The sequence below is a fragment of the Pseudomonas parafulva genome, from assembly GCF_000800255.1.
Taxonomy (GTDB): Bacteria; Pseudomonadota; Gammaproteobacteria; order Pseudomonadales; family Pseudomonadaceae; genus Aquipseudomonas; species Aquipseudomonas boreofloridensis.
Window position 1 is genome coordinate 2,167,886 of record NZ_CP009747.1, and the last position, 115,343, is coordinate 2,283,228.

The following is a 115,343-nucleotide window of genomic DNA, read 5'->3' on the forward strand; positions in this document are numbered from 1 at the left end:
GCGACCGCCGCGCTGCGCCCGGACGACCGTCACCTGACCGTCAGCGTCACGCCCACCTTCGCCTCGCGCTGGCTCATCCCGCGCCTGGGTTCGTTCACCCAGGCCCACCTTGACATCGACCTGCGCGTATTGGCCAGCGAACGTCTGTCACGTTTCCAGGCCGATGGCGTGGACCTGGCGGTGCGCTACGGTCGACCGCCCTTCGGCCCCGGGCTGAACGCCGAGCTGCTGACCGAGCAGCGGATGGTGGCCGTGGCCAGCCCCGCCCTGCTCGCCCAGCAGGGTACGCCGCGAAGTGCCGAACAGTTGCAGCCGTTTGTGCTGCTGCACGATGCGCATAACCTGTGGCCGACCTACATCGCGCAGTTGTTCGGCCAGCCGACGCAGCCCATGCCGCGCAACCTGCGCTTCAACCAGACCGCTTTGGCCATCGAAGCCGCCCTGGCCGGACAAGGCCTGGCACTGTCCAGCGAACTGTTCGTCAAGGACGACCTGCACGCCGGGCGGCTGGTGCAGGTATTCGAACAGGCGCTACCCATGGACAAGCATTTGTATCTGGTCTGGCCGCGCAAGGACGGCGCGCCGACAGCGCTGGGCGCCGTGCGCCACTGGTTGCGGCGCCAGATCGGGGACGCCTGAGGAGATAGTTTTTCTACTGAGTCAGCCGCTGACCGCTGCCTGTCTGGCGACTGAAAGGCCTTGCTAACCTGGCATTCGTCGATTCGATCAACGCACCCACGGAGGCTGCATGTCAGTAGAAAAAGTAGCGATCATCACCGCAGGCGGCAGTGGCATGGGCGCTGCAGCGGCACGTCGTCTGGCCAGCGACGGCTTCAAGGTGGCGATCCTGTCATCCTCGGGCAAAGGCGAGGCCCTGGCCCACGCGCTCGGCGGTATCGGAATCACCGGCAGCAACCAGAGCAACGACGACCTGCAGCGCCTGGTCGATGCCGTGTTGCAGCGCTGGGGGCGCATCGATGTGCTGGTCAACAGCGCCGGTCACGGCCCACGCGCGCCGATCCTGGCGATCAGTGACGACGACTGGCATCAGGGGCTGGACACCTACCTGCTCAATGTCATCCGCCCTACCCGCCTGGTGACGCCGACCCTGCAGGCGCAAGGCGGCGGCGCAATCATCAACATCTCCAGCGCCTGGGCCTTCGAACCCAGCGACCTGTTTCCCACTTCGGCGGTGTTCCGCGCAGGGCTGGCGGCCTTCACCAAGGTCTTCGCCGACACCTACGCTGCGCACAACCTGCGCATGAACAACGTGCTGCCAGGCTGGATCGACAGCCTGCCCGGCACCGACCAGCGCCGCGACAGCGTGCCGCTCAAGCGCTACGGCACAGCCGAGGAAATCGCCGCCACCATCGCCTTCCTGGCCAGCGACGGCGCCGCCTACATCACCGGGCAGAACCTGCGCGTCGATGGCGGGCTGACCCGCAGCGTGTGAAGCCGCCAGGGCAATCGATGGCAAATCCAGTTAAACCCTCGAGGCAAGCACCCTTCTAAACAGACTGTGCCTTCACGGCACGGTCTGTTTTTTCTTTACCTCGGAGGGAGACCCGATGGACGAACGATTGCTGCAGTTGCTGACCACCACCACGGTATTCGGCATCTCCATCCTCAACCTGCTGCTGGCGCTGGCCGTCACGGTGGCTACCTTCCTGTTCACCCGCTGGGCGCTGAGTTTCCTCAAGCGCCGCGCCCATCAATGGTCCAGCCATGAAAGCCAGTTCGCGCGGCTGGTCACCGAAGTGCTCGAAGGCACCAGCAACGCACTGCTGATGCTCGCGTCGCTGCTGGTCGGCCTGGGCGTGCTGGACTTGCCCGAACGTTGGCTGGACCGGGTCGGCAGCCTGTGGTTCGTGGTCGCGGCGCTGCAGATCGGCCTGTGGGCCAACCGCGCCATCGCCATCGGCCTGGGCCGCTATTTCGCCCGCCACGACACCACTGGCGCCTACCGTGGCAGCGCCCTGGCCACTCTGTCGGGCTGGGGCGCGCGGGTGTTGTTGTGGTCGGTGGTGCTGTTGGCGATGCTGTCGAACCTGGGCGTGAACATCACCGCCTTCGTCGCCAGCCTCGGCGTGGGCGGTATCGCCGTGGCGCTGGCGGTGCAAAACGTGCTGGGCGACCTGTTCGCCTCGCTGTCGATCGCCGTGGACAAACCCTTCGAGGTCGGCGACTTCATCGTCATCGGCTCGCTGGCCGGCACGGTGGAGAACATCGGCCTGAAGACCACGCGCATTCGCAGCCTGGGCGGCGAGCAGATCGTCATGGCCAACGCCGGCATGATCAGCAGCACCATTCAGAACTACAAGCGCTTGCAGGAGCGGCGCATTGTCTTCGAGTTCGGGCTGTCCTACGACACGCCCACCGAAGCGGTGAAGAAGGCCCCGGCCATCGTCGAGGAGTCGATCAAGGCGCAGAGCCAGGTGCGCTTCGACCGCGCCCACCTGCGCGGCTTCGGCAAGGAAGCGCTGGAGTTCGAAGCGGTCTACATCGTGCTGGACCCTGGCTACAACCTGTACATGGACATCCAGCAGGCGATCAACTTCCAGTTGCTCGAGCGCTTCTCCAAGGTGGGCGCCAAGTTCGCCGTAGGCGCGCGCTCGATCAAGGTCACCGGATTGCCGGAGGCGTCCAACCAGCTGACGGCGGTCAGGGGGCGGACCGAGCACGACTCAAGAGGCTAAGCAGCGCAACCATTGGGCAGGCGATGCAGGCTAACCTGCATCGCCTGCAGCAGGTCAGGGCATCACGGGCGGAACGTACTGCAAGGTACTGCCCAGCGCCCACAGCAGCACCAGCACCAGCGGCACGTGCACCAGCAGTTGCACGAAGGAAAAGCCGATCAGGTCACGCGCCTTGAGCCCCAGCACGCCCAACAGCGGCAGCATGTAGAACGGGTTGATCAGGTTCGGCAGCGCCTCGGCGGCGTTGTAGATCTGCACCGCCCAACCCAGGTGGTACTGCAGGTCATTGGCGACCAGCATCACGTAGGGTGCTTCGATGATCCACTTGCCGCCGCCGGAGGGGATGAAGAAGCCCAGCACCGCGGAGTACACACCCATCAGCAAGGCATAGGTGTCGTGGGTGGCGATCTGGGTGAAGAATACCGAGATGTGATGCGCCAGGGTCTGGGCGTCGGCGCCCTGCACCTGGGTGAGGATGGCGGCGATCGAACCGTACAGCGGGAACTGGATCAGCACCCCGGTGGTGGTCGGCACGGCGCGGGCCACGGCATCGAGGAAACTGCGCGGACGCCAGTGCAGCAAGGCCCCGAGCATGATGAACAGCAGGTTGTAGGTGTTGAGCCCGGAAATGGCGGTGATCGCAGGCTTGGTGGCGAACTCCTGGTACAGCCAGCCGGCCGCCAGGGCCACCAGCAGCAGGATCAGGATCGGGCTGTGCTCCAGCCACTCGCCCGGACGCGTGCGCTGGGCCGGCGGCGGCGCGGTGAAGCTGGGGTCGACGCCACACTCCTGGGCGCTGCGGGCGCTGCTGGGGCCCGGTGCGGTCGCGTAGGCAATCACCAGCGAGACGATCACCAGCGCCGCCAGCATGACGCCGGACTGCCAGAGGAAAATGGTCTCGGTGAACGGAATCACCCCGGTGATGGACAGGATCGACGGTGGCAGGCTGGCCGGGTTGGCCTGCAACTGCGCCGCCGACGACGACAGCCCCAGCGCCCACACCGCGCCCAAGCCCAGGTACGCGGCAGCGCCTGCAGCGCGATAATCCATCTTCAAGTCCTGGCGACGTGCCAGGGCGCGCACCAGCAGACCGCCGAACACCAGCGACAGGCCCCAGTTGAGCAAGGAAGCGAGCATCGAAATCAACGCCACCCAGCACACCGCCGACCGGCCGTTCTTCGGCAGTCGGGCCAAGCGGTCGATGAGCCGCGCGGCCGGTGGAGAACTGGCGACCACGTAGCCGCCGATCACCACGAAGGCCATCTGCATGGTGAAGGGGATCAGGCTCCAGAAGCCGTCGCCGAAGGCCTTGGCGGTGGCCGTGGGTTTGGCCCCCATGGCCAGCGCGCCCAGGCAGACGAGCATCACCGCCAGGGCAGCGAACACCCAGGAGTCGGGGAACCAGCGTTCGGCCCAGTTGGAGCAACGCAGGGCGAATCGAGCAGAGCGGCTGTCTTGAATTTCAGCGGCCACGGGGTGTTTTCCTTTTTTGGTTTTATTGGTGGAGGTCGTTCTGAAAACGACACAGCCCCCTGCGGCCGCGAATCACGCTGCGACCGCAGGGGGCGAAGCACAGTCTTAGAAGGTCATTTCTTTCACATCGTCCGGCACGATCAGTCTTCCAGCGGTCTTGTCGACGATCTCCTGGACACTCACCCCCGGCGCGGTTTCGCGCAGGATGAAGGCGCCGTTGTCGATCTCCAGATAAGCCAGGTCGGTGAGTACCTTGCGGATACAGCCAGCGCCGGTCAGCGGCAGGCTGCAGCGTGACAGCAATTTGGATTCGCCGTCCTTGGACGCGTGGGTCATGGTGACGATGATGTTCTCGGCCCCGGCCACCAGGTCCATGGCACCGCCCATGCCCTTGACCAACTTGCCGGGAATCATCCAGGAGGCGATGTTGCCCTCCACGTCCACCTCGAAGGCGCCCAGTACCGTGAGGTCGACATGGCCGCCCCGAATCATGGCGAAGGACTGCGCCGAATCGAAGATCGAGGCGCCGACGCGGGCGGTGACGGTCTGCTTGCCGGCGTTGATCATGTCGGCGTCGACCGTGCTCTCGCTGGGAAACTCGCCCATGCCCAGCAGGCCATTCTCCGATTGCAGCATCACGTCCATGTCGGCCGGTACGTAGTTGGCCACCAAAGTCGGGATGCCGATGCCCAGGTTGACGTAGTAGCCATCCTTCAGTTCACGGGCGACACGTTGAGCCATCTGTTCGCGGGTCAATGCCATGGTCTGGATCTCTTTGTTGTTCTGTGGGCGGCGCTCAGGCCTTGACGGTGCGCTTCTCGATGCGTTTTTCGAAGGTGCCGACGATGACCCGGTCGACGAAGATGCCCGGGGTGTGGATTTCGCTGGGCAGCAGCACGCCGGGCTCGACGATCTCCTCGACCTCGACCACGGTGATGCGCCCGGCCGTGGCGGCCAGTGGGTTGAAGTTCTGCGCGGTATGGCGGTACACCACGTTGCCGTAGTGGTCGGCCTTCCAGCCCTTGACGATGGCGAAGTCGCCGGTGATGGCGCGCTCCAGGATGTAGTGGCGACCCTCGAACTCGCGCACCTCCTTGCCTTCGGCCACCGGCGTGCCGTAGCCGGTGGCGGTGAAGAACGCCGGAATGCCTGCGCCGCCGGCGCGCATCTTCTCGGCCAGGGTGCCCTGGGGCGTCAGTTCCACCTCCAGTTCGCCGCTGAGCAACTGACGCTCGAACTCGGCGTTTTCGCCCACGTAGGAGGCAATCATCTTGCGGATCTGTCGGTCTTCGAGCAGCACGCCGAGACCGAAGCCATCGACGCCGCAGTTGTTGGAGACCACGGTCAGGCCCTTGACCCCACGCCGCTTGATCTCGGCGATCAGGTTCTCGGGAATGCCGCACAGGCCGAAGCCCCCCGCCAGCACCGTCATGTCGTCGGTGAGGCCTTCGAGGGCTTGTTCATAGGTTGCTACGCGCTTGTCCAGTCCGGCCATGCTGATCCGCCTTTATCGTTATTGGAGCGAGTGCAGCCATCTTCACCGCTGGCGACTGATTTGTTAATTTTGTTTTCGTCATCGATTGATAAATTTTGCAAAACAACAGGCGATTGCCATGAATGTCAAACAACTGCGCGCTTTCGTCACCGTGGCCAAGTACCAGAGCTTCGCCCAGGCCGGCGAGCACCTGCACATCTCCCAGCCGGCCCTGAGCCTGACCATCAAGGCGCTGGAGGACAATCTCGGCGGCGCCCTGCTCACCCGCACCACGCGCAGCGTCAGCCTGACCGCCGAGGGCGAGGTGCTGCTGCCGCTGGCGCGGCGCCTGCTCGGCGACTGGGACGACACCGAAGAGTTGCTGCGCCAGCGCTTCACCTTGCAACTGGGGCGGGTGTCGGTGGCGGCGATGCCGGCCTTTGCCGGCAACCTGCTGCCGCAGTCGCTGAAGGTGTTTCGCCAGCGCTACCCGAAGGTGAATGTCACGGTGCATGACGTGATCAACGAACAGGTACTTGAACTGGTGCGCCACCGGCGCGTCGAACTGGGCATCGGCTTCGAGCCGGAGCGCAGCGAGGCGTTGCAGTTCCATGCCCTGTACCTGGACCGTTTCGTCGCGGTGGTGCCCGCCGACTCAGCGCTGGCCGAGCAGAGCGAAGTGAGCTGGGAGGCGCTGTTGGCCGAGGACTTCATCGCCCTGCAGCGCCCCTCGGCGGTGCGTCTGCTGCTCGAACAGCACCTGGCGGCCGAGCATGGACGACTGACCGTAGCCTTCGAGAGTCATCAACTGTCGACGGTCGGGCGCATGGTTGCCGCGGGCCTGGGCGTGAGCGCGGTCCCGGCGCTGTGCATCACCCAGATGCAGGAGCTGGGTGCACGCTGCGTGGCCCTGGTGGAACCGACCGTGGAGCGGCGCATCGGCGTCATCGCCTTGAGCGACCATAAGCTGTCTACCGCAGCACAGGCCCTGCTCGATGTGCTGCTCAGCCATACTCATCCCCCGGAGGTGACATGCATCACGTGAAACTGGCAGGACACGACGTGCCGGCCATTGGCCAAGGCACCTGGTACATGGGCGAGTCCGCCGCGTCGCGGGCCGCCGAAGTAGCGGCCCTGCAACAGGGCATCGACTTGGGCATGACACTGATCGACACCGCCGAAATGTACGCCGAGGGCGGTGCCGAACAGGTGGTCGGCGCCGCCATTGCCGGGCGCCGCGACCAGGTGTTCCTGGTCAGCAAGGTGTATCCGCACAATGCCAGCCGTCGCGGCATTCCCCAGGCCTGCGAACGCAGCCTGCGCCGACTGGGCACCGACTGCATCGACCTGTACCTGCTGCACTGGCGCGGCCAGTATCCGCTTGCGGAAACCGTCGAAGCCTTCGAGCGCCTGATCGACGAAGGCAAGATCCGCCGCTGGGGCGTTTCCAACTTCGATGTCGACGACCTTCAGGCACTGGACGACGAGCGCTGCGCGGTGAACCAGGTGCTGTACAACCCGGCCGAGCGCGGCATCGAGTTCGACCTGTTGCCCTGGAGCCAAGCGCGGCATCTGCCGACCATGGCCTACTGCCCGCTGGCCCAGGGCGGGAGGTTGCTGCGTCATCCAGTGCTGCTAACGATCGCCGAGCGCCACGGCGCCACCCCGGCCCAAGTGAGCCTGGCTTGGGTGATCCGCCAGGACGGTGTGATCGCCATTCCCAAGGCGGTGAACCCCGAGCATGTGCGGCTCAATGCCGAGGCCGGGCAGTTGCGGCTGAGCGACGCCGACCTGCGCGAGATCGACCAGGCCTTCGCCCCGCCCAGAGGCAAGCAGCGCCTGGCCATGCAGTGAACCCGCGCGCGCGATGATCGGGCGAGCGCAGCCGCATTGCTTTGGGCCGCGCCTCTGCCCGCAGCCCTGGTCTTGGTCCTTCGTGAGGCTGAGGGCCAGGCGCAGAGAGCGCCTGATAAATCTGTCAGTTGTCAGTGGTCGGAGCGGGCTCTCCAATAGCCAAGATGATCCAAGGGCATTGGCCCGTCCATTGAGGCTACGCGCATGACCAAATCAACGGTAACCCAGGGAATGTACATCCGCAGCACCGTCGCGCCTTATTTCGCGAAGGACGACGAGGTGACGGTCAATGGCCAACAGTACCTTTGGGTAAAGGCGGACGATAATGGCATCACGCTGCTCGACCAAAGCACCGGCAAGCAGCACCCTATGAAGTGGACAGACGTCAAGGACATCGTGCAACTCAAGGAGCGACGCATACAACGTGTTCTGGCATTCGCTTCGCTGCTGAAAGAAGGTTGGATATTGGTCGATCGCAACAGTGGAGAAACCCTGTACGAACTGCCTGGCCCAGTCCTGATGATGCAACGCCCCTCGCAATCGAACTTCGGTATCGATCTCAACTATGGGACGTTCGCACGCAATTATGCCCTGGGCGAGTTCACCTGGTTGGCAGATGGAAATCTCGACACGCTTGCCCCCCATGCGCAATCACGCCTGATTCGCAAGGCCATCGCGCAACAACGCAACAACGTGTCGTTGCCATGGGGCTATGTCGACCATATCTTTTGCTTCGTACCGCCCTCCCAGCCCGTACCGGACTACCACGCCGACCTGGCGGCACACCAGGCGCTTCTGAAAAGAGTGCTGGGTGAGTTTCATGTCGAAAGCGAATGGGCGGTCACCGCCACTGAAAACGGGCGCTTCGCGATCGAACACAAGGCCGCGCACGCGACGCCGACGAAGACGCGTTCAAGGGTGCGTCGAGCAGTGACCGAACCCTATCTGATCTCGACCGAAGCTGATGGCGCGCTCCCCGACATGACTGATTTCTCGCTCGAACGGGTGGGCAGCATCGAGGGTGGCTGGACCTCCAGCAGCACCCTCAAAGCCGGGCGCGCACTGGCCGAAGGCGAGGTGCTGACGGCCTTTCTCATCGACAGGCTCGATGGCGATATCCGCCGAATCGATTACCCGGTACCTAAGGACGCCTGCTCGGCCAAGCACTGGCCCAAGGCGTTTGCCGACCACGTGGTAGCCGCCGGCGAACCCATGACCGTGGGCGCCTGGAACGCCGACAACGGTTTCTCCACCAATGTCGAGCCCCTGCGGCTCTGGAGTCCGGCCCGCTACCGTGCCTTCAGCAATGCCCCCTTCGCCGCCAACCTGGTGCAGGCACTGGCCTGCGACGGCACCTTCAAGCCGGAAGCAGGCGAAACGCTGTGCCTGCAAGTGCGCGACCTCACCTGCCAAGCCCTGTACGAGCAGCATTTCTTCACGCCTACGACTACCCAGGCCGGCAGTCATTGGGCCAAGGCCTTGTGCGAACAGATCAACCATGACAGTCGTCTGCTGCGGGGGGGTGTGCTCGAAGGCTGCCGCGTGACGCCTGCCGAGGCTGGCAACGCGTTCTGGGTCCCTCAATGCGCCGAGCTGTGCGTCACCCTCACCCAGGCCCGCTGGTGGCAGAGCCAGGCGATCGATGACGGGCTGACGCTCGAGCAGGGTCAGCCCGTGCAGGCTTGGGTCTACGATGAGTTTTCCCATCGCCTGCTCGCTCACCACCAATGGACACCCCGCAGCGACCAGTGCGCCTCGGGCAAGTGGCTCGGCGATTGGCTCACCGACCTGAACGCCTCGCCTGTGTCGCCCTATCTGCGGGTAGCGACGCACGACCCCGACGCGGGCCGGGTCGATGAGACCGACAAACTGTACCTGTGGCAACGCGGCGATGCGCTGCGCATCTTCACCACCCTGCCCGACGCGGCCGGGCGCCAGGCGGGCCCTACCCTGGACTCGGCCTGGAAGAACGACCCCCAACATGCCGTGCTGGTCACCGTCCGCCATCCGTTCAGCCGCAAATTGCTGCACCAGGCGCTGTTCAAGCCTCAGGACGGCGTCAAGCTCGATGACCGTGCGGGCTGGCTCCAGGCCTTGGCCGACTTTCTCAAGGCGCAGGCCTGGCCGGAATTGCAGGTGGGGACCAGCGCCGAAGCGCTGAGCGTGCCCCGCTTCAGCGAACTGCAGGTGCTCGTGGAGAACGTCGGCGACGGCGAAACCTGGAGCGACGGCGACTACGTCAAGTACCTGCTCGAGACCGACGACTGGCCTGGGCGCCTGCCGACCGAAAAGGCCGAGTTCAAGGTCCAGGCAGGCGAAGGCACCGTGCAGATCGAGGTGCAGTCGTTGAATGGAGAGTTGGAATTTCGCCTGAACCAGGCGGCCCATGACAAGGGGTATCGAGTGGCGGCCTGCGTGCCCCGTCCCTGTGAGCACCCGCAGTGGCCGGTGGAAGTGACCGATACCAGGGTCATCTGGGCAGGGCCGATCGATGATGGCGTCTACGACCTGCACCTGACCTATCCGCAAAGCGCTCGCGATGCCAAGGCACTCACCGTGGGCCATATCGGCGCACTGCACCCCAGGCACTTCTGGCACGCCGTACAGGCCGTGGAGTTCACACCACCGGCGGCCATGCGGGCGTATGAGGAAATCAGCTTCCTCTGCGAAGACTATGGCAACACCAACCACTCCGAAGTCTTCGACACCAGCCATCACGACCGCACGGGCGTGGATGAGCGCAGCGGCCTGTTCCATGCCCATTACCCGATCGCCACGCTGCAAGGCATGCATGGGCTGGGGCCGGTGTGCGACCTGACACTGCATTACTCGGCGCTGCGCGGCAACGAGGCGGGCCTGGGCGATGGCTGGGCCTGGCGCTTCTCCCGCATCGTCACCAGTTCCGTGCAGGAGAACGATCACCGCCTGCTCACGCTCGCCAATGGCACGCCGGTGATGCTCAGCGACGACCAATGGGCACTGTTGGGCAAAGGTCAAGCCATCAAGACACCGTCCTGCCGAGTGAGCTGCAACCAGGACTACAGCACCTTCATCGTCGAGTACCCGACCGGTGCCCAGGAAATCCTGAGCAAGCCTTCCGCGCCCGGCAGTGACGAGATCGAACCCAATGACGCCTTCCGCCAGAAGGTGCTCAAGGCGCTCAAGGCGATCAAGAAAAAGAGCAAGCCCGAATTTCCACACGTACCTGATCACTGGACACAGTGGATATTGTTGGTACTCAGCCCGCCGGGCTATGGTATCGCGGCGGCCATTGATTACAGCGAGGCGGAGAAGGCCTGGGCCAACCATGGCAATACCCGAGAACTGGACAGGCGTATCGCACTGTACGAGCGACCGTTCGTGCAACTGTTGCCCTCGCGTATCGTCTCGCAATATGGCGAAGCGCTGGACCTGCAATGGAAGCGCCAGGACGGTCAGTTTCTGCTAATGAGCATCAAGAGCGGGGAAACGCTGTTGTTCAGCGCGCAGTATCTGGATCCGCAGGCCAAGGTGGGCAGTCAGGTGAAGATGCAACTGTGGCCCGGCAGCGCCGAGGCGTTCCAGGTCGAACTGGAGCTCGAACACTATCTATTACGCACGCTCAAGCGTGAACAGAAAGGCGCCGTTTTGCAGCAGGTGGACTGTGGCTATGACGACGATCCGACCTTGGACAGGGTGCTGTGCCGCCTGCAGGAACAGGACGGCTCCGTCGAATGCGTCCAGTACGTCAAGCAGGACGCCCAACTGAAAAGCTCACCTGCCCTGCCTCGCGTGGCCTTGCATGCGCTGCTGCCCAGTGGTGGCCAGCAGAACCATATCGACCGCTATACCTACACCGGCAGCTTCCAGCACCCCAGCGATCAGTTGTTCATCGCCGCCGTGCGCAGCGGTACCCACGCCACGGTGCAGCACAGCCTGTACGCATTCGGATTGGATGAGTATGGCAACCGTATACAACTGCTCCACGGCTCGGGCTCTGCGCAGGATCATTGGCTGGAGTTTTCACTGGGTGATGAGCACACCCGGACCACCTTCCGTTACTCAGGCTGGGGAGACGAGTTGGTCGACGTGATCGAAGGCATACGCGTCAGAATCCAGGGTGAACAGATCGAAGCCGTGGCAACGTCCGCGCCGCTGGAACGCAAGACGGCGGTACTTCAACTGCTGTGGGCATATTCGACGAAGTACCGGAAACAACTGACGAGCGACATCAAGCAACTGTTGAGTCTGTCGCCGAAAACCCAGCGTGCGCGTCTGGGCAAGACCGTGGATGCCACCACTGTCGTGACGAATGCTCAAGGCAATCCACTGCGTCTGCGTGTCAAGGGCTCGCATTCCATCCACTACTGCTACTACGCAGACCAGGGAGAAAACCAGATCGCGCTGAGTGATCTGCAAGGCCTGAGCACGGTGCCGACCCTGAAGTGTCCGTTCATGCCGGCTTACGCCAATGCGCCGTTGATGGCGGAGTATCAATGTGACGATTTTGGCAATCCACAGGGGCTGAAATTGTTCGGATATCGGAAAGTCACCCGTGCAGGCCGCGATTATCTGGAGCTGGACGAGGTGGTGTTGGTGGAAGGGCTGACGGGCACCCTGACGGACGATACGCTCGATGGCACTGCCACGTGGTCACTGACGGGAGAGCAGGTGCTGTGGCACCAGATCAGCACGTCCACCTCGGCACCCACCAGCAAGAAAACCCCCAGTGAGCAGAGCAAGGTGCTCGCGTGGTCGATCACCAATACACAAACCTCGCACGCTGACGGCCAGCACATCACGCTGAGCAACGTTCAAACCTTCATCGATAATCCCACCCTGCCGGGCATTCAAGTGATCGTCAGCGCGACCACGGCCGAGGGCACGGCCCAAGTGAGCAAGGAAGTTCGCTCCCGGTACAGCAGGCGCACGCTGGAAAAGGTCGAGAATGGCGTCGAAACGCATTGGACGCGCGATGCGTCGGGGCGTGTCATTCAAGAAATTCGCTACAGGCTGGCAGCCGGAAGCACTGGAAGGACTGCGAAGCAGAAGGCCGACGAGCACATCACATCGGTGTTCAGCGTCGATGGGAGACACGTGGAGCACAGCCATAAGGACGGCAGTCAGAGCCTTTGTCATCTTGACGGCTTGCAGCGGACAGAGTGCATGCATTGGCGCCGAGCGCCTGAAGGGGCATACGTCCCCTTGGAGGCGTATTCTTATGCAGCATTGAATCTGTCTTCGGCGTCAGTCAACTGGTCGTGGGATTATCTGCCAGGAGGACAAGCCATACGCATGGATGCAAGGAGTCTGGGCAACGCAGATTCGCAACGATGGTTGAAGCTGTCGGGCGCTAACATCGGAGAAAACGCCGAGAGTGATGAAGTGGATAGTGAAAATACTCTACCGCTCGCAGCCGTTAAAAGAATTTTTATATACGGTGGAACCGCGACGTTCTTTGATCAACTTAAACTTCGCGCCTCACAGGGGAGTCTCGAATCGAGAACCCGTTCAATGCTCAACATACTGTCAAAAAACTTACTCAAAGAATTCCACGAATTCAATCGAGCCAAAGCAGGTGAGCTCCTCCACCGTATATTTCCAGCCATACCTTTACTCACGGATATGCAAATAGTTGGGTGGTTTAGCGCACGATTTGACAGTAAGCGTTCGGCATTGGGTGCATACTCGATAGACTTGACGCCCGTGATTCAGGACATCCTCGAGCTCTTTATGCTCTTGGGCAACACTGAAGTATCGCAAGTTGGAGCACTCGAACGCATGAAGTCACTTCATCGGCCGACGCAATCGTCTTCTACCGTACGACTTACCGAACAACAATTATTGGGCACTCACCGCCTCTCTGAACGCACCACCACCAGCACCGCTGAAACCGATGGGTCTTTCCAGCAGGCGGTGCATTGGACCAACGAAACCGGCCAGCAGCACTTGCAGGTGGATGAACACTACGACACCGACGGCCGCGTGATCAGCCACACCCGTACCCTTGGCGGCCAAACACAGACCTACACGCTGGAGCGCGACATCCTCGGCCGCGTCACCAAGGTCATTCGCCCCGACGGCACGACCCTCGAGCGCGCCTACCAAGGCTTCAGCAACCGGGTCCACACGCTGACCGTCGATGGCAAGCTGGTTGCAACGCAATCCCTCAGCGACCTGGGCAAGCTGAGTACACGCAAGATCGGCAGCCGGGAGTATGCGTTCGACGAGAGCTCGGTGACCCTCCCCGACAAAACCCGCCTCCAACGGATAGAAGACGCCAAGGGCTCGCGCTTCGAGGCTGACGGCAAACTGCTGTACAGCCAGGCCAGCGCTGAGGGTTCGACCGTGCTGAGCGCCGCTGCGGATTCGGACAGCACTGCGCTTTGGCAGCAGGTAGTTGCAGATGCGCGAGTTCCGGGCCGCCGTAACACCACCGAGAAGACACCCCGAGGCACGGTCAGAGGCGCTGTATGGCAGAGCCTACGTGGACAGCAAATCGCCGCCCTGCGTGCCGACGGCTGCCTGCGCCGCGTGTTCCCGGACAGCGAAGGCCGCCTGTTGCGCACCTGCCAGGCGCATGAGGACGTGCTTTACCGCTACGACGAACTCGGTCATCTGCAATCTCGCCAGGTGCATGCCTTGAGCGGCGCCGGGCAGTGGCAGGTTGACAGTGAGCACGACAGCTTCGACCGGGAAACCGAGCGCACTTTCCTGCGCAACGGCGCGCCCTGCTTCAGCCAGCAGATGACCTGGCGCGGCGACGGTCGGCTAGAAAGCAAGGCCAGCTACCAGGACGGTGAACTGCTGCGCACCGAGCGCTTCACCTACGACGTGCTCGACCGCCTGGAAACCTACGCCTGCGACGCCACCCGAGCGGAGCTCTGTCCGCAGGACCGCCATGGCGTACCGATCAAGGCCCAGGCGTTCACGTGGGACAGCCTGGACAATCTGACCCGCTGCGTCAGCACGCCTTTCGAGGGCGATTCCATCACCGAAACCTTCGCCTATGCCACCGCGTCCGACCCCACCCGCCTGACGGCTGTGAAGACGGGCGAACAGGCGACGGCCCTGACGTGGAACAGCAATGGTCAATTGCAAAAGGACGGTCAGCAACGGGCATTGGCCTACACCGCCGCCGGTCAGCTCAGCAGCGTCAAGGACGATCAAGGCGCTCTGCTCGCCCGCTACGAGTACGACGGGCTCCAACGGCTGGCGGCGCAATACGACGAGCAGGACCAGAGCACTCAGGAGCTGCGCTACGACGACGACGAACTGATCGGCCTGGTCCGCTACGACAAGACAGGCCAACCCACCCGCGCCACCCATCTTTCCCCAGGGCTGGCGCAATACGATGACGACCAGGTGCGCTGGCTGATCGACGACCCACAAGCGGGGATCGTAGGCCAGGTGAGCGACGCCGACCTGCAACTCGCGCCCCTGTTGCCTTTTGGCGAAGGCGCGGCCCTGCCGGACCTGGTCAGCGGCTACAACGGCATGCGCCGCGACCCTGTGACGGGGCAGTACCCTGTCGGCAATGGCTATCGCTGCTATGACCCCGCGTTGCGTCGACATGTCCAGCCCGATTGGCTGAGCCCGTTCGGAGAAGGCGGCGTCAACGACTACGCCCACTGCCCCGACCCAGTCAACCTGCACGACCCCAGTGGCGCGATCATGCTCAGCCGTTGGGGTCAGGACAAGGAACTGAGCAACTATGCGCAGGTACTGCGCGAAACCAAGCCCATGCCCGTCGGTGGACGCTGGCGCGGTCTGGCACTCTCCGCCGTGTTGACCGTTGTCGGTATCGCCGCTTCGGTGATGACGGGCGGCGCTGCCTCAGTGTTCTTCGTCGCGATGACGACCTGCGCGGTGCTGTCGTTCGGCTTCGAGGTGGCGTCCGTCCTGACCGAAGACGTCAATCCCGAGCTGTCGAGGAAATTGGGCTATGCGTCGCTGGCCTTTGGCGTGCTGTCGTTTTACGAAAGTGCGCTGGGTCTGATCAAGAAGGTGCCGAGTCTTATCAAGCACGTCATGCGCTCCACGCGTCGATTGGGCCAGACGCTCTCGCGGATCAGGCCCGGTGCTCGAGTGCCCCGCCCCGCACTGTCGCCCATGGCGTACGCCACCCAGGAACTCGGCAGCCTTCCGGTTGCCGAATCCGGCCATCTGGGTGCAAGAGCGACGATCAAGTCCGCCGGTCTGAGGCTGATCGATTACCTGGGAGCGGTGCCGTCGATGGACCTCGCCAACCCTCGCTACGCTCGCATGGGCCTGTATGGCAAAGGGCTGCGACAGGCTCACAGGCTCAACAACTTCGCGACCCGCTCACGGCTGGCGAACACGGGGGCGTGGGTCACCGGCAACGCGATCGACCTGTACATCACACGCGGATCGATCGAAGCCTTCATTGCCATGGCCGCCAACGACGCCAGCACTCCGATCACGCCCTGGGGACGCTTCTCCATTCCGTTGAGCGAGCAGAACCTCTGGGAGCATGGCGGCGGTGGGCACTTGCTGACCTGACAAGGCGTGAAATCGCCGGCTGTTGCGCCGTCCGCGCAGCCGGCACCTGACAGAAATGCCAGTAGTCGAACATAAGCGGGGTCGCTAGGGTTCTAGTGCCACTCCGGCATTTCTCGACAAGGAGCTGAATAATGAGCGAGGCAAAAGTTGCAAAGGTGAAGATGTTCAACACCAAGCTGAAAGCAGGCTTCCTCGACTACGAGATCGATGAGGACGATGTCGTCCTCCCATCCGAGGCCGTGGGTTCGCTGGATTTGAAGAATGGCGACGAAGTATCGTTCGAGGTGATCAAAAAAGGCGATAAGCATCACGCCACCAACGTCAAACTCAAGTAACCCCTTCAGCACCCTGAAGGCTTGTGTTGAGCACTATGGACCTGCCCGACCACCGCGCGCTGCCTGCCCGTGCATGACCGCGACAGATACTGCGATCACGCTCGACAGGCAGTTCGCGTCACCGTGGCGACTTCCAATCTTCTGTCTACGGCTTGGCACTGTTCGTCCCGGGCTGGGCGGATGGCTGTTGCCAGACGATGCGCGTCGGATCAGCCTGATCATGGGTGGATTGGACGAATGTGCCGGATTGCGCAGGGATGTTCTGGTCCTGGAAGCTCAGCGCCTGCTGCTCGAACACCTGGCGCCGCGCATCGAACCGCAGGTCATGCCGCGCCACGTTGCCACCCCAGTCGTCCGAGGGCAGGGACAGGTAGCTGATGGCATAGGAAGGTTCGGTCATCGAGCCCATGACCAGGTACACGCCGTAATGATCCTCGCCGGGCGAGACGATCTTGTAGACGCCATTGTCGTAGTAATAGATGGTCGCCAGCTCGAAGGGCTTCTCGCTGTACATCACCTCGTACCTGAGCTGGTGAACGAAAGTCGGTTTGCCGACCTTGACGCTGATGTGCGAGGCGGGGCCATCCTCGGCCTGCACCAGCGCGCTCAGGCCCAAGGCAACCCCCATCAGCATGTGGCGTGCGTCCATCGCAAGTCTCCTCTCAGTGCGCATGAAGGCCCAAGCATAGGCGCCGAGGGCCGCGCGGTGCGGTACTCGGCGCCACAGAGACAGGTCTGACCGACTTCGGCGAGAAGCCCTACCCGGGTCAGAAGCCCATCGTCGCCGACAGCAGCCAGGTGCGCGGTGCCGACAGGGTCAGGCCGGTGGCGGTGCCATCGGGCACGTTGGCCGAAGCCCAGTAGGTCTTGTCCAGTATGTTCTCGATGCTGGCGCGCAGCGTGAGGTCTTTGTCGCCCAGCTTGAGGGCGTAGCGCGCGCCCAGGTCGTAGCGCTGCCAGGCATCGATTTTCTGCCGGTTGGCGGCATCCAGGTACTGATTTCCGGTATGGATCACCCGGGCACTGAGGGTCAGACCATCGACAGCGGGCAGGTCCCATTCCACACCCAGGTTGGCGTTGACCACCGGCGCGCCGATGGCCCGGTTGCCATCGTTGCGGCCGTTGGCGGTACGGGTCTGCTCGGCGTCGAGGAACATCGCGCCACCCAGCACACGCACACGCTCCAGCGGCTCGCCGAACAGGCTGATCTCCAGGCCCTGGTTGCGCTGCTCACCGTCGGCGCTGAGGTTGTTCTGCGCATCGGTGTAGTACGACGGCTTGTCGATGCGGAACAGGCTGACAGTAGTACTGAAACGCCCCATGTCGTACTTGGCGCCCACCTCCAATTGCTTGCTGCGATAAGGTGCGAACACTTTACCCGCGTTGTTCGCCGTCTCCGGGGCCGTCTGGCCCTGGGTCAAGCCTTCCATGTAGTTGAAGTACAGCGATAGCTGATCCGTGCTGCGCCATACCAGGCCTACCGCCGGCGAAGTCGCGTGCTCGTCGTAGCGCTGGTCGGGCTCGCCGGGTTCGGAACTGTCCACCTCCACACGCTGCAAGCGTGCGCCCAGGGTCAGCAATACGGTGTCGTCGACAAAACTGAGGGTGTCGGCCAGGGCCAGGCTCGACAGCACGGTGTGGGTGTGCACCGGACTGTCCAGCGCCAGCGGCGCGCCGGGCTCGGGCAAGGCGACCGGCTGGTACAGGTTGCTGATGCCGCTGGCATAGCGCGCGCCGTTGTTGTCGAAGGTCAGGTCGAAACGGTTGAGGCTGACATTCAGCGTGTGGCCGACCGGCCCGGTGTCGAACCAGCCGCGCACGCCGACAGTGCCGGTGACCACGTCCTCTTCACGTTGGAAGGCGCGCGGACTGACGGTGAAACGCCCGGCCGAATTGACCACCTGCACGGCGTGGCGCATGAAATCGTAGTCGCCTTTGCGGGCGCCGAGGGCGCCATGCAGCATCCAGTTGTCGCTCAGGTCATATTCGCCGCGCACCACGCCGAAGGTGTCCTTGGCCCGCGAATAGCTCCATGGCTGGGCGAAGTTGTGGTGCACGTCCTTGGCATCCGGCACCTTGAGCCCGGCGGCCAAGCCTACGCGCTCCATCGGTGCATCTACATCGCGCTGCTGATGGCCGAGGTCCAGGGACAGCCGCGTGCGATCGCCCTGCATGTCCACGCCCAGCACCGTGGCCTCACGCTCGATGCGCTGGTGATCCCATTCAGTGTCGCCGGCCTGTCGCAGCGCGTTCAGGCGCACGCCGAAGCGCTGTCCTTCGCCGAAACGACGCCCGATGTCCAGGTGCCCGCCGCCCTGCCCTGGGCTTGCGTACAACGCGGTGAACTCGGTCAGCGGGGTGTCGCCCGCGCGCTTGGGCTCGATGTTGACCCCGCCACCGATGCTGCCGTTGGGCGCCAGACCGCCGAGCAGCGCGCCAGGGCCTTTGAGGATATCGACCCGCTCGATCATTTCCATGTCGATCGAATAGGTCGGCAGCACGCCATACAAACCGCCGTAAGCGACATCGCTGTTGTAGAGGCTGAAGCCGCGCACGGAGAATTGCTCGAAACGCCCGCCGGCCGGGTTGGTGCTGCGCACCGAAGGGTCGTTGGCCACGGCGTCGGCCAGGGTGCGGGCCTGTTGGTTCTGCAGCAGTTCGCTGGTGTAGGAGGTGACGCTCAGCGGCGTCTCCATGTAGTCGCGCTCGCCCAGCATGCCCAAGGTGCTGCGCCGCGACACCTGGCCGCCGGCGTAGCTGTCGTCGACCATGCCCAGTCCCTGGCCGTGCACGGTGGTCTCGGGCAGTACCTGCACACCCTCGACCGGCTCGATCTGATGTACCAGGGTATAGCTGCCTGGACCGGCCGGCACCAGCGTCAGCCCGGAGCCGCGCAACAAGGCGGCAAAGCCCTCTTCCACAGCGTACTCGCCCTCAAGGCCCAAGCTGCTGCGTCCGGCTACCAGTGCAGGGTCGACCGACAGGCTGACGCCGGCTTGACCGGCAAAACGGGTCAGCACTGCGCCGAGACTGCCGCCGCCGACCTGGAAGCTGCGCCGTGGCGATTCCTCCGCCCAGGCACTGGCAGGCAGCCCCAGCGCAAGCAGCAGACCGGCACGCAGCAACTGCGTGGACAAAGGGCGTAACGAGGGGGAACGGGACATCCGCAAGGTTCTCTGCTCAGGGGTGGATACCCGTGATGACAAGCGAGTGAGTAAAAGGGGACAGCGCTCAGGCGATTTTCTTGCCTGGCGTCAGCGAGACCCAGTAGCGGGTACGGTAATGCACCTGAACAGGCAGGCTCGCGGCCAACAGTGCGAGGATGCGGTCGGTGTCGTCGAGCTGGAAGGTGCCGGTCACCGGCAGGCGTTCCACGGCCGAGTCCCAACGCAACACCCCTGGGCGATAGCGGTCCAGTTCACGCAGCAGTTCCCCCAGCGGCCGGTCGTCGACGATCAGCAGGCCCTGTTGCCAGCCGGGCAGTTGCGCATCGAATGCTTGCACGCCGGTCACGGCGGCAGGCGCAAGGGTCGCCCGTTGCCCGGCCTGCAGCTGCAGCCTCGGTCCGGCCAGCGGTTGCAGGCTCACCCGCCCCCGGCTGACCGACACCAGGCAGCCTTGAGTCTGCTCGCGCACGCAGAGGCTGGCGGCCTCGGCCTGCAATACACCGTCGCGCGTCTGTACCCAGAGCTGCCCGGGCGAGTCCAGGCTGATTTCACCCTGCACCAGTTGCAGCCGATGATGCCCCTCGGCGAAGTCCAGGTTCACCGCACTGGCGGTGTTCAACTGCAGGCGGGTGCCATCGGCCAACGCCACTGCCCGCCGCTCGCCGGTGGCCGTGCGCAGGTCGGCACGCCAGCTCGACAGGGGCAACTGGCGGTAGCCGGCCCAGGCGATCGGCGCCAGCACGGCGACGCCCAACATCTGCCGCATCACCCGCCGACGCTCAGGATCGGGGCGGTCCAGACAGGCTACCGCCACAGACGCCGGTACCTGAGCGAAGCGTTGCCTGAGGGTTTGCGCCTTCTGCCACAGCGCCTCATGGGCGTCACTGCGCGCGCGCCACTGTTGGAGCGCACGCGCTTGATCGGCATCCAGCGGGCCGGCGTCCTGCAAGGCCAACCATTGCGCAGCCTCGCGGGCCAACTGGCGGGCATCGCCGCGGCCAGGGCTGGTCACAGGTCCGCCAGCAGGCAGTGTTCGTAAGCCTTGGCCATGTAGCGCTTGACCGTGCGCTCGGACACCGCCAGGCGCTGAGCGATGTCGGCGTAATCCAGCCCTTCCAATTGCGACCAGAGAAAGGCGCGGCGTACGGCACTGGGCAGGCCGTCGAGCAACTCATCCAGCGCCTGCAGGGTTTCGAGCAGCAGCCAGCGCTGCTCAGGCGATGGCGCCAAGGCCTGCGGGAGGTTGGCCAAGGCCTGCAGGTACGCCTGCTCCAGGCTGCGCCGCTTGTAATGATTGACCAGCAGGCGACGCCCCACCGTGAGTAGGTAGGCGCGCGGCTCCCTCAAGCTCGACAAGGCGCTGGTCTGCTGCGCCGCCAGCACGCGCAGAAAGGTGTCGTGGGTCAGATCCGCTGCGGCCCAGGTATCGCCCAGCCGCCGTTGCAGCCAGCCTTGCAGCCAACTGCGATGGTCACGGTAAAGGGTGTCGAAGCTGGAATCGGGCGCCGCGGCAGGCTCGGACATTCGAAGACACACTGAAGAGAACGGGGTACGAATGCGAGTGATTCTAATTAGTTCTCATGGGCGCGCCAAGCGCACCGCTGCAATGGGCGGCTTGATAACCGTGTTTGGAGGGGATTGGTCGTGCATGACGCGCTGTAGTGCACCGGGCATGCACCAAAGGCAGCGCTGAAACAGAATTATTTTCTGATGAGACGAAATATCACTTGACCTGCAAATGATAACCATTATTATTGCACTCAGCCGGTCGAGAGACTGGCTGGATAACCTGGAGTCCTCAGGTCGGACGCTCAGATTATCTCCTCATCAGGCTAATCACGGTTTTTGACCCGGCTTTTTGCCGGGTCTTTTTTTTGGCTCTTCAGGCTAATGAAGAAGGGTTACCGCTTTGAATGGCCGCGATGATATCAAAGGCATAGCAATCGGTGAATGCGTGGCGCAGCAATTTGCGCAAACAGCACTTGAGAATCAATATCGTTAAGATTAAGCTGAGCCGCGCATCAGGGAAGATGCCCCCCTTCGTTCCCTCCCCGCGCAAGGAGCCGTCCATGAGCCGCCTGTTGTTGCCCTTCGAGCACGATCCGCATGTCCCCCAGTGCGCGACCGAAAATGCGCTGCTACAGCACCTCGCACGCTTGCCACGCCGAGTGCAGCAGATTTTCCTGCTCAGCCGACTCGATCAGCTCGGTATCGCCGACATCGCCCAGCGCCTGGACCTACCCCTGGCGGCGGTCGAACGTCACCTGCTCCAGGCCCTGGACAGTGCTCGCCCGCGAGGCGATCAATTGGCGGGTGTCGCCGGACGCTGGTATGTGCGCTTGCAGAGTCCACAGGTCACGACGTGCGAGCGCATCGACTTCCGCCGCTGGCTGGACGCCTCGCCACAGCACCTGCACGCGTTCCGTCAGACCGAACTGCGCTGGCGTGCACTGTTGGCCCCAGCCAGACACCTAGGCGCAGACGGCTGGTACCGCCACGGGCGTGCCGCGTTCTCCCTAGGCGGCTGCTCTGTCGCGCTGGTACTGGGTGTTGCTGCCGCACTGGCGCTCGGACTCCTGGCCTGAGATCGAACCTGCCCCGCGCCTGCCCCGAACCGCTCGTGGGTGTACAGTAGCGTCACAACAACGCCATAGGAGCCTGGCAATGACCGTGACGCTGTCCCCCCTGCAGATCGACTGCGACTTCGATTCCGGCAACATCCATGTCCTGGATGCCAACGACCCGCATCAGGTGCACCTGGCTATTCGCCCCGACACCCACAGCGGCCATTATCAATGGTTCCACTTCAAGGCCAGCGGGCTGACGCCAGGGCAGCGCCACAGTTTCAGCCTCGACAATGCCCATGGCTCGTCCTATCCCAATGCCTGGGAGGGTTATCACGCGGTGGGCTCCTACGACCAACAGCACTGGTTTCGCATCCCCAGCACCTTCGACGGCACAGCCCTGACCTTCAGCTTGGACGCCGAACAGCCCATCGCCTGGTTCGCCTACTTCGAGCCCTACCCTCGCGCTCGCCACAACCAGTTGATCGAACGCGTCCTCAAGATCGACGGCGTCGAGTTGCTGGCCAGCGGGCGCAGCGTGCAAGGTCGCGATATTCCCTTGCTGCGCGCCAGCTCGGGGACGGGTACCCGGCGCAAGCTGTGGCTGATCGCCCAGCAGCATCCGGGCGAGCATATGGCCGAATGGTTCATGGAAGGCGTGATCGAACGCCTGGAATCCAAGGATCCCAGCCTTCAGCGCCTGCTCGCTGCCGCCGACCTGTACCTGATCCCCAACATGAACCCGGATGGCGCGTTCCACGGCCATCTGCGCACCAACTTCAAAGGCAAGGACCTCAACCGTGCGTGGCAGGACGCCAGCGTCGAACTCAGCCCGGAAGTGTTCTTCGCCCAGAGCCAGATGAAGCTGCACGGCGTCGACGCCTTCATCGACGTGCACGGCGACGAGGAGATCCCTCACGTGTTCACCGCCGCTTGCGAAGGCAACCCCGGTTATACGCCGCGCATCGCCGCACTCGAGGATCAGTTCCGCACCACGCTGTGTAGCCTGACACTCGACTTCCAGACCACTCACGGCTACACCCGCGACCAACCTGGCCAGGCCAACATGACCCTGGCCTGCAATGCGGTGGGCCAGGCCCACGATTGCCTGGCGCTGACCTTGGAGATGCCGTTCAAGGATCACGATGACAACCCTGACCCACGCACCGGCTGGTCGGGCGCCCGCTCGGCGGCCCTGGCCGGTGCCGTGTTGCAGACGCTGGAGCAGATGATCGCGGTTCTGCGTTGAGCCAGTCTCTTCGCTGGACATCAAGAATCGAGCTGTCCCGGTAGAACGTGGTGGGCGGAGTCGGCAGTAGGCGTTGTGATCGAACAACGGGCTGGCCGTCTTCGCGCCCGCGTTATTAGTTGAACGCACACCGCCACAGACGCGACGTGATCTCGACACAGCGTCACGGGAAAGCTATACAAATTTCGCCGTGAAGCAGAACCTACCCTAATTCTTACTCTCAAATGGCCATGTTCCCGGCGAAAACCGTCACTTTCTGATACCTTGCATAGCACACACCTTGTTGCGCAGACGCCTATGGCCGCCCTGTGTGGCCATGACGGGAGAGTTTCCTTGACCACCGCTGAAAATGCCTTCGATCAAGCCGTTGAACGTTGCGCCCAGGAACCCATCCAGATCCCTGGCAGCATCCGTTCCCACGGCTTCATGCTGGTGCTCGACGAGCAGGATCTGCGCATTCTCCAGATCAGCGAAAATGCCAGCCAATGGCTCGGCAGTACCGCCACCGACTTGATTGGCAAGACCCTGCCTACGCTGATGGAGGCCGGTTTCGATGCCCGTCGCCAACTCGAACGCCTACCCGTCGACGAGATCTTTCCCTTCCACATCGGCGACGTGAAACTGCATGATGGCGCCCCCTGGACCGATTGTCTGCGCCTGTTGGTGCATCGCCATGATCAGGTGCTGATCGCTGAATTCGAGCCCTGCATGCCGTCCGCCGGTCAAGGCGATCAAGACGACTACTACCCCTTGGTGCGCGCGTTCGTCAGCAGTCTTCAGCAGGCCAGCAGTATCGAGGAACTGCTGCAGCAGTCGGTGCAGCAGGTCAAGCGCATCACCGGCTTCGGACGGGTCAAAGCCTACCGATTCGATGCCGAGGGCAATGGCCAGGTGCTCGCCGAAGTGGCAGACGCTGGCTACCCGCGCTATCAAGGCCTTTGTTTCCCAGCCTCGGACATTCCACGCCAGGCTCGCGAGCTGTACCGCATCAACCGCATTCGCCTGATCGAAGATGCCAACTACACGCCCTCGCCCCTGCTGCCGACGCTCAACCCGCGCACAGGCAAACCCCTGGACATGAGTTTCGCCGCGCTGCGCAGCGTCTCCCCCGTTCATCTTCAATACATGCGAAACATGGGGACGCTGGCCTCGATGTCGCTGTCGATCGTGGTCGAAGGTCAGCTCTGGGGCCTGATCTCCTGCCATCATGAGCAGCCGCGCGCGGTGGACTTCCGCACCCGCGCGGCCTGCGAGTTGCTGAGCAGCGTGCTCTCGCTGCAACTCGAAGCGCACGAGGCGCACAGCGCCACGCGCACCCTGCTCGACCTGCGCCAGCGTATCGTCCACATGCTCTCGGCCATGGCCGACTATGACAGCGTCAGCGACGGCCTGCTGAGCCTGCCCGAGGTATTCCTGGACTTCGCCGACGCCACGGGCGCGGCCATCATCAGTGCCGAACGGTGCGAGCTGATCGGCAGCACGCCCAGCGAGGCGGTGATCAACGAGCTGGTGCAATGGTTGTCGCGCCGTGGCGACGATGCCGTTTTCAGTAGCGACAACCTGGGTCGCGATATCGCCGAGGTGCCAGAACTGACGAAGTACGCCGGCGGCCTGCTCGCCGTCGCGATTTCGCAGATTCACTCGCATTACCTGCTGTGGTTCCGTCCAGAGCAGGTGCGCACCGTCGATTGGGCCGGCCGACCACTCAAGGAAATCAGCGTTCAAGGTAGTCTCAGCCCGCGCCACAGCTTCGACGCCTGGCATGAAGTGGTACGCGGCTTCAGCGCCCCATGGGATGCTTTGGTGATCGACGGCGCGGGCGAACTGCGCACCGCAGTGCTGGGCATCGTGCTGCGCAAGGCCGAGGAAATGGCGCAACTGAGCGGGGAGCTGCAGCGCTCGAACAAGGAGCTCGAAGCCTTCTCCTACAGTGTCTCGCATGACCTACGTGCACCGCTGCGGCACATTGCCGGCTACTCCGAGCTGCTCGGCGAAGTCGAGGGCCAAGGCCTGTCCGAACGCGGCCAGCGCTTCCTCAAGCACATTGGCGAGGCCGCGCACTTCGCCGGCTCGCTGGTGGACAACCTGCTCAATTTCTCGCAAATGGGGCGCTCGGCATTGCGCTTGTCGGATGTCGATCTCAATGCCCTGGTGGAGAACATTCTCCAGGAGTCGGCCCCGGACTACGCCGACCGCGAGATCGAATGGCACGTCGAGCGCTTGCCCAAAGTGATCGCCGACCCGGCGTTCATCAATCTGGTCCTGCAGAATCTGATCGGTAACGCAATCAAATACACACGCGGACGGCAGCCGGCGCGGATCGAGATCGGCGCGCTCCAGCACCCCGAAACGGTCGAGGTGTTCGTACGCGACAACGGCGTGGGTTTCGACATGACCTACGCCAGCAAACTGTTCGGAGTGTTCCAGCGCCTGCACCGCATGGAGGACTTCGAAGGGACCGGCATCGGGCTGGCCAGCGTGCGCCGCATCATCGAGCGGCACGACGGTCGAGTCTGGGCCGAGGGGGAAGTCGACAAGGGCGCCACCTTCCATTTCGCCCTGCCCGTCATCCGTTAACACCTGAGGTAACCTGACACATCATGCTCAAACCGATCTTGCTGGTCGAAGACAACCCCCGTGACCTGGAGCTGACCCTCCTGGCCCTGGAACGCAGCCAGTTGGCCAACGAAGTCATCGTGCTGCGCGATGGCGCAGACGCCCTCGATTATCTGCTACGCCGCAACGCCTATGCCGACCGCGACGACGGCAACCCTGCCGTCATGCTTTTGGACCTGAAATTGCCGAAGGTCGACGGACTTGAAGTGCTCAAGGAAGTGCGCGATACGCCAGAACTGCGCAGCATCCCCACGGTGATGCTGACCTCCTCGCGCGAGGAGCCCGATCTGCTGCGTGCTTATGAACTCGGCGTCAACGCCTATGTGGTCAAGCCGGTGGAATTCAAGGAGTTCGTCGCCGCCATCTCCGACCTGGGGATTTTCTGGGCCGTACTCAACGAACCCCCACCCGGCTCGCTGCGTCTGAATCGCCGCAGCAGCAACTGAAGGCGTCCTTGATGCAGCCCACCGCATTGAACCTGCTGATGGTCGAAGACAGCTCCATGGATGCCGAGCTGAGCTTGATGCGCTTGGAGCGCAGCGGTTTTCATGTCAAGGCGCAGGTGGTATTCGATCACGCTGGGGTCGAAAAAGCCCTGCGCGAGGGCAACTTTGACCTGATCCTCTGCGATTGCGTGTTGCCCGGGTCTTCCGGCACCGACGTACTGGCCATCGCCCAGCACCTGGCGCCGGACGTGCCTTTCATCTTCCTGTCCGGCATCTATGGCGAAGAACACGCGGTGGAGATGATCCGCCTTGGCGCCACCGACTACGTGCTCAAGAAGAACCTGCCGTTGCTGCCCAAGGCTGTGCGACGGGCGCTGGCCGAAGTCCAGGAGCGTCAGCGCAGACGCCGTGCCGAGGAAGCGCTGGCCGATGTCGAGGCCCGCGCGCGCATCGCCATCGACGCCGCCGGCATGGGCACCTGGGACTACCGCCCCGCTGACGACCTGCTGCTGTGGGACGACCGCTGCAAGGCTTTGTTCGGCTTGCCCATCGACACCGAGATGAGCCTGGAGACCTTCTACGCCGGCATCCACCCCGAGGACGTGGCCTTCGTAAAGCAGGCCGTCATGCAATCGATGCAGCCTGACAGCGATGGTCACTACCGCGCCGAGTTTCGCAGCATTGCCCCCGGCAGGCCCGAGCCTCATTGGCTGCTGTCCACCGGGCAGACGCAATTCGTCGACGGTCGCTGCGTGCGCTTCTCCGGCGTGCTACAGGACATCCACACACAGCGCCAGGCCACCCAAGCGCTCAAGCAACTCAACGAAATGCTCGGCGAGCGCGTGGAGCGACGCACCCGCGAACGCGACCGCGCCTGGGAACTGTCGCAGGACTTGCTCGCGGTACTCAATAAAGACCTCACACCGGTGGCGCTGAACCCGGCCTGGGAGGCCGTGCTGGGCATCAGCCGCGAACGCCTGAGTCAGACCTCGCTGCTGCACCTGCTGCCCGAGCACGAACAAGAGGCTTTCCTGGAAGAACTCGCCGCCCTCGCCCACGGCCGCACCAGCGCCCGTTTCGTCGGCCGGATCCAGCACGCGGGCGGCCAGCAACGCTGGCTGTCCTGGGTCGTGGTACCCGAAGATACCCTGCTCTATGTGGTGGCCCGCGATATCACCAGCGAGCGCGAGTCTGCCCTCGGCCTGGCCGAAGCCAACAGTCGCCTGCGCGACCAGATTCTCGAACGCGAGCGTATCGAGGCGGCGCTGCAGCAGATGCAACGCCTGGAGGCCGTCGGCCAACTGACCGCTGGCGTGGCGCACGACTTCAACAACTTGCTGACGGTGATCCTCACAGGCGCCAGTTTCGTCGAGCGCGACCTGAACAAAGGCGACTTGGAGAAGGCGCGCAGCCGCCTGAAACACGTGCGCGAAGCCGGTGAGCGGGGTGCCAAGCTCACCTCGCAGTTGCTGTCCTTCTCCCGCCGCCAACGTCTCGAGCCCGTGCCGCTGAACATGAACCGCACGCTGGGCGGCCTCGAGGAATTGCTGCGCCGTACCTTGGGCGGCAACATCTCGGTGCGGCTGGATCTGGACGACAGCCTGTGGCAGGCGATGACCGACCCGACCCAGACCGAGATGATCATCCTGAACCTGGCAATCAACGCCCGCGATGCCATGCCGGCCGGTGGTCAGCTGACCCTGACGACGCGCAACACGCGGGTCGAGAGCCGCGCGCAGCGTCCCGAAGATCCCGAGCCAGGCGATTACGTGATGCTGTCGATCCGCGATACGGGTTGCGGCATGAGCGAGGACGTGGTGGCACGGGTATTCGAACCCTTCTTCACCACCAAGGACATCGGCAAGGGCTCCGGACTGGGCCTGGCCCAGGTGTTCGGCTTCGCCAAGCAGTCCGGGGGTGGCGTGCGCATCGAGACCACGCCCGAGGTCGGCACGCGGGTCAGTGTGTATCTGCCAGCGGTCAAGCAGATCGAGACGAGCGAGCCACAAACCACTGGTACACCCCAGACCAGTTCGTTCAACGGTCATGACCGCGTGGTCCTGCTGGTGGACGACGATCATCTGGTGCGCGACATGCTCGGCGATGTGCTGCGTCTGTACGGCTACCAAGTGCGTCAGGCGCACAGTGGCGAGCAGGCCCTGGCACTGCTCGATGAACAGATCGACCTGCTGCTGACCGACTTTGCCATGCCCGAATTCAATGGCGCGCAGTTGGCCGCGGCCGCGCGTGAGCGCTACCCACAGTTACCCGTGGTTTTTCTCACCGGCTACGCTGAACTGGAGGGTCTCGAACTGCCCGGCAGCCTGGTGATGCAAAAGCCTGTGCAAGCCGAGGAACTGACACGCGCCTTGAACGAATTGCTGGCAAACGGCTGAAGCATGAGACGGCGCGCTTCGGCGCGTCAGGCTTTTCGAGCGGAAACGAAAAATCCCCAGACCGAAGCTTCGGCTGGAGAACTTTAAATCTGGAAGGAAATGGCAGGGGCGGCTGGATTCGAACCAACGCATGGCAGGATCAAAACCTGCTGCCTTACCGCTTGGCGACGCCCCTGTAGAGAATTCACTGACAGCTGCGAGTGCTGCTGTGCTGGAATGGGCCGAACTTTACCAACAAAATTTGTCTCTGGGAAGCCCCAGCGTAAAAAAAATTGTCGGAAAACAGCAAGTTACTGGTCAGACAAGCGCACGACGTGCATTTTGTCGACCCTCCCAGCGTCTGCGCCTGACTCAGCAATCGTTTACACAACCATCCGTCGCTTTTTTACCGCTTCGCTTCAACACAATGGTCGCCGCTGATTCCAAGCAATTAACCCCACTTGCGCACCACAAGGACAGCGCCATGCCAGTCTCACACGATCTGTATCAGGACCTGCACTACCCACGCGAAATCGTTCAGCAACGCCGCCAGCATGACAAAGACCTCGACCGTCTGCTTGACGACTACACGGACATCGACAACCAGGTGCTGGCCGCCGAAGCCATTTCGGCCGGCAACTTCGAGGACGACGATCTGCGCCGTCTCAAGGAGCGCCGCCTGAGCATCAAGTTCATGATCGAGCGTCAGTTGGAACGTAAAGCCTGAACGAAGCGTGTCATCCCGTCATGCGATAGGTCCCACGCCCATTTGCGACTGGTCAAACGACGCAGGCTCGCGCAAGCTGCGTCTGCACCCGCCTCTTGGAGCCGTCACATTGCCTGCCTGGATGCCCACTGCGCTGCGTCAACTGGCTCAGCGCCCGCAAACATCCGATACCGATCGGACCCTGATCTCGCACTTCACGTCTTTGGCCCAGGCTCGCGGTTATCGTCTAAACGATAGCCAACGCCAGGTCATCGACTGCATGGCCACTGAGCTTGCCGCACTGCCCCACGGCAAGGCTCGCAGCCTCTACCTGCATGGTTCGGTAGGCCGCGGCAAGAGCTGGCTCCTCGATGGCTTCTATCAAGCGGTGCCTGTCGCGGCCAAGAAGCGCCTGCATTTCCACGATTTCTTCGCTCGGCTGCACCAAGGCATGCATGAGCACCGCAGCCAGCCCGACGCCCTCGCGGCCACCCTCAACGCGCTGCTGGGCGAGTGCCAGGTGCTGTGCTTCGATGAATTCCACGTCCACGATATCGGCGACGCAATGCTGCTCACCCGGCTATTCGGCGCTCTGTTCGAGCGCGGCGTGTTCCTGCTGCTCACCTCCAACTACGCGCCGGAAGGCTTGCTGCCAAACCCGCTGTACCATCAACGCTTCGAGCCGGTGATTCGCTTGATCAACGCGCGCATGCAGGTGCTGGAAGTGGGCGGCGATACCGACTTTCGCACATTGCCGGCCAACCGCCAGCAGCAGCGCTTCACCCAGGGGCGATTCGTCTGGCCTGCTGAAGCTGCGCAGCGCCAGGCCCTGGCACTGCCCGAGGTGCAGCCGCAGCTCCTGGAGGTCAACCGGCGTCCGCTGCGCGCCCTGTATAGCCAAGACCGACAGGTGATGTTCGCCTTCGACGATTTGTGCGAGCAGCCTACGGCGGTGATCGACTACCTGGCCCTGGCTGAGCGTTTCGATGACTGGATCATCGACGGACTGGACGATCTGTCGAACTGTTCGCTCGCCGCACAGCAGCGTTTCATCAACCTGATCGATGTCTTGTACGACCAGGACAAGCGCCTGCAGGTGCTGGCCAAGCACAGCCTCGACCAAAGCCTGGGCGGCGCGATCGCCGACCTGATGCGCACCCGCAGCCGCCTGGGTCAATTGCAGCAGACCGGCCCACTCACCTAGACTCATCCCGCCCGAGGCAAACCCGCCAGCACCTGTTCGATTTCACCCAGCACCGCCACATCGTCCAGCGTCGACGGTGGCACGTAGTCCTGGCCATCGGCGATCTTGCGCAACACAGCCCGCAGGATCTTGCCCGAGCGGGTCTTGGGCAGGCGCTTGACCACACGCACGCGCTGGAAGCACGCCAACGCACCGATCTGCTCGCGTACGCTGGCCACCAGTTCGGCCTGGACCTGCTGCTCACCGATGCCCTGCCCGTCCTTGAGCACCACCAGTGCCAGCGGCACCTGCCCTTTGATCTCGTCGTGCACGCCAATCACGGCACACTCGGCGACGGCTGGATGCTGCGCCACCAGATCCTCCATCTCACCGGTGGACAAGCGATGGCCGGAGACGTTGATCACGTCATCGGTGCGACCCATGATGTAGACGAAACCCTCGTCGTCCAGATAACCGCCATCACCGGTGTGGTAATAGCCGGGGTAGCGCTGCAGGTATGCCTGCACGTAGCGCGAATGGTCGCCCCATAACGTCTGACTGCAGCCTGGCGGCAACGGCAGGGCGATGACGATGGCGCCTTGCTGGTTCGCCGCCACGGGGCGTCCTTCGTCGTCCAGCACCTGCACGTGGTAGCCCGGCACCGCACGATTGCTCGACCCCGGGCGCGCTGCACTGCCTTCCAGGCCTACGCAGGGCGCGGTCACCGGCCAGCCCGTCTCGGTCTGCCACCAGTGATCGTGCACCGGCTTGCCCGTGACCCCCTCGAGCCACTCATGCGTAGCCGAGTCGAGTTTCTCCCCAGCCAGGAACAGCTGGCGCAGCGAACTCAGGTCGTGACTGCGGACCCCCTCGCCGTGCGGGTCCTCCTTGCGGATCGCGCGCATGGCCGTGGGCGCGCAGAACAGCCCATTGACCCGGTACTGTTCGACAATCCGCCAATAGGCCGCCGCGTCCGGCGTGCGAATCGGCTTCCCTTCGTACAGCACCGTGGTGCACCCGCACATCAGCGGGCCATAGACGATCAGCGAATGCCCGACCACCCAGCCGACATCGGAAATGCCCCACCACACATCGCCCGCCTGCATGCCGTAGACATGGCGCATGGCGTAGCACAGCGCGACCGCATTGCCGCCGTTCTCGCGCACGATGCCTTTGGGTTTTCCGGTGGTGCCGGAGGTGTACATGATGTACAGCGGATCACCGGCGTCCAGCACCACCGGTGCTACCGATTGCGCGCCAGCGACGGCTGCCTCCCAATCAAGGTCGCGACCAGGCTCAAGCGCGGCCGTGGCCTGAGGTCGCTGCAACACCACCACGTGCCGAGGTTGATGCCGGGCCAGCAGCAAGGCCCGATCGACCAGCGGCTTGTATTCGATCACCCGATCGAACTCCAGGCCGCAGGAGGCGGTGAGCACCAGCGCTGGACGTGCATCATCGATGCGCAGGGCCAGTTCATTGGCGGCGAACCCGCCGAACACCACTGAATGCACCGCACCGATCCGCGCGCAGGCGAGCATGGCCATGGCCGCCTGCGGCACCATGGGCATGTAGATGATCACGCCATCGCCTTTGCCCACCCCCAGCTCACACAGCAGTCCTGCCAGACGCGCCACCTCATCGCGCAACTGGGAGTATGTGAAGCGCTGGGTGACACCCGTCACGGGCGAGTCGTAGATCAACGCCACCTGCTCGCCGCGTCCCAACTCGATCTGTCGATCCAACGCCAGATAGCTGCTGTTCAAGCGGCCGTCGGCGAACCAGCGCTGAGTGCCGTCGGCATTGGTTTGCAAGGTGACGCTGGGCGTGCGGTACCAGGCGAGCGAATCGGCCTGGGCCTGCCAGAAGCGGGCGGGGTCGGCAATGGACTGGGCATAGCTGTGCTGATAGGTCATTGGTTCGCAACCCGTTACTTGTTGTTATCGAAGGGCCAGCCTTGAGTATGGCCCGCCGCGGCCGAGGCGCAATCGGACTTGGCTCGCAACCCTTGTGCAGATTTGCAATGCCCCGGTCGGGCACTAGAATGGCCGTCCAACGCCTCATAGACGCCCCGCATGCACAGCCTCGAAGACCTCAAAGCCGGCCGCCTTCACGGCCTTACCCGCCTGGACCTGTGCCAGGGCCTGAGCGAATTCCCCCGGGAAATCTTCGCACTGGCCGACACCCTCGAAGTCCTCAACCTCACCGGCAACGCCCTGCACGACCTGCCCGAGGACTTGCACCGGCTGACTCGGCTGAGGGTACTGTTCTGCTCGGAAAACCGTTTCGAGCACGTGCCCCGCGCTGTCGGTCGCTGCGAGCGCCTGGAGACGGTGGGCTTCAAGAGCAACCGTATCCACCAGCTCGACGCACACGCCTTGCCCGCCAGCCTGCGCGCGCTGGTGCTGACTGATAACCGGCTGGAACGCCTTCCCGAGGCATTGGGCGACTGCTCGCAACTGCAGAAACTCATGCTGGCCGGCAACCGCCTGACCGCCCTGCCCGATAGCCTGGCGCGCTGCGAACGACTGGAGCTGCTGCGCATCGCCAGCAACCGCCTCACCGCCCTGCCCGACTGGCTGCTGCGCATGCCCCGTCTGGCTTGGCTGGCCTACGCCGACAACCCGCTGCCTCAAGCACTGCGCGCACCGGCGGTGCAGGCGAGCTGCCCGCGCATCCACTGGGCACACATCGCATTAGGCAAGGAGCTCGGGCGCGGCGCCTCAGGCCTGATCCACCTGGCCCATCGGCATGCGCATCCAGACCCGGTCGCGGTGAAGCTCTACAAAGGCGAAATCACCAGCGACGGCTCGCCGCTGGCCGAAATGATTGCCTGCCTGGCCGCAGGCGATCATCGTCAGTTGGTGCGAGTGATCGGGCGCATCGACGATCATCCACTGCAACGCCCAGCGCTGGTGATGCAGTTGATCGACCCCAACTGGTTCAATCTCGCAGGCCCTCCGAGCCTGGGCAGTTGCACCCGCGACAGCTATCCCGACGCGCGGCGACTGGCGCTACCCGCCGCGCGCCGTCTGCTCGCCGGCATCGCCTCGGTATCTGCGCACCTGCATGCGCGTGGGATCAACCACGGCGACCTGTACGCCCACAACATCCTCTGCGACACCGAAGGTGATTGCCTGCTCGGCGACTTCGGCGCCGCCTCGTTCCATCCGCCTAGCACGGACACCGAAACGGCAGCCGTCGAGCGGCTCGAAGTACGGGCCTTCGGTATTCTGATCGAAGAATTGCTCGACGGCTGCGACCAGGACGACACATCGCTGCGCAGCCTGGCGCAGCGCTGCCAACAGGCCGATGTCAGCGCTCGGCCAGGCTTTGCTCAGCTCGTGCAATGGCTGAGCAGATGACGCCTGAGCCCGGCGATCAAGTCGGTCTGGGTGATGACCCCGGCTAGCCTGTGCTCATCGAGCACCAGCAGACAGTGAACGCCGTGCTCGCTGAGCAGGGGCAGCAAGCCTTCCAGCGGATGGTCGCTGCCGACGCTGACAAGCCGCTGGCTCATCACTTGAGCCACGCGTAGCGGCCGGCGACCGAACATCCCGCGCCAACCCAGGCGTCCACGCGCCATGACCGCTGACAGCAGATCGCCCAGCTCGACCACGCCTACCACCTGATCGCCTTCGCGCACAGGCAGCGTCTTCAAATGATGCTGAGCCATCAATGCGCATGCCTGCTCCAGCGTGGTCTCGGGCGCTGCGACCTGCACGTCCCGCGACATGACCGAGGCCGCGGTGAAGCCGCCGACCGTACGCCGCAACGCGCGCTGTTCGGTGGCCCGGATGATGCGTTCGAGCTCATCAGGGGTGACGTCGACGAACTCGCCGAGGTCTTCCAGGGCCTGATCAAGATCGGCCCGGCTGATACCGACGCGCTCGGCAGGCGCCGGATCATGGGTGTGATGCAGGTCTTTGAGCGGCGCCGCAGCTCTGGGATAGCGCACGCCGGTCAGACGGTTGTAAAGCACGGCCACGATCACCAGGATCACGGCGTTGAGCATCACCGGCTCGAGCAGATGATCGCCCAGTGACACCAACCCCGGATCGGCCAGCACCGCACTGACGGCCACCCCGCCCCCCGGCGGATGCAGACAGCGCAGCGGGCACATCAATAGCAGCGACACGCCCAGCGCCAGTGCGGCAACCCACAATTGCCCGCCCAGGGCCTCGCGCAGCAGTAGCCCAAGCAGCGCAGCCACGGCATAACTGCCTAACACTGGCCATGGCTGGGCCAAGGGGCCGGAGTGCACAGCGAACACCAGTACTGCCGAAGCCGCCAGTGGCCCCAGCAGGTGCAGGGCGATAGAGGGGCCGTATGCCAGGCTGCACAGCCAGCCGGCCAGGAACAGCGCCACCAGTGCGCCGACGCCAGCGCGCAGCCACTGGCCGGGCGGAATGTTCAAGGACGCTGGCAACAGGTGACGCAGACGACGTTCAGCAGGCGGGACAGACATGGGCGCGAACAGGTTCCTGAGGGTTAAGCAAGGGAGCGCGCCCAGCCAACGAGCGTAAGCCGGCCGCAGATTCGAAGGTGGGCCATTCTGCCGCTTGGCATGCAGCACGACCACCGCAAAAACGTGAGCCAGGGCCACAGTTTTTTTGATCTGTTAATGCTCGGAGCTTCCTATCGCCAAGCAAGGGCTGAATCGATCGGTCCAGCACGCCTGAGTTTTCCCTTTCACGACAATGAGTTGTAATCCTTGATCGACGTCAGTATTACTTGAGTGACGCCCGCCGACAAACGCGGTTTTCGACGCACTTGATTCCACCTCGGAATGAACTTCACCTCACCCCACTGGAAATGCCCGTCATGTCCAAACGCCTGATGCCCTCCACCACCGCCCTGCAGTGCTTTGAAGCGGCAGCCCGCCACCTGAGTTTCACCCGCGCGGCACAGGAGCTTCACCTCACCCAGAGCGCGGTGAGCAAGCAGGTGGCGCAGCTCGAGGACATGCTCTGTCACCCGCTGTTCCAGCGCATCCGCCGGCGCCTGCACCTGACGCCCGCCGGGGCGCTGTACCTCACCGAAGTGAACAAGATCCTCACCCAGATCGACATGTCCAGCCGCTACATCCTCAGCTACGGCGACGAGACCGAGGTGCTACGCATCGCCACCCAACCCACCTTTGGCGCGCGCTGGCTGGTACCGCACCTCAAAGGCTTCGGCGAACGCTACCCACGCATTCACCTGGATGTGCGCAACGAACTGGAGCCGTTCGATCTGGTGCAGGCCAAGGCTGACATCGCGTTTTTCTTCGGCCAGGGCACCTGGCCGGGCGCGACCTGTCTGGAGCTGTTCAGCGAGGAAGTGGTGCCGGTGTGCGCCCCAACGCTGCTGCACAGTCACCGCTTCGACAGCGCCCAGTCACTGACCGAGCACCGTCTGCTGCAATGCGCCTCACGCCCGGAGGCCTGGCACGAATGGTTCCTGGGTCTGGGCCTGGAGAGTCAGAACAGCTATCACGGCCCGCGCTTCGACACCTTCTACCTGTGCATCCGCGCCGCCATCGCCGGCTGCGGCATCGCGCTGATTCCGCGTTACCTGGTGGCCGAAGAACTGCAAGAAGGCAAGCTGGTGGTGCCTTGGGATCATCCGCTGCCCAGCAACGGCCGACACTTCATGGCCCATGCCGAACACGCTGCCGAAGTGCCCAAGGTCAGGGCCTTCGTGGCGTGGATTCAGGAGCGCGTGGCAGCAGGGGCTTGACCGCCGCGAACCACACATCATCGGGGTCAGGAATTGAGGGAATGACCCCAATCGAATAATTCGTTTGCCCGGCGTGGCCCGTCACGCTTGGATAACGCGACATTCGAACAAGGTTACGCGTGCCCATGAATCAGGACAGTATCAGCCAGTCCATCGCCATCGTTCACCCCATCACCCTCTCTCACGGCCGCAACGCCGAAGTGTGGGATACCGACGGCAAGCGCTACATCGATTTCGTCGGCGGAATCGGCGTGCTCAACCTGGGTCACTGCAATCCGGCGGTGGTCGAAGCGATCCAGGCCCAGGCTGCCCGCCTGACCCATTACGCGTTCAACGCCGCGCCCCATGCCCCGTACCTGGCGTTGATGGAACGCTTGAGTACGTTCGTTCCACTCAGCTATCCGCTGGCCGGCATGCTCACCAACAGCGGTGCCGAGGCGGCCGAGAACGCTTTGAAGGTCGCCCGCGGCGCGACCGGCAAACGCGCGGTGATTGCCTTCGACGGCGGCTTCCATGGTCGCACCCTGGCCACCCTGAACCTGAACGGCAAAGTGGCGCCCTACAAGCAGCGAGTCGGCGAGCTGCCCGGCCCCGTCTACCACCTGCCTTATCCTAGCGCCGATACCGGCGTCACCTGTGACCAGGCGCTCGCTGCGCTGGAGCGCCTGTTCAGCGTGGAAATTGCCGTCGAAGACGTGGCGGCATTCATCTTCGAACCCGTTCAGGGCGAAGGCGGCTTTCTCTCCCTCGACCCAGCGTTCGCCCAGGCCCTGCGCCGGCTGTGCGACAGCCATGGCATCCTGCTGATCGCCGACGAGATCCAGTCGGGATTCGGCCGCACCGGACAGCGCTTCGACTTCCCTCGCCTAGGCATAGAGCCGGATCTGCTGTTGCTGGCCAAGAGCATCGCCGGCGGCATGCCACTGGGCGCCGTGGTGGGTCGCCGCGAACTGCTCGGCGCCTTGCCCAAGGGCGGGCTGGGCGGCACCTACTCAGGCAATCCAATGGCCTGCGCGGCGGCACTGGCCAGCTTGGAGCAGATGAGCGACACGAACCTGGCCACGTGGGGTGAACGACAGGCCCAGGCCATCGCGCAGCGCCACCAACGCTGGCAGCAGGTCGGGCTGTGTCGGTACCTGGGACGACTGACTGGCGTCGGTGCCATGCGCGGCGTCGAACTGGTCAATCAGGACGGCAGTCCGGCGCCCGCGCAATTGGCCCAAGTGCTGGAACGCGCAAGGGCGCGCGGCTTGCTATTGATGCCCAGCGGCAAGGCCCGCCACATCATTCGCCTGCTGGCCCCGCTGACCATCGAGCCACACGTGCTCGAACAGGGCCTGACGATTCTCGAACAGTGCCTGGCGGAACTGGACTGAGGCTTAAAGACCCAGTTCCTGCGGCGTGAGCATGTCCGATTCGAACGCGATCCAGCCGCCTTCGAGTTCGGCATGGCCGTTGACGATGGGGCCGTAGTACACTAGGCCGTTCTCCAGCGTGACGCAGATGTGCGTGGCGGACTTCTCGGGTGCGGCCAGGGTGCCGACGAAATGCACTTTCTTGAGGGTTTCGGTCACTGCCTCCAGGCCGACACGCATGCCGGGATGCTCCGAAGCCTCGGCGTCTCCGCCTCGATCTTCAGCGCTGATGGTCACGGTGGCGATGTACGGATACTGGGTGCTCAAGCGCGAGTCCTCGGGGTGCGAGTGAAGGGGCGCGTAGAGTACGGCAGGCGCTCGCCCTTGTCTCTAGCCAACCGACGGGCCAAGCGGGAGATGATCTGCAGGGCCCGATCTGTTAGGGTGCCCCGCGATGCACGCCCCACCAGACGAGGACACTCCGTGAGCGCCGAACAACCCCTGATCGCCGACCTGTTCGAGGTCGACAAACGCTTGACCCTCAAACCTGTCGTGGACTTCAACGCCTACCTGCGCAACGTCTTCGCTGACGGCCCTTGCCGCTGCCATCGCTGCCTCGAACTGAACGGCGACGAAAGCGGCTTCAGTCACCGTCACACCTTCACCTTCGACGATCGGACGGTGCACCGCCGCTTCGCCAACAGCGCGGGCAGCGACATACTGCAGATGCTGAAGAAGGCTTGGCTGTCGTACACCAAGAATGAGCTGCCACTGGCCGGTCAGCTCGACCTGGACACCGTACGCACCTTCACCGACGCCGCCCTGCATGCGCGCCTGCTGGCCCTGCTGCCGGCCAGCGGTCTGGCCCGCGAGGTCGAAGGTGCCTGGATGCTGCAGGCCCAGGTCGACTGAAGCGCCTGCAGCCTATCCCATTCAGTGCTGCTCGCCCGCTCGCTTGAGCAGCTTCTTGCAGCGATCGGACAAGTGCACCACTCGCAGGTGCTTGCCCGCCTTGGCATAACGCTCGCGCAAGGTCTGCAAGGCGGCGATCGCCGAATAGTCGACGAAGCTCAGGTGCTTGCAGTCCAGCGTGACGTTGGCCGGATCCTGGGCGGGGTCGAACTGATTGAGAAACGGCGTGGTCGAGGCGAAGAACAGCGTGCCGTGCACCTGGTAGCGCTTGCCGCCTTCGCCATCCTCATGGCTGTCGGCATACAGCTCGCGGGCATGCTGCCAGGCGAAGTTGATCGCCGCGATGACGATACCGAACATCACGGCCATGGCCAGGTCGGTAAGCACCGTCACCACCGTCACCGCGACGATCGCCAGCACGTCGCTCAGCGGCACCTTGTGCAACACCCGCAGGGAGGCCCAGGCGAAGGTCTGCTGGGCGACCACGAACATCACGCCCACCAGCGCGGCCAGCGGAATTCGCTCGATCAGCGGCGACAGGAACAGCACGAACAATAGGATCATCACCCCTGCCACCACACCAGAGAGCCGTCCGCGCCCGCTGGAACTGAGGTTGATCACCGTCTGACCGATCATCGCGCAGCCGCCCATGCCGCCGCACAGCCCCGAGACCATGTTGGCTGCGCCCAATGCCACGCATTCTCGGTCGGGAAAGCCACGACTCTCGGTGATTTCGTCGGTAAGGTTGAGGGTCAGCAGGGTTTCCAGCAGGCCCACCATGGCCATCAGCACGGCATAGGGCGCGATGATCTTCAGCGTCTCCAGGCTCCAGGGCACATCCGGCCAGGCCAGTTGCGGCAGACCACCGGCGATGCGCGCCATGTCGCCGAGGGTGCGGGTCGGCAGTTCGAACAGGTAGACCAGCAGTCCCACCCCGAGGATCGCCACCAGTGCTGGCGGCACCGCGCGGGTGAGTTTCGGCAGCAGGTAGACCACCAGCATGGTCAAGGCCACCAGTGCGACCATCAGGTACAGCGACAGGCCGTTGAGCCACTGCTCGCCGTCCTTGAAGTGCTCGAGCTGGGCCATGGCGATGACGATCGCCAGACCGTTGACGAAACCGAGCATGACCGGATACGGCACCAGGCGCACCAGCTTGCCCAGGCGCAACACGCCAAACAGGATCATCACCACCCCGCCCAGCAGTACGGTCGCCAACAGGTACTGGGCACCGTGCTGCACCACCAGGGCGACGATCACCACCGCCATCGACCCGGCAGCGCCTGAGATCATGCCTGGACGCCCGCCGAACAACGCGGTCAGCGTACAGATGATGAACGCGCCATACAGGCCCATGAGCGGGTTCAAGTGCGCCACCAAGGCGAAGGCAATGCACTCCGGCACCAGGGCGAACGAGGTGGTCAGGCCGGCGAGCACGTCGGCGCGAAGTCGAGCAGGTTTCATGACAATCCTGTGAGAGGTCTGCTCAGAGCCAAGCCACAAGGCCTCACTGGAGCAGGAACGAAAGGAAGGGGCGCGATGTTACGGAATTTGTCAGGCAGCGGCCACCGTGGTTCCCGTCCAGGTGACCTTGCTTTCATATCGCTGTGATCCAGACCCGGCACGATCCAGGCAAATTTGCCATCATGTGTGTTCCATCTGTGGAGACCATCCCCATGCCGCTACGCCCCCTCGTCGCCGCCCTGCTGCTGGCGGCCAGCCTCAGCGCCAGCGCCGCCACCGAAGTGCTGCCCCTGCAGCACCGCAGCAGCGCCGAACTGCTGCCCACCGCCCAGTCGTTTTTGGGCAAGGACGGCACGGTGAGCGCCTTCGAAGACAAGCTGATCGTCAACGCCAGCCCCGAGCGCATCGATGATCTGCGCAGCCTGCTGCAACAACTCGACACCGCGCCCAGGCGCCTGCTGATCAGCGTCGACAATGACGACAGCAACTACCAGGACACCCGCGGCAACGCGCGGATCATCCAGTACGGCACCCGCAACCGCGAAGGCGGACTGCAGCAGATCCAGGCCAGCGAAGGCCAGCCTGCCTTGATCCAGACGGGCAAGAGCATCCCCGTCACCAGCACCTCCAGCGACGGCTATGGTCGTGTGCAGAGCGACACCCGCTACCGCAATGTGACCCAGGGCTTCTATGTCACGCCCAGCGTGACGGGTGAAACGGTTCGTCTGCAAATCAGCACCAATAACGATCGAATGAGCCAGGAACGTCCGGATGTAGTGAATGTGCAGAGCACCGACACGACGGTCACCGGCAAGCTGGGCCAATGGATCGATCTGGCGGGGTACAACCAGCAGAGTGACGCCAACACCGCGCCTTCCACCCTCACCTACAGCACCCAACGCGGCGAAAACATGACCCTTCGGGTAAAAGTCGATCTTGTGGACTGATCCCACGTCGTTCGAGGCCTCGACCAAAGGCCTGAAAAGTGACTATGGAGTCGTATTAGACCAAAGATGTAGTGCCAACAGAAAACCACTACAAAACGTTTGACAGGGTAATTTCGCCAGGGGCATGATGGCCCCGCTCCCGCTGATCAGGGGCCCTGAGAAGGGCCTTGCCGCGCGCTTTCGCTGCTTTGACATCCGCCCCCTGACTGCGCGCCCGGAGCATCAGCACACTTACCTTCAAGATCGATGCGACGAGGTTTATTTCCATGGCACTGACACGCGAACAGCAAATTGCAGCCCTCGAGAAAGACTGGGCCGAGAACCCGCGCTGGAAAGGCGTGACCCGTACCTATACCGCCGCCGATGTCGTTCGCCTACGCGGCTCCCTGCAGCCGGAACATACGCTGGCTCGCCTGGGCGCCGAAAAACTGTGGAAGCTGGTCACCCAAGGGGCCCACCCGTCCTTCCGCCCAGAAAAAGATTTCGTCAACTGCATGGGCGCCCTCACCGGCGGCCAGGCCGTGCAGCAGGTAAAAGCCGGCATCCAGGCCATCTACCTGTCGGGCTGGCAGGTGGCTGCCGACAACAACTCCGCTGAGTCCATGTACCCTGACCAATCGCTGTACCCGGTCGACTCGGTACCGACCGTGGTCAAGCGCATCAACAACGCGTTCCGCCGTGCCGACCAGATCCAGTGGAAAGCCGGCAAGAATCCAGGCGACGAAGGCTACATCGATTACTTCGCGCCGATCGTGGCCGACGCCGAAGCCGGTTTCGGCGGCGTGCTGAATGCCTACGAGCTGATGAAGAACATGATCGAGGCAGGCGCCGCTGGCGTTCACTTCGAAGACCAGCTGGCCTCGGTGAAAAAATGCGGCCACATGGGCGGCAAAGTATTGGTGCCTACCCAGGAAGCTGTTCAAAAGCTGGTGGCTGCGCGCCTGGCTGCCGACGTATCGGGCGTACCCACCATCATCCTGGCCCGCACAGACGCCAACGCTGCCGACCTGCTGACCAGCGACTGCGACCCGTACGATCAGCCTTTCGTCATTGGCGAACGCACCCGCGAAGGCTTCTACAAGGTGCGCGCCGGTCTCGACCAGGCCATCGCCCGCGGCCTGGCCTATGCGCCGTACGCCGATCTGATCTGGTGTGAAACCGCAAAACCGGATCTGGACGAAGCACGCCGCTTCGCCGAAGCGATCAAGAAGGAATACCCGGACCAGATCCTGTCTTACAACTGCTCGCCATCCTTCAACTGGAAGAAGAATCTGGACGACGCCACCATCGCCAAATTCCAGCGCGAGCTGTCGGCCATGGGCTACAAGCACCAGTTCATCACCCTGGCGGGTATTCACAACATGTGGCACGGCATGTTCAATCTGGCGCACGACTACGCCCGCAACGACATGACCGCCTATGTGAAGCTGCAGGAGCAGGAATTCGCCGACGCCAGCAAGGGCTACACCTTCGTGGCGCACCAGCAGGAAGTGGGTACCGGTTACTTCGATGACATGACTACTGTGATTCAGGGTGGGGCGTCGTCGGTAACTGCACTGACCGGCTCTACCGAGGAAGAACAGTTCCACTGACTGTCAATGGCTCGATAGAAGCCCGGCGCTCGCAAAAGCGCCGGGCTTCGTCGTTTTATCTGCCCGCGTCCTCTACAGCAGTCATCGGCAACACTGACAACTTTTCTCCTGGTACCCACATCACCAGGCGAGCCCGCGCCTCTAGCCGGATGCCGAGGCAGAACCCAGAATCAGGTCTATGCTTGGGGCAGCACAGCCAGCAAGGACCGTCTCATGCCTCGTCCAAGCCAACGCGTTGATGCCCGCGCGACCGCCTGCTACCGCCTCTTCAACGAGGCTCTCCGAGCTCATCGCTCCCACGCACCACTATCCTTTGCCAAAACATTGATCCAGCGCGGTACGCGCGCGGCCGGAAACTGCTAGAACGAGAGTTTTTCTCATTTGCAAGTGACATATTTGCGAAGGAGGTCAGTTGCACAACAGAACTGCGAATAAACAGCATCTCAGCTAAATGCTATTAATTATCATTACTGATATCGGGATTCATTACAGCGTCAGGGAAACATAATTAACGAAACGGGTCAGAATCCCCTAAAATCAAGGCCTTCAGCGATTTACGAAAGATTTTTGTTCTTAATCCTACGAATAATTTTGCGCTGGAAATTTTACTTGCTGTGGGTTTACCCATAAAATCAGCGCGATTGATTCAGCTGCGACATTTGGTCACTGCGTCCGCGACACCGCGTCGCCGCTTTACTTATTTCAGACTGCAGAGCTGGGTCTCTGTATAAGGATTTCAAGCATGTCCGATTCGGCAGGACTCATCGCCCATAACTGGGGCTTTGCCATCTTCCTTCTGGGTGTCGTCGGCCTGTGTGCCTTCATGCTCGGCCTGTCCAGCCTGCTCGGGAGCAAGGCTTGGGGTCGCGCCAAGAACGAACCCTTCGAATCCGGCATGCTGCCCGTCGGCAGCGCCCGTCTGCGCCTTTCCGCAAAATTCTATCTGGTCGCGATGCTGTTCGTGATCTTCGATATCGAAGCCCTCTTTCTCTTTGCATGGTCTGTGTCCGTCCGCGAAAGCGGCTGGACCGGATTCGTCGAAGCACTCGTTTTCATAGCAATTCTGTTGGCAGGTCTTGTCTACCTATGGCGCGTCGGAGCTCTTGACTGGGCACCCGAAAGTCGCCGCAAGCGGCAAGCGAAGCTGAAACAATGAGGCTTTGGCAATGCAATACAATCTCACCAGAATCGATCCGGATGCCCCCAACGAGCAATACCCGGTAGGCGATCGGGAAACCGTCACCGACCAACTGCTCGAAGACCAGGTCCACAAGAACATCTATATGGGGAAACTCGAAGATGTGCTGCGTGGCGCGGTCAACTGGGGTCGCAAGAACTCCCTGTGGCCGTACAACTTTGGCCTGTCCTGCTGCTACGTGGAAATGACCACGGCCTTCACGGCGCCCCACGACATCGCCCGCTTCGGCGCCGAAGTCATCCGGGCCTCGCCGCGTCAGGCCGACTTCATGGTCATCGCCGGTACCTGCTTCGTGAAGATGGCGCCGATCATCCAGCGCTTGTACGAGCAGATGCTCGAACCCAAGTGGGTCATCTCCATGGGCTCGTGCGCCAACTCCGGCGGCATGTATGACATCTACTCGGTCGTTCAGGGGGTCGACAAGTTCCTCCCCGTGGACGTCTACGTGCCTGGCTGCCCGCCACGCCCTGAGGCGTTCCTGCAGGGCTTGATGCTGCTGCAGGAGTCGATCGGCCAGGAACGACGCCCGCTTTCCTGGGTAGTGGGTGATCAAGGCATCTACCGTGCCGAGATGCCCGCCCAGAAAGACCTGCGTCGTGAGCAGCGCATTGCCGTCACTAACCTGCGCAGCCCCGACGAAGTCTGATCCAGCGACCTGCCGCCCGCTCCTCGAGGAGCCGGCGGCCTGGCTTCATTCTTAACGCTGACCCAAAGCGACCGAGACCATGACAGCGGACAACGCTATTTTCATTCCGCCCTACAAGGCAGACGACCAGGATGTGGTCGTCGAATTGCACAACCGTTTTGGCGCCGAAGCATTCGTCGCCCAGGAAACCCGCACCGGCATGCCCGTGCTGTGGGTCAAGCGCGCCCAGCTCAAAGAGGTGCTCAGCTTCCTGCGCGGTGTCGCCAAACCGTACAGCATGCTGTACGACCTGCACGGCGTCGACGAACGCCTGCGTACCCAGCGCCGCGGCTTGCCGGCGGCCGATTTCAGCGTGTTCTACCATCTGTTGTCGGTCGAGCGTAACAGCGACGTGATGATCAAGGTGTCGCTGAGCGAAGGTGACCTGAACCTGCCTTCGGTCACCGGCATCTGGCCCAACGCCAACTGGTACGAGCGCGAAGTGTGGGACATGTTCGGCATCGACTTCGCCGGCCACCCACACCTGAGCCGCATCATGATGCCGCCGACCTGGGAAGGTCACCCGCTGCGCAAGGACTACCCTGCCCGCGCCACCGAGTTCGACCCCTACAGCCTGACCCTGGCCAAGCAGCAGCTCGAAGAAGAGTCGGCACGCTTCAATCCAGAGGCCTGGGGCATGAAACGCCAGGGCGCCAACGAGGACTACATGTTCCTCAACCTCGGCCCCAACCACCCTTCGGCCCACGGTGCCTTCCGTATCGTCCTTCAATTGGACGGCGAAGAGATCGTCGACTGTGTGCCGGACATCGGTTACCACCACCGTGGTGCCGAGAAGATGGCCGAGCGCCAGTCCTGGCATAGCTTCATCCCCTACACCGACCGCATCGACTACCTGGGCGGGGTGATGAACAACCTGCCCTACGTACTGGCGGTCGAGAAGCTGGCCGGGATCCAGGTGCCGCAGAAGGTCGACGTGATCCGCATCATGCTCGCCGAGTTCTTCCGCATCACCAGCCACCTGCTGTTCCTGGGTACCTACATCCAGGACGTCGGCGCCATGACTCCGGTGTTCTTCACCTTCACCGACCGCCAGCGCGCCTACACCGTGATCGAAGCGATCACCGGTTTCCGCCTGCACCCGGCCTGGTACCGCATCGGTGGCGTCGCCCACGACCTGCCGCGCGGCTGGGACAAGCTGGTCAAGGACTTCGTCGAATGGCTGCCCAAGCGCCTGGACGAGTACACCAAGGCGGCCCTGCAAAACAGCATCCTCAAGGGCCGGACCATCGGCGTCGCGGCCTACAACACCCAGGAAGCCCTGGCGTGGGGCACCACCGGTGCCGGCCTGCGCTCTACCGGTTGCGACTTCGACCTGCGCAAAGCCCGCCCGTACTCCGGCTACGAGAACTTCGAGTTCGAAGTGCCGCTGGCCCACAACGGCGATGCCTACGATCGCTGCATGGTCCGTGTCGAGGAAATGCGCCAGAGCATCCGCATCATCGACCAGTGCTTGCGCAACATGCCGGAAGGCCCGTACAAGGCGGACCACCCGCTGACCACGCCGCCGCCCAAAGAGCGCACTCTGCAGCACATCGAAACCCTGATCACCCACTTCCTGCAAGTCTCGTGGGGCCCGGTCATGCCGGCCAACGAGTCGTTCCAGATGATCGAGGCGACCAAGGGCATCAACAGTTACTACCTGACGAGCGATGGCGGCACCATGAGCTACCGCACCCGCATCCGTACGCCGAGCTACCCGCACCTGCAGCAGATCCCTTCGGTGATCAAGGGCAGCATGGTCGCCGACCTCATTGCGTACCTGGGCAGTATCGACTTCGTTATGGCTGACGTGGACCGCTAAGCATGAACAGCACGCTGATCCAAACCGACCGTTTCGCCCTGAGCGAAACCGAGCGCTCGGCCATCGAGCACGAGATGCACCACTACGAGGACCCGCGCGCGGCGTCCATCGAAGCCCTGAAGATCGTGCAGAAGGCGCGCGGCTGGGTGCCGGACGGCGCCATCTACGCCATCGGCGAGGTGCTGGGCATCCCGGCCAGCGATGTCGAAGGCGTCGCCACCTTCTATAGCCAGATCTTCCGTCAACCGGTCGGTCGCCACATCATCCGCGTCTGCGACAGCATGGTCTGCTACATCGGCGGCCATGAATCGGTGGTCAGCCAGATCCAGAGCGAGCTGGGCATCGGCCTCGGCCAAACCACTGCCGACGGACGTTTCACCTTGCTGCCGGTGTGCTGCCTGGGCAACTGCGACAAAGCCCCGGCGCTGATGATCGACGACGACACCTTCGGCGATGTGCAGCCGGCTGGCGTTTCCAAACTGCTGGAGGGCTACGCATGACCATCACTTCCTTCGGCCCGGCCAACCGCATCGCGCGTGCGGCCGAAACTCATCCGCTGACCTGGCGCCTGCGTGAAGACGGCGAGCCGATCTGGCTCGACGAGTACCAGGCCAAGAACGGCTATGCCGCCGCCCGCAAGGCACTGGCCGAGATGTCCGCCGACGACATCGTACAGAGCGTCAAGGACTCCGGCCTCAAGGGCCGCGGCGGCGCCGGCTTCCCTACCGGGGTGAAGTGGGGCCTGATGCCCAAAGACGAATCCATGAACATCCGCTACCTGCTGTGCAACGCGGACGAAATGGAGCCCAACACTTGGAAGGACCGCATGCTGATGGAGCAACAGCCCCATCTGCTGGTCGAGGGCATGCTGATCAGCGCCCGTGCCCTGAAGGCTTATCGCGGCTACATCTTCCTGCGTGGCGAATACACCACCGCCGCCAACAACCTCAACCGCGCCATCGCCGAAGCCAAGGCCGCCGGCTTGCTGGGCAAGAACATCCTGGGCAGCGGCTTCGACTTCGAGCTGTTCGTGCACACCGGTGCCGGTCGCTACATCTGCGGTGAAGAAACCGCGCTGATCAACTCGCTCGAAGGCCGCCGCGCCAACCCGCGCTCCAAGCCGCCCTTCCCCGCCGCCGTCGGCGTGTGGGGCAAGCCGACCTGCGTGAACAACGTCGAGACCCTGTGCAACGTGCCCGCCATCGTGGCCAACGGCAACGACTGGTACAAGTCGCTGGCCCGCGAAGGCAGCGAGGATCACGGCACCAAGCTGATGGGGTTCTCCGGCAAGGTGAAGAATCCGGGTCTGTGGGAGCTGCCGTTCGGCGTCACCGCTCGCGAGCTGTTCGAGGACTACGCCGGCGGCATGCGCGACGGCTTCAAGCTCAAGTGCTGGCAGCCTGGTGGCGCCGGTACTGGCTTCCTGCTGCCCGAGCACCTCGATGCGCAGATGTACGCAGGCGGCATCGCCAAGGTCGGCACTCGCATGGGTACGGGCCTGGCCATGGCGGTCGACGACAGCGTCAACATGGTCTCGCTGCTGCGCAACATGGAAGAGTTCTTCGCCCGCGAGTCCTGTGGCTGGTGTACCCCATGCCGTGATGGCCTGCCATGGAGCGTGAAGATGCTGCGCGCCCTGGAAAAAGGCCAGGGCCGCGCCGAAGACATCGAGACCCTGCTGGGCCTGGTCAACTTCCTCGGCCCAGGCCGCACCTTCTGTGCTCACGCACCGGGTGCCGTCGAGCCGTTGGGCAGTGCCATCAAATACTTCCGGTCCGAGTTCGAGGCCGGTGTCGCGCCAGCAAGCGCTGCCGACACCCTGCGCCCGAGCCTGGCCCAGCCGATTACGGTTGGCGCATAACAAGATGAAACGCGGGTGGTCCGTGCCACCCGCCGGCTTTGCAGGCGCGCGCAGGTATGACGCGAGCCGCAGGCGCACAGATTTCCATTAGCCACGCCCGCTCACGCGGGCCAACGAAGAACTTTGAACAATGGCCACTATCCACGTAGACGGCAAAGCGCTCGAAGTCAACGGTGCAGACAACCTGTTACAGGCCTGTCTGTCGCTCGGCCTCGACATCCCTTATTTCTGCTGGCACCCAGCGCTCGGTAGCGTTGGTGCTTGCCGGCAATGCGCGGTCAAGCAGTACACCGACGAGAACGACACCCGTGGTCGTATCGTCATGTCCTGCATGACCCCCGCCTCCGACGGCACCTGGATCTCCATCGAGGATGAAGAATCCAAGGCGTTTCGCGCCAGCGTCGTCGAATGGCTGATGACCAACCACCCGCACGACTGCCCGGTGTGCGAGGAAGGCGGTCACTGCCACCTGCAGGACATGACGGTCATGACCGGCCACAACGAGCGCCGCTACCGTTTCACCAAGCGCACTCACCAAAACCAGGACCTCGGCCCGTTCATCGCCCATGAGATGAACCGCTGCATCGCCTGTTATCGCTGCGTGCGCTACTACAAGGACTATGCCGGTGGTACCGACCTGGGCGTGTACGGCGCTCACGACAACGTGTACTTCGGCCGCGTCGAAGACGGCGTGCTGGAAAGCGAGTTCTCGGGCAACCTGACCGAGGTCTGCCCGACCGGCGTATTCACCGACAAGACCCACTCCGAGCGTTACAACCGCAAGTGGGACATGCAGTTCGCCCCGAGCATCTGCCACGGCTGCTCCAGCGGCTGCAACATCAGCCCCGGCGAGCGCTACGGCGAACTGCGTCGGATCGAGAACCGCTTCAACGGCTCGGTCAACCAGTACTTCCTGTGCGACCGCGGCCGCTTCGGCTACGGCTACGTCAACCGCAGCGACCGCCCGCGCCAGCCGCTGCTGGCCGATGGCACCAAGCTTTCGCTGGACGCTGCCTTGGACAAGGCCGCCGACCTGCTGCGCGGTCGTACCATCGTCGGCATCGGCTCGCCTCGCGCCAGCCTGGAGAGCAACTACGGCCTGCGTGAACTGGTCGGTGCCGAGTACTTCTATTCGGGTATGGAAGCCGGCGAGTTGGCCCGCGTGCGCCTGGTGCTCGACGTGCTGAACAACAGCCCGTTGCCGGTGCCAACCCTGCGCGAGATCGAAGACCACGACGCCGTGTTCGTACTCGGCGAAGACCTGACCCAGACCGCCGCCCGCGTCGCCCTGGCCGTGCGCCAGGCGACCAAGGGCAAGGCCGAGGCCATGGCCGAGGGCATGAAAGTGCAACCCTGGCTCGACGCCGCCGTGAAGAACATCGGTCAGCACGCGCTGTACCCGCTGTTCATCGCCTCGCTGGCCGAGACCAAGCTCGATGACGTCGCCGAGGAATGCGTCCACGCTGCGCCCGCCGACCTCGCCCGCCTGGGCTTTGCCGTGGCCCACGCCATCGACCCGAGCGCCCCGGCCGTCGCGGGTTTGGACGCCGACGCGCAAGCCCTCGCTCAACGCATCGCCGACGCCCTGATCGCCGCCCAGCGCCCGCTGGTCATTGCCGGTACTTCACTGGCCGACCCTGCGCTGGTCGAAGCGGCCGCCAACATCGCCAAGGCCCTGAAGCTGCGCGAGAAGAACGGTTCGCTGAGCCTGGTAGTGCCTGAGGCCAACAGCCTCGGCATGGCGATGATGGGTGGCGACGCCGTCGACGCCGCGCTGGACGCTGTGATCAGCGGCAAGGCCGACGCCATCGTGGTCCTGGAAAACGACCTGTACGCCCGGGTTCCGGCCGCCAAGGTCGACGCAGCCCTGGCTGCCGCCAAAGTGGTGATCGTCGCCGATCACTCCAAGACGCCCACCACCGACCGTGCCCACCTGGTACTGCCCGCCGCGTCCTTCGCCGAAGGCGACGGCACCCTGGTGAGCCAGGAAGGCCGTGCACAGCGCTTCTTCCAGGTGTTCGATCCGCAATACATGGACAGCAGCATCCTGGTGCATGAAGGCTGGCGCTGGATGCACGCCCTGCGTGCCACCCTGCTCGACAAGCCGGTGGACTGGACTCAACTGGACCATGTCACCAGCGCTTGCGCCGCCGCCGCGCCGCAGTTGGCTGGCATCGTCGATGCCGCACCGAGCGCTGCTTTCCGCATCAAGGGCATGAAGCTGGCCCGCGAACCGCTGCGCTACTCCGGCCGCACGGCCATGCGCGCCAACATCAGCGTGCACGAGCCGCGTACTCCGCAAGACAAGGACACCGCCTTCGCCTTCTCCATGGAAGGCTACTCGGGCTCGGCCGAACCGCGTCAGCAAGTGCCGTTCGCCTGGTCGCCAGGCTGGAACTCGCCACAGGCGTGGAACAAGTTCCAGGACGAAGTCGGCGGTCACCTGCGTGCCGGTGATCCGGGTGTGCGCCTGATCGAGTCGCAAGGCGATCGTCTGAGCTGGTTCGAGGCCATCCCAGGCGCGTTCAATCCTGCTCGCGGCACTTGGACGGCGGTACCGTTCTTCCACCTGTTCGGCAGCGAGGAGAACTCTTCGCGCGCCACCCCGGTACAGGAGCGCATTCCCGCGGCCTACGTCGCGCTGGCCAAGTCCGAAGCCGACCGCCTGGGCGTCAATGAAGGCGCACTGCTGAGCCTGGACGTGGCCGGCGTCTCGCTGCGCCTGCCACTGCGCATCAATGAAGCACTGGGCGCAGGCCTGGTGGCGCTGCCGAAAGGCCTGGCCGGCATTCCCCCGGCCATCTTCGGTGCACCCGTCGAAGGTCTGCAGGAGGCAGCACAATGAGCTGGTTCACCCCCGAAGTGATCGATGCGATCCTCGCCGTCCTGCGCGCCATCGTGGTGCTGCTGGCTGTGGTGGTCTGCGGTGCACTGCTCAGCTTCGTCGAGCGTCGCCTGCTGGGCTGGTGGCAGGACCGCTACGGTCCGAACCGTGTCGGCCCGTTCGGCATGTTCCAGATCGCCGCCGACATGCTGAAGATGTTCTTCAAGGAAGACTGGAACCCACCCTTCGTCGACCGCGTGATCTTCACCCTGGCCCCGGTGGTGGCGATGAGCGCCCTGCTGATCGCCTTCGTGGTGATCCCGATTACCCCGACCTGGGGCGTGGCGGACCTGAACATCGGCCTGCTGTTCTTCTTCGCCATGGCCGGTTTGTCGGTGTATGCGGTGCTGTTCGCCGGCTGGTCGTCGAACAACAAGTATGCCCTGCTGGGTAGCTTGCGCGCCTCGGCACAGACCGTGTCGTACGAGGTGTTTCTGGGCCTGGCGCTGATGGGCGTGGTGGTGCAGGTGGGCTCGTTCAACATGCGCGATATCGTCGAGTACCAGGCACAGAACCTGTGGTTCATCATTCCGCAGTTCTTCGGCTTCTGCACCTTCTTCATCGCTGGCGTCGCCGTGACTCACCGTCACCCATTCGACCAGCCCGAAGCGGAACAGGAACTGGCCGACGGCTATCACATCGAGTATGCCGGCATGAAGTGGGGCATGTTCTTCGTCGGTGAGTACATCGGCATCATCCTCATCTCGGCGCTGCTGGTGACCTTGTTCTTCGGTGGCTGGCACGGTCCGTTCGGCATCCTGCCGCAACTGTCGTTCCTGTGGTTCGCCCTGAAGACCGGCTTCTTCATCATGCTGTTCATCCTGCTGCGCGCCTCGATCCCGCGCCCACGCTATGACCAGGTGATGGACTTCAGCTGGAAGTTCTGCCTGCCGCTGACCCTGATCAATTTGCTGGTGACCGCTGCGATCGTGCTCTACAACACGCCAGCCGTCGCGGCCCAGTGAGGATTTGACCCATGTTCAAGTATATCGGCGACATCGTTAAGGGCACCGGCACTCAGCTGCGCAGCCTGGCCATGGTGTTCTCCCACGGGTTCCGCAAGCGCGACACCCTGCAGTACCCCGAAGAACCCGTGTACCTGCCGCCGCGCTACCGCGGCCGCATCGTCCTGACCCGCGACCCGGATGGCGAGGAACGCTGCGTGGCGTGCAACCTGTGCGCCGTGGCTTGCCCGGTCGGTTGCATTTCGCTGCAGAAGGCCGAGACCGAGGACGGACGCTGGTACCCGGAGTTCTTCCGCATCAACTTCTCGCGCTGCATCTTCTGCGGCTTGTGTGAAGAAGCGTGCCCGACCACCGCGATCCAGCTCACTCCGGATTTCGAAATGGCCGAGTTCAAGCGTCAGGATCTGGTGTACGAGAAAGAAGATCTGCTGATCTCCGGCCCCGGCAAGAACCCTGACTACAACTTCTACCGTGTTGCGGGCATGGCGATCGCCGGCAAGCCGAAAGGCGCCGCGCAGAACGAAGCCGAGCCGATCAACGTGAAGAGCTTGCTCCCATAAGGACAGAAAGATGGAATTCGCTTTCTACTTCGCATCCGGGATCGCCGTGGTTTCCACCCTTCGGGTGGTAACCGGGACCAACCCCGTGCACGCCTTGCTGTACCTGATCATTTCGCTGATCTCTGTAGCCATGATCTTCTTCGCCCTCGGCGCGCCATTCGCCGGCGCCCTGGAAGTGATCGCCTACGCCGGCGCCATCATGGTGCTATTCGTCTTCGTGGTGATGATGCTCAACCTGGGACCGGCCTCGGTCGCCCAGGAACGCGGCTGGCTCAAGCCCGGCATCTGGGCGGGGCCGGTGATTCTCGCCGCACTGCTGTTGCTGGAACTGCTCTACGTGCTGTTCGTGGCACCTAGCGGCGCCGCCATCAGCGGCACCACCATCACCCCGAAAGAAGTCGGCATCAGCCTGTTCGGCCCCTACCTGCTGGTGGTCGAACTGGCCTCGATGCTGCTGCTGGCTGCGGCCGTCACCGCCTTCCACCTGGGCCGCAACGAGGCGAAGGAGTAAATCATGGGTGCTATCCCTCTCGAACACGGTCTGGCGGTTGCCGGCATCCTGTTCTGCTTAGGTCTGGTCGGGCTGATGGTCCGGCGCAACATCCTCTTCGTGCTCATGAGTCTGGAAGTCATGATGAACGCCTCTGCCCTGGCGTTCATCGTCGCCGGTGCCCGCTGGGTCCAACCCGACGGTCAGGTGATGTTCATTCTGGTGATCAGCCTGGCAGCCGCCGAGGCCAGCATTGGCCTGGCGATCCTGCTGCAACTGTATCGCCGCTTCCACACTCTCGACATCGATGCTGCCAGTGAGATGCGCGGATGAATCTTCTCTTCCTGACTTTCGTCTTCCCCTTGATCGGCTTCCTGCTGCTGTCGTTCTCGCGCGGGCGGTTCTCGGAGAACCTGTCCGCCCTGATCGGCGTCGGCTCGGTTGGCCTCTCGGCCGCCACCGCCGCCTACGTGATCTGGCAGTTCAACGTCGCCCCGCCGGCCGGTGGCGCGTACAGCCAGTTGCTCTGGCAGTGGATGTCGGTGGACGGCTTCGCGCCGAACTTCACCCTGTACTTGGACGGCCTGTCGGTCACCATGCTGGGCGTGGTCACCGGCGTGGGCTTCCTGATCCACCTGTTCGCCTCCTGGTACATGCGCGGCGAAGCCGGTTACTCGCGCTTCTTCTCGTATACCAACCTGTTCATCGCCAGCATGCTGTTCCTGATCCTGGGCGATAACCTGCTGTTCATCTACTTCGGCTGGGAGGGCGTGGGCCTGTGCTCGTACCTGTTGATCGGCTTCTACTACAGCAACCGCAACAACGGCAATGCTGCTCTCAAGGCCTTCATCGTCACCCGTATCGGCGACGTGTTCATGGCCATCGGCCTGTTCATCCTGTTCGCCCAACTGGGCACGCTGAACGTTCAGGAACTGCTGGTACTGGCGCCCCAGAAATTCCAGGCTGGCGACACCTGGATGGTCCTGGCCACCCTGATGCTGCTCGGGGGTGCGGTCGGTAAGTCGGCGCAGTTGCCGCTGCAGACCTGGCTGGCCGATGCCATGGCCGGTCCCACCCCTGTATCGGCACTGATCCACGCGGCGACCATGGTCACCGCAGGCGTCTACCTGATCGCCCGTACCCATGGCCTGTTCACCCTGGCCCCGGACGTGCTGCACCTGGTCGGCGTGGTGGGTGGTGTCACCTTGGTCCTGGCAGGCTTCGCGGCACTGGTGCAGACCGACATCAAGCGTATCCTCGCCTACTCCACCATGAGCCAGATTGGCTACATGTTCCTCGCCCTGGGTGTAGGAGCCTGGGATGCGGCCATCTTCCACCTGATGACCCACGCCTTCTTCAAGGCCCTGCTGTTCCTCGCTTCCGGCGCGGTGATCGTGGCCTGCCACCATGAGCAGAACATCTTCAAGATGGGTGGGCTGTGGAAGAAGCTGCCGCTGGCCTACGCCAGCTTCGTGGTCGGGGGCGCGGCACTGTCGGCCCTGCCGATCCTGACCGTGGGCTTCTACTCCAAGGACGAGATCCTCTGGGAAGCGTTCGCCAGTGGCAACACCAACCTGCTCTACGCAGGCCTGGTGGGCGCCTTCATGACCTCGCTGTACACCTTCCGCCTGATCTTCATCGCCTTCCACGGCGAGGCCAAGACCGAAGCCCACGCCGGCCACGGCATCAGCCACTGGCTGCCACTGGGCGTGCTGATCGTGCTGTCGACCTTCGTCGGTGCCTGGATCCATCCGCCGCTGGCCGGCGTGCTGCCGGAAAGCGCCGGTCACGCCGGTGGCGCAGCCAAGCACTCGTTGGAAATCGCCTCGGGCGCCATCGCCTTGGCGGGCATCCTGCTGGCCGCCGTGCTGTTCCTGGGCAAGCGTCGTCTGGTCACCGCCATCGCCCACAGCAGCATCGGTCGCGTACTGTCGGCCTGGTGGTTCGCGGCCTGGGGCTTCGACTGGATCTACGACAAGCTGTTCGTCAAACCTTACCTGCTGATCAGCCACCTTCTGCGCAAGGATCCGGTTGACCGTGGTATTGGCCTGATTCCTCGCATGGCTCGCGGTGGCCACGTCGCCATGAGCAAGACCGAGACCGGTCAGCTGCGCTGGTATACCGCCTCCATCGCCGTAGGTGCCGTCTTGGTACTCGGCGCCGTGATTGTGGCTGCGGTATGACCGTGAATATTGCGAACCTCGCGAACCTTGCGACTCTGCGAAAGGAAACGAACCCGTCATGATTCTGCCTTGGCTGATCCTGATCCCCTTCATCGGCGGCTTCCTGTGCTGGCTGGGTGAGCGCTTCGGCGCCACCCTGCCGCGCTGGATCGCGCTGCTGACCATGTCCCTGCTGCTCGGCATCGGCCTATGGCTGTGGGGCACCGGCAACTACACCCTGGCCCCCGCTCCGGGCGCCGAGCCCGCCTGGGCGCTGGAATACAAGGTCCAGTGGATCCAGCGCTTCGGCATCAGCATCCACCTGGCCCTGGATGGCCTGTCGCTGCTGATGATCCTGCTCACCGGCCTGCTCGGCGTGCTGTCGGTGCTTTGTTCCTGGAAAGAGATCCAGCGCCACGTCGGCTTCTTCCACCTCAACCTGATGTGGATCCTCGGTGGCGTGGTCGGTGTATTCCTGGCCCTGGACCTGTTCCTGTTCTTCTTCTTCTGGGAAATGATGCTGGTGCCGATGTACTTCCTCATCGCGCTCTGGGGTCACAGCTCGGCCGATGGCAAGAAGACCCGGATCTACGCCGCTACCAAGTTCTTCATCTTCACTCAGGCCAGTGGCCTGATCATGCTGGTGGCGATTCTTGGCCTGGTGCTGGTCAACTACAACACCACCGGCGTGATCACCTTCAACTACAGCGACCTGCTCAAGGCGCAGTTGCCGCCAGGTGTCGAGTACCTGCTGATGCTCGGCTTCTTCATCGCCTTCGCGGTCAAGCTGCCGGTGGTGCCGTTCCACTCGTGGCTGCCTGACGCCCACGCCCAGGCGCCGACCGCCGGCTCCGTGGACCTGGCCGGTATCCTGTTGAAGACTGCCGCCTACGGCCTGCTGCGTTTCGCCCTGCCGTTGTTCCCCAATGCCTCGGCCGAGTTCGCCCCCATCGCCATGACCCTGGGTCTGATCGGCATCTTCTACGGCGCCTTCCTGGCCTTCGCGCAGACCGACATCAAGCGCCTGATCGCTTTCTCCAGCGTCTCGCACATGGGCTTCGTGCTGATCGGCATCTACTCCGGCAGCCAGCAAGCCCTGCAAGGCGCGGTGATCCAGATGCTCGCCCACGGTTTGTCGGCCGCCGCGCTGTTCATCCTGTCCGGCCAGCTGTACGAGCGCCTGCATACCCGTGACATGCGTCAGATGGGTGGCCTGTGGCACCGCATCGCCTACCTGCCGGCCATCAGCCTGTTCTTCGCCGCCGCGTCGCTGGGCTTGCCAGGCACCGGTAACTTCGTCGGCGAGTTCCTGATCCTGATCGGCAGCTTCGCCCACGTGCCATGGATCACCGTGATCGCCACCACTGGCCTGGTGTTTGGTTCGGTCTACTCGCTGATCATGATCCACCGCGCCTATTTCGGTCCGAGCAAGGCTGACACCGTCTTGGCCGGCATGGACACTCGCGAGCTGATCATGGTGCTGGGTCTGGCGGCACTGCTGGTCCTGCTGGGCGTGTATCCGCAGCCGTTCCTCGACACCTCTGCCGCCACCATGAGCGGTGTGCAGCAGTGGCTCGGTTCCGCTTTCACTCAACTCGCTTCGGCCCGGTAAGAGCGCTATGGAATTCACCACTCAACACTTCATCGCATTGGCGCCGATGCTGATCACCACCCTCACCACGGTGGTGGTGATGCTGGCGATCGCCTTCAAGCGCAATCACTCGCAGACCTTCCTGCTGTCGACGGTGGGCCTGAACCTGGCCCTGCTGTCGATCCTGCCCGCCTTGAAAGTGGCACCACTGGCGGTCACCTCCCTGGTGACCATCGACAAGTTCGCCTGCCTGTACATGGCGATCGTCCTGGTGGCGACCCTGGCCTGCGTGACGCTGGCCCACGCCTACCTGGGCGAAGGCGCCAAAGGTTTCCCAGGCAACCGTGAAGAGCTGTACCTGCTGCTGCTGATGTCGGCCCTGGGCGGTCTTGTGCTGGTCAGCGCCAACCACCTCGCCGGCTTGTTCATCGGTCTGGAACTGCTGTCGGTTCCGGTCTATGGCCTGGTGGCGTATGCCTTCTTCAACAAGCGCTCACTGGAAGCCGGCATCAAGTACATGGTGCTGTCGGCTGCGGGCTCGGCCTTCCTGCTGTTCGGCATGGCGCTGCTGTACGCCGATGCCGGCAGCCTGACCTTCGACCAGTTGGGCAAGGCTTTGGCCGCGACCAGCATGCCGAGCCTGCTGGCCCAGCTGGGCCTGGGCATGATGCTGGTTGGCCTGGCCTTCAAGCTGTCGCTGGTGCCCTTCCACCTGTGGACCCCGGACGTCTACGAAGGCGCCCCGGCGCCAGTGGCCGCGTTCCTGGCCACCGCCAGCAAGGTCGCGGTATTTGCCGTGGTGGTACGTCTGTTCATGCTCTCCCCTGCTGCCAGCAGCGGCGTGCTGAGCACCGTGCTGGCGGTGATCGCGGTAGCCTCGATTCTGGTCGGCAACTTGCTGGCACTGACCCAGAGCAACCTCAAGCGGCTGCTTGGTTACTCATCCATCGCCCACTTCGGCTATCTGCTTATCGCCTTGGTGGCGAGCAAAGGCCTGGCCATGGAAGCCATGGGCGTGTACCTGGTCACCTACGTGATCACCAGCCTCGGCGCCTTCGGCGTGATCACCCTGATGTCCTCGCCCTACGCCGGCCGTGACGCCGACGCGCTGTACGAGTACCGCGGCCTGTTCTGGCGTCGTCCGTACCTGACGGCGGTGTTGACCGTGATGATGCTGTCGCTGGCGGGTATTCCGCTCACGGCAGGCTTCATCGGCAAGTTCTACATCATCGCTACCGGTGTGCAATCGCAACTGTGGTGGTTGGTCGGGGCCCTGGTGATCGGCAGCGCCATCGGCGTCTACTACTACCTGCGGGTCATGGTCACCCTGTACCTGGCCGAGCCGAACCTGCGCAGCCACGATGCACCGCTGCGTTGGGAACAACGTGCCGGTGGCGTGATGCTACTGGCCGTGGCGATCCTCGCCTTCGTGCTGGGCGTGTACCCGCAACCGCTGCTGGACCTGGTCCAGCAGGCTGGACTGCACCTGGTCGGTTGATACACTGACCGCAAAACAAGACACCCCGCTTCGGCGGGGTGTCTTGTTTCAGGAGCAGGCACTGCACCAGGCATCGTTCAGCCGAGGTCAACCGCTGCTCGCGCGATCCCTTGCCGGACACTGCGCCCTGTGCAGATTGAGCGCGGTGTTGATGATACCGATGTGACTGAACGCCTGGGGGAAGTTACCCAGCATGCGCTGCCCGATCGGATCGTATTGCTCGGCCAACAGACCGACGTCGTTGCACAGTCCGGTCAAATGGTCATACAACGCCTGAGCCTGCTCCTGGCGCCCCAGCAACACATAAACGTCCGCCAGCCAGAACGAACAGACCAGGAAGGTACCTTCCCCAGGTGTCAGGCCATCGCCGCCACTGTCGGTGTCGTAGCGCAGCAACAGGCCGTTGTTCATCAGCCGCTGCTCGATCTGCTCGAGCGTGCGCAAAAAGCGCGGATCCTCGGCAGGCAAAAAACCGGTGAGCGCAATCTGCAACAGGCTGGCATCCAGATCCTTGGAGCCGTAGGCCTGGACGAAATGCTGACCACTGGCATCGAGTCCCTGTTCACAAACCTCGCGGTGAATCTGCTCGGCCACCCGGCGGTAATGCTGTCCCTGCTCGCGGCCTTCTTCGGTGGTTTCAGCCAGACTCGCCGCGCGGTCGAAGGCAACCCAGGCCATGACCTTCGAATGCACGAAGTGCTGGCGCCCGCCGCGCACCTCCCAGATGCCCTCGTCCGGTTCACGCCAGATGCTCTCGACGTAGGGCATGATCAACCGCGCGATGGCGGCGCTGCGCGGGTGTCGTGGTAGACCCCCTTTGAGCGCCTGACTCATGGCATCGGCCACCTCGCCATAAATGTCCAGTTGCCGCTGCCCGGAGGCGGCATTGCCGATCCGCACGGGACTGGAATGCTCATACCCGGCCAGCCAGGGCAAGGTGAACTCGGCCAGGTCGCGCTCGCCCGCCAGGCCATACATGATCTGCATCTGTTCCGGATTGCCGGCCACCGAGCGCAGCAGCCATTCGCGCCACGCCTGGGCTTCGTCGAAGTAACCGAGGTTCATGAACGCCAGCAGGGTCATGGTCGCATCGCGCAGCCAGCAGAACCGGTAGTCCCAATTGCGTTCGCCGCCGATACGCTCGGGTAACGAGGTGGTGGCCGCAGCGACGATCCCACCGGTCGGGGCGTAGGTCAGCGCCTTGAGGGTCAACAGCGAACGACGCACCAGCGCGCTGTTCGGGCCGATGTCGGGGCAGCGTGCAGCGAATGACCGCCAATGGCTGATGGTGTGGGCCAGCGCCTCGTCGGCGTCGAAGTCCGCCTCGTCCGGCAGGTGCGAAGGCTGATGACGCAAGGCGAACACCTGGCGTTCGCCCGCGCCGACACGGAATCGACAGACGCTGTGGTGGTCCATGGCATGCAAACCCACCGTGCTACGCAGGATAAGCCGGTCGGGCCCGGCGACCGCGCTGAGACTCAGCGGATCGAGCCGCTCCACCCACGGCACGCTGCGGCCATAATCGAAGCGCATTACCAGATCGAGTTCGAAGTGGGTCTGCCCGGAAATGCCCTCGACGATACGCACTACGGCGTTCTGTTCGCCCATGGGCATGCAATCCAGCACCCGCGCCTGACCCGCGGCGGTGGTCCATACGGTTTCCAGCACCAGCGTGTCATCCAGGTAGCGCCGCATGCACTGCTGCACAGGATCGCTGGGCGCCAGGCGCCAGCGTCCGTTCTCCTCATTACCCAACAGGGCAGCAAATACCGCAGGTGCGTCGAAACGCGGCAGGCACAACCAGTCGATCGAGCCATCGCGGCTGACCAGGGCGGCGCTGCGGCAATTGCCGAGCAAAGCATAGTCTTCGATGTGCGCGGGCATTGGGACTCCTTGGGAAAGCGCTTCGGTTCGTTCTGCGTGTGACCACGACAACCTCCTCTTTGCGCCATCGGTAGAGGCGCGAGCTGCCCAGCCGGACAAATCCTGCAGCACGTCAACGACGCCTGTCGGTGCACATGGCACACTGTGGCGCTTCATTCCCTGTTCAACCGTGAAGGATCACCCTGCCCCATGTCCTCTGACCTGCTACTGGTCCTCGGCCTGCTCGCTGTCGTCGTCACCCTGTTCATCGTCAACCGTCCGCGCATGGACGTGGTGGCGCTGCTGGTGATTCTGTTCCTGCCACTCTCCGGCATTCTCACCGTCGAACAGGCCCTGGCAGGCTTCAGCGATCCGAACGTGGTGCTGATCGCGGCCTTGTTCGTGATCGGCGAAGGTCTGGTGCGTACCGGCATCGCCTACCGTATCGGCGAGTGGATGAGCGAACGCGCCGGCCGCAGCGAGGCGCGCTTACTGGTGCTGCTGATGGTGGCGGTGGCCGGGCTTGGTGCAGTGATGAGTTCCACCGGCGTGGTAGCGATCTTCATCCCGGTGGTGCTGAGCATTGCCGCGCGCCTGAAGCTGTCGCCCAGCCGGCTGATGATGCCGTTGAGCTTCGCCGGTCTGATCAGCGGCATGCTCAGCCTGGTGGCGACGCCGCCCAACGTGGTGGTGCACAGCGAACTGGTGCGCCATGGCCTGGCCGGTTTCAGCTTCTTCAGTTTCACCCCGTTCGGGCTGGTGGTGCTGGTGCTCGGCATCGGCTACATGCTGCTGACTCGCCATTGGCTCAACGGTGAGGTACGCAAGGACGGACGCAGCGAGACTCGCCGGACCCTGCTCGACCTGGTGCTGGACTACAAACTCAGTGGTCGCGAGCGCCGCCTGCGCATTCGCCCGCACTCGCCCCTGATCGGACATACCCTCGGCGAACTCGAACTGCGGACTCGACACGGCGCCAATGTGGTCGGTATCGAACGCCAGCACAAGTTCACCACCCGGGTGATCGCTGCTGATTCCGGCACTGTGCTGCATCAAGGCGATGTGCTGCTGCTCGATCTGTTCGCCAATCACGACAACCTGCGCAGCCTGTGCCAGGCCATGCAGCTCGAACCCCTGCATTTCAAGGCCGCCTACTTCATCGATCAATCGCAGGACGTGGGCATGGCTGAGGTATCGCTGCCGCCGGGTTCGCAACTGATCGGCAAAAACCTCCTCGAACTGAGCTTCCGTAGCCGCTACGGCCTCAACGTCGTCGGCCTGCGCCGCGAGCAGAACGCAGTGCAGACGCCCCTGGTAGAAGAGAAGCTGCGCCTGGGCGATACCCTGCTGGTCATCGGCCCGTGGAAATCGGTACGCCAGTTGCAAGCCGAGCCTCGGGACTTCATCGTCCTGAGCCTGCCTGCGGAAATCGACCAGGTGGCGCCAGCTCGCGCCAGGGCGCCGCAGGCGCTGGCCAGCCTGGCAGTGATGATCGCCTTGATGGTGAGTGGCCTGGTGCCCAATGTCATCGCGGCACTGATCGGCTGTCTGCTGATGGGCGCCGGGCGCTGTATCGACATGAACAGCGCCTATCGTGCCATCCACTGGCAGAGCCTGGTGCTGATCGTCGGCATGCTGCCGTTCGCCCTGGCCCTGCAGAAGACCGGGGGTATCGACCTGGCGGTGACGGCGCTGGTGAGTCTGCTCGGTGGCGCCGGGCCGCAGGCCATACTCGCCTGCCTGTTCGCCCTTACGGCGCTGATCGGCTTGTTCATCTCCAATACCGCCACCGCAGTGTTGATGGCCCCGGTGGCAGTCAGCACGGCGCAACAACTGGGCCTGTCGCCCTATCCCTTCGCCATGATCGTGGCGTTGGCTGCCTCGGCAGCCTTCATGACGCCCGTCTCCTCACCAGTCAACACCTTGGTGCTGGGCCCCGGGCAATACCGCTTCGCCGATTTCGTCAAAGTGGGCGTGCCGTTCACACTGCTGGTCATGGTCGTCAGTGTGGTCATGGTGCCCTGGTTTTATGGTCTGTAGCACACAACGCTCAAACTCGAGCCGCGATGAACGGATATCACCGAGGATAGGTGCCAAATAATATCCAATTGACATCAATTCATCGCTTGAACCACACTTCACGCCGTGCCCCAGGTGTTGCCGCAGTCGTCCTGGTCTACCTTTTCGCTTGTGGTCGAGCTCATGGTTTTTCCAGCCCATTCGCGCCTGTTGCCTGCGTTGCTGCTGTTCGGTCTGACCTTCGCCTTGACCCTCGGGGGTATCCTGGCCCGGCCGATCGAATCGCTGTCGCTGTTCTGGCCTGTGAACGCGGTGCTGGCCGGAGTACTGCTCCGCCATCCTCGCCACGGCAGTTTCGTCGGCATTGCGCTGATGTACCTGGCGATGGTGGGTGCCGATCTGTTGTGCGGCAGTCAATGGTATCCGGCACTGTGGTTCAACCTGTGCAATGTTGGCGCAGTCATCACCTTCTGGCGTCTGTTGGTCAACTTGCCGCGCCAGCATCGGCGTCTACGCACCCCTCATGGCGTACTGCGCACGTTCGCCGCCTGTGCGGCCGGCGCGATGGTCGCCGCCACGCTCGCCTGCCTTATGGCAACACCCTGGTTCGACCAATCGCTGCGCTCGACCTGGATGGCCTGGTTCAGCGAGCAGTTCTCCACCAGCGTGCTGGTCTTGCCGATCATGCTCACCGCGCCTTCCCTGCCTGCCCTGCTGCGCAGCAGTGGCCAGCGGATCAGCCTGTCTCCCCTGCTCATGCTGCTGGCCTCGTTGGCCCTGAGCATCGGCTTCGGCGGTCCGGGTGCGATCGCCTTCCCGATCTCGGCCTTGCTGTGGTGCGCCCTGAGCTATTCACCGTTCCTGCTTTCGCTGTTGACCCTGACCGCAGGAAGCACGCTGATCGTGGCGGTTGCACAGAACCTCATGCACTTCAGCATGCCGCAGAGCCAGGCCGGAGTGACCGCCTTGATGTCCGCACGGCTGGGCATCGCCATGCTGGTGCTCGGCCCGTTGATCGTGGCGTGTATCAGCCACGCCAACCGCGCGCTGCTGGCGCGCCTGGCTCACCAGGCGAACGTCGATCACCTCACCGGTGCCCTCACCCGCAGTGCTTTCACCCGACAAGCGAACGCCTTGCTGGAAGGCCGTCGACAGCACAGTCAGAGGCTGCCTTTGACCCTGATGATGCTCGACATCGACCATTTCAAGGCGATCAACGACCGGCATGGCCATGCGGTTGGAGATCAGGTTCTGCGTGAATGCGCCCAGGTACTGCAGGCGCAGTTGCATGATGGCGAACTGCTTGCCCGCCTGGGCGGCGAGGAGTTCGCAATCGTCGTGCCGGGGCTGCTCCCGGAACAGGCCAGCTTCACCGCCGAACGCTTGCGCCGCGCCGTTCAGGAATTGCAGGTGCGTGGGGGCGAAGAGCAACTGCGCGTCACCGTGAGCATCGGCATCAGCGGTTGCAGCGATCAGCGCTCGGCCTCCAGCCTGGACAACCTGCTGGCCGACGCCGACCAAGCGCTGTATCGGGCCAAGGCGCAAGGTCGCAACCGGGTGGAGCAGGCCCAGCGCCAGGTGATTTGAATCGCCGGCCGCCTGAGCCGTATCAGGAGCCGTCACGCCGCTGAGCTAGCCCTCACACGCTGTACAAATTCTGCTCAATCTAACGAAGCCCGCTCCCCCTATGGCCTCCAGCGCTTTATCCACAGACCTGCCCACGTTTTCTGTGGACAGAATTCCCAGGCAGGAGAACGACTTATCGCACAGCGTCCGTCGCTGATGCTTTTCAGTGAGACAGCTTCACGCACAAACGCCGCGAGCCCGTCTCAACCAGAGACAGGCTCGAAAGGCTGTAGTAAAGGGAGTTTCAACTCGGAGGAATGGTGCCCAGCAGGCCAATCGCAATTGTCAGCAGCAGGAAACCACCCAGGAAAAACGCAAGCTTGCCCATTGGAACCTCGAGACAGTAGGGACTGATTGGCGGAGCTGCCCACTACGGTTGCGGTGCAGCCCTGCTTGCCCTGCGCATGATGCTTGGCACTGCAGGGCTTGGGGGCTATTGTCAGGCCTGCACTGATACGGTTACAGATTCAGCTTTGCGGAAAAAAAGCATATCAGATGCCGTGCGGCACACGCCTTTCAGTCCAGTCGACGCAACTTGTGCATCGGCAGCCAGCCCAGCTCGCCATTGCGCTGCCTGCGGCACCACAACCAGCCATTGAGCGGCCGCAACCCGACCATGACCTGACCGGGATCGACGTCCAACTCATGCGCCGAATACGGCTCCAACGACCTGCCCTCGCCGACTCCCAGGCGCTCTATCACCTGCGCTGGTACCCATCCCGCCTCCTGACCTGCACAGTGGCACAGGTACCAATCCTCCCAGCCTTTGTCTCCCTCATAGCGCTGACCGATCTGCAAGCGCACGCCCTGTGCGAAGCTGATGGGTTTCGGATACTCGCTGCGATGCCTTTCGATGACCACGTAGTTCACACGCCACTCCTTGGCTGAATGAGAAGATGCCCAACGTTGGTTTACAGTGCCATGACCATTTCGTGCCAGGCCATCCCGCCATGCTCGGAGCTGGACGGCTGCACATAGCGATAGCCCATCTTTTCGTAAAGACCAACATGTCGATCCTTACACATCAGATGAATGGTCGACTTGCCGCGCTCGCGCATCTGCTCGACGAAGCGCGCCATCAACTGCGCGGCCAGTCCACGCCCCTGGAACGCCGGATCGACCACCACCGACATGATCACCACATTGGCAGCCTGCGCATCATGCCCGATCAGCTCCTTGAACGCCTCGTCGGACATCACGACGTCATGGGCGCAACCACTGTTGATGAAGCCGGCGATCTGGCCGTCCAACTCCAACAGCAAAAACCCTTCAGGGTACTGGGCGATACGGGTGGCGATCTTTTCACGGGTGGCGGCTTCATCGCCTTCGTATGCGCGGGTTTCTATCTGGTAGCAGCGATCCGTGTCGGCAGGCGTGGCGCAGCGCAAACGAATGGCGGTCATGACGTTTTCCCTGGTGCGAATTTCGGAGGTCGACATCCTAACCGCAGCGGCGCCGTCACGCATCGCCATATGCCGCGAAGGCCTGCTTATAGTGGTTGATAGCTCAGTGCTATGTATCGATAATCTCGCGCCTTAACCTGCTAGCAAGGATCCGCTGTGAGAAAACTCTACTTGACCCTGCCGTTCTGTGCCCTTCTGCTACAAGGCTGCGGTGTAACCATGGCCCGCTACGAACCTGACTTCCAGAACGTTCAGCAACTGAAGCAGCATGCCCCCTTGCAACCTGTGCGCGACGCTCAAGTCAACGCCGATGCCGGACAGGATTCGCTGAGGGTTCGCCTGAATCCGATATCGTCACCCATTGGCAGTATCCCTGCGCATGTTCAAACGGCTATCAACGACGAGTTGCGCCGCGCAGGCCTGCTCGATCCCCAGGCGGACCGCGAGTTGCACGTCCAGTTGATCAAGAGCCAACTGACTGCCGGCCTTGCCAATGGCGAAGGTGAACTGGCTGCCCGATTTACCCTTCGCCGAGGCGGACAGGTCGTTTATGAGGCGACCAAAGACGTGACCCGCGAATGGGATAGCAGCTTCTTCGGTCCAATTGCCATCCCGGCCGCTGCCAACAACTACAACCCAATGTTGCAGGCACTACTCAAGAGTTTGTACAGCGACCCGCAATTCATCCGGGCGATGAAATAGGCCTACGCCCTCAAGAAAAAGAGCCGCAAAAGCGGCTCTTCTTGTATCAGGCGCGCGGTGTGCGGCCTTCAATCGACGAGTACTTGGTCCGATTCTTTTCAACCCAGCTTTTCAGCAGTGCGTTGACCTGACGGGCGAATGTATCACTCACAGCCGCCTTTGGTGTATTTCCCGCCAAAGGCAGGAACCAGATACCCATCCAAGTGTTGATAGCATCGTGGTTGGAAGACTTGGCCAGCGCCTGACCGCGATCATCCAGCGTTTCGAGCGTCATGGTGTACTGGTCGGTGGCCAGCGCGGGAATGATCGTCAGGGTCAAGCCGCTGATGAACGCAAATACCGCTTGCCCACCACTCGGCGTATGGTTGTAGACCTTCAACCGTAAACGGTCATCACCCGGTTGACGCTCGAACTCATCGAGTGTCACCCGACCGAACAGGCCAGATTCAGTGAGGATACGTTTGAGCTCGGGCTTGAGCATGTCTCGAGCTTGAGGCACTTCGTTGGCCTTGGCATTACCAGGGTCTCCCTGGAAGAAGTCGAAGTCTACATAGACGTTCGGCTTGTTCGAGTAGCTGGCCATCGAAGGCAAGTCTACGTGGGGTACTTCATCCTTGGTGAAACTGGCACATCCACCCAGCGTGACGACCATCGCCAGCCCCAGGGCTTTGACAAAATGCATATCGACTTCCTTGCTTGATGACTACGACCCCTTTGAAGGGGGCTGCATTTTAGAAGGTTTGACGAAAAATGCAAAACAATGCCGTCTAAGTTATGGCTGAGTAAGACATCGTGACCCTGAGCACCTTACTGCAAAGGGGTGGAAAAGAGCGCGGACATCCATCTTAAGGAATACAGATAGTCTAAAAAACCACTCGAACCGTGAAGGCGAATGGTTTTTCGGATCAATTGGGGAGAGCTGATTAGTTAGTAATCATCAAATCCAAGCTGGTGGCATCACAGGAGTGATCTGCTTTCTTGTTGATTGCTAGATAGATGGCTGAGCCCTGATCCACACCGACATTAGCGGCTTTAATCACCGAACTACCGCCATTCGGAAGGTTTCCGCTTTGAATCGGTACATCACCCAAATTCAAGGTCCAGGAAACTCCATCGCCGCAGGCATCATGGAGGTCGTTGATACGACCCAGCACGTTGATGCTTCCATGAATGGGACTGGTCCAGCGGACAATGGTCTCGCTGTTGGAACCTGGATGGGTGACCACGTCGCCCTGCTTGAAGACGAAGCTTCCGCCACTACCCGTAAAAGTGAAGCTTTTTTTGATGATGTTAATGTAGGCACCGGTGCTTGCGTCTCTCCAGCACGTTACATTGGCACCGTTACATGTATCCGCGACGAATGTCGGTAGGGGCGTGTAGTTGGCTGACAGACTCTGTGCCGTTTTATTCTGCATGAACGACCATGGCGAGCCAGGGGCCGCGCGCTCCGTTGCAATGTACATGTCGCGAGCCAAGTTCCAGGACTGTGCAGTTGCTGCCCATAGAGGGGGCGCGTTAACACCGCAAAACAGCACAGCGGAAAGAATGATACTTTTTGCAATTTTCATAAATTTGCCTCGGTGTCGGTAAGAGAATTGATGCTGTTGTACGGTCAATGCCGCATTCAATTCGCTCGCTGGCGATCACTCGAGGCTCAAGGCCTTCGCCCAGAATCACTGCTCGTGTACATGGGAAAGAGACAGGATTGTCTCAGAGTAAAACTGTACATGCAACCAGTATTCGATCCGTGCTCGCTTTGGCCAACGTCGTATCAGGGTTGAGCCTGCGGGCATCACGGATCCATTGATTGCCTGACAGGGACACTCAACCCAACGGCCGAGCTAGGGCTGGCCTCTTGAGTCCATAAATCCATCGAATGGCAACAAAGCATTATTTCTGTCCGTAAACGCAAAAACCCCCGATTTCTCGGGGGTTTGAATATGGCGGAAGCGTAGAGATTCGAACTCTAGGATAGTTGCCCATCGACGGTTTTCAAGACCGTTGCCTTAAACCACTCGGCCACGCTTCCAGCGCGTTCAGCGGCGGCAATCATACCGTAATGAAACAAGCTGTCAAACTCTCTATGTCGCCGGTTGCGAGGGCTCTGTTATGATCTTTGCATCTGAACGTTTCAAACCCACAGGATCCACAGGAGTATCGCCATGCGCGAGCAGGATTACGCCGTACATCACGGCCAGCAGGTCGAGCAGCAGGAGGTCAGCAAGGTCCTGCGCAACACGTACAGTCTGCTGGCTCTCACGCTTGCATTCAGCGGTGTCATGGCCTTCGTCGCCCAGCAGATGCGCGTCGGCTACCCGAACGTGTTCGTGGTGCTGATCGGCTTCTACGGTTTGTTCTTCCTAACTGCCAAGCTGCGCGATTCGGTCTGGGGCCTGGTCTCCACCTTCGCCCTCACCGGCTTCATGGGCTTCATTCTCGGGCCGATCCTCAACCGCTATCTCGGCATGGCCGGCGGTGCTGAAGTCGTCAGCTCGGCGTTTGCCATGACCGCGCTGGTGTTCGGTGGTCTTTCCGCCTACGTACTGATCACGCGTCGCGACATGAGCTTCCTCAGTGGCTTCATCACTGCGGGCTTCTTCGTACTGCTGGGCGCCGTTGTGGCGAGCTTCTTCTTCCAGATCAGCGGTCTGCAACTGGCGATCAGCGCGGGCTTCGTGCTGTTCTCCTCGGTCTGCATTCTGTTCCAGACCAGCGCCATCATCCATGGCGGTGAGCGTAACTACATCATGGCGACCATTAGCCTGTATGTTTCGATCTATAACCTGTTCATCAGCCTGCTGCAGCTGTTTGGCATCATGGGTCGTGACGACTGATCGACATTAGCTAATCGCCAGGAAAGCCCGCTTCGGCGGGCTTTTTCATGCCTACTCTCCTCTATCCCTTCTTCCCCCTGCCCCGTAGAATGCGTTCCTTTTTTGCTTCCGGGCGTTTCCCATGAGCTCAAACGAACACGAGTCAGGTGCCGCAGCGCCTGCCAACGAACTGGTTCTCGGCCTCGAGGACAAGCCGAAACTGATGATAGGCCTATTGGCTGCGTTGCAGCATCTGCTGGCGATCATCGTGCCGATCGTGACCCCGGGTCTGCTGATCTGCCAAGCACTGGGGGTGTCGGCGCGGGACACCAACCTCATCGTATCCATGTCCCTGGTCATCTCCGGCATCGCCACCTTCGTTCAGTGCAAACGCTTCGGCCCCTTCGGTGCCGGGCTGCTGATCGTGCAGGGCACCAGCTTCAACTTCGTCGGACCACTGATCGCCGGTGGCGCGCTGATGGTCAAGCAGGGCACCCCCGTCGAGGGCGTGATGGCAGCGATCTTTGGCGTAGTGATCGCCGGCTCGTTCGTAGAGATGGGCGTGTCGCGCATCCTGCCGTTCATCAAGCGTCTTATCACGCCGCTGGTGACCGGTATCGTAGTGCTGATGATCGGCCTGACCCTGATCAAGGTCGGTCTGATCAGCATGGGTGGCGGCTTTGCAGCGATGGGTAATGGCACCTTCGCCACTGCCGAGAACCTGCTGCTGTCAGGCGTAGTACTGGCAATCATCGTGGTGCTCAACCGTGTGCCAATGGTGTGGATGCGCAGCTGCGCCATCGTCATTGCCTTGGCGGTTGGCTATGCCCTGGCGGGCTATCTGGGCCGTCTGGACTTCACCGGCATGCATCAGGCCGCAGTGTTCCAGGTTCCACTACCTCTGCACTTCGGCCTGGGTTTCTCCTGGGCGCTGTTCATTCCGATGCTAGTGATCTACCTGGTGACCTCGCTTGAAGCTATCGGCGATGTGACGGCCACCAGCAAGGTTTCACGCCAGCCGGTCCAGGGACCGCTCTGGATGCAGCGGATCAAGGGCGGGGTACTGGTCAACGGCGCTAACTCTCTGCTGGCCGGGCTGTTCAACACCTTCCCCAGTTCGATCTTTGCGCAAAACAACGGGGTGATTCAGCTCACCGGCATTGCCAGCCGCCACATTGGCGTCTGGATCGCGTTTATGCTGGTGCTGCTGGGACTGTTCCCAGCCGTGGCGGGAATCATCCAGGCGGTGCCTGAACCGGTGCTGGGCGGGGCGGCAATGGTAATGTTCGGTGCGGTCGCAGCCTCCGGTATCAATATCCTGGCCAGTACACATCTGGACCGTCGGGCGCTGTTGATCATCGCCGTGTCACTGGCGCTCGGGTTGGGCGTTGCGCAAGTGCCGGAATTCCTGGCCCATATGCCCGCGGCGCTGCGTAACGTACTGGAATCGGGCGTGGCTACCGGCGGTATTTGTGCCCTGGTGTTGAACTGGTTCCTGCCGGACACCCACGCACGCACTTGATCTATGCGTGCTCCAGACAAGGCCCGCGCCCACAGGTGCGGGCTTTTTGCTTTATCATGAGCGCATTTCCTTGCCCGAGCTTTCCATGAAATTCGCCATCGCGGTGTTTTCTCCAGCCCATGCGCCCTCCTCGCGCCGCGCGCTACGCTTCGCTGAAGCGGTGCTGGACGGCGGGCACCAGATTACCCGGCTGTTCTTCTATCAAGACGGCGTCCACAGCACTTCGAATTCCATCGTTTTCCCTCAGGATGAACGGGATGTGGCCGCACAGTGGCGCACGTTCGTCAGCGATCATCATCTCGACGCTGTGGTCTGCATCGCGGCTGCACTGCGCCGGGGTGTGCTCGACGAAGCAGAGGCCAACCGCTACCAACGCCCTGCCGTGAACCTGTCTGAGCCTTGGGAGTTGTCCGGTCTTGGGCAACTGCATGAAGCTGCGCAAGTAGCGGACCGCCTGGTTTGTTTCGGAGGCGATTGAAATGGCCAAGTCCCTATTGATCATCACCCGCCAGGCTCCTTGGGCAGGTATGACCGCGCGTGAAGCACTGGACATCGCCCTAGCCGGGGGCGCCTTCGATTTGCCAATCGGCGTGCTGTTTCTCGATGACGGCGTGTTCCAGCTCGCCAGCGGCCAGCAACCGGCAGCGCTGCAGCAGAAAAATCTTGCAGCTAACCTGCAAGCGCTGCCGATGTTCGGCGTCGACGAGCTGTTCGTCTGCGCGCATAGCCTGCAAGCGCGCGGATTGGATACCCACTCGTTGGAATTACCTGTGCAGGCACTCGACGATGCAGCCCTGTCAGCCCTCATCGCCCGATTCGATCAAGTGATAACGCTCTGATGAAAACATTACACGTCATTAGCCATTCCCCCTTCGGTGATAGCCGCCTGACCAGTTGCCTGCGACTACTGGGCACCCATGACGCATTGCTGCTGTGCGGTGATGCAACGTACGCCCTCAAGACCGATAGCGAACCCTTCCGCGCGCTGCAGTCCGCAGGTCTGGAGGGCCGCCTGTTCGCGCTTGATGAAGACCTGCAAGCCCGTGCCATTTGTGGCGAGCCCGCACAGGCTGTGGACTACCCAGCCTTCGTCGAACTCTCGCTGCACTACGATAAGGTCAACACCTGGTTATGAGCATCCTGACTGCTGGCGATCGCACCATTGGGTTGGACAAGGATGGCTTCCTGCTCGATCTGCAAGCGTGGTCCACCGACGTCGCCGAAGTGCTGGCCGCACGAGAAGGTATCGTCCTCAGTGCGGAACACTGGGAAGTCCTCGAACTGCTGCGTCAGTTCTATGAGGAGTACCAACTCTCTCCCGCTACCCGTCCGTTGATCAAGTACGCAGCGCTGAAACTCGGCCCGGACAAGGGCAATAGCCCCCACCTGAACCGTCTGTTCAAGGGCACCCCTGCGAAATTGGCCGCCAAGCTAGCCGGCCTGCCCAAGCCGACCAACTGCATATGAGCGAGCCGATGAACCCGACCCCGCTTAACGTGCACACGCCGGCCGAACACCCCTTCGCCGAGTTCGTGCGCATTCTTGGCAAGGGCAAGCGCGGCGCGCGCGGCCTGACCCGCGAAGAAGCCCGCGCAGCGATGACGATGCTGCTCGAAGGCAAGGTCGAGGACACCCAGCTCGGCGCGTTCCTCATGCTGCTGCGACATAAGGAAGAAAGTCCGGAGGAGCTGGCAGGCTTCACCCAAGCGCTGCGCAGCCAGGTGCAAGCACCACCCCTGGCGGTCGACCTGGACTGGCCGAGCTACGCCGGCAAGAAGCGTCACCTGCCGTGGTATCTGCTCGCGGCCAAGTGCCTGGCCAACACCGGCGTGCGCATCTTCATGCACGGCGGCGGCGCTCATACCGCCGGGCGCTTGTATACTGAGCAGTTGCTCGGGCTGCTCGATATCCCTCTGTGCCGCGACTGGCAAGCAGTAGCCAACAGCCTTGACCAGCGCGGCCTGGCATTCGCCCCCTTGCAAGACTGGGCACCGCAATTGCAGCGCATGATCGACCTGCGCAATACCTTGGGCCTGCGTTCACCCATCCACTCGCTGGCCCGTGTACTCAATCCGCTCGGCGCTCGCCGCAGCCTACAGAGTATTTTCCATCCGGGTTACCAGGCCGTTCACCGCGAAGCCAGTCGACTGCTCGGTGACTCCGCGCTGGTGATCAAGGGCGATGGCGGTGAGATCGAGGTCAATCCAGACGTTGTCAGCCATCTTTATGGCACCGATGACAGCCTGGCCTGGGACGAGGAATGGCCAGCATTAAGCGCCCAGCGTCACGTCAAACCGGCAAGCCTGGACCCACACCACTTGCTGGCGGTCTGGCGCGCAGAGGCGCATGACAGCTACGGCGAGTTGGCAGTCATAGCGACCATCGCCCTCGCGCTACGTGGGCTCGGACAAGACCGTGAGCAGGCCTTCAGTAACGCCCGAGATGCTTGGCAGGCGCGCAATACATCTGATTAATCGATCAAAAGCAGGCGATCTTTGCACTGATCGCTCGAACGATATTCCATAGACTGGTCTCCAATCACCAATGACTGGCTATTGGAGCGCTCACATGGGCCTTTTGATCGATGGCCGCTGGCATGACCAGTGGTACGAAAACAGCAAGGACGGCGCTTTTCGCCGCGAAGACTCGCAACGCCGCGGCGCCTTGCCAGCTGCCGAAGCGGGACGCTATCACCTGTACGTTTCGCTGGCGTGCCCCTGGGCCCATCGCACCCTGATAATGCGCACCCTCAAAGGCTTGCAACCCTTGATCGACGTCTCGGTGGTCAGTTGGTTGATGGGCGAGCATGGCTGGACCTTTGACACCGCGCAGGGCTCGACCGGCGATGCGCTCGATGGATTGCAGTACCTCTACCAGCGCTACACATCGGACGATCCGCACTACAGCGGCCGCGTTACGGTGCCGGTACTGTGGGACAAGCAAGAGCAGCGCATCGTCAACAACGAGTCGGCGGAAATCATCCGCCTCTTCAACAGCGCCTTCGACGCACTGACCGGCAACCGACTGGATCTCTATCCCGAGATGCTGCGCAGCACCATCGACGCGCTGAACGAACGCATTTACCCGGCCGTGAACAACGGCGTTTACCGGGCAGGCTTTGCCTCTACCCAGCACGCCTACGAGGAGGCGTTCGACGAGGTGTTCGACGAGTTGGATCATCTGGAAACACTGCTGGACACGCGCCGGTACCTGGCCGGTGAGTACCTGACCGAAGCCGATGTACGATTGTTCACAACGCTGGTGCGTTTCGACGCCGTGTACCATGGCCACTTCAAATGCAACTTGCGTCGCGTAGCCGATTACCACAACCTCTCGAACTGGCTACGGGAGCTGTATCAGTGGCCAGGAATCGCAGATACCGTGGATATGCAGCATATCCAGAATCACTATTACCTCAGCCACAAGACCATCAATCCCAATGGCATCGTACCCAAGGGACCGCAGCAAGATTTCGGCTTGCCACATGACCGGACGCGGTTACCGGGTAATGGCATTTTTGAAGGGTAGAACCTAACGGGGCCGCTCGACGGCCCCGTTAGAATTCAGCTGCTTTGTGCGCCTTCGAACCATGCCAGTTTTTCGCGCAGTTGTACCACCTCGCCCACAATCACCAGCGTTGGAGCGTGGACGTCGTGTCGGGCCACCAACTCAGGCAGGTCGGCCAAGGTGCCGGTGAACACCCGCTGGTTGCGCGTCGTGCCTTGCTGTACCAGCGCCGCTGGTGTGCCGGGGGCTCGCCCATGGCGGATCAGTTCGGCGCAGATAGCCGGTAGCCCGACCAGTCCCATGTAGAACACTACCGTCTGCGCAGGCGCGACCAAGTCAGTCCACGGCAGGTTGCTGGTGCCATCTTTGAGATGGCCAGTGACGAAACGCACCGATTGGGCGTGATCGCGATGGGTCAGCGGAATGCCGGCATACGCCGAACAGCCGCTGGCTGCGGTAATCCCAGGCACAACCTGAAACGGAATACCCTCTGCTGCGAGCTCTTCGATTTCCTCGCCACCGCGCCCGAAAATGAATGGGTCGCCGCCTTTCAGGCGTAATACACGCTTGCCTTGACGGGCCAGATCGACTAGCAGGCGATTGATCTGCTCCTGGGGCACCGCGTGTTCTGCCCGGCGCTTGCCGACATAGATACGTTCTGCGTCGCGCCTGCACATGTCGATGATGGCCGGAGCCACCAGGCGGTCATACAGCACGACATCAGCCTGCTGCATCAGCCGCAAGGCGCGGAAGGTCAACAGATCGGGATCGCCAGGACCGGCGCCGACCAAGTACACCTCACCCCCTTGCTGAACAGGCGCACCGTCGACCATCGCCTGCAACAGACGCTCAGCCTCCGCCCCCTGCCCGGCCAATTGACGTTCGGCGATCGGACCTTGGAACACGGTTTCCCAGAAGCCCCGCCGCTGGTTGACGTCCGGATAGAGACCTTTGACCTTGTCACGAAAACGCGCGGCCAAACCCGCCAGCTCACCGTAAGCCGACGGAATCCAGGCCTCGAATTTGGCGCGAATCAGACGTGCCAGTACGGGTGCGTCGCCGCCACTGGACACCGCGATCACCAGCGGCGAACGATCGACGATTGCCGGGAAGATCACAGTGCACAGCGCCGGAGCATCCACCACATTGACCGGCAGGTTCATGGCCTGCGCATCGGCCGACACCTGAGCGTTAAGAGCTGCATCGTCGGTGGCCGCGATCACCAGCCGACAACCTTCCAGGTCGCCAACCTGGTATCCGCGCACCCGTACCTCTCCGCCGCCTTCCCTGGCCAGCGTAGCGAGCTGACCATCGACCTCAGGCGCCACCACTCGCAGCAGGCCGCCGGCCTCTGCCAGCAGACGCGCCTTGCGCAAGGCGATCTCGCCGCCGCCGACAACCAGCACCCACCCGCCCTGCAACCGGTGGAACAGTGGCAGGTATTTCATTTAGCGAATGACCTCGACGCCGCCCATGTAGGGCTTGAGTACCTCTGGCACGCGAATCGACCCGTCAGCCTGCTGGTAATTTTCCAGCACCGCAACCAGCGTACGGCCCACGGCCAGGCCCGAGCCATTGAGGGTGTGCACGAGCTCCGGCTTGCCAGTCTCCGGGTTGCGCCAGCGCGCTTGCATGCGTCGAGCCTGGAAATCGCCGCAGTTGGAGCAGGAGCTGATCTCGCGATACTTGCCCTGGCTAGGCACCCAGACTTCGAGGTCATAGGTTTTCACTGCACTGAAGCCCATGTCCCCGGTGCACAGCGCCAATACTCGGTAAGGCAGTTCGAGTAATTGCAAGACGCGTTCGGCGTTGGCGGTCAGGCCTTCCAGCGCCTCCATGGACTTACCCGGTTCGACGATCTGTACCATCTCGACCTTGTCGAACTGATGCTGACGAATCATGCCGCGCGTATCACGACCCGACGCACCCGCCTCGCTGCGGAAACAGGGAGTGTGCGCAACGAACTTGATCGGCAGTTGCTTGGCGTCGAGGATTTCGCCGGAAACGATGTTGGTCAGCGACACTTCGGCGGTAGGGATCAGGTAGAAGTCAGCTTCACCTTCACGGCTGATCTTGAACAGGTCTTCCTCGAACTTCGGCAACTGACCGGTACCTTGCAATGCCGGAGCCTGAACCAGGTACGGGGTGTAGGCCTCTTCGTAGCCATGCTCGCTGGTGTGCAGATTGATCATGAACTGCGCCAGGGCTCGATGCAGGCGAGCGATCGGACCGCGCAGCAAGGCGAAACGAGCGCCGGACAGCTTGGCGGCGGTTTCGAAGTCCAGGCCGCCACTGATCTCGCCAAGGGCGACGTGATCCTTGATATCGAAATCGAATTCAGGCGCTGTACCCCAGCGACGCACCTCGACGTTGGCCTCTTCGTCCGGGCCGACGGGTACGCTGGCATCAGGCAAGTTGGGGATGGTCAGCACGATGCCGTCCAGCTCGGCCTGGATCTCGTCCAGTTCGGTCTTGCCGGCGGCCAGCTCGTTGGCCATGCGCTCGACATCCGCCATCAGCGGCGCAATGTCTTCGCCCTTGGCCTTGGCCTGGCCGATGGACTTGGAGCGGGCATTACGCTCGGCCTGCAGCTGCTCGGTGCGGGTCTGCACCGATTTGCGACGCTCTTCCAGTGATTCGATGCGCGCGACATCCAGGCTGAAGCCACGGGAGGCCAGGCGATCCGCCACTTCCTGAAGTTGGCCGCGTAACAGTTTGGCATCGAGCATATCGTTCTCTCGTTATATGAAGGTGTTGGTTCAGATTCGGGTCAGAGCGAGGCCAGCCCAGGTCGCGAGCAGGCCGCCCAGTACACTGGCGGCGGCGTAGCCGAATGCCAGCGGCGCCTGTCCGCTTTCGAGCAGGCGCACGGTGTCCAGTGAAAAGGACGAAAAGGTGGTCAGGCCACCGACGAAGCCGACGATCAGTCCAGCCCGTACCTCGATAGGCACGCCCGGCTTGTTGAGGAACACGCCGTAGAGCACGCCGATGATCAGGCAGCCCACCAGATTGACCGCAAGCGTAGCGAGATAGAAGTGCCGTGGCCAGTGGGCATTGACCCAGTTACCTGCAGCGAAGCGCAGCAAAGTGCCGACAATGCCCGCAGCGCTGACCGATACGACGAGTGCAATCACGTTTTTCTCCGTTGCCGTGGACTGTTGCGATCCAGTTCGGCCAAGTGGCGCAGCTTTTCGCCGATCTTCAGTTCCAGGCCGCGCGGCACCGGCTGGTAATAGGGCCGCGGCGCCAAGGCATCGGGGAAGTAGTCCTCACCTGCCGCATAGGCATCCGGCTCATCGTGGGCATAGCGGTATTCATCGCCATAGCCCAACTGCTTCATCAGCTTGGTCGGTGCGTTACGCAAATGTAACGGAACCTCCAGCGAACCGTGCTCGGAAGCCTCCCGCAGCGCCGTCTTGAAACCCATGTACACGGCATTGCTCTTGGGCGCACACGCCAGGTAGGTAATGGCCTGGGCCACCGCCAACTCACCCTCGGGACTGCCTAGCCGCTCCTGCACGTCCCAGGCCGCCAGACACAGGCTCAGTGCACGCGGATCGGCATTACCGATGTCCTCGCTGGCCATGCGCACCACACGACGGGCGATGTACAGCGGATCGCAACCGCCATCGAGCATCCGCGCGAACCAATACAGCGCGCCGTCAGGATTGGAACCGCGAACCGACTTGTGCAGAGCCGATATCTGGTCATAGAACGCCTCGCCACCCTTGTCGAAGCGCCGTCGACTATCACCGAGCAGACTCTGCAGCATCTGCACATCGATCTCGCTGCCGTCTTCGGCAAGGTCCGAGGCATTTTCTAGGAAGTTGAGCATGCGCCGACCGTCACCGTCGGCAGCGGCCATGAGCATGGCGAAGGCTTCATCTCCGACTCGTAGATTGCGCTTGCCCAATCCACGCTCTTCACTCAGGGCACGATCGACCAGTTTGCGCAGAGCGGCTTCGTCCAGACTCTTGAGTACATAGACACGCGCCCGCGACAGCAAGGCGTTGTTCAGCTCGAAGGAGGGGTTCTCGGTGGTAGCGCCGATGAACAGCAGGGTGCCGTCTTCCACATAGGGCAAGAAAGCGTCCTGCTGGGACTTGTTGAAGCGGTGCACTTCATCGACGAATAGAATCGTGCGTCGACCGTACTGACCGGCTTGCTGCTTGGCCACTTCCACGGCCTGACGAATCTCCTTGACCCCGGCCAGCACAGCCGACACGGTTTCGAAATGCGCGTCGCAAAACTGCGCCAGCAGCCGCGCCAAGGTGGTCTTGCCGACACCGGGCGGCCCCCAGAAGATCATCGAGTGCAGAGCACCCTGCTCCAGTGCCTCGCGCAGCGGCTTGCCGCGCGCCAGCAGGTGCTCCTGGCCCACGTACTCGTCCAGGTTGGACGGACGCAATCGGGCTGCCAGCGGCTGGGCGACAGGCTCGCTTCGAAACAGGTCCATGGTGCCTCGCGTTACTCCTGGATGACGTCAGCGCCGTCCGGGATCTTGAACTGGAACGTGCTCGCCGGGATCGCCTGGTTGGCCCTGACCCCATTGAACAGAATATTGGTGCGCTGGCCGACGCTGTCGATCAGTTGCATGTCATTGATCAGCCCCTTGCGGAAAGAAATACGCAAGGAGTCGAACAACGTGTCCTTGGTCTTGGGCTTGAGGGTGAAATCCATGACCTCGCCCTGCTCCTTGGAAACGATATCGAAACTCTGGCTGATCTTGGACACATCACCGGACAACAGTAACGCCGGCGTTTGGCTCAGGCGCACATCAAGCTTCTTCACCGTGGCCTGCTCCAGATCCGGGTCCCACAGGGTAACTTTCTGGCCATCGGAAACCACGACTTGCTCTTGTGGAGCATCCGTATGCCAGTAGAACAGGCCAGGACGTTTGACCGTCATCTTCCCTTTAGTCTCCTGCAGACTCGTGCCGCTGGCATCCAGGGTCAGTTGGGAAAAATTGGCCTCGATGGTCTGGGATTTTTCCAGCAACTGGGTCAGGCGCTGTACGTCTTGCTCACCGGCGTACGCGGTGAGCGGGCCCAGGGTCAGGGCAGAAACCAACAGCATGCGAATTGCGCGCATGGGAGTCCTCATTGAGCAGTGGATAGGCCGGACACGATGTTTCGCACCCGGCAAGACAATCATCAATCGCGCGGGCCGCCCGGAGCTATCACTTCCCGCGAGCCGTTGCTGTTCATTGGAGTGACCACGCCGGCCATCTCCATCGCCTCGATCATCCGCGCGGCACGGTTGTAGCCGATCTTGAGCTTGCGCTGTACTGCCGAAATGGACGCCCGGCGACTTTCCAGCACGAACTGCACAGCTTCGTCATAGAGCGCGTCGGTTTCCGAGTCGTCGCCATCGCCACCTCCACCGCCGCCCTCGAAACCGCTACCGGCTTCCTCGACGCCGTTGAGGATATCGTCGTTGTAATCAGGGGCACCGCGCAACTTCCACGCCTCTACAACGCGGTGAACCTCGTCGTCGGAAACGAATGCACCGTGAACGCGGATGGGCAGACTGGTACCCGGCGGCATGTAGAGCATGTCGCCATGGCCGAGCAGTTGTTCGGCGCCGCCCTGGTCGATGATAGTCCGCGAGTCGATCTTGCTCGACACCTGGAACGCCATACGCGTAGGAATGTTGGCCTTGATCAGGCCAGTGATCACATCGACCGACGGACGCTGTGTAGCGAGAATCAAATGAATGCCGGCTGCACGCGCCTTCTGGGCGATACGGGCAATCAGCTCTTCGACCTTTTTGCCGACGATCATCATCATGTCGGCAAATTCGTCGACCACCACCACGATAGTCGGCAGGGTTTTCAGCGCCGGAGGTTCGTCCTCCATGCTTTCACGGCGGTACAGCGGATCGTGGATGACCTCACCGGCGTCCTGGGCGTCTTTGACCTTGCGGTTGAAGCCGGCCAGGTTACGTACGCCCATCGCAGCCATCAGCTTGTAGCGGCGCTCCATCTCGGCGACGCTCCAACGCAGAGCGTTGGCGGCGTCCTTCATGTCGGTGACGACCGGGCACAACAAGTGCGGAATGCCTTCGTAAATCGACAGCTCAAGCATTTTCGGGTCGATCATGATCAGCCGCGCGTCTTCCGGGCTCGACTTGAACAGGATCGACAGGATCATCGCGTTGACACCCACCGACTTACCCGAACCGGTGGTACCCGCCACCAGCAAATGCGGCATCTTGGCCAAGTCCGTGATGACTGGCTTGCCGCCGATGTCATGGCCCAGCGCCAGCGTGACGGGCGACTTCTGCTCGTCATACTGAGGCGTGGACAACACCTCGGAGAAACGCACCATCTGACGATTTTCGTTGGGGATTTCGATACCGACGGTAGTCTTTCCGGGAATGACCTCCACCACCCGCACGCTGGTCACTGCCAGCGAGCGCGCGAGGTCCTTAGCAAGGTTGGCGATGCGGCTGACCTTGACCCCGGCAGCTGGCTGGATTTCGTAGCGAGTGATCACCGGCCCCGGGTGGATCGAGTCTACGGAAACGTCGACCCCGAACTCCTTGAGCTTGATCTCCAGCAGATGCCCCACTCCAGCCAGGGACTCGGGCGAATACTCGATCTTTTTCTGTTCGGCAGGATCGAGAATCGAGATCGATGGGAGCGTTCCTTCCACGGCGCTATCGACGAACAGCGGCGCCTGTTTTTCTTTCATGACCCGCTTGCTGGGCTCGGGTGCCTTGACCGGTGCCGGCAGGTTGATCACCGGTGCGGGCTGCTGCTCGCGTTGTGCCACATGCTTGCTCAAGGATTCGTCACGTTCGATGATGCGTTCGCGCGCCTTGATCTGCTCGCGCTTGTCGACAACCACGGGCGCGACAACGTCCTCGACCTGCTCATCGACCTCGCGCAACTGCGCCACCAGCCGCTTGCGTTCGTTGCGCGCGGCCCACCAGCGCGACGCGGCGCCTTGGACCAGCTCGAACAGATCAAGGGTGATCTTGCCGGTCAGGTCCATGACCTTGAACCAGGACAAGTCGGTGAACACCGTCAGGCCGAACAGGAACAACGCGATGAACATCAAGGTGCTGCCCTGCACGTTCAGCAGGTTGCGTGCCAGTTCCCCAAGGCTCTCGCCCAGCGCACCGCCAGCCGAAAATGGAATACTGGCGGGCGGATGGAAATGAATGTGCGCCAGCGCTGCGCCCGACAGCACGAGAAATACCAAGCCGATCAGACGCCAGGAGAACAGCCACCCACTCCATTGCCAGGGCTGGTGACGTTCACGGAAGATCTGCCAGGTCTTGATCGCCAGCAGCAAAGGAAAGATATAGGCAAAGTAGCCAAGCACCATGAACAGGATGTCGGCGAAGAACGCGCCGGCGCGGCCAGCAGCGTTCTGAACCTGATCGACATTGCTGGTGTGGGTAAAGCTTGGGTCGGATGTGTCGTAGGTCAGCAGTGCCATCCACAGGTACAGGCACAGCGCACCGACGGCAATCAGCGCGCCTTCCTTGAGGCGATAATGCAACTGCTGGCGCCATAGCGGCACTGGCAACGGAGTCGGGGATGCAGTGGATTTCTTCAAAACGCGTCTATTCCTGCGCTTGATGCGCGTTAAATAGTGATCGGGCCGGTGAATGGCCGACGAACCACTACTTTTAACATTACTGCCCGCCTGCCGCCATGGCGGCACGCCGCGTGGCGCATGGACGGGGGGCCGATTTCCATGGGTGCAATTTGAGCATGCATTTTGTTCTGTGACAAAGGCTTATGCTGTATTTTTGCACAGGTATGACAGCAAATGTCGGCGATGGTGCCAGATGCCCATCGGCTAGCGGTGAAACAGCTCGACGAGCCGCGCCACTCCTGCAGCCCAGCATGCTGCAACAGCCCAGACATTGACCTCGACGACGCCTGCCGCCATGCTCGTCACTCCCCTCCCCTACCGCCGAATCACCATGCTCACCTGGCTGACCCGCGACTCGCTGAACTTCCCACCCCTCAATAAAGCCCTCAACGAGCCCAACGGCTTACTCGCCGCGGGAGGCGATCTCACACCCGAGCGCCTGATTCAGGCCTACCGCCACGGCTGCTTCCCTTGGTATCAGGACGGACAGCCGATTCTATGGTGGTCGCCCGATCCTCGCACCGTGCTGTTACCGGACGAACTTCACGTATCCCGGTCGCTGGCCAAGCTGATGCGTCAGGGCCGCTACCAAGTCAGCTTCGACACCGATTTCGCCAGTGTAATCGCTGCGTGCGCCGCACCCCGTGATTACGCCGACGGCACCTGGATCACCGACAGCATGCAGGCGGCATACCGCGAGTTGCACCACCGCGGTATCGCTCATTCGGTCGAGGTACGCCAGGCCGGCGAACTGGTTGGCGGCCTATACGGCCTGGCCATGGGCCGCCTGTTCTTCGGCGAATCCATGTTCAGCCGCGCCGACAATGCCTCCAAGGTCGGTTTCGTGACGCTGGTTGAACGTCTGCGCGAAGCTGGCTTTGTATTGATCGACTGCCAGATGCCCACCGATCACCTGCATAGCCTCGGCGCGCGCGCTATCAGCCGGAAGGCGTTCGCCGACTATCTGTCATGCCATCTCGACCACTCCTGCGACGCAGCCTGGGCGCGCTAGGCGACCGCCCAGAGCTGGCATACACTTAGAGCAACGTCTTGCCCAGGGGGCTATCATGACAGAGCTGGCGCGATTGAAGTTCTATGCCACTCAACCCCACTCCTGCAGCTACCTGCCCGATGAGCAGGCGACGACCCTGTTCCTGGACCCCAGCCAGCCCATGGACGTAAATGTGTATGCCGACCTGTCGGAAATGGGCTTTCGCCGCAGCGGCGATCATCTCTACCGACCTCACTGCCAGAGCTGCTCTGCCTGCGTACCGGCACGCATCCCCGCAGCACGCTTCGTGCCCAACCGCCAGCAGCGACGCATTCTCAAGCGCAATGAGGACCTTGTGGTCAGCCCCGCGCGACCGGCTTTCAAAGAAGAATATTTCGATCTGTATCGCCGCTACATCGAAACGCGCCACGCTGACGGCGACATGTACCCGCCCAGTCGCGACCAGTTCTCCACGTTTCTGGTACGCGACCTGCCCTTCAGTTGGTTCTACGAATTTTGCCTGCATGGTCGCCTGCTTGCAGTGGCGGTATGTGACCTGCTGCCCAATGGCCTATCGGCGGTGTATACCTTCTACGATCCAGATGAAGAGCGCCGTAGCTTGGGCCGCTTTGCCATCCTCTGGCAGATCGCTGAAACGCTACGCCAGGATCTGGAGGCGGTCTATCTTGGCTACTGGATCAAGAATTGTCAGAAGATGAACTACAAGACCCAATACCGCCCCATCGAGCTACTGATTAACCAGCGCTGGGTCAGCCTCAACTGAAAGCATTGGCTTGAAATACATTTTTCGGGCATAATCCACGCCACTTTTTTTGCCCGGTGCAACTGCGCGTCGGGCCATCTCTGGACACCGAGGGTTTTACTGCATGTCGAAAGAAGACAGCTTCGAAATGGAAGGCAGTGTCGTCGACACCCTTCCAAACACCATGTTTCGCGTGGAGCTGGAAAACGGCCACGTTGTCACCGCGCACATTTCCGGAAAAATGCGCAAGAACTACATCCGCATCCTCACTGGCGACAAGGTCCGCGTCGAACTGACGCCTTACGACCTGAGCAAGGGCCGCATCACCTACCGCGCGCGCTAAGCTTCAGCCACAAAAAAGCCCGGCCAATGCGCCGGGCTTTTTTGTGCAGCCTACCAAAGCGCCAGGGCCGCACAGCGGCCCCTTTGCTCAAGCCACTTCGGCCGCGGTCTCGAAGTCGAACACCAGCTCGCCATCGCGCAGTTCCACATGCACCACGCCGCCATGCTCGGACAACTCGCCGAACAGGATCTCTTCAGCCAGAGGCCGCTTGATCTTGTCCTGAATGAGCCGCGCCATAGGTCGAGCCCCCATCTGCACGTCATACCCCTTGCTTGCCAGCCAGCCACGCGCCTCGTCACTGACCTCGAGCAGCACGCGCTTGTCTTCCAGTTGAGCTTGAAGCTCGATAAGGAACTTGTCGACGATGCTCTTGATCGTTTCGTGGCTCAAGCGACCGAACTGAATGATGGTATCCAGACGGTTGCGGAACTCCGGCGTAAAGCTCTTGCGAATGACCTCCATCGCGTCCGACGCGTGATCTTGATGGGTGAAGCCAATCGAAGCCCGCGACGCAGTTTCCGCCCCGGCGTTTGTCGTCATGATCAGAATCACGTTACGGAAGTCCGCCTTGCGCCCATTGTTGTCGGTCAGGGTGCCATGGTCCATGACCTGCAGCAGCAGGTTGAAGACCTCCGGGTGAGCTTTCTCGATTTCATCGAGCAGCAACACGCAGTGCGGTTGTTTGGTGATGGCTTCGGTCAGCAGCCCACCCTGGTCGAATCCAACGTAACCAGGAGGCGCGCCGATCAAGCGCGATACGGTGTGCCGCTCCATGTACTCCGACATGTCGAAGCGCACCAACTCGACACCCAGTGCCTTGGCCAACTGCCGAGCAGCTTCGGTCTTGCCGACCCCCGTAGGGCCTGCGAACAGGAAGGAGCCTACGGGTTTGTCGGGTGCCTTCAGGCCTGCTCGCGACAGCTTGATCGCAGTCGACAGTGAATCGATTGCCGCATCCTGACCGAACACGGTGAGCTTCAGATCACGCTCAAGGTTGCGCAGCAGTTCCTTGTCGGAGCTGGTGACATGCTTTGGCGGGATACGCGCGATCTTGGCCACGATGTCCTCCACCTGCGGCACGTCGATACGCTTGACCCGATTGGCCTCCGGCTGCAGGCGCTGGTAGGCGCCGGCTTCGTCGATCACATCAATGGCCTTGTCCGGCATGTGCCGGTCATTGATGTAGCGCGCAGCCAACTCGGCAGCCGCGCGAAGCGCTTCATCGCTGTATTCGATGTGATGATGACTCTCGAAGCGCCCTTTCAACCCACGCAGAATGCCAACGGTGTCCTCCACGGAGGGCTCGCTGACGTCGACTTTCTGGAAGCGCCGCGCCAGCGCTCGATCTTTCTCGAAAATGCCACGGAACTCTTGGAAAGTCGTGGAGCCAATGCAGCGGATATCACCCGAAGACAGCAGCGGCTTGAGCAGGTTGGAGGCATCCATCACCCCACCGGATGCCGCGCCAGCACCGATGATGGTATGGATTTCATCAATGAACAGAATGGCTTGAGGGCGCTTGCGCAGCTCACCAAGCAATGCCTTGAAACGCTTCTCGAAGTCGCCCCGGTACTTGGTGCCGGCCAACAGCGCGCCGAGATCCAGCGAATACACTACGCTTTGCGCCAGCAGGTCAGGCACCTGGCCATCGACGATACGCTTGGCCAACCCTTCTGCGATGGCCGTCTTGCCGACACCGGCTTCACCCACCAGCAGTGGATTGTTCTTGCGCCGACGCGCGAGGATCTGCGCAACCCGCTCGACTTCCTGCTCGCGCCCGACCAGGGGGTCGATGCGACCGGCACGGGCCAGCTCATTGAGATTGCTGGCATAGGCATCCAGCGGATTGCTCGACGAGGACGCTTCTGCGCCGTCCTCGTCCTGCATGTCCTGATCGCCTTCAGTATTCGGACCATGGCCCGGCACCTTGGAGATGCCGTGCGCGATGTAGTTGACCACATCGATCCGGGCCACGCTCTGCTGCTTGAGCAGGAACACCGCCTGGCTCTCCTGCTCACTGAAGATCGCGACCAACACGTTGGCGCCGGTCACTTCACGCTTGCCGGAGCTTTGCACATGGAAAACAGCGCGCTGCAGCACGCGTTGGAAACCCAACGTTGGCTGTGTCTCGCGGTCTTCGTCATGCACCGGGATCAGAGGGGTAGTGGAATCGATGAACTCCTGCAGATCATGCTTGAGCTTGTCGAGATTGGCGCCACAGGCGCGCAGAACGGTCGCAGCCGCCTCGTTGTCAAGGAGCGCCAACAGCAGGTGTTCGACGGTCATGAATTCATGACGCTTCGAACGTGCCTCCTTGAAGGCAAGATTGAGGGTGACTTCGAGCTCGCGGTTTAACATAGCTTCACCTCATACCCAAGTGGTCGGCGATTAACCGTCCTTCTCGATTTCACAGAGTAGCGGATGCTGGCTTTCTCTTGCGTATTGATTGACCTGCATGGCCTTGGTTTCGGCAATGTCGCGGGTAAACAATCCGCACACTGCCCGCCCTTCGGTGTGGACAGTCAGCATGATCTTGGTCGCCAGCTCACGGTTCAGACTGAAGAACGTTTCGAGCACTTCGACGACGAAATCCATCGGTGTGTAGTCATCGTTGAACAAAACCACCTTGTACATCGGTGGAGCCTGAAGGATTGGCTTGGCTTCTTGGACCGCCAGACCTGCCCCATCGTCCTCATCGGACTTCGGGCGATCCTGATTGAATGTTAGTCGAATCTGCCTGAGTGCATGCATGGAAAGAATTTCATCATATCGACAGGTTAGGGTTGTGGGTCGACCGCACAGTCACCGCCGGCGCGGCTGCCGCATGACCTTGACTATCGGCAAAACGGTGTTACAACCAATATGAGCCCACCGTGGTGTATAAAGATCCGCGCAGTCAACCAGATTTTTTCGCATGGTTCGTATGCGGATGACGTGGATGATACTCCAGTGATGGAGTCCTTTGCAGAGGACATAGGGATGGCAAGCGGTAAAGTCAAGTGGTTCAACAATGCCAAGGGCTATGGATTCATCAATGAAGACGGCAAGACGGACGACCTGTTCGCCCACTACTCCGCGATTCAGATGGATGGCTACCGGACATTGAAGGCTGGCCAGGCAGTGACATTCGACGTCGTGCAAGGCCCCAAAGGCCTCCATGCTGTCAACATCGCTGGCGCCAAAGCCGATACCACCGTAACCGATGTCAACCGGCAGAGCGAGACCGCCAGGGCCTGACCGCGTTCACCGCACCTCGAAGAAGGCCGGCTGCCTGCGCTAAACGAGGCATGACCGGCTTTTTTTGTTACAGAAAATAACCTTGTGTATCACGACGATTAATCGCCACCTGCGGCATCTCGTCACATTGCCCGTACATCTTTGGTCTTATAAAGGCGTCGATAGCGCTTCGCCTTGCTGAATCGACCGAAGGGTTTGATATACTCCGTCCCTGACCACAGGGTCATCGGGGCGAACCCTTGGAATAGGCGGCTCGCCCTCGGCCAGGTAAGGCCAGTAAGCCTGGGCTGTTACCGCACCCAGCACTTGACGCTCGACTGATGCATCCACCATCACCGCTCGCAGCCTCTCGACCATCCGCTCAAGGCACCGCCAGGGCGAAGCGCCTACCCTGCGCACCTCGAGACTCGAGTACGCTCAGCACACAGAGAGTTAACCCGCATGCCCACCCGTTCCAAGATCATCTATACCTTCACCGACGAAGCCCCCGCCCTCGCCACCTACTCGCTGCTGCCGATCATCGAAGCCTTCACCGCTTCGGCTGACATCGCCGTCGAAACCCGCGATATTTCCCTGGCTGGCCGTATCCTCGCGTCGTTCCCCGAGCAACTGGGCGCAGAGAAGCAGGTAGGCGATCATCTGGCGGAACTGGGTCAGCTGGCCACCACCCCTGAAGCCAACATCATCAAGCTGCCGAACATCTCCGCATCGGTTCCGCAGCTCAAGGCGGCGATCAAAGAGCTCCAGGCCAAAGGCTTCAACATTCCTGACTACGCCGATGAGCCGACCACTGCCGAAGATAAAGAGTCGCGCGCGCGCTACGACCGGATCAAGGGCAGCGCTGTGAATCCGGTGCTGCGTGAAGGCAACTCCGACCGCCGCGCCCCGCTGTCGGTGAAGAACTATGCGCGCAAGCATCCGCACAAGATGGGCGCCTGGGCGGCCGACTCCAAGTCGCACGTCGCTCACATGAGCCAGGGCGACTTTTATGGCAGCGAGAAAGCGGCGCAGATCGAAGCCGATGACAACGTGCGCATCGAACTGGTCGGCAAGGACGGCAAGATCACCGTCCTCAAGGAAAAAACCGCTGTCAAAGCCGCCGAAGTCATCGACTGCGCTACCCTGAGCCGCAAGGCGCTCAAGACCTTCATCGCCGAGCAGATCGCCGACGCCAAGGCCTCTGGCGTGCTGTTGTCGGTTCACCTCAAGGCCACCATGATGAAGGTCTCCGACCCGATCATGTTCGGCGTGATCGTCGAAGAGTTCTATAACGATGTGCTGAGCAAGCATGCCGACGCCCTGGCCCAAGTAGGTTTCAACGCCAATAACGGCATCGGCGACCTGTATGCCCGCATCAAAGACCTGCCTGCCGAGAAGCAAGCCGAGATCGAGGCCGACATCCAGGCCCTGTATGCCGTTCGCCCGGCCCTGGCCATGGTCAACTCCGACAAGGGCATCACCAACCTGCACGTACCGAGCGACGTCATCGTCGACGCTTCGATGCCGGCGATGATTCGTGACTCGGGCAAGATGTGGAATACCGCCGGCGAGTTGCAGGATGCCAAAGCTGTCATTCCTGACCGCTGCTACGCTGGCATCTATCAGGCCACCATCGAGGATTGCAAGCAGCACGGCGCCTTCGATCCGACCACCATGGGCAGCGTGCCAAACGTCGGCCTGATGGCGCAGAAGGCCGAAGAGTACGGCTCCCACGACAAAACCTTCCAAGCCCAAGCCGACGGCGTCGTGCGTGTGGTTGACGGAAAAGGCAAAGTTCTGCTGGAGCAGAACGTCGAGGCCGGCGACATCTTCCGCATGTGCCAGACCAAAGACGCTCCGATCCAGGACTGGGTCAAGCTGGCCGTTAACCGCGCCCGCCTGAGCGATACCCCGGCCGTGTTCTGGCTGGACCCGGCACGCGCTCACGATGGCGTGATGATCGAGAAGGTGCAGAAGTACCTGAAGGATCACGACACCCGCGGCCTGGATATCCGTATCCTGGCACCGGTCGACGCCATCAAGTTCTCCCTCGCACGCATTCGCGAAGGCAAGGACACCATTTCGGTCACCGGTAACGTGCTGCGCGACTACCTGACCGACCTGTTCCCGATCATGGAACTGGGCACCAGCGCCAAGATGCTGTCGATCGTCCCGCTGATGAGCGGCGGTGGCCTGTTCGAGACCGGCGCCGGCGGCTCGGCACCCAAGCACGTACAGCAATTGGTGGAAGAGAACTTCCTGCGCTGGGACTCGCTGGGTGAATTCCTTGCTTTGGCAGCCTCGCTCGAACACCTGGGCAACACCTACGACAATCCGCGCGCCAAGGTTCTGGCCAAAACCCTTGACCAGGCCACCGGCAAGTTCCTCGACACCAATAAGTCCCCTTCGCGCAAGGTGGGCGGTATCGATAACCGTGGCAGCCACTTCTACCTGACCCTCTACTGGGCCGAGGCGCTGGCAGCTCAAACCGACGACGCCGCACTGCAAGCGCGCTTCGCACCGCTGGCCAAGACACTGGCAGAGAACGAGGCGACCATCGTCGCTGAGCTCAACGCCGTCCAGGGCAAGCCGGTCGACATCGGCGGCTACTATGCGCCAGATGCCGAACTGACCGCCAAGGTCATGCGCCCAAGCCAGACCTTGAACAACGCCATCGCTGCGCTGTAATAAACGGTTGAGGTAACACCACAAACCCCGGGCTTAGAACCGGGGTTTGTGCTTTCTGGACAAACGATTTCACCCCCAACAGGAGCCCGGAACATGGCCTGGCAACCTCACATCACCGTCGCCACCATTGTCGAGCAGGAAGGCACATTCCTCTTCGTCGAAGAGCTCAAGGCTGGCAAGCACGTGCTCAACCAACCCGCTGGCCATCTCGAAGCCAATGAGACGCTCGCCCAAGCCGCGTTGCGCGAAACCCTCGAAGAAACGGCCTGGGAAGTCGAGCTGACTGGCGTCGTCGGCATCTATCTGTATACCGCTCCCAGCAACGGTGTGACCTATCAACGCATCTGCTTCGCGGCCCGCCCCGTGCATCATCACCGCGAACGTGCATTGGACAGCGATATCACGCGCGCACTGTGGCTGACCCGCGCCCAGTTGCTAGCCGATTCCGAGCGCTGGCGCAGCGAGCTGGTGCCGCGCTGCCTGGACGACTACCTGGCAGGCCCGCTGCACAGCCTCGCACTGCTGCGCGACTGACGCGCAGGCCCTGGCCTGATAGAATCGGCGTTTTTCCCCTTGATACACATCGGTAGCCATGACCAGTCCAGCACCCAAAGACCCCTCCAGGACCCGCGTCATCGTCGGCATGTCCGGCGGCGTCGACTCATCCGTCTCCGCCCTCCTGCTCATGGAGCAGGGCTATCAGGTGGAAGGTCTGTTCATGAAGAACTGGGAAGAGGACGACGGCACCGAATATTGCACTGCACGCGAGGACCTGGCAGACGCCCAGGCGGTCTGTGACCGCATCGGCATTACGCTGCACACGGCCAATTTCGCCGCCGAGTACTGGGATAACGTGTTCGAGCACTTCCTGGAAGAATACAAGGCCGGTCGCACACCCAATCCAGACATCCTGTGCAACCGCGAAATCAAGTTCAAGGCGTTCCTCGACTACGCACTGTCCCTGGGCGCTGACTTGATTGCTACGGGCCATTACGTGCGTCGGCGTGACACCGGCGCCCTCACCGAACTGCTGAAGGGACTGGATCCGAACAAGGACCAGAGCTATTTCCTGCATGCCGTCGGCGGCAAGGAGATTGCCCGCACACTATTTCCCGTTGGCGAACTGGAGAAGCCCGAGGTACGTGCCATTGCCGAGAAACACGGCCTGGCCACCGCGAAGAAGAAGGACTCTACGGGCATCTGCTTCATCGGCGAGCGCCGCTTCAGTGACTTCCTCAAGCAGTACCTACCGGCCCAGCCTGGTGAGATTCAAACCACCGACGGTGAAGTCATCGGCCAGCACCACGGTTTGATGTACCACACCATCGGTCAGCGTCAGGGGCTGGGTATCGGCGGTCTGAAAGACGCAGGCGATGAGCCGTGGTATGTGCTCGATAAAGACCTCTCGCGCAATGTACTGGTGGTTGGCCAGGGCAACGAGCATCCCTGGCTGTTCTCCCGAGCCCTGCTGGCTTCGGAAATCTACTGGGTCAACCCGGTGGATTTGACCCGCCCGCGGCGCCTCGGCGCCAAGGTCCGTTATCGCCAGGGCGACCAGGCCTGCACCCTGGAGCGCACCGCCGAGGGCTACCGCGCCGTATTCGACGAGCCGCAACGCGCTGTGACGCCTGGACAGTCGGTGGTGTTTTACGACGGCGAGATCTGCCTGGGCGGCGGCGTGATCGAAACTGCCGAGCCTTGGAGCCCGCGCGAATGAGCGACCTGCAGGAGCAGTTGATCGCCCTTGGTGGCGTGTTCCAGGCAGCCGTCATGGTCGACCGAATCGCCCGAACCGGGCAGTCCAGTGAAGCGGATATCGGCTGTCTGCTGGGCAGCCTGCTGGTGCGCGACCCCCAAAACACCCTGGAGGTGTTCGGTGGCGACGACCTCAACTTACGTGAGGGCTATCGTGCTCTGGTCGGCGCCCTCGAACGCGATCCCAGCAGCCTGCAACGCGAACCACTGCGCTATGCGCTATCGATGCTGGGCCTGGAGCGTCAGCTGGGTAAGCGTGATGACTTGCTGGAGACCATCGGCAATCGACTACCGCAGATCCAGGCGCAAGCTGACCACTTCGGACTCGTCCACGAGAACGTCATCGCCTCTAGCGGCGCGCTGTACCAAGACACGCTGAGCACCCTGCGTCAGCGCATCCAAGTGCACGGCGACATGCGTTTCCTGCAACAGGCCAGCAACGCCTCGAAGATTCGTGCGTTGCTGTTGGCCGGCATCCGCGCCGCACGCCTATGGCGGCAGTTGGGTGGACACCGTTGGCAACTGGTCTTTAGCCGCCGCAAGCTACTCAACGAGCTGTACGACATGATGCGGTCGCCTTCCTGAGAGGCTCACCCCCGCTGCGCAGGCAGATCTGGCCTCGTAGGCAATGCAGCATCTGCCGCTGCATGTTCGACTAGAACTGTCTGCGCTGGACCGAGACACGCTTTTCATGACCACACCTTTGGTCAGCCACCCGACCCCGGCGCGATTTTCATGTATGATATGCGCCCTCCAAAAGCCCGACTGTCCGAGAGCACCCCATGCAGCTTTCTTCGCTCACTGCGGTTTCCCCTGTAGACGGCCGTTATGCCGGCAAAACCCAGGCCCTGCGCCCTATCTTCAGCGAATTCGGCCTGATCCGTTTCCGTGCCCTGGTCGAAGTGCGCTGGCTGCAGCGTCTGGCCGCCCACCCGCAAATTGGCGAAGTGCCAGCGTTTTCTGCTGAAGCCAACGCCGTGCTGGACAGCCTGGCCAGCGATTTCAAGCTCGAGCATGCCGAGCGCGTCAAGGAAATCGAGCGCACCACCAATCACGACGTCAAGGCCATCGAGTACTTGCTCAAGGAGCAGGCAGCCCAATTGCCGGAACTGGCAAAGGTCAGCGAGTTCATCCACTTCGCCTGCACCAGTGAAGACATCAACAACCTGTCTCACGCGCTGATGCTGCGTGCCGGTCGCGACGACGTGCTGCTGCCGCTGATGCGCCAGATCGCCAAGGCCATCCGCGCCCTCGCCCATCAGCATGCCGACGTGCCCATGCTCTCGCGCACCCACGGCCAACCCGCCTCGCCAACCACGCTGGGCAAGGAACTGGCCAACGTGGTCTATCGCCTGGAGCGCCAGATTGCCCAGGTAGCCGCCGTTCCGCTGCTGGGCAAGATCAACGGCGCCGTGGGCAACTATAACGCTCACCTGTCGGCCTACTCGCAGATCGACTGGGAGCAGAACGCTCGCGCCTTCATCGAAGACGAGTTGGGCTTGCAGTTCAATCCCTACACGACGCAGATCGAACCGCACGACTACATTGCCGAACTGTTCGACGCCATCGCCCGCTTCAACACCATCCTCATCGACTTCGACCGCGACGTCTGGGGTTACATCTCGCTGGGCTACTTCAAGCAGAAGACGGTCGCCGGCGAGATCGGCTCCTCGACCATGCCGCACAAGGTCAACCCGATCGACTTCGAAAACTCCGAAGGCAACCTGGGCATCGCCAACGCACTGTTCCAGCACCTGGCCAGCAAGCTGCCAATCTCCCGCTGGCAGCGTGACCTGACGGATTCCACCGTGCTGCGCAATCTGGGCGTCGGCTTCGCCCACAGCGTCATCGCCTATGAAGCCAGCCTCAAGGGCATCGGCAAGCTGGAAATCAACACCGCCCGCATCGCCGCAGACCTCGACGCCTGCTGGGAAGTGCTGGCCGAGCCGATCCAGACCGTCATGCGCCGCTTCAACATCGAAAACCCGTACGAGAAGCTCAAGGAACTGACCCGCGGCAAAGGCATCACGCCAGAAGCGCTGCAGACTTTCATCGAAGGTCTGGATATGCCTGCCGAGGCCAAGGCCGAGCTCAAACTGCTGACGCCAGCCAGCTACATCGGCAACGCAGCTGCGCAGGCCAAACGCATCTGAACGGCGCCCTGCGGACCACGCCCGGCCTAGCCGGGCGTTTTTATTCCCGGATTAAAATTTCTTATTTTCAATAGGTTGAGCATGAATCCTGATACTCCACTGCAGCTGCTTGGCGGCCTCACAGCCCGTGAATTCCTGCGCGATTACTGGCAGAAAAAGCCCCTGCTGGTACGCCAGGCATTCACCGACTTCCAAAGCCCTATCGATCCCGACGAATTGGCCGGCCTGGCACTGGAAGAGGAGGTGGAATCGCGCCTGGTGCTGGAGCACGGCGAGCGCCCCTGGGAAATGCGTCGCGGCCCGTTCGAGGAAGATACCTTCGCTACCCTGCCCGAGCGTGACTGGACGCTGCTGGTCCAGGCAGTGGACCAGTTCGTCCCAGAAGTCGCCGAGCTGCTGGAGCATTTCCGCTTCCTGCCAAGCTGGCGCATCGACGACGTGATGATCAGCTTTGCCGCTCCCGGCGGTAGCGTCGGCCCACACTTTGACAACTACGACGTGTTCCTGCTGCAAGGTCACGGCAAACGCAACTGGAAGATCGGCCAGATGTGCGACAGCGACAGCGCACTGATCGAACACGCCGACCTGCGCATCCTGGCCGACTTCGAGCAGAGCGACGAGTGGACGCTGGCGCCGGGCGACATGCTCTATCTGCCTCCACGCCTGGCCCACTACGGTGTAGCTGTCGACGACTGCCTGACCTACTCGGTCGGCTTCCGTGCGCCCAGTGCCGCCGAGGTGCTTACCCACTTCACCGACTTCCTCAGCCAGTTCCTTCCTGACGAGGAACGCTACAGCGACGCCGACGCTCAGCCTGTCAGCGATCCCCATCAGATTCAGCACGACGCGCTGGATCGCCTGAAAGCCCTGCTGGCCGAGCACATGGGCGACGAGCGCCTGCTGCTGACGTGGTTCGGCCAGTTCATGACTGAACCCCGCTATCCCGAGCAAGTCGCAGGCGAAACGCTCACCGAACAGGATCTGCTCGACAGCCTTGAACGTGGCGCCATACTGATTCGCAACCCTAGCGCTCGCCTGGCGTGGTCGGAAGTCGATGACAATCTGCTGCTGTTTGCCAGCGGCCAGAGCCGTCTGCTCTCAGGCCACCTGCGCGCACTCTTGCAACTGATTTGTTCCGCCGATGCCCTGCACAGTGAAAACCTTTCAGATTGGCTGGAAGAGGAAGAAGGCATCACGCTGGTATGCCAGCTGATTCAACAAGGAAGCCTGGGATTTGCCGATGAATAAAATTCGCGTTCGTCTCGCCGACTGGCATAAGGACAATGCCGACATCCAACGCATCCGCAACGCGGTGTTCGTGGCCGAACAGCACGTGCCGCCTGAGTTGGAGTTTGACGCCGAAGACCCAGGTGCCGTGCATTTTCTGGCCATGGAGGGCGACTACTCGATAGGCACTGCGCGCCTGCTGCCAGACGGCACCATCGGCAGGGTATCGGTACTCAAGGATTGGCGAGGATTGAAGGTCGGCGACGCCCTCATGAAGGCGGTGATCAATGAAGCGCAAAAACGCAACCTGAAGCAACAGATGCTCAGTGCGCAAGTTCATGCGACCGCGTTCTATGAGCGCCTGGGCTTCAAAGTGATCAGCGAGGAGTTTCTGGAGGCGGGCATTCCGCATGTGGATATGGTGCGCGACTCAAGCGAAATCGCTTGAGCGCCAGCCTGGCCGATACTGGCCAGGCTGGCGCTCAATCAGGCCAGCGCCTGCAAGTAGGCACTGGCCTCGCGGTAGCGACTAAGACGCGCCATATCGACCGGCCCCGGACAAACCAGGCGAGAAAGGTCACTGTTGTCTGCAAGGTCTGCCAGCTTGACTTCACGGGCCAATGGGTCGCTTCCCAGCCGCACCACGAAGTCCTCATAGCGCTCATTCTCGCGCCGGCTCAGCGCGAGAAGCGCGGCAAGTATCTTGAGAGGAAAGCCTTCACGCGCCAAATCGGACAAAGTCACCGAGGTATCTTCGAGCACATCGTGAAGCACGGCGACAATTCGCTGCTCAGGGGTCGACACCCGCGCCATGACCCTGAGCGGATGCAGGATATAGTCCGCACCACCCTTGTCCAACTGCCCAGCATGAGCTCGGGTCGCCAGTAAAATTGCTCGCTCCAGGCTAGACATGCCCCCTCCTTCAACGCTCACATAGCCGAACCGCATGACGCCAACGCTTCGTCTGGCGCCGTGTCTGCTCAGCATAGCCCGGCAAATGTCCTTGGACATCAATACCCTGGCCGCGCCAGCGCTGCGGTGCCGGTTCATTGTCACGTTGGACCGGCAACGGGCTCGATTAGTTTTGCACAAAGGAAAGATTGCCCAACCCAGATTACCCGCCAGCCAGCAACCACAGGCCGGCGGACGAATCAGCGCTGAGCACCATGCTGAATTACGATCGAGTCCGTACCAAGCCGAGCCATGACATCGGCCTTGCGCGCATCGGCCTCATCCCTGGAGGGGAACGGCCCCATCAGCACCACCGGCTTGCCCTCTCGATAGTCGACGCGAGAGGGAATACCCTTTTCCAAAAGTCGTGCGGTCATGTCGGTGAGCGCTCCCATGTTAGGTCCTTGCACAACCTCAACGTCCCAGCCTTCCGGCGCCGGCTCACCCGCTAATGCATCAGCGCGGCGCTGCAAGTCGGCACCGCCGCAGACCTCGCGAATGCGCAGGTTGTTGCCGCTATCATCCACCAGTATCTCGTATTGACCGTCATGCTTGATCGCGACGTAACTGCGATAGGGCTCATACTGACCCGCGTCGTCCTTGCCGCGCACCTGACCACAGATCGAGCCTTGAGTGTCGATCCGCACGTTGGCGAACTTGGCGCTCTTGGGGTTGTGCAGATGCTCTGCGACCTGCTTGTGAACACCCTCGACCTCGTTCTCGCAGCCCGCCAGGGCTATTATCGCCATCACCACCGTCAGCTTGCGCACGCATCTATCTCCTGAGTCGAAGGGGCAGGATTCTATCATGCTGGCAGTGAGAGACCGACGCTCGCGCTGTCGCACCCCACAACCTTGATCCTGGGAGGGAGACGCGGGAAAACACGTAAAACGAAAAGGGCGATCCTTTCGGATCGCCCTTTTCGTCGATTTGGTAGGCACAATTGGACTCGAACCAACGACCCCCACCATGTCAAGGTGGTGCTCTAACCAACTGAGCTATGTGCCTGTCGTGTGGTGCGCATATTAGAGCTCGCCTACGCACCTGTAAAGCGTTTTCTTCAAAAAAATCAAAAACTTTGCGACTTCGAGAATCAGCAACATGCAAAAGGGGCGACCCTTGCGGATCGCCCCTTTCGTCGATTTGGTAGGCACAATTGGACTCGAACCAACGACCCCCACCATGTCAAGGTGGTGCTCTAACCAACTGAGCTATGTGCCTGTCGATGAGGGCGCATTCTACGCATCATAAAATTGCTGTCAACTGTTTTTTTCGCGCTAACCTACTGATTATTAAAATATTTGCCCCGCGCAGATGGCATTCCAGGGTGTGAAGGATTTTCAACAGGTGACTAGCGGGTGTTTATTATTATTGATAGCATCGCTCCATGCGTTAAAAATATAAAACACGAGGTTCCCATCATGGCTCACACCCCCTACCCACAGTCTTACTACGCCGCCTCGGCCAACCCGGTGCCGCCACGTCCGGCGCTGCAGGGTGAGGTGGAAACCGATGTGTGCATCATCGGCGCCGGCTACACCGGTCTCTCCAGCGCCCTGTTCCTGCTGGAAAGCGGCTTCAAGGTCACGGTGCTCGAAGCCGCTAAAGTCGGTTTCGGCGCGTCGGGTCGCAACGGTGGCCAGATCGTCAACAGCTACAGCCGCGACATCGATGTCATTGAGCGCACCGTTGGCCCACAGCAGGCCCAGTTGCTTGGCCAGATGGCTTTCGAGGGGGGTCGCATCATCCGTGAGCGAGTCGCCAAGTACAACATCCAGTGCGACCTGAAAGATGGCGGTGTATTTGCCGCGCTGACCAGCAAACAGATGGGCCATCTCGAATCGCAGAAGCGCTTGTGGGAGCGCTTCGGTCACAATCAACTGGAGTTGATGGATCAACGACGCATCCGCGAAGTGGTGGCCTGCGACAACTATGTCGGCGGCATGCTGGACATGAGCGGTGGCCATATCCATCCGCTGAACTTGGCCTTGGGCGAGGCGGCTGCAGTCGAATCACTGGGCGGCGTCATCTATGAACAGAGCCCGGCAGTACGCATCGAGCGCGGCAGCAATCCCCAGGTACACACGCCACAAGGCAAGGTACGCGCCAAGTTCATCATCGTCGCAGGCAATGCGTACCTGGGTAATTTGGTACCGGAGCTGGCAGCCAAGTCCATGCCCTGCGGCACCCAGGTAATCACCACCGAGCCTTTGAGCGAAGAACTGGCCCGCACCTTGCTGCCGCAGGATTACTGCGTCGAAGACTGCAACTACCTGCTCGACTACTACCGCCTGACCGGCGACAAGCGGCTGATCTTCGGCGGTGGCGTGGTGTATGGCGCGCGGGATCCTGCAAACATCGAAGCGATTATCCGTCCAAAAATGCTCAAGGCGTTCCCACAGCTCAAGGACGTAAAAATCGATTACGCCTGGACCGGCAACTTCCTGCTGACGCTGTCGCGCCTGCCGCAGGTGGGCCGTATTGGCGACAACATCTACTACTCCCAAGGTTGTTCAGGTCACGGCGTAACCTACACCCATCTGGCCGGCAAGGTGCTGGCCGAGGCGCTTCGCGGCCAGGCAGAACGCTTCGACGCCTTTGCCGATCTGCCGCACTATCCGTTCCCTGGCGGCCAACTACTGCGCGTCCCGTTCAGTGCCCTGGGCGCCTGGTATTACAGTCTGCGCGACCGCCTGGGGTTCTGAGCGGCGCGATTCTAGAAAGTGAGGGCCGGAGCTCGGCCCTCCTCCAGGCTTGAACATCACCCAGCGCTATTGTCCCAGACTACGCAGCGCCTGTTTAGCGGCAATCTCCTGGCCTTCTCGGGCCAGCTCATCGGCAGCCTTCACCCAACGCTGGCGGGCAACTTCAGCAGGCAACCGGCTGGGTGACTGAACCAACACTGCCCAAGCGCCCTCCTTGACCCAGGCACTCTCGAAAGTATCGAAATCCAGCAGATGGCGCCGGCTCATGCCTGAACGCAACAGCACACGTTGCTTGTAGCGGTCGTAGCCGATCAGCACGGCATAGCGCGGCTCCCCAAACAGCGCAGATCCATCGTGGTAGCGCAGCAGCACGGGATTGCCCGCAGCAACCTGAGTCAACAAGGCATCTAGACGCTTGTCCAGCGGATACACCACCCTTCCATATTCGCGCGCTACTCGCGCAATCGCGGCTTCCAATGACGCCGCACGCTCTGGCATGCCCAGCGCATTGTCCAGCAGACCCGGGGTGATGGGCGCGCCTTGTTGCGACAGCAAGGCGGCCAAGGCCATGGCGCTGCTGTAATTGGCGTTACCGCGATAGAACGGCACGCTGCTGATCTCCACGCGCTGGGGCAGTCGGTCGAGCGCGGCCGGCGCAGTCGAAGCGCAACCGGTGAGATTCGCGGTCAACAGCAAGGCCACCAGCCACTTATACCGACCACCGCTCAAGGACTTGAGAAAATCGTGCGACATGAACACTCGCTTGTATCGACGCCTGGCTGACAGTGCCAGGCACTGGAGGCTGATCATAGGCGCCTGGGGGGTTCGGGTACAGCCCGGGGCGGGCGTGAAGCCAAATCCCCCTGACGGCTAGACCTAAGGTCAATGGAACGTCATGCGCGCAGCGCTACACTAAAGAAGTGTCTGGAGGGTCGAGCCGAAAGCTGGCCCGAGAGAAGGAGGCACGTCCATGAGCCTGACAATGGCAATTATCACGTTGATCGCAATGTGGCTAAGCGTGGCAGCGGCCATGCTATGGGGGGTACTGCGCATCGCACGTCGCCATGCCCGTCTATACCACAACCCAACCGCCAATTCGCCCAAGCCACAATCGCCTGGCCGCGCACGACGGCATGCGGGGGCACATTGATCTGACAGGAAAAGGGGCTGTCGCCAGCCCCCTGTTTCCTACTCAGGCGTCCATCTGCTCACGCCGAATGCGCGCGCGTCTCACCATGATGTTAAGCACCTCAATGGCGGTCGAGAACGCCATCGCCGCGTACACGTAGCCCTTGGGTACGTGGGCACCGAAACCTTCGGCAATCAGGGTCATACCGATCATGATCAGGAAACCCAGGGCCAGCATCACGACCGTGGGGTTGTCGTTGATGAACTTGGCCAGAGGATCAGCAGCGACCAGCATCACGATCACCGCGCTGATTACGGCGATGATCATAATCGGCAGGTGCTCGGTCATGCCCACGGCTGTAATGATGCTATCGACCGAGAAGACGATGTCGAGCAATAGGATCTGACCGATTGCGGCAGCGAAGCCCAGGGTCACGGTATTGCCACCCTTCGAGGTTTCTTTCGCACCGCGTGGGTCTACACTTTCGTGAATCTCTTTAGTCGCCTTCCATAACAGGAACAAGCCACCTGCGATCAGGATCATGTCTTTCCAGGAGAATGCGTGCCCCAACACTTCGATAACCGGCTCGGTAAGCTGGACGATCCAAGCCACCGTCGACAACAGCGCCAAGCGCATGATCAACGCCATGCTGATACCGATACGCCGCGCTTTTGAGCGATAGGCCTCAGGCAGCTTATTGGTGAGGATGGAAATGAAAATCAGGTTATCGATGCCGAGCACGATTTCCATTGCCACCAGCGTAGCCAAGGCCACCCAAGCCGTCGGGCTCGCGGCAAGTTCCAACAAGTATTCCATTTAGTGCCTCTTCGCTCAGATGTCTTGGGTATCGTGCTTGTCTTGATGGTTTTCCGGCTTGGGCGGTTTTCCACCCAAGGTGTCGTTCAGCGCTTGCTGAGCCGTTTCGTGCGTTTTGTCGATCGCCTGTCTGGCCGACTCCGCGGCCTGATCGAGCACGCGTTGCGCAGACTGTTCGGCCTGATCGCAGCCTGCCGTAGCCAGCAGCACCAGGGCCAGTACCAAAGGCGTACCAATGGATTTCAGTTGTAGCATGGTGTCCTCACTTGTCGATGTCCCGCGACGCAGCCGCGTCTATAGCCAGGCATTCTATGCAGGGCAACACTTCAGGAAAATTCGTATTTTTACCGGGTATACTTCGGTTTTTACGAAAGCTCAGACATCCCATGCTTAATTATCGACAGCTCCACTACTTCTGGGTCGTGGCCAGGACTGGCAGCATTACCCGTGCCAGCGAGCAATTGAATCTGACCCCGCAAACCATCAGCGGTCAGATCAGCCTATTCGAGCAAACCTATGATCTGCAGTTGTTCCAGCGTGTCGGTCGTCAATTGGAACTGACTGAAACCGGCCGCCAGACGCTGGCCTACGCCGAGCAGATGTTCCAGATTGGCAGCGAACTGGAAACCTTACTGCGCGCCGGCCCCGAGGAGCAGATCCTGTTTCGTGTCGGCGTGGCGGACGTGGTACCCAAGTCGATCGTCTATCGGCTCTTGGCACCGACCATGGCGGCAGATGAAACACTGCGCATCAATTGCCGCGAAGACAAACTCGAGCGGCTGCTGGCCGACCTTGCCATCCAGCGCTTGGACCTGGTGATCTCTGACAGCCCCATGCCAAGTCATCTGGACATCAAGGGCTACAGCCAGAAACTCGGAGAGTGCGGCCTGAGCTTCTTTGCCACGCACGCGCTCGCCGCACGCCTGACACCATCGTTTCCAGACTGCCTTCACGATTCGCCGTTTCTCATTCCGGGCCAGGAGACGGTCGTACGCAGCCGCTTGTTGCGCTGGCTCGCCGAACAGCAGGTACAACCGCGTATCGTCGGAGAGTTCGACGACAGCGCCTTGATGCAAGCCTTCGGTCAGTCTGGCAGCGGCATCTTCGTGGCGCCCAGCGTGATTGCCGACGAGGTCTGTCGTCAGTACGCCGTGCAACTGATCGGCCAGACTGACGCCGTGCAGGAATCGTTCTATGCGATCTCGGTAGAGCGCAAGGTCAAGCATCCAGGCATCGTCGCCATTACCGAGGGCGCGCGGCGAGACCTGTTCAACGGCTGAGCGGATGAGCAACGCGTTCCGTCAGTCTCGCCCTACTGCGGCTGTGCTACAGTCCACGGTTTGTCCGAATCTGGAACCGCGCGGCACATGATCCCCATTTTTCGTCTCCTGAACCGCACCAGCCTGGTGATGCAAATCCTTGTCGGCTTGGTAGCCGGTATCGCCCTGGCCTTGATAGCGCCCAGTCTGGCTCGCGATCTGGCGTTCCTGGGCAAGGTGTTCGTGACGGCGCTCAAGGCGGTTGCGCCGATTCTCGTGTTTGTCCTGGTCATTGCCTCCATCGCCAATCATCAGCAAGGACAACAGACCCATATCCGACCCATCCTCTGGCTGTACCTGCTGAGCACTTTCGGTGCTGCCGTCGTTGCCGTGGTGGCAAGCATGGCGTTTCCCTCGTCGTTACTGCTGAGCACGCACGAGGCCACACTGGCGGCGCCCGGGGGCATAACGGAAGTGCTGCAAGGACTGCTGTTAAGCGCTGTCGACAATCCGGTGAGCGCCTTGGTGAATGCCAACTTCATCGGCATCCTGACCTGGGCCATCGGCTTGGGCGTGGTGTTGCGCAAAGCGGGCAAGGCCACACGGGGCGTGATCGACGATGTGTCCAACGGCGTTACCGAGTTGGTGCGTCTGGTGATCCGCTTCGCGCCGCTGGGTATTTTCGGTTTGGTCACCGCGACCTTGGCCGAGGCTGGGCTGGGTGCGCTGCTCGGTTACCTGCACCTGCTGGGCGTGCTCATCGGTTGCATGCTGTTCGTGGTGCTGGTGATGAACCCGTTGATCGTCTGGTGGCAGATCCGCCGCAACCCTTACCCACTGACCCTGCTTTGCCTGCGCGAAAGCGGTATCACGGCGTTCTTCACCCGCAGTTCGGCGGCGAACATTCCGGTCAACCTGGCATTGTCGCAGCGCCTGGGCCTGCATGAAGACACCTACTCCGTGTCGATTCCCCTGGGCGCAACCATCAACATGGCGGGCGCAGCCATCACTATCACCGTATTGACGCTTGCGGCAGTCCATACGCTTGGTATTGGCGTGGATCTGCCCACCGCCGTGCTACTCAGCGTAGTGGCCGCCATCTGCGCTTGTGGGGCATCGGGCGTGGCTGGTGGTTCGCTACTATTGATTCCGCTGGCCTGCAGCTTGTTCGGCATCCCCAGCGAAATTGCCATGCAGGTTGTAGCCGTCGGTTTCATCATTGGCGTCCTGCAGGACTCGGCGGAAACCGCGCTCAACTCGTCCACTGACGTACTCTTCACCGCCGCCGCCTGCGAAGCCATGGAGCGACGGGCAGCCTGAGCGTATCCAGCAATTGCCTGCGTGAGGAACAGGCCCTAGGCTAGTGGCCTTTCCTAGCGACGAGGCAGGGCCATGTCAGAACATGAAAGCACAGGCGAAGGCCGCTTCAACGGCATCGAGATCCGTATCCTCGGCTCGCTGATCGAGAAGCAGGCCACCAGCCCTGAGAGCTACCCGCTGACGCTCAACGCGTTGGTCCTGGCCTGCAACCAGAAGACCAGCCGCGAGCCGGTGATGAGCCTGTCTACCGGCCAAGTGGGCCAGGCCCTGCGGGCACTCGAAGGGCAAGGCATGACTCGCCTGCAGATGGGCAGCCGGGCAGACCGCTGGGAGCACCGGGTGGACAAGGCCCTGGAACTGGTTCCGGCCCAGCAGGTGCTGATGGGGCTGATGTTTCTGCGCGGACCGCAAACCGCCAACGAGCTGCTGACCCGCAGCAGTCGGCTTCATGACTTCGAAGAGCTTGAGCAGGTTCAGCATCAACTGGAGCGCTTGGTGTCACGCGGTCTGGCATTGCATCTACCACGCCAGGCAGGACAACGCGAGGACCGTTACACCCATGCCTTGGGCGATCCTGCGGAGGTGGACGCGATTCTCGCAGTACGCCAGCAGGACAGTGGAATGCGCGGCACTCCTGCGGCCGCAACCGAAGAACGTATAGACGCACTGGAAGCCCGAATTGCCGAACTGGAAGCGCGCCTGGCGCTGCTCGAAGGCTGAAACGACTGACCCGCCCTTAGCGGTTGCGAGGGCGGGTCGGTCCGGCAGGAGGAGGCGGCGGCCTTACGCCGGTGCGGACGTACGAATCAGGTGATCGAAAGCAGCCAGCGAGGCCTTGGCGCCCTCGCCCACGGCAATGACGATCTGCTTGTACGGCACGGTGGTCACATCACCGGCTGCAAATACGCCAGGGATGCTGGTCTGCCCTTTCGCATCGACAATGATCTCGCCACGCGGCGACAGCTCGACGGTCCCTCTGAGCCAATCGGTGTTCGGCAGCAGACCGATCTGTACAAAGATGCCTTCCAGCGCTAGCTCGTGGACCAGCTCGGTGGTGCGATCCTTGTAGCGCAACCCCGTGACTTTCTCACCGTTGCCCAGCACCTCGGTGGTCAGCGCGCTGGTGATGACCTTGACGTTTGGCAGACTGTGCAACTTGCGCTGCAACACAGCGTCGGCGCGCAATTGGCTGTCGAATTCGATCAGCGTCACCTGGGCGACGATACCGGCCAGGTCGATGGCCGCCTCCACACCCGAGTTGCCACCACCAATGACCGCCACACGCTTGCCCTTGAACAACGGGCCGTCGCAGTGCGGGCAGTAAGCCACACCACGGGCTCGGTACTCCTGCTCGCCCGGCACATTCATCTCACGCCAGCGTGCGCCAGTGGCCAGAATCACCGTCTTGGCCTTGAGCGAGGCACCGCTGGCCAGACGCACCTCGTGCAGCCCACCCTCACTGGCAGGAATCAGCGCGTCGCCACGCTGCAGGTTCATGATGTCGACGTCGTATTGCTTGACGTGTTCTTCCAGTGCAGTGGCCAGTTTTGGCCCTTCGGTTTCCTGAACGGAAATGAAGTTCTCGATCGCCAAGGTGTCGAGGACCTGACCGCCGAAGCGCTCTGCAGCCACGCCGGTGCGAATACCTTTACGCGCGGCGTAGATGGCTGCGGCCGCGCCGGCAGGACCACCACCGACCACCAATACATCGAAAGCATCTTTAGCGTTGATTTTCTCGGCCTGACGACTACCGGCATTGGTGTCGATCTTGCCAAGGATTTCCTCCAGGCCCATACGACCCTGGCCGAACACCTCACCGTTGAGGTAGACGCTGGGCACTGCCATGATCTTGCGCGATTCGACTTCGCCCTGGAACAGCGCACCGTCGATGGCGACGTGGCGGATGTTGGGATTGAGCACCGCCATCAAGTTCAGCGCCTGGACCACATCCGGGCAGTTCTGGCACGACAACGAGAAGTAGGTTTCAAAGGTGAAATCGCCCTCCAGCGCCTTGATCTGTTCGATCACTTCGGCACTGGCCTTGGAGGGGTGGCCGCCAACTTGCAGCAGCGCCAGCACCAGGGAGGTGAATTCGTGACCCATCGGGATGCCGGCGAAGCGCAGGCTGATATCGCCCCCTGGGCGGTTGAGCGAGAACGAAGGGCGACGAGCATCGCTGCCGTCCTCGCGCAGAGTGATGAGGTTCGACAGGCCGGCGATTTCAACCAGCAGGTCGTGCATTTCTCGGGATTTCGCCCCGTCGTCGAGGGAGGCAACGATCTCGATCGGCTGGGTGACCCGCTCCAGGTAGGTTTTCAGTTGCGATTTAAGCGTGGCGTCCAACATACGGGCGATTCCTTTTTTCAAAACTCGGATACAAAAACGCCCAGGCGAACTCGCCCGGGCGTTTGACGGGGCAGTGAAGCGTTCAGCGTTGGCGGCTGCTCACCGCCCGCAGTCGGCGCATGACCTTAGATCTTGCCGACCAGGTCCAGCGAAGGTGCCAGGGTGGCCTCGCCTTCTTTCCACTTGGCCGGGCAGACTTCGCCTGGGTGAGCGGCTACGTACTGGGCAGCCTTGACCTTGCGCAGCAGCTCGGTCGCATCGCGACCAACGCCGCCATCGTTCAGCTCGACGATTTTGATCTGGCCTTCCGGGTTGATGACGAAAGTACCGCGATCTGCCAGACCGGCTTCTTCGATCAGCACATCGAAGTTGCGCGAGATGAGGTGGGTCGGGTCACCGATCAGCGGATACTGGATCTTGCCGATGGTGTCCGAAGTGTCGTGCCAGGCCTTGTGGGTGAAGTGGGTGTCGGTGGATACGCCGTAGATTTCCACGCCCAGCTTCTGGAACTCGGCGTAGTTGTCGGCGAGGTCACCCAGTTCGGTTGGGCAGACAAAGGTGAAGTCGGCTGGGTAGAAGAATACGACGGACCATTTGCCCTTGAGGTCGGCTTCGCTGACCTGCACGAACTCGCCCTTGTGGTAGGCAGTGGCGTTGAACGGCTTGACCTGGCTGTTGATGATTGGCATGGAAACGCTCCTTCGAGGGTTGATTAACTGGGGTGTGTAACGTTCGATGGGGTTAATCCTATCCAATGGTCTGAGCGATAGCTCATTGGCAAAGCTCATATTGATGATTGGTTTTGGCTATAAGCTGTCGATTCGATAGCGTGATCCTGACTATGAATCGGCCTGAACGGCGACACAGTGGGCATCACTTCCATCGCTCACTTCCAGCCAGCAAGATTCTTCGGCGCCAGTGCCCCAAGAAACCCAGACCCGCCCCTGCTCGTCCGGCAAGCGAATATGCAGTCGGCTGCCCTGCCCAACCAGGCCCACTTCCACACCCTCTGCATCGAATACCTGAGCCCCGAATGGCAACACGTTGCCATGCCCGTCGCGAGCCTCCAGCACACGCAAACGGCCACTGCGCGTCGGGTAGCTCAGCAAGGTCGCGGCGCCCGAGCGGGGAATGACCGACTGGCCGCTGACCTGCAACTCGACGTCCCGAGACATGCCTTGGGGGTCGAGCTCGACGGTGTTGACGCTATAGGGACTCAATGACGGCACCACCGCAAAGCCTCGGGCGTCGAGCCGTACACTGGGATGCTGCTGAATAGCCGCAGCATGAGCATGGGGGGCATGAACGATCGCGAAGCTTTCACCCAACGACTGCGACAGCATCACACCACCCGCATGGCCCACCACGGCGCCACGCGCACCCAGCGCTAGCTGCCGCGACCCCGGGTGTTGCGCCAATGCCGCCGTCCACTCTCCAGCCGAACTGCGGTGCAGCAGGTTGGCATCCAGGCCCGCCCCACCTCCAGCACCTGCCTGTTGCATAGCGGACAGTCCATAGCCCCACTGCCCCGCCTCCCCGGCAGTGGCACTCCAGCGCAGGTTGGTGGACCCTCGACCCTCGGAGTCCCGATTCAAGCTGCTGCTCAGCGAACCTCGCCGCTGCTCGCCAAGCGGCAGGCTCATCGTCAGCCTCAGCGCATTCGATTGGCCGCCGATACCCCGGTACTCGCGCGCGAGCGTCAGACCGTAGGAGAGCGATCCCAGATGATGGTGATAACCCACGCTGTACTCGCTGTTGCTCGCAGTATCCGCCCAGCGCTCACCGCCGCTGGCGCTCAGGCTCAGGCGCCCCCCACCGGACAGGCGCTGATGAATGCCCAGCGCTGCACGCCATCGCTGGCTCATGCCTGGACGGCCGGAGCCAGCAGCCCGCGCGAATTCGTTGAAAGTGGAGTAATGCGCGTTATGGCGCTGGGTAAGGCTGGCACTCAGGTCCGTGGCAGTCGGCGCGATGCGCTGGCGCCAGTTCAGGCGTAGCGCTTGCCCCTGGACTGGGCGGCGACGCGCTGCAGCACTGCGCGCGTGATAGCCGGTCAAACCAACGGCACCGACAGGGCTGTTGATCGCGGCGCCCAATGCGCCGGCCTGATAGCCTTCAGCTATCCAGGCACCGCCATGCACGCTGAAAACGTTGTTCAGGCCCTGCTGCCAACTGCCTTGAACATGACCCGGGCCAGTACGCCCCACATCGTCGCGCCATACACCTGCACTGAAATCCAGACGGCTGGCGCCTTCACGCAACGCCAGTGGCGCGGCTTGATAGGGCACGGTGAATCGTCGCACGCTGCCGTCAGATTCGCGCAGGGTTACCTCGAGGTCGTCGTTGAGGCCACTGGCAGGTAGGTCGTCCACCTCGAAAGGCCCTGGGGGGACCGTCGTTTCGTGCAGCAGTGCGCCCCGCTGACGGATGCTCAGCAGCGCCGTGCTGTTGGCCACACCCCGTACCACTGGAGCGAAACCGCGCTGCGACCTGGGCAGCATGCGCTCATCGCTGGAAAGACTCACGCCACGCAGGGGGCTACTGTCGAAGACCTCCCCTGCCGCGTAACTGTCGCCCAGCGTAACCTGAGCCCCCCACGTCGGTATGTCGTGCCGCACCGACGTCGCCCCCGCGCGGTAGTGCGCCGCGCCACCCGCGCTCGCACGGGCACTGCCCTCGTGACGCCAGTACCAGGATCCCGTATTCAAACCGAGGTGCAGGCCAAGGTAGCCTTGTCGGCTGCGCTGGCCATGGCGAAGGTCGTGCTGTTCGTGGACATTGAATCGATAGTCGACAAAGCCCGCGGTCACACCCGGGTCCCAGGTTTCCACCGGCAGGTGATCCTGGGGCTGGCGTCGCAAAGCCGACTGAGCGATATCCAGGCTCAACCGCAGGGCGCCAAAATCCAGGTCTTCACTGGCGAGCAGCATGAGCGAAGACAGCGCCACGCAACTGCCCGCCTGCGCCAACGCCTTGAGCGGGCGAGGCGCCAGCTGGGTCATGTCCAGCCCCAGGCTGTCGAGTAGCGCCTGGTCGTAACACGGCACGGCCTGGCCTGACGGATCGAAGACCCTCAGGGAAATCGCGCGACGCCCGACCCATTGTTGATTGAGCAAGACGTCCAGGGTGTAGTCGCCTTCGGGCACCCCAGCGCTGATCTGATAGCGGCTCACATCCAGGGTGCTGCCACCGCGCAGAAGCCCCGCGTCGAATTCCACCGCAGCACCGAGTTCGGCCACCATGCCTGTGACACTCAAAAACCAGCGCCATCTGCCTGCTATCCAGGCGCGTCTAACCTTCATGGCCGCGCTGCAGCGCTGCAGAGGCAGGTCGCGCAGCACCGAAGTCGTCCAGGTATTCGTAGCGGACCTCAGTGATCGAGGCCGGACGCTGCGGTTGTTGAGACAGAACGAAGCGCGCCTTGCCATAGGGCGGGACGTGCCCTGCTAGAGCCGCCTGAACAGCGTTCGCGTCGGCAGCTTCCAGTTTGCCAAGATTGACATGGTAGGGCGTAGGATTGTTCGCCTGCAGCGCCCAACCCTCTGTGCTGCGGACCAAGTTCCAGGTCACCTGTTCATGGGCCTCTGCAGGCTTGCCAGACAAGCCCTGCGGCCGATAAAACAACTTGATACGGCTGCGCAGGGAGATCTGCAGGCTATTGGTGCCGCCGCCTTTGGGCGGGACGTCGAGCACATTGAGCCAGTACAGGCTCTCGCGGTCGTGCGGCATCTCTCGGCCATCGTGGAAAATCCTGAGACTCTGCTGCTTGGCCGGATCCAGACGAAACAGCGCCGGCGCCAGGCTGAACGGGCCCTGCAACTCACCCTGCGCATCCTCCGACCCACCTTCGTCGACCCACGCTTGTACCAGTGACGGCTGGCGCCCTTCATTACTCACCCTGACGGTGACCTCAGGCGCCCCGGCCGTAAAGATGACGCGGGTGGTAGCGATCACTACGCTGGCGCTAGCCTGCACACTGGCGAGACACGCAACCAGAAGCGCCACCCGCACGAGAACGCTGCGTGAAAACGTCATGACTTAAAACTCGATGTCGGAAAACGGGACGTCCCACAAGTGGACGGTCCCGCAGGAGGGTCTTAGAGGTAGTCCAGCGAGTAGCGAACGCGGGAGCTGACAGCCCCCGGCGTCGTATTGCCAGTCGAGTAATACTGGACGAAGTAGCTCAAGGTCGCGTTTCCGTCCACGATGTCGACGACCTGGGAATTCTGATTGCCCTTGACCGCCGCCAAGTCCATCACACCCTTACTGCTGTTGAGCAACTGCAGTTCGACGTTGCTGCTACCGCCAGCATCGACGATCAACCGCCCCTGATCACTGATGCCCGGACCCGGCTCGAAATAGGTCGACACCCTGCCCAGATGGCTGCAGCCGCTCAGTTGCAGTGCGAATGCCGTCTGCCCCTCGACATCCCCTGGGCGGACCAGCTTGGCAGCGTTGACGTCTGGCAGGGTAACCGGCAGGTTGCCATTGCCGCCGTTGACGGTACAGGTTGGCGCCAACACCCGTCCGTGAAAGCTGATTTCGCCATGGTCGGCGTGGGCGCTCCCCATTACCAGCAGCGAACCGCAGAGCCCCATCACACTTTGAGTCAACCTATTCATGTGTTCTTCCTGAAAAGAACGGCGAGGCTTATGCCGAGCCGGCGCCTGATGCGACGCCGCCACAGTATCGGCAAGAACAGATAGAGGCTCTGTCAGTGATAGGAAGGAAATCCTCTGGAGACCACCATGCCAGCCGTAGGATTCAATGCCTCCGGCTGACAGATGTGCTTACCGTATTGCAGTGCGCATGGTCACGAACTCTTCGGCGGCCGTGGGGTGCACACCAATGGTTTCGTCGAACTGCTGCTTGGTGGCCCCTGCCTTGAGCGCGACACCCAGCCCCTGGATGATCTCGCCCGCATCAGGACCGACCATGTGGCAACCCAGGACCTTGTCGGTATCGGCATCCACCACCAACTTCATCAGGGTCTTTTCCTGCACATCGGTGAGCGTCAGCTTCATGGCGCGGAAGCGGCTTTCGAAGATCTGCACCTTGTGCCCCGCTTGCAGCGCTTGTTCTTCGGTCAGCCCCACGGTACCGATCGGTGGTTGGCTGAACACGGCCGTTGGAATGTTCTGGTAATCCACCGCACGGTATTGCTCAGGCTTGAACAGATGACGCGCCACGGCCATGCCTTCTGCCAGGGCGACCGGCGTGAGCTGCACGCGACCGATCACATCGCCCAGCGCGAAAATCGAAGCCTCGGTGGTACGGTAGTGATCGTCGACGCGTATGTAACCGCGCTCGTCCAGCTCCACGCCGGTCGTTTCCAGTCCGAGGTCATCGAGCATCGGACGCCTCCCGGTGGCGTAGAAGATGCAGTCGGCGATCCGATCACTGCCATCCTTGAGCGTCGCCTTGAGGCTGCCGTCGGCCTGCTGGTCGATGCGTTGGATGTCCGTATTGAATTGCAGGTCCATGCCACGCTTCTCCAGTTCCTCCTTCAGATGGGTGCGAACCGACCCATCGAAGCCGCGCAGGAACAGGTCGCCCCGATACAACAAGGAAGTGTCGGCGCCCAGGCCCTGGAAGATGCCGGCGAACTCCACCGCGATATAGCCCCCACCGACCACCAGCACCCGACGCGGCAGTTCCTTGAGGTAAAACGCCTCGTTGGAGGTAATCGCCAGTTCCTTGCCAGGAATATCCGGCACGTGCGGCCAACCACCGGTGGCGATGAGGATGTTCGCGGCACTGTAGCGTTTGCCATCGACCTCCACCTCATGGGCACCGGTAATGCGCGCATGCCCCTGCAGCAACGTGACGCCGCTATTGACCAGCAGATTGCGGTAGATGCCGTTGAGCCGCTCGATTTCACGGTTCTTGTTGGCGATCAACGTGCCCCAGTCGAAATGCCCTTCTTCGAGGGTCCAGCCATAGCCGGACGCCTGCTCCATTTCATCGGCGACATGGGCGCCGTACACCAGCAATTTCTTCGGCACACAACCGACATTGACGCAGGTGCCGCCCAGGTACCGGCTCTCGGCCACCGCCACCTTGGCGCCAAAACCTGCAGCGAAACGCGCAGCGCGCACGCCACCGGAACCGGCACCAATCACGAACAGATCAAAATCGTAGGCCACTTTCCGTACTCCATGAAAAAAGCTGCAAGTTTCAAGCGGCAAGCTGCAAGAAAAGGCAGCTCGGCTTGCAACTTGCAGCTCGTGACTTACAGCTTATAGCTTATTGCTCAGTAAGCCTTGCCGGTCTTGTAGTAGTGCTCGAAGCAGTAGTTGGTGGCGTCGATGTAGCCTTCGGCGCCGCCGCAGTCGAAGCGCTGACCCTTGAACTTGTAGGCGATGACGCAACCGGAGCGTGCCTGCTCCATCAGCGCGTCGGTGATCTGGATCTCACCGCCTTTGCCAGGCTCGGTGTTGGCGATGATGTCGAAGATGTCCGGCGTGAGAATGTAGCGACCGATGATCGCCAGGTTGGATGGCGCGTCTTCGGGCTTGGGCTTCTCGACCATGTTGGTCACGCGGAAGATGTCGTCGCGGATCATGTCACCCGCGATCACGCCATACTTGTTGGTTTCCTGCGGATCGACTTCCTGGATGGCCACGATCGAGCAGCGGAACTGGTTGTACAGCTTGACCATCTGGGTCAGCACGCCATCGCCTGTGGGGTTGACGCACAGGTCATCGGCCAGCACAACGGCGAAAGGTTCGTCGCCGATCAGCGGGCGACCGGTGAGAATGGCATGGCCCAGGCCTTTCATTTCGGTCTGGCGGGTGTAGGAGAACGAGCACTCGTCCAGCAGACGACGGATGCCGACCAGGTACTTCTCCTTGTCGGTACCCTTGATCTGGTTTTCCAGCTCATAGCTGATGTCGAAGTGGTCTTCCAAGGCACGCTTGCCGCGGCCGGTGACGATCGAAATCTCGTTCAGGCCGGCGTCCAGCGCCTCCTCCACGCCGTACTGGATCAGTGGCTTGTTGACCACCGGCAGCATTTCCTTGGGCATGGCTTTGGTAGCAGGCAGGAAGCGAGTGCCGTAACCGGCTGCCGGGAACAAGCATTTTTTGATCATAAACATCCTTAGATGAAGGCTAGGCCTGTGGTATTCGGCGCAGTCTAATCAGGCGGCAGTCACCTTACAATGCCCGACCACTGGCCGACCGATGCCATGATAGAGATAACCCAGGGAGGATAGTTCCGATGGATCATAAATATTGCGCCCATCGAACAGCACCGGCATGCGCATCAGGCCACGGATACGGCGAAAGTCCGGCTGGCGGAACTGCTTCCACTCGGTGACCAAGACCAACGCGTCGGCCCCCTCGGCGCACGTATAAGGGTCTTCGACCAGCGTCAGCTGTCCGCTGGAAACAGCCTGCGCGTAGAGCGCTGCCACACTGGCCAACGCCGCAGGATCGCATGCCTGGACCCGCACACCGGCGTCCAGCAAAGCCTCCAGCAGCACAAGACTCGGGGCCTCGCGCACATCATCTGTTCCCGGCTTGAAGGCCAATCCCCAGACAGCGACACGGCGCTCGCGCAAGAAGCCGCCGAAGTGCTGTTCCAGCGCCTTGAACAACAAGGTCTTCTGCTGGGCGTTGCGCGCCTGCACGGCACGCAGGATGGTCGGCTGATAACCCTGCTGCTCGGCTGTGTGAATCAGCGCGCGCACATCCTTGGGAAAGCACGAGCCGCCATAACCGCAGCCGGCATAAATGAAATCGCTGCCGATGCGCGGATCACTGCCTATACCGCGACGCACCTGCTCGATATCCACCTCCAACTGCGCGCACAACCCAGCCAATTCGTTGATGAAGGAAATCTTGCTGGCGAGAAAGGCATTGGCCGCGTATTTGCTGAACTCTGCCGCCCGCGGGCTCATGCACAGCACGCGCTCGCGGTTACGCACAAAAGGCGCGTAGAGACGTTGCAGCCGTTCGCGGGCCACCGGGCTGTCGCTGCCCAGGATGATCCGATCAGGGCGCATGAAGTCCTCGACGGCGCTGCCCTCCTTGAGAAATTCAGGATTGCTGGCCACCTCCACTGCAAACGCCACTGCGCGCTCGCGCAAACCGCTGCCGATCTGCGCGGCGATGCGCTCTACCGTACCCACTGGCGATGTCGATTTGTTCACCACCAGACACGGGCGCGGCAATTGCCGACCCAGGCTTTCAGCCACCGCTAGCACATGCTGCAGATCGGCCGAGCCGTCCTCCTGACTTGGCGTACCGACGGCGATGAACACCACCTCGGCGCGCGCCAGCGCCTGCTCCCAATCTTCAGTGAAACTCAGCAGCCCACTGCGTCGGCCCTCCTGCAGCAGCGCGGCCAAGCCTGGCTCGTAGATCGGGCACTGACCCTGGCGCAGCCGCGCCAGGCGTACATGGTCGCGCTCCAGGCAAACCACGCGATTGCCCATCTGGGCAAAGCACGCAGCGGTGACCAATCCGACATATCCCGCCCCGATTACACACAGTTCCATGGCCGCGCCCCTTCATAGCAGAGGCGGTCATTGCAACCTGTGAACCGTTGCAGGGCGGTGACACCAGCGCGACAGGCCAGTGACAGCGCTCAAACGACAACGCTCAGCGCCCGGTTCCCTGCCCGAGCACGACACCCTCCACCTTTTGGCCATAGAGGTTGACGCCGTCGTTGGCGTGAAACTTCAGACGCGTCTTTTCAATGGAGCCTTCCACCAGACGCGGATCCTGCGGACGCTCATGACGGTTGATCCACGCAGCCACGTCCCAGGCCTGCTGATCGCTGAGGCTACCGGGCTTGCCCAGCGGCATGTTGTACTTGATGAACGAAGCGGCGGTGTTGATCCGGTGCATGCCCGCGCCCCAGTTGTATGAGTCGGCTCCCCACAACGGCGGCATCACATAATCGTCGGCCACCTTCTGTCCTTCGCCCTGGTCGCCGTGGCAGATCGCACATTGCTCGCGGTAGACCTGCTGGCCACGAGCGAAGTCATAGCCGCCGGCCGGTTGCGGCACCTCGGGGTAGCCGCGCCCTGGGGTTTCGATGGCGGTGCGGGTGCCGGTCGCCAACCAATAGGAGTACACGCTGAGGGCGGTCATCTGCGGGCTGTCCGCCGCCGGCGGGCGACCATTCATGCTGAACTGGAAGCATCCCTGGATGCGCTCGGCATACGTATTGACCTTGTCATTTTTCTTGCGATAGGCCGGATACATCGGGTACGCCCCCCACAGCGGCGCAGAGTGAGCCATGCGCCCCTGATCGAGGTGACAGCTACTGCAGTTCATGCCATTGCCGACCGCCTCGGGCATCAGCCGACGGGTATCGACGAACAAGGCATGACCCTGCCGAACCATTTCCCCGAAAGCGTTATCCGGGAGGTCGCTTTCTGCAGGTGGCGCAAAGTGCGCAGCGGCCTGGCCGTCGGGCACCGTGAGCTGGCTTTGATCTTCCATGGCAATGGGCGCGGCCTGAAGGCTGCCAGCACTGAGCAGCAAGGCGGTCATCAGCGTTCTCATGGCGTGACCTCCTGGCGTGGCGCCTGGGCGAAGTAATCGGCCACTGCCGTGACCTCGGCGTCGGTCATAGCCTTCGCGACACCGACCATCAATTCATTGGGATCATTGCGGCGCGCGCCGTCACGCCAAGCGTTGAGCTGGGCAATCAAGTAAATCGCCGGCTGACCTGCCAGCGGCGGAAAATGCTCGCCCACCCCCACACCACCGGGGCCGTGGCATTGCACGCAGCCAGGGATCTGGCGACTCCAATCGCCGTAAAGCGCCAGACGTTCGGTGGCATCGGCCGCCATCTGCTGACGGCGTTGGCCAGGCGCGACATCATCGGGCTGTGCGGCCAACCACGTGCTGACTGCCGTGCGCTCTTCAGCGCTCAATGCGCTGGCCAGCGGCGTCATCACAGGCTGTTGGCGGCTGCCGCTTGCGAAGTCGTCAAGCTGCTTGCGCAGATAGGCGGCTGGCAATCCTGCGAGGCGCGGAAAACCGGCGGCAGCGATGCCCTTGGCATCGGCACCATGGCAACCGAGACAGGCCATGGCGGCGGGGTTCTGCCCGCCTTGGGAGAAGATTTTCTGGCCATCGGCGGCGTACGCCGCCGGCCAGGTCAAGACCAGCACACTGCCGATCATGAGACGACTCATCGGATTCATCAGGGGCACTCCATTTCCTTGTTATAAGCTTAGTCTTAAAAGACATAAGAAAATGGATAGTAGTCAGCTCCCTCCAAACCGAACAATGTCCTTACTCAACCTGCGGC

Annotated in this window: 100 protein-coding genes and 4 tRNA genes (1 of these 104 cut by a window edge); 60 read left to right on the forward strand and 44 right to left on the reverse strand. The window is 62.0% G+C overall.

Annotated elements, in window-relative coordinates; all coding sequences use genetic code 11:
* The 3 genes from NJ69_RS09145 to NJ69_RS09155 form a co-directional block, all read left to right on the forward strand.
* On the forward strand, positions 1-639 hold the 3' portion of the coding sequence (locus tag NJ69_RS09145) for a LysR substrate-binding domain-containing protein (RefSeq protein WP_039578299.1). 246 nt of this gene lie to the left of the window's left edge; 639 of the gene's 885 nt are visible here — the last part of the coding sequence; its start codon lies off the left edge, out of view; the stop codon is at positions 637-639.
* A 109-nt stretch (positions 640-748) separates the two neighbouring features.
* Entirely contained in the window at positions 749-1,453 is a 705-nt protein-coding gene (locus NJ69_RS09150) for an SDR family oxidoreductase (protein ID WP_029613315.1), read from the forward strand.
* 115 nt (positions 1,454-1,568) lie between these two features.
* The gene (locus tag NJ69_RS09155; protein WP_039578301.1) at positions 1,569-2,696 is read left to right on the forward strand and encodes a mechanosensitive ion channel family protein; all 1,128 of its coding nucleotides are present in this window, start codon (positions 1,569-1,571) and stop codon (positions 2,694-2,696) included.
* 54 nt (positions 2,697-2,750) lie between these two features.
* Here NJ69_RS09155 and NJ69_RS09160 read toward each other — a convergent pair whose 3' ends face one another.
* From NJ69_RS09160 to NJ69_RS09170, 3 genes are all read right to left on the reverse strand, one after another.
* On the reverse strand, positions 2,751-4,169 hold the full coding sequence (locus tag NJ69_RS09160; protein WP_039578303.1) for a short-chain fatty acid transporter: 1,419 nt from the start codon (positions 4,167-4,169) through the stop codon (positions 2,751-2,753).
* A gap of 105 nt (positions 4,170-4,274) precedes the next feature.
* Complete coding sequence (locus NJ69_RS09165) at positions 4,275-4,931, reverse strand: CoA transferase subunit B (RefSeq protein ID WP_039578305.1); 657 nt, start codon at positions 4,929-4,931, stop codon at positions 4,275-4,277.
* A 34-nt stretch (positions 4,932-4,965) separates the two neighbouring features.
* A complete protein-coding gene (locus NJ69_RS09170; RefSeq protein ID WP_029613319.1) occupies positions 4,966-5,664 on the reverse strand; it encodes a CoA transferase subunit A in 699 nt (232 codons plus the stop codon).
* Positions 5,665-5,782: 118 nt separating this feature from the next.
* Here NJ69_RS09170 and NJ69_RS09175 point away from each other — a divergent pair, with 118 nt between their 5' ends.
* From NJ69_RS09175 to NJ69_RS09190, 4 genes are all read left to right on the forward strand, one after another.
* Positions 5,783-6,688, forward strand: a complete 906-nt coding sequence (locus tag NJ69_RS09175) for a LysR family transcriptional regulator (RefSeq protein ID WP_039578309.1) — start codon at positions 5,783-5,785, stop codon at positions 6,686-6,688.
* Positions 6,676-7,497: an aldo/keto reductase gene (locus tag NJ69_RS09180; RefSeq protein ID WP_039578311.1), complete on the forward strand. Its 822-nt coding sequence runs from the start codon at positions 6,676-6,678 to the stop codon at positions 7,495-7,497. Before NJ69_RS09175 ends, NJ69_RS09180 begins: the two co-directional genes overlap by 13 nt.
* Positions 7,498-7,701: 204 nt before the next feature.
* Positions 7,702-15,999, forward strand: coding sequence for an RHS repeat-associated core domain-containing protein (locus NJ69_RS09185; RefSeq protein WP_080754737.1), 8,298 nt, complete (start codon positions 7,702-7,704; stop codon positions 15,997-15,999).
* Positions 16,000-16,130: 131 nt separating this feature from the next.
* Positions 16,131-16,334: a cold shock domain-containing protein gene (locus NJ69_RS09190; RefSeq protein WP_029613323.1), complete on the forward strand. Its 204-nt coding sequence runs from the start codon at positions 16,131-16,133 to the stop codon at positions 16,332-16,334.
* 145 nt (positions 16,335-16,479) lie between these two features.
* Here NJ69_RS09190 and NJ69_RS09195 read toward each other — a convergent pair whose 3' ends face one another.
* The 5 genes from NJ69_RS09195 to NJ69_RS09215 form a co-directional block, all read right to left on the reverse strand.
* A complete protein-coding gene (locus NJ69_RS09195; protein WP_029613324.1) occupies positions 16,480-16,983 on the reverse strand; it encodes a hypothetical protein in 504 nt (167 codons plus the stop codon).
* Positions 16,984-17,101: 118 nt separating this feature from the next.
* Entirely contained in the window at positions 17,102-19,498 is a 2,397-nt protein-coding gene (locus NJ69_RS09200; protein WP_039578316.1) for a TonB-dependent receptor, read from the reverse strand.
* Between the two features lie 67 nt (positions 19,499-19,565).
* Positions 19,566-20,513 (reverse strand): FecR domain-containing protein, encoded by a 948-nt coding sequence (locus NJ69_RS09205; RefSeq protein WP_039578317.1) that lies wholly within the window; start codon positions 20,511-20,513, stop codon positions 19,566-19,568.
* On the reverse strand, positions 20,510-21,025 hold the full coding sequence (locus NJ69_RS09210) for a sigma-70 family RNA polymerase sigma factor (protein WP_039578320.1): 516 nt from the start codon (positions 21,023-21,025) through the stop codon (positions 20,510-20,512). Before NJ69_RS09210 ends, NJ69_RS09205 begins: the two co-directional genes overlap by 4 nt.
* Before the next feature lie 358 nt (positions 21,026-21,383).
* Complete coding sequence (locus tag NJ69_RS09215; RefSeq protein ID WP_029613328.1) at positions 21,384-21,572, reverse strand: hypothetical protein; 189 nt, start codon at positions 21,570-21,572, stop codon at positions 21,384-21,386.
* Between NJ69_RS09215 and NJ69_RS09220 the strand changes: the two genes are divergently transcribed.
* From NJ69_RS09220 to NJ69_RS09240, 5 genes are all read left to right on the forward strand, one after another.
* Positions 21,571-22,086 carry a DUF4880 domain-containing protein gene (locus NJ69_RS09220; RefSeq protein ID WP_029613329.1) on the forward strand — a complete coding sequence of 172 codons (516 nt, stop codon included), beginning with the start codon at positions 21,571-21,573 and terminating at the stop codon, positions 22,084-22,086. The genes NJ69_RS09215 and NJ69_RS09220 overlap by 2 nt on opposite strands.
* Positions 22,087-22,165: 79 nt before the next feature.
* A complete protein-coding gene (locus tag NJ69_RS09225; RefSeq protein ID WP_039578323.1) occupies positions 22,166-23,314 on the forward strand; it encodes a M14 family metallopeptidase in 1,149 nt (382 codons plus the stop codon).
* A gap of 297 nt (positions 23,315-23,611) precedes the next feature.
* On the forward strand, positions 23,612-25,891 hold the full coding sequence (locus tag NJ69_RS09230) for an ATP-binding protein (RefSeq protein ID WP_052192079.1): 2,280 nt from the start codon (positions 23,612-23,614) through the stop codon (positions 25,889-25,891).
* A 23-nt stretch (positions 25,892-25,914) separates the two neighbouring features.
* Positions 25,915-26,376: a response regulator gene (locus NJ69_RS09235; RefSeq protein ID WP_029613330.1), complete on the forward strand. Its 462-nt coding sequence runs from the start codon at positions 25,915-25,917 to the stop codon at positions 26,374-26,376.
* A gap of 11 nt (positions 26,377-26,387) precedes the next feature.
* The gene (locus NJ69_RS09240) at positions 26,388-28,772 is read left to right on the forward strand and encodes a response regulator (protein WP_039578327.1); all 2,385 of its coding nucleotides are present in this window, start codon (positions 26,388-26,390) and stop codon (positions 28,770-28,772) included.
* Positions 28,773-28,872: 100 nt separating this feature from the next.
* Here NJ69_RS09240 and NJ69_RS09245 read toward each other — a convergent pair.
* Positions 28,873-28,947, reverse strand: a tRNA-Gln gene (locus NJ69_RS09245).
* Between the two features lie 288 nt (positions 28,948-29,235).
* Here NJ69_RS09245 and NJ69_RS09250 point away from each other — a divergent pair.
* Both NJ69_RS09250 and zapE read left to right on the forward strand, forming a co-directional pair.
* Positions 29,236-29,478 carry a hypothetical protein gene (locus tag NJ69_RS09250; protein ID WP_039578330.1) on the forward strand — a complete coding sequence of 81 codons (243 nt, stop codon included), beginning with the start codon at positions 29,236-29,238 and terminating at the stop codon, positions 29,476-29,478.
* A gap of 109 nt (positions 29,479-29,587) precedes the next feature.
* Entirely contained in the window at positions 29,588-30,661 is a 1,074-nt protein-coding gene (zapE, locus tag NJ69_RS09255; RefSeq protein ID WP_039578333.1) for a cell division protein ZapE, read from the forward strand.
* A gap of 2 nt (positions 30,662-30,663) precedes the next feature.
* Here the strand turns inward: zapE and NJ69_RS09260 are convergent, their stop codons facing one another.
* The gene (locus tag NJ69_RS09260; RefSeq protein WP_039578335.1) at positions 30,664-32,553 is read right to left on the reverse strand and encodes a propionyl-CoA synthetase; all 1,890 of its coding nucleotides are present in this window, start codon (positions 32,551-32,553) and stop codon (positions 30,664-30,666) included.
* Between the two features lie 159 nt (positions 32,554-32,712).
* Between NJ69_RS09260 and NJ69_RS09265 the strand changes: the two genes are divergently transcribed.
* Positions 32,713-34,002, forward strand: a complete 1,290-nt coding sequence (locus NJ69_RS09265) for a leucine-rich repeat-containing protein kinase family protein (RefSeq protein WP_039578338.1) — start codon at positions 32,713-32,715, stop codon at positions 34,000-34,002.
* Here the strand turns inward: NJ69_RS09265 and NJ69_RS09270 are convergent.
* Positions 33,975-35,105, reverse strand: a complete 1,131-nt coding sequence (locus NJ69_RS09270; RefSeq protein ID WP_039578341.1) for an HPP family protein — start codon at positions 35,103-35,105, stop codon at positions 33,975-33,977. The genes NJ69_RS09265 and NJ69_RS09270 overlap by 28 nt on opposite strands.
* 356 nt (positions 35,106-35,461) lie before the next feature.
* Here NJ69_RS09270 and gcvA point away from each other — a divergent pair, with 356 nt between their 5' ends.
* Together gcvA and NJ69_RS09280 are read left to right on the forward strand one after the other, a co-directional pair.
* Positions 35,462-36,358, forward strand: coding sequence for a transcriptional regulator GcvA (gene gcvA, locus NJ69_RS09275; RefSeq protein ID WP_039578343.1), 897 nt, complete (start codon positions 35,462-35,464; stop codon positions 36,356-36,358).
* Positions 36,359-36,483: 125 nt separating this feature from the next.
* Entirely contained in the window at positions 36,484-37,734 is a 1,251-nt protein-coding gene (locus tag NJ69_RS09280) for a 2-aminoadipate transaminase (RefSeq protein WP_039578346.1), read from the forward strand.
* 3 nt (positions 37,735-37,737) lie between these two features.
* Here NJ69_RS09280 and NJ69_RS09285 read toward each other — a convergent pair whose 3' ends face one another.
* Positions 37,738-38,040 (reverse strand): hypothetical protein, encoded by a 303-nt coding sequence (locus tag NJ69_RS09285; protein WP_039578349.1) that lies wholly within the window; start codon positions 38,038-38,040, stop codon positions 37,738-37,740.
* Between the two features lie 156 nt (positions 38,041-38,196).
* Between NJ69_RS09285 and NJ69_RS09290 the strand changes: the two genes are divergently transcribed.
* The gene (locus NJ69_RS09290; protein WP_039578352.1) at positions 38,197-38,625 is read left to right on the forward strand and encodes a hypothetical protein; all 429 of its coding nucleotides are present in this window, start codon (positions 38,197-38,199) and stop codon (positions 38,623-38,625) included.
* Positions 38,626-38,646: 21 nt separating this feature from the next.
* On the opposite strand, the gene NJ69_RS09295 is transcribed toward NJ69_RS09290, so the two are convergent.
* Positions 38,647-40,089 (reverse strand): SulP family inorganic anion transporter, encoded by a 1,443-nt coding sequence (locus NJ69_RS09295; RefSeq protein WP_039578355.1) that lies wholly within the window; start codon positions 40,087-40,089, stop codon positions 38,647-38,649.
* A gap of 212 nt (positions 40,090-40,301) precedes the next feature.
* On the opposite strand from NJ69_RS09295, the gene NJ69_RS09300 reads away from it, so the two are divergent.
* From NJ69_RS09300 to nuoN, 15 genes are all read left to right on the forward strand, one after another.
* Positions 40,302-41,036 (forward strand): secretin N-terminal domain-containing protein, encoded by a 735-nt coding sequence (locus NJ69_RS09300; protein WP_039578358.1) that lies wholly within the window; start codon positions 40,302-40,304, stop codon positions 41,034-41,036.
* Between the two features lie 266 nt (positions 41,037-41,302).
* Entirely contained in the window at positions 41,303-42,628 is a 1,326-nt protein-coding gene (gene aceA, locus NJ69_RS09310) for an isocitrate lyase (protein ID WP_039578362.1), read from the forward strand.
* Between the two features lie 742 nt (positions 42,629-43,370).
* Positions 43,371-43,784 (forward strand): NADH-quinone oxidoreductase subunit A, encoded by a 414-nt coding sequence (locus NJ69_RS09315; protein ID WP_029614112.1) that lies wholly within the window; start codon positions 43,371-43,373, stop codon positions 43,782-43,784.
* A gap of 10 nt (positions 43,785-43,794) precedes the next feature.
* Positions 43,795-44,472: a NuoB/complex I 20 kDa subunit family protein gene (locus NJ69_RS09320; RefSeq protein WP_029614113.1), complete on the forward strand. Its 678-nt coding sequence runs from the start codon at positions 43,795-43,797 to the stop codon at positions 44,470-44,472.
* A 79-nt stretch (positions 44,473-44,551) separates the two neighbouring features.
* Positions 44,552-46,333 (forward strand): NADH-quinone oxidoreductase subunit C/D, encoded by a 1,782-nt coding sequence (gene nuoC / locus NJ69_RS09325; protein ID WP_029614114.1) that lies wholly within the window; start codon positions 44,552-44,554, stop codon positions 46,331-46,333.
* Positions 46,334-46,335: 2 nt separating this feature from the next.
* Positions 46,336-46,833: an NADH-quinone oxidoreductase subunit NuoE gene (gene nuoE / locus NJ69_RS09330; protein ID WP_029614115.1), complete on the forward strand. Its 498-nt coding sequence runs from the start codon at positions 46,336-46,338 to the stop codon at positions 46,831-46,833.
* Positions 46,830-48,194 (forward strand): NADH-quinone oxidoreductase subunit NuoF, encoded by a 1,365-nt coding sequence (gene nuoF, locus NJ69_RS09335; RefSeq protein WP_039578366.1) that lies wholly within the window; start codon positions 46,830-46,832, stop codon positions 48,192-48,194. Before nuoE ends, nuoF begins: the two co-directional genes overlap by 4 nt.
* Before the next feature lie 130 nt (positions 48,195-48,324).
* A complete protein-coding gene (nuoG, locus tag NJ69_RS09340) occupies positions 48,325-51,039 on the forward strand; it encodes an NADH-quinone oxidoreductase subunit NuoG (protein ID WP_039578369.1) in 2,715 nt (904 codons plus the stop codon).
* On the forward strand, positions 51,036-52,043 hold the full coding sequence (nuoH, locus tag NJ69_RS09345; protein WP_029614116.1) for an NADH-quinone oxidoreductase subunit NuoH: 1,008 nt from the start codon (positions 51,036-51,038) through the stop codon (positions 52,041-52,043). Before nuoG ends, nuoH begins: the two co-directional genes overlap by 4 nt.
* Before the next feature lie 11 nt (positions 52,044-52,054).
* The gene (gene nuoI, locus NJ69_RS09350) at positions 52,055-52,603 is read left to right on the forward strand and encodes an NADH-quinone oxidoreductase subunit NuoI (protein WP_016488223.1); all 549 of its coding nucleotides are present in this window, start codon (positions 52,055-52,057) and stop codon (positions 52,601-52,603) included.
* Positions 52,604-52,613: 10 nt separating this feature from the next.
* Positions 52,614-53,114: an NADH-quinone oxidoreductase subunit J gene (gene nuoJ, locus NJ69_RS09355; RefSeq protein WP_039578378.1), complete on the forward strand. Its 501-nt coding sequence runs from the start codon at positions 52,614-52,616 to the stop codon at positions 53,112-53,114.
* Positions 53,115-53,117: 3 nt separating this feature from the next.
* Entirely contained in the window at positions 53,118-53,426 is a 309-nt protein-coding gene (gene nuoK, locus NJ69_RS09360; protein WP_008096201.1) for an NADH-quinone oxidoreductase subunit NuoK, read from the forward strand.
* Positions 53,423-55,276, forward strand: coding sequence for an NADH-quinone oxidoreductase subunit L (nuoL, locus tag NJ69_RS09365; RefSeq protein ID WP_039578386.1), 1,854 nt, complete (start codon positions 53,423-53,425; stop codon positions 55,274-55,276). The genes nuoK and nuoL overlap by 4 nt, the downstream gene beginning before the upstream one ends.
* Before the next feature lie 58 nt (positions 55,277-55,334).
* Positions 55,335-56,867, forward strand: a complete 1,533-nt coding sequence (gene nuoM / locus NJ69_RS09370) for an NADH-quinone oxidoreductase subunit M (RefSeq protein WP_029614118.1) — start codon at positions 55,335-55,337, stop codon at positions 56,865-56,867.
* A 7-nt stretch (positions 56,868-56,874) separates the two neighbouring features.
* The gene (gene nuoN / locus NJ69_RS09375; RefSeq protein WP_029614119.1) at positions 56,875-58,344 is read left to right on the forward strand and encodes an NADH-quinone oxidoreductase subunit NuoN; all 1,470 of its coding nucleotides are present in this window, start codon (positions 56,875-56,877) and stop codon (positions 58,342-58,344) included.
* Positions 58,345-58,431: 87 nt separating this feature from the next.
* Here the strand turns inward: nuoN and NJ69_RS09380 are convergent, their stop codons facing one another.
* Positions 58,432-60,228, reverse strand: a complete 1,797-nt coding sequence (locus NJ69_RS09380; protein ID WP_039578388.1) for a glycoside hydrolase family 15 protein — start codon at positions 60,226-60,228, stop codon at positions 58,432-58,434.
* Positions 60,229-60,417: 189 nt separating this feature from the next.
* Here NJ69_RS09380 and NJ69_RS09385 point away from each other — a divergent pair, with 189 nt between their 5' ends.
* Both NJ69_RS09385 and NJ69_RS09390 read left to right on the forward strand, forming a co-directional pair.
* Positions 60,418-62,247 carry an SLC13 family permease gene (locus NJ69_RS09385; RefSeq protein WP_039578391.1) on the forward strand — a complete coding sequence of 610 codons (1,830 nt, stop codon included), beginning with the start codon at positions 60,418-60,420 and terminating at the stop codon, positions 62,245-62,247.
* Positions 62,248-62,409: 162 nt separating this feature from the next.
* Positions 62,410-63,813 (forward strand): GGDEF domain-containing protein, encoded by a 1,404-nt coding sequence (locus NJ69_RS09390; RefSeq protein ID WP_039583219.1) that lies wholly within the window; start codon positions 62,410-62,412, stop codon positions 63,811-63,813.
* Between the two features lie 555 nt (positions 63,814-64,368).
* On the opposite strand, the gene NJ69_RS09395 is transcribed toward NJ69_RS09390, so the two are convergent.
* Both NJ69_RS09395 and NJ69_RS09400 read right to left on the reverse strand, forming a co-directional pair.
* Positions 64,369-64,722 carry an SH3 domain-containing protein gene (locus NJ69_RS09395; protein ID WP_039578394.1) on the reverse strand — a complete coding sequence of 118 codons (354 nt, stop codon included), beginning with the start codon at positions 64,720-64,722 and terminating at the stop codon, positions 64,369-64,371.
* Between the two features lie 41 nt (positions 64,723-64,763).
* Positions 64,764-65,255, reverse strand: coding sequence for a GNAT family N-acetyltransferase (locus tag NJ69_RS09400; RefSeq protein ID WP_039578396.1), 492 nt, complete (start codon positions 65,253-65,255; stop codon positions 64,764-64,766).
* 156 nt (positions 65,256-65,411) lie between these two features.
* Between NJ69_RS09400 and NJ69_RS09405 the strand changes: the two genes are divergently transcribed.
* Positions 65,412-65,957 (forward strand): hypothetical protein, encoded by a 546-nt coding sequence (locus NJ69_RS09405; RefSeq protein WP_039578400.1) that lies wholly within the window; start codon positions 65,412-65,414, stop codon positions 65,955-65,957.
* A 46-nt stretch (positions 65,958-66,003) separates the two neighbouring features.
* On the opposite strand, the gene NJ69_RS09410 is transcribed toward NJ69_RS09405, so the two are convergent.
* The 3 genes from NJ69_RS09410 to NJ69_RS09420 form a co-directional block, all read right to left on the reverse strand.
* Positions 66,004-66,639: a hypothetical protein gene (locus NJ69_RS09410; protein WP_039578403.1), complete on the reverse strand. Its 636-nt coding sequence runs from the start codon at positions 66,637-66,639 to the stop codon at positions 66,004-66,006.
* A 241-nt stretch (positions 66,640-66,880) separates the two neighbouring features.
* Positions 66,881-67,525: a hypothetical protein gene (locus tag NJ69_RS09415; protein ID WP_039578407.1), complete on the reverse strand. Its 645-nt coding sequence runs from the start codon at positions 67,523-67,525 to the stop codon at positions 66,881-66,883.
* Between the two features lie 373 nt (positions 67,526-67,898).
* Positions 67,899-67,986, reverse strand: a tRNA-Ser gene (locus NJ69_RS09420).
* Between the two features lie 133 nt (positions 67,987-68,119).
* Here NJ69_RS09420 and NJ69_RS09425 point away from each other — a divergent pair.
* The 8 genes from NJ69_RS09425 (at position 68,120) to NJ69_RS09460 (ending at position 73,820) form a co-directional block, all read left to right on the forward strand.
* Complete coding sequence (locus NJ69_RS09425; RefSeq protein ID WP_029614455.1) at positions 68,120-68,791, forward strand: Bax inhibitor-1/YccA family protein; 672 nt, start codon at positions 68,120-68,122, stop codon at positions 68,789-68,791.
* A 121-nt stretch (positions 68,792-68,912) separates the two neighbouring features.
* Entirely contained in the window at positions 68,913-70,292 is a 1,380-nt protein-coding gene (locus NJ69_RS09430; RefSeq protein ID WP_039578410.1) for a nucleobase:cation symporter-2 family protein, read from the forward strand.
* A gap of 85 nt (positions 70,293-70,377) precedes the next feature.
* The gene (gene tusD, locus NJ69_RS09435) at positions 70,378-70,770 is read left to right on the forward strand and encodes a sulfurtransferase complex subunit TusD (RefSeq protein ID WP_039578413.1); all 393 of its coding nucleotides are present in this window, start codon (positions 70,378-70,380) and stop codon (positions 70,768-70,770) included.
* A 1-nt stretch (position 70,771) separates the two neighbouring features.
* A complete protein-coding gene (tusC, locus tag NJ69_RS09440; RefSeq protein WP_039578416.1) occupies positions 70,772-71,131 on the forward strand; it encodes a sulfurtransferase complex subunit TusC in 360 nt (119 codons plus the stop codon).
* On the forward strand, positions 71,131-71,427 hold the full coding sequence (gene tusB, locus NJ69_RS09445; RefSeq protein WP_039578419.1) for a sulfurtransferase complex subunit TusB: 297 nt from the start codon (positions 71,131-71,133) through the stop codon (positions 71,425-71,427). The genes tusC and tusB overlap by 1 nt, the downstream gene beginning before the upstream one ends.
* Positions 71,424-71,759 carry a TusE/DsrC/DsvC family sulfur relay protein gene (locus NJ69_RS09450; protein WP_029614450.1) on the forward strand — a complete coding sequence of 112 codons (336 nt, stop codon included), beginning with the start codon at positions 71,424-71,426 and terminating at the stop codon, positions 71,757-71,759. Before tusB ends, NJ69_RS09450 begins: the two co-directional genes overlap by 4 nt.
* 8 nt (positions 71,760-71,767) lie before the next feature.
* Positions 71,768-72,766, forward strand: coding sequence for a glycosyl transferase family protein (locus NJ69_RS09455; RefSeq protein WP_432416632.1), 999 nt, complete (start codon positions 71,768-71,770; stop codon positions 72,764-72,766).
* 94 nt (positions 72,767-72,860) lie between these two features.
* Positions 72,861-73,820: a glutathione S-transferase family protein gene (locus NJ69_RS09460; protein WP_039578424.1), complete on the forward strand. Its 960-nt coding sequence runs from the start codon at positions 72,861-72,863 to the stop codon at positions 73,818-73,820.
* A gap of 35 nt (positions 73,821-73,855) precedes the next feature.
* Here the strand turns inward: NJ69_RS09460 and cysG are convergent, their stop codons facing one another.
* From cysG to ftsK, 6 genes are all read right to left on the reverse strand, one after another.
* Positions 73,856-75,247: a siroheme synthase CysG gene (gene cysG, locus NJ69_RS09465; RefSeq protein WP_039578426.1), complete on the reverse strand. Its 1,392-nt coding sequence runs from the start codon at positions 75,245-75,247 to the stop codon at positions 73,856-73,858.
* Entirely contained in the window at positions 75,248-76,528 is a 1,281-nt protein-coding gene (gene serS / locus NJ69_RS09470) for a serine--tRNA ligase (protein WP_029614448.1), read from the reverse strand.
* A 30-nt stretch (positions 76,529-76,558) separates the two neighbouring features.
* Positions 76,559-76,933: a fluoride efflux transporter CrcB gene (crcB, locus tag NJ69_RS09475; RefSeq protein ID WP_029614447.1), complete on the reverse strand. Its 375-nt coding sequence runs from the start codon at positions 76,931-76,933 to the stop codon at positions 76,559-76,561.
* Positions 76,930-78,255, reverse strand: coding sequence for a replication-associated recombination protein A (locus NJ69_RS09480; RefSeq protein ID WP_029614446.1), 1,326 nt, complete (start codon positions 78,253-78,255; stop codon positions 76,930-76,932). The genes crcB and NJ69_RS09480 overlap by 4 nt, the downstream gene beginning before the upstream one ends.
* Positions 78,256-78,266: 11 nt before the next feature.
* A complete protein-coding gene (gene lolA / locus NJ69_RS09485) occupies positions 78,267-78,890 on the reverse strand; it encodes an outer membrane lipoprotein chaperone LolA (RefSeq protein WP_029614445.1) in 624 nt (207 codons plus the stop codon).
* 62 nt (positions 78,891-78,952) lie between these two features.
* Positions 78,953-81,367 carry a DNA translocase FtsK gene (ftsK, locus tag NJ69_RS09490; protein WP_080754738.1) on the reverse strand — a complete coding sequence of 805 codons (2,415 nt, stop codon included), beginning with the start codon at positions 81,365-81,367 and terminating at the stop codon, positions 78,953-78,955.
* A gap of 373 nt (positions 81,368-81,740) precedes the next feature.
* Here ftsK and aat point away from each other — a divergent pair, with 373 nt between their 5' ends.
* From aat to infA, 3 genes are all read left to right on the forward strand, one after another.
* Positions 81,741-82,421 (forward strand): leucyl/phenylalanyl-tRNA--protein transferase, encoded by a 681-nt coding sequence (aat, locus tag NJ69_RS09495; protein WP_039578431.1) that lies wholly within the window; start codon positions 81,741-81,743, stop codon positions 82,419-82,421.
* A 55-nt stretch (positions 82,422-82,476) separates the two neighbouring features.
* Positions 82,477-83,184: an arginyltransferase gene (locus tag NJ69_RS09500; protein WP_039578434.1), complete on the forward strand. Its 708-nt coding sequence runs from the start codon at positions 82,477-82,479 to the stop codon at positions 83,182-83,184.
* 103 nt (positions 83,185-83,287) lie between these two features.
* Positions 83,288-83,506 carry a translation initiation factor IF-1 gene (gene infA, locus NJ69_RS09505; RefSeq protein WP_029614443.1) on the forward strand — a complete coding sequence of 73 codons (219 nt, stop codon included), beginning with the start codon at positions 83,288-83,290 and terminating at the stop codon, positions 83,504-83,506.
* An 87-nt stretch (positions 83,507-83,593) separates the two neighbouring features.
* Here the strand turns inward: infA and clpA are convergent, their stop codons facing one another.
* Positions 83,594-85,864: an ATP-dependent Clp protease ATP-binding subunit ClpA gene (clpA, locus tag NJ69_RS09510; protein ID WP_039578436.1), complete on the reverse strand. Its 2,271-nt coding sequence runs from the start codon at positions 85,862-85,864 to the stop codon at positions 83,594-83,596.
* 30 nt (positions 85,865-85,894) lie between these two features.
* Positions 85,895-86,257: an ATP-dependent Clp protease adapter ClpS gene (gene clpS / locus NJ69_RS09515; protein WP_029614442.1), complete on the reverse strand. Its 363-nt coding sequence runs from the start codon at positions 86,255-86,257 to the stop codon at positions 85,895-85,897.
* A gap of 228 nt (positions 86,258-86,485) precedes the next feature.
* Here clpS and cspD point away from each other — a divergent pair, with 228 nt between their 5' ends.
* The 8 genes from cspD (at position 86,486) to NJ69_RS09555 (ending at position 94,993) form a co-directional block, all read left to right on the forward strand.
* Entirely contained in the window at positions 86,486-86,743 is a 258-nt protein-coding gene (cspD, locus tag NJ69_RS09520) for a cold shock domain-containing protein CspD (protein WP_039578439.1), read from the forward strand.
* 441 nt (positions 86,744-87,184) lie between these two features.
* Complete coding sequence (locus NJ69_RS09525) at positions 87,185-89,410, forward strand: NADP-dependent isocitrate dehydrogenase (protein WP_039578441.1); 2,226 nt, start codon at positions 87,185-87,187, stop codon at positions 89,408-89,410.
* 93 nt (positions 89,411-89,503) lie between these two features.
* Entirely contained in the window at positions 89,504-89,944 is a 441-nt protein-coding gene (locus NJ69_RS09530) for an NUDIX hydrolase (protein ID WP_029614437.1), read from the forward strand.
* 58 nt (positions 89,945-90,002) lie between these two features.
* Positions 90,003-91,127, forward strand: coding sequence for a tRNA 2-thiouridine(34) synthase MnmA (gene mnmA / locus NJ69_RS09535; protein WP_039578444.1), 1,125 nt, complete (start codon positions 90,003-90,005; stop codon positions 91,125-91,127).
* Positions 91,124-91,750: a high frequency lysogenization protein HflD gene (gene hflD, locus NJ69_RS09540; RefSeq protein WP_039578447.1), complete on the forward strand. Its 627-nt coding sequence runs from the start codon at positions 91,124-91,126 to the stop codon at positions 91,748-91,750. Before mnmA ends, hflD begins: the two co-directional genes overlap by 4 nt.
* Positions 91,751-91,947: 197 nt before the next feature.
* A complete protein-coding gene (purB, locus tag NJ69_RS09545) occupies positions 91,948-93,318 on the forward strand; it encodes an adenylosuccinate lyase (RefSeq protein ID WP_039578448.1) in 1,371 nt (456 codons plus the stop codon).
* A gap of 81 nt (positions 93,319-93,399) precedes the next feature.
* Positions 93,400-94,566 (forward strand): cupin domain-containing protein, encoded by a 1,167-nt coding sequence (locus tag NJ69_RS09550; RefSeq protein ID WP_039578450.1) that lies wholly within the window; start codon positions 93,400-93,402, stop codon positions 94,564-94,566.
* Positions 94,559-94,993: a GNAT family N-acetyltransferase gene (locus tag NJ69_RS09555; RefSeq protein WP_039578453.1), complete on the forward strand. Its 435-nt coding sequence runs from the start codon at positions 94,559-94,561 to the stop codon at positions 94,991-94,993. Before NJ69_RS09550 ends, NJ69_RS09555 begins: the two co-directional genes overlap by 8 nt.
* A gap of 38 nt (positions 94,994-95,031) precedes the next feature.
* Here the strand turns inward: NJ69_RS09555 and NJ69_RS09560 are convergent, their stop codons facing one another.
* The 4 genes from NJ69_RS09560 to NJ69_RS09575 form a co-directional block, all read right to left on the reverse strand.
* Complete coding sequence (locus NJ69_RS09560; protein WP_039578456.1) at positions 95,032-95,457, reverse strand: GTP pyrophosphokinase; 426 nt, start codon at positions 95,455-95,457, stop codon at positions 95,032-95,034.
* 239 nt (positions 95,458-95,696) lie between these two features.
* Positions 95,697-96,266, reverse strand: coding sequence for an SPOR domain-containing protein (locus NJ69_RS09565; RefSeq protein WP_039578458.1), 570 nt, complete (start codon positions 96,264-96,266; stop codon positions 95,697-95,699).
* A 161-nt stretch (positions 96,267-96,427) separates the two neighbouring features.
* Positions 96,428-96,504: transfer RNA gene (locus NJ69_RS09570), tRNA-Val, on the reverse strand.
* Between the two features lie 136 nt (positions 96,505-96,640).
* Positions 96,641-96,717, reverse strand: a tRNA-Val gene (locus NJ69_RS09575).
* A 200-nt stretch (positions 96,718-96,917) separates the two neighbouring features.
* Between NJ69_RS09575 and NJ69_RS09580 the strand changes: the two genes are divergently transcribed.
* Positions 96,918-98,201 carry an NAD(P)/FAD-dependent oxidoreductase gene (locus NJ69_RS09580; protein WP_029612308.1) on the forward strand — a complete coding sequence of 428 codons (1,284 nt, stop codon included), beginning with the start codon at positions 96,918-96,920 and terminating at the stop codon, positions 98,199-98,201.
* A gap of 66 nt (positions 98,202-98,267) precedes the next feature.
* Here NJ69_RS09580 and NJ69_RS09585 read toward each other — a convergent pair whose 3' ends face one another.
* A complete protein-coding gene (locus NJ69_RS09585) occupies positions 98,268-99,011 on the reverse strand; it encodes a peptidase C39 family protein (protein WP_039578461.1) in 744 nt (247 codons plus the stop codon).
* A 160-nt stretch (positions 99,012-99,171) separates the two neighbouring features.
* On the opposite strand from NJ69_RS09585, the gene NJ69_RS22915 reads away from it, so the two are divergent.
* Positions 99,172-99,351 (forward strand): hypothetical protein, encoded by a 180-nt coding sequence (locus NJ69_RS22915; RefSeq protein ID WP_080754739.1) that lies wholly within the window; start codon positions 99,172-99,174, stop codon positions 99,349-99,351.
* Positions 99,352-99,393: 42 nt separating this feature from the next.
* On the opposite strand, the gene NJ69_RS09590 is transcribed toward NJ69_RS22915, so the two are convergent.
* Positions 99,394-100,146: a TerC family protein gene (locus NJ69_RS09590; protein WP_029612310.1), complete on the reverse strand. Its 753-nt coding sequence runs from the start codon at positions 100,144-100,146 to the stop codon at positions 99,394-99,396.
* A 15-nt stretch (positions 100,147-100,161) separates the two neighbouring features.
* Complete coding sequence (locus tag NJ69_RS09595) at positions 100,162-100,401, reverse strand: hypothetical protein (RefSeq protein WP_029612312.1); 240 nt, start codon at positions 100,399-100,401, stop codon at positions 100,162-100,164.
* A gap of 131 nt (positions 100,402-100,532) precedes the next feature.
* Between NJ69_RS09595 and nhaR the strand changes: the two genes are divergently transcribed.
* From nhaR to NJ69_RS09610, 3 genes are all read left to right on the forward strand, one after another.
* Complete coding sequence (nhaR, locus tag NJ69_RS09600) at positions 100,533-101,426, forward strand: transcriptional activator NhaR (RefSeq protein WP_039578464.1); 894 nt, start codon at positions 100,533-100,535, stop codon at positions 101,424-101,426.
* 87 nt (positions 101,427-101,513) lie between these two features.
* Positions 101,514-102,725, forward strand: coding sequence for a serine/threonine transporter SstT (gene sstT / locus NJ69_RS09605; RefSeq protein WP_039578466.1), 1,212 nt, complete (start codon positions 101,514-101,516; stop codon positions 102,723-102,725).
* Between the two features lie 72 nt (positions 102,726-102,797).
* Positions 102,798-103,445 (forward strand): YceH family protein, encoded by a 648-nt coding sequence (locus NJ69_RS09610; protein WP_039578468.1) that lies wholly within the window; start codon positions 102,798-102,800, stop codon positions 103,443-103,445.
* A 63-nt stretch (positions 103,446-103,508) separates the two neighbouring features.
* On the opposite strand, the gene ahpF is transcribed toward NJ69_RS09610, so the two are convergent.
* The 10 genes from ahpF to NJ69_RS09660 all read right to left on the reverse strand — a co-directional run bounded on the left by ahpF (position 103,509) and on the right by NJ69_RS09660 (position 115,236).
* Positions 103,509-105,071 carry an alkyl hydroperoxide reductase subunit F gene (gene ahpF / locus NJ69_RS09615; protein WP_039578470.1) on the reverse strand — a complete coding sequence of 521 codons (1,563 nt, stop codon included), beginning with the start codon at positions 105,069-105,071 and terminating at the stop codon, positions 103,509-103,511.
* A gap of 125 nt (positions 105,072-105,196) precedes the next feature.
* Positions 105,197-105,760, reverse strand: coding sequence for an alkyl hydroperoxide reductase subunit C (ahpC, locus tag NJ69_RS09620; RefSeq protein ID WP_029612316.1), 564 nt, complete (start codon positions 105,758-105,760; stop codon positions 105,197-105,199).
* 150 nt (positions 105,761-105,910) lie between these two features.
* The gene (locus NJ69_RS09625) at positions 105,911-108,328 is read right to left on the reverse strand and encodes a fimbria/pilus outer membrane usher protein (RefSeq protein ID WP_167335968.1); all 2,418 of its coding nucleotides are present in this window, start codon (positions 108,326-108,328) and stop codon (positions 105,911-105,913) included.
* 34 nt (positions 108,329-108,362) lie between these two features.
* Positions 108,363-109,106, reverse strand: coding sequence for a fimbrial biogenesis chaperone (locus tag NJ69_RS09630; protein WP_039578472.1), 744 nt, complete (start codon positions 109,104-109,106; stop codon positions 108,363-108,365).
* Positions 109,107-109,168: 62 nt separating this feature from the next.
* Positions 109,169-109,693, reverse strand: coding sequence for a fimbrial protein (locus NJ69_RS09635; protein ID WP_080754741.1), 525 nt, complete (start codon positions 109,691-109,693; stop codon positions 109,169-109,171).
* Between the two features lie 168 nt (positions 109,694-109,861).
* A complete protein-coding gene (gene gorA / locus NJ69_RS09640) occupies positions 109,862-111,217 on the reverse strand; it encodes a glutathione-disulfide reductase (RefSeq protein WP_039578476.1) in 1,356 nt (451 codons plus the stop codon).
* 107 nt (positions 111,218-111,324) lie between these two features.
* Complete coding sequence (galU, locus tag NJ69_RS09645) at positions 111,325-112,164, reverse strand: UTP--glucose-1-phosphate uridylyltransferase GalU (protein WP_039578479.1); 840 nt, start codon at positions 112,162-112,164, stop codon at positions 111,325-111,327.
* Between the two features lie 48 nt (positions 112,165-112,212).
* Positions 112,213-113,574 (reverse strand): UDP-glucose dehydrogenase family protein, encoded by a 1,362-nt coding sequence (locus NJ69_RS09650; RefSeq protein ID WP_039578481.1) that lies wholly within the window; start codon positions 113,572-113,574, stop codon positions 112,213-112,215.
* Positions 113,575-113,677: 103 nt separating this feature from the next.
* Positions 113,678-114,589 (reverse strand): c-type cytochrome, encoded by a 912-nt coding sequence (locus tag NJ69_RS09655; protein WP_039578484.1) that lies wholly within the window; start codon positions 114,587-114,589, stop codon positions 113,678-113,680.
* Positions 114,586-115,236, reverse strand: a complete 651-nt coding sequence (locus NJ69_RS09660) for a c-type cytochrome (RefSeq protein WP_039578487.1) — start codon at positions 115,234-115,236, stop codon at positions 114,586-114,588. Before NJ69_RS09660 ends, NJ69_RS09655 begins: the two co-directional genes overlap by 4 nt.
* Positions 115,237-115,343 lie beyond the last annotated feature (107 nt).

Excerpts from the sequence above, each read along its gene's own strand:
- NJ69_RS09240 (WP_039578327.1), top strand. The coding sequence starts at position 26,388 with ATGCAGCCCACCGCATTGAACCTGCTGATGGTCGAAGACAGCTCCATG.
- clpS (WP_029614442.1), bottom strand. The coding sequence starts at position 86,257 with ATGCATGCACTCAGGCAGATTCGACTAACATTCAATCAGGATCGCCCG.
- NJ69_RS09280 (WP_039578346.1), top strand. The coding sequence starts at position 36,484 with ATGAATCAGGACAGTATCAGCCAGTCCATCGCCATCGTTCACCCCATC.
- infA (WP_029614443.1), top strand. The coding sequence starts at position 83,288 with ATGTCGAAAGAAGACAGCTTCGAAATGGAAGGCAGTGTCGTCGACACC.
- NJ69_RS09185 (WP_080754737.1), top strand. The coding sequence starts at position 7,702 with ATGACCAAATCAACGGTAACCCAGGGAATGTACATCCGCAGCACCGTC.
- nuoK (WP_008096201.1), top strand. The coding sequence starts at position 53,118 with ATGGGTGCTATCCCTCTCGAACACGGTCTGGCGGTTGCCGGCATCCTG.
- NJ69_RS09315 (WP_029614112.1), top strand. The coding sequence starts at position 43,371 with ATGTCCGATTCGGCAGGACTCATCGCCCATAACTGGGGCTTTGCCATC.
- purB (WP_039578448.1), top strand. The coding sequence starts at position 91,948 with ATGCAGCTTTCTTCGCTCACTGCGGTTTCCCCTGTAGACGGCCGTTAT.
- NJ69_RS09175 (WP_039578309.1), top strand. The coding sequence starts at position 5,783 with ATGAATGTCAAACAACTGCGCGCTTTCGTCACCGTGGCCAAGTACCAG.
- ahpF (WP_039578470.1), bottom strand. The coding sequence starts at position 105,071 with ATGTTGGACGCCACGCTTAAATCGCAACTGAAAACCTACCTGGAGCGG.
- NJ69_RS09610 (WP_039578468.1), top strand. The coding sequence starts at position 102,798 with ATGTCAGAACATGAAAGCACAGGCGAAGGCCGCTTCAACGGCATCGAG.
- NJ69_RS09215 (WP_029613328.1), bottom strand. The coding sequence starts at position 21,572 with ATGGACGGCTCCTTGCGCGGGGAGGGAACGAAGGGGGGCATCTTCCCT.
- NJ69_RS09530 (WP_029614437.1), top strand. The coding sequence starts at position 89,504 with ATGGCCTGGCAACCTCACATCACCGTCGCCACCATTGTCGAGCAGGAA.
- NJ69_RS09580 (WP_029612308.1), top strand. The coding sequence starts at position 96,918 with ATGGCTCACACCCCCTACCCACAGTCTTACTACGCCGCCTCGGCCAAC.
- NJ69_RS09265 (WP_039578338.1), top strand. The coding sequence starts at position 32,713 with ATGCACAGCCTCGAAGACCTCAAAGCCGGCCGCCTTCACGGCCTTACC.
- NJ69_RS09195 (WP_029613324.1), bottom strand. The coding sequence starts at position 16,983 with ATGGACGCACGCCACATGCTGATGGGGGTTGCCTTGGGCCTGAGCGCG.
- gcvA (WP_039578343.1), top strand. The coding sequence starts at position 35,462 with ATGTCCAAACGCCTGATGCCCTCCACCACCGCCCTGCAGTGCTTTGAA.
- NJ69_RS09190 (WP_029613323.1), top strand. The coding sequence starts at position 16,131 with ATGAGCGAGGCAAAAGTTGCAAAGGTGAAGATGTTCAACACCAAGCTG.
- lolA (WP_029614445.1), bottom strand. The coding sequence starts at position 78,890 with ATGCGCGCAATTCGCATGCTGTTGGTTTCTGCCCTGACCCTGGGCCCG.
- NJ69_RS09235 (WP_029613330.1), top strand. The coding sequence starts at position 25,915 with ATGCTCAAACCGATCTTGCTGGTCGAAGACAACCCCCGTGACCTGGAG.
- nuoL (WP_039578386.1), top strand. The coding sequence starts at position 53,423 with ATGAATCTTCTCTTCCTGACTTTCGTCTTCCCCTTGATCGGCTTCCTG.
- NJ69_RS09560 (WP_039578456.1), bottom strand. The coding sequence starts at position 95,457 with ATGTCTAGCCTGGAGCGAGCAATTTTACTGGCGACCCGAGCTCATGCT.
- cspD (WP_039578439.1), top strand. The coding sequence starts at position 86,486 with ATGGCAAGCGGTAAAGTCAAGTGGTTCAACAATGCCAAGGGCTATGGA.
- nuoC (WP_029614114.1), top strand. The coding sequence starts at position 44,552 with ATGACAGCGGACAACGCTATTTTCATTCCGCCCTACAAGGCAGACGAC.
- NJ69_RS09295 (WP_039578355.1), bottom strand. The coding sequence starts at position 40,089 with ATGAAACCTGCTCGACTTCGCGCCGACGTGCTCGCCGGCCTGACCACC.
- NJ69_RS09260 (WP_039578335.1), bottom strand. The coding sequence starts at position 32,553 with ATGACCTATCAGCACAGCTATGCCCAGTCCATTGCCGACCCCGCCCGC.
- tusC (WP_039578416.1), top strand. The coding sequence starts at position 70,772 with ATGGCCAAGTCCCTATTGATCATCACCCGCCAGGCTCCTTGGGCAGGT.
- NJ69_RS09650 (WP_039578481.1), bottom strand. The coding sequence starts at position 113,574 with ATGGAACTGTGTGTAATCGGGGCGGGATATGTCGGATTGGTCACCGCT.
- aceA (WP_039578362.1), top strand. The coding sequence starts at position 41,303 with ATGGCACTGACACGCGAACAGCAAATTGCAGCCCTCGAGAAAGACTGG.
- NJ69_RS09415 (WP_039578407.1), bottom strand. The coding sequence starts at position 67,525 with ATGAAAATTGCAAAAAGTATCATTCTTTCCGCTGTGCTGTTTTGCGGT.
- nuoG (WP_039578369.1), top strand. The coding sequence starts at position 48,325 with ATGGCCACTATCCACGTAGACGGCAAAGCGCTCGAAGTCAACGGTGCA.
- NJ69_RS09165 (WP_039578305.1), bottom strand. The coding sequence starts at position 4,931 with ATGGCATTGACCCGCGAACAGATGGCTCAACGTGTCGCCCGTGAACTG.
- NJ69_RS09555 (WP_039578453.1), top strand. The coding sequence starts at position 94,559 with ATGAATAAAATTCGCGTTCGTCTCGCCGACTGGCATAAGGACAATGCC.
- nuoN (WP_029614119.1), top strand. The coding sequence starts at position 56,875 with ATGGAATTCACCACTCAACACTTCATCGCATTGGCGCCGATGCTGATC.
- NJ69_RS09150 (WP_029613315.1), top strand. The coding sequence starts at position 749 with ATGTCAGTAGAAAAAGTAGCGATCATCACCGCAGGCGGCAGTGGCATG.
- NJ69_RS09450 (WP_029614450.1), top strand. The coding sequence starts at position 71,424 with ATGAGCATCCTGACTGCTGGCGATCGCACCATTGGGTTGGACAAGGAT.
- ahpC (WP_029612316.1), bottom strand. The coding sequence starts at position 105,760 with ATGCCAATCATCAACAGCCAGGTCAAGCCGTTCAACGCCACTGCCTAC.
- NJ69_RS09155 (WP_039578301.1), top strand. The coding sequence starts at position 1,569 with ATGGACGAACGATTGCTGCAGTTGCTGACCACCACCACGGTATTCGGC.
- sstT (WP_039578466.1), top strand. The coding sequence starts at position 101,514 with ATGATCCCCATTTTTCGTCTCCTGAACCGCACCAGCCTGGTGATGCAA.
- nuoH (WP_029614116.1), top strand. The coding sequence starts at position 51,036 with ATGAGCTGGTTCACCCCCGAAGTGATCGATGCGATCCTCGCCGTCCTG.
- galU (WP_039578479.1), bottom strand. The coding sequence starts at position 112,164 with ATGATCAAAAAATGCTTGTTCCCGGCAGCCGGTTACGGCACTCGCTTC.
- NJ69_RS09390 (WP_039583219.1), top strand. The coding sequence starts at position 62,410 with ATGGTTTTTCCAGCCCATTCGCGCCTGTTGCCTGCGTTGCTGCTGTTC.
- tusB (WP_039578419.1), top strand. The coding sequence starts at position 71,131 with ATGAAAACATTACACGTCATTAGCCATTCCCCCTTCGGTGATAGCCGC.
- clpA (WP_039578436.1), bottom strand. The coding sequence starts at position 85,864 with ATGTTAAACCGCGAGCTCGAAGTCACCCTCAATCTTGCCTTCAAGGAG.
- NJ69_RS09250 (WP_039578330.1), top strand. The coding sequence starts at position 29,236 with ATGCCAGTCTCACACGATCTGTATCAGGACCTGCACTACCCACGCGAA.
- NJ69_RS09595 (WP_029612312.1), bottom strand. The coding sequence starts at position 100,401 with ATGCTACAACTGAAATCCATTGGTACGCCTTTGGTACTGGCCCTGGTG.
- nuoF (WP_039578366.1), top strand. The coding sequence starts at position 46,830 with ATGACCATCACTTCCTTCGGCCCGGCCAACCGCATCGCGCGTGCGGCC.
- NJ69_RS09550 (WP_039578450.1), top strand. The coding sequence starts at position 93,400 with ATGAATCCTGATACTCCACTGCAGCTGCTTGGCGGCCTCACAGCCCGT.
- nuoI (WP_016488223.1), top strand. The coding sequence starts at position 52,055 with ATGTTCAAGTATATCGGCGACATCGTTAAGGGCACCGGCACTCAGCTG.
- NJ69_RS09660 (WP_039578487.1), bottom strand. The coding sequence starts at position 115,236 with ATGAATCCGATGAGTCGTCTCATGATCGGCAGTGTGCTGGTCTTGACC.
- NJ69_RS09210 (WP_039578320.1), bottom strand. The coding sequence starts at position 21,025 with ATGTCCGAGCCTGCCGCGGCGCCCGATTCCAGCTTCGACACCCTTTAC.
- NJ69_RS09585 (WP_039578461.1), bottom strand. The coding sequence starts at position 99,011 with ATGATCAGCCTCCAGTGCCTGGCACTGTCAGCCAGGCGTCGATACAAG.
- NJ69_RS22915 (WP_080754739.1), top strand. The coding sequence starts at position 99,172 with ATGAGCCTGACAATGGCAATTATCACGTTGATCGCAATGTGGCTAAGC.
- hflD (WP_039578447.1), top strand. The coding sequence starts at position 91,124 with ATGAGCGACCTGCAGGAGCAGTTGATCGCCCTTGGTGGCGTGTTCCAG.
- tusD (WP_039578413.1), top strand. The coding sequence starts at position 70,378 with ATGAAATTCGCCATCGCGGTGTTTTCTCCAGCCCATGCGCCCTCCTCG.
- NJ69_RS09380 (WP_039578388.1), bottom strand. The coding sequence starts at position 60,228 with ATGCCCGCGCACATCGAAGACTATGCTTTGCTCGGCAATTGCCGCAGC.
- NJ69_RS09230 (WP_052192079.1), top strand. The coding sequence starts at position 23,612 with ATGGCCGCCCTGTGTGGCCATGACGGGAGAGTTTCCTTGACCACCGCT.
- NJ69_RS09385 (WP_039578391.1), top strand. The coding sequence starts at position 60,418 with ATGTCCTCTGACCTGCTACTGGTCCTCGGCCTGCTCGCTGTCGTCGTC.
- nuoM (WP_029614118.1), top strand. The coding sequence starts at position 55,335 with ATGATTCTGCCTTGGCTGATCCTGATCCCCTTCATCGGCGGCTTCCTG.
- nhaR (WP_039578464.1), top strand. The coding sequence starts at position 100,533 with ATGCTTAATTATCGACAGCTCCACTACTTCTGGGTCGTGGCCAGGACT.
- NJ69_RS09455 (WP_432416632.1), top strand. The coding sequence starts at position 71,768 with ATGAACCCGACCCCGCTTAACGTGCACACGCCGGCCGAACACCCCTTC.
- NJ69_RS09300 (WP_039578358.1), top strand. The coding sequence starts at position 40,302 with ATGCCGCTACGCCCCCTCGTCGCCGCCCTGCTGCTGGCGGCCAGCCTC.
- NJ69_RS09525 (WP_039578441.1), top strand. The coding sequence starts at position 87,185 with ATGCCCACCCGTTCCAAGATCATCTATACCTTCACCGACGAAGCCCCC.
- nuoE (WP_029614115.1), top strand. The coding sequence starts at position 46,336 with ATGAACAGCACGCTGATCCAAACCGACCGTTTCGCCCTGAGCGAAACC.
- NJ69_RS09200 (WP_039578316.1), bottom strand. The coding sequence starts at position 19,498 with ATGTCCCGTTCCCCCTCGTTACGCCCTTTGTCCACGCAGTTGCTGCGT.
- nuoJ (WP_039578378.1), top strand. The coding sequence starts at position 52,614 with ATGGAATTCGCTTTCTACTTCGCATCCGGGATCGCCGTGGTTTCCACC.
- NJ69_RS09460 (WP_039578424.1), top strand. The coding sequence starts at position 72,861 with ATGGGCCTTTTGATCGATGGCCGCTGGCATGACCAGTGGTACGAAAAC.
- mnmA (WP_039578444.1), top strand. The coding sequence starts at position 90,003 with ATGACCAGTCCAGCACCCAAAGACCCCTCCAGGACCCGCGTCATCGTC.
- serS (WP_029614448.1), bottom strand. The coding sequence starts at position 76,528 with ATGCTCGATGCCAAACTGTTACGCGGCCAACTTCAGGAAGTGGCGGAT.
- NJ69_RS09170 (WP_029613319.1), bottom strand. The coding sequence starts at position 5,664 with ATGGCCGGACTGGACAAGCGCGTAGCAACCTATGAACAAGCCCTCGAA.
- NJ69_RS09410 (WP_039578403.1), bottom strand. The coding sequence starts at position 66,639 with ATGCATTTTGTCAAAGCCCTGGGGCTGGCGATGGTCGTCACGCTGGGT.
- aat (WP_039578431.1), top strand. The coding sequence starts at position 81,741 with ATGCTCACCTGGCTGACCCGCGACTCGCTGAACTTCCCACCCCTCAAT.
- NJ69_RS09590 (WP_029612310.1), bottom strand. The coding sequence starts at position 100,146 with ATGGAATACTTGTTGGAACTTGCCGCGAGCCCGACGGCTTGGGTGGCC.
- NJ69_RS09220 (WP_029613329.1), top strand. The coding sequence starts at position 21,571 with ATGAGCCGCCTGTTGTTGCCCTTCGAGCACGATCCGCATGTCCCCCAG.
- NJ69_RS09430 (WP_039578410.1), top strand. The coding sequence starts at position 68,913 with ATGAGCTCAAACGAACACGAGTCAGGTGCCGCAGCGCCTGCCAACGAA.
- NJ69_RS09480 (WP_029614446.1), bottom strand. The coding sequence starts at position 78,255 with ATGGACCTGTTTCGAAGCGAGCCTGTCGCCCAGCCGCTGGCAGCCCGA.
- NJ69_RS09655 (WP_039578484.1), bottom strand. The coding sequence starts at position 114,589 with ATGAGAACGCTGATGACCGCCTTGCTGCTCAGTGCTGGCAGCCTTCAG.
- NJ69_RS09180 (WP_039578311.1), top strand. The coding sequence starts at position 6,676 with ATGCATCACGTGAAACTGGCAGGACACGACGTGCCGGCCATTGGCCAA.
- NJ69_RS09225 (WP_039578323.1), top strand. The coding sequence starts at position 22,166 with ATGACCGTGACGCTGTCCCCCCTGCAGATCGACTGCGACTTCGATTCC.
- NJ69_RS09500 (WP_039578434.1), top strand. The coding sequence starts at position 82,477 with ATGACAGAGCTGGCGCGATTGAAGTTCTATGCCACTCAACCCCACTCC.
- NJ69_RS09270 (WP_039578341.1), bottom strand. The coding sequence starts at position 35,105 with ATGTCTGTCCCGCCTGCTGAACGTCGTCTGCGTCACCTGTTGCCAGCG.
- NJ69_RS09630 (WP_039578472.1), bottom strand. The coding sequence starts at position 109,106 with ATGACGTTTTCACGCAGCGTTCTCGTGCGGGTGGCGCTTCTGGTTGCG.
- NJ69_RS09635 (WP_080754741.1), bottom strand. The coding sequence starts at position 109,693 with ATGAATAGGTTGACTCAAAGTGTGATGGGGCTCTGCGGTTCGCTGCTG.
- NJ69_RS09320 (WP_029614113.1), top strand. The coding sequence starts at position 43,795 with ATGCAATACAATCTCACCAGAATCGATCCGGATGCCCCCAACGAGCAA.
- NJ69_RS09400 (WP_039578396.1), bottom strand. The coding sequence starts at position 65,255 with ATGACCGCCATTCGTTTGCGCTGCGCCACGCCTGCCGACACGGATCGC.
- NJ69_RS09425 (WP_029614455.1), top strand. The coding sequence starts at position 68,120 with ATGCGCGAGCAGGATTACGCCGTACATCACGGCCAGCAGGTCGAGCAG.
- cysG (WP_039578426.1), bottom strand. The coding sequence starts at position 75,247 with ATGAAATACCTGCCACTGTTCCACCGGTTGCAGGGCGGGTGGGTGCTG.